This window comes from bacterium, assembly GCA_016786595.1.
Lineage (GTDB): Bacteria > Bdellovibrionota_C > UBA2361 > SZUA-149 > JAEUWB01 > JAEUWB01.
Genome location: JAEUWB010000011.1, coordinates 1 through 86,011, shown reverse-complemented (window position 1 = coordinate 86,011; position 86,011 = coordinate 1). Strand labels below are relative to the sequence as shown.

Annotated in this window: 81 protein-coding genes and 1 tRNA gene; 26 read left to right on the top strand and 56 right to left on the bottom strand. The window is 45.2% G+C overall.

Annotation, left to right across the window (positions count from 1 at the left end; genetic code table 11):
• Positions 1-90 precede the first annotated feature (90 nt).
• Together JNK13_02870 and rpmE are read right to left on the bottom strand one after the other, a co-directional pair.
• Positions 91-639 (bottom strand): TlpA family protein disulfide reductase, encoded by a 549-nt coding sequence (locus JNK13_02870; protein MBL7661674.1) that lies wholly within the window; start codon positions 637-639, stop codon positions 91-93.
• A gap of 19 nt (positions 640-658) precedes the next feature.
• Entirely contained in the window at positions 659-871 is a 213-nt protein-coding gene (gene rpmE, locus JNK13_02865; protein MBL7661673.1) for a 50S ribosomal protein L31, read from the bottom strand.
• 151 nt (positions 872-1,022) lie between these two features.
• Between rpmE and JNK13_02860 the strand changes: the two genes are divergently transcribed.
• From JNK13_02860 to JNK13_02850, 3 genes are all read left to right on the top strand, one after another.
• The gene (locus JNK13_02860) at positions 1,023-1,940 is read left to right on the top strand and encodes a lysophospholipid acyltransferase family protein (GenBank protein MBL7661672.1); all 918 of its coding nucleotides are present in this window, start codon (positions 1,023-1,025) and stop codon (positions 1,938-1,940) included.
• The gene (locus JNK13_02855) at positions 1,933-2,412 is read left to right on the top strand and encodes a tetratricopeptide repeat protein (protein MBL7661671.1); all 480 of its coding nucleotides are present in this window, start codon (positions 1,933-1,935) and stop codon (positions 2,410-2,412) included. Before JNK13_02860 ends, JNK13_02855 begins: the two co-directional genes overlap by 8 nt.
• A 266-nt stretch (positions 2,413-2,678) precedes the next feature.
• Positions 2,679-2,957 carry a helix-turn-helix domain-containing protein gene (locus JNK13_02850; GenBank protein ID MBL7661670.1) on the top strand — a complete coding sequence of 93 codons (279 nt, stop codon included), beginning with the start codon at positions 2,679-2,681 and terminating at the stop codon, positions 2,955-2,957.
• Positions 2,958-2,984: 27 nt separating this feature from the next.
• Here JNK13_02850 and rsmA read toward each other — a convergent pair whose 3' ends face one another.
• The 5 genes from rsmA to JNK13_02825 all read right to left on the bottom strand — a co-directional run bounded on the left by rsmA (position 2,985) and on the right by JNK13_02825 (position 8,125).
• Positions 2,985-3,866, bottom strand: a complete 882-nt coding sequence (rsmA, locus tag JNK13_02845; GenBank protein ID MBL7661669.1) for a ribosomal RNA small subunit methyltransferase A — start codon at positions 3,864-3,866, stop codon at positions 2,985-2,987.
• A complete protein-coding gene (tsaD, locus tag JNK13_02840) occupies positions 3,866-4,912 on the bottom strand; it encodes a tRNA (adenosine(37)-N6)-threonylcarbamoyltransferase complex transferase subunit TsaD (GenBank protein ID MBL7661668.1) in 1,047 nt (348 codons plus the stop codon). The genes rsmA and tsaD overlap by 1 nt, the downstream gene beginning before the upstream one ends.
• Positions 4,913-5,168: 256 nt before the next feature.
• Positions 5,169-6,215: a hypothetical protein gene (locus tag JNK13_02835; GenBank protein ID MBL7661667.1), complete on the bottom strand. Its 1,047-nt coding sequence runs from the start codon at positions 6,213-6,215 to the stop codon at positions 5,169-5,171.
• Entirely contained in the window at positions 6,190-7,665 is a 1,476-nt protein-coding gene (locus JNK13_02830) for a Do family serine endopeptidase (protein MBL7661666.1), read from the bottom strand. Before JNK13_02830 ends, JNK13_02835 begins: the two co-directional genes overlap by 26 nt.
• Positions 7,666-7,684: 19 nt before the next feature.
• Complete coding sequence (locus JNK13_02825) at positions 7,685-8,125, bottom strand: DUF1844 domain-containing protein (protein ID MBL7661665.1); 441 nt, start codon at positions 8,123-8,125, stop codon at positions 7,685-7,687.
• A gap of 70 nt (positions 8,126-8,195) precedes the next feature.
• Between JNK13_02825 and JNK13_02820 the strand changes: the two genes are divergently transcribed.
• Positions 8,196-9,002, top strand: coding sequence for an MBL fold metallo-hydrolase (locus JNK13_02820; protein MBL7661664.1), 807 nt, complete (start codon positions 8,196-8,198; stop codon positions 9,000-9,002).
• 24 nt (positions 9,003-9,026) lie between these two features.
• On the opposite strand, the gene uvrB is transcribed toward JNK13_02820, so the two are convergent.
• Together uvrB and JNK13_02810 are read right to left on the bottom strand one after the other, a co-directional pair.
• A complete protein-coding gene (gene uvrB, locus JNK13_02815; protein MBL7661663.1) occupies positions 9,027-11,114 on the bottom strand; it encodes an excinuclease ABC subunit UvrB in 2,088 nt (695 codons plus the stop codon).
• Positions 11,115-11,120: 6 nt separating this feature from the next.
• Positions 11,121-12,176: a Glu/Leu/Phe/Val dehydrogenase gene (locus JNK13_02810; GenBank protein ID MBL7661662.1), complete on the bottom strand. Its 1,056-nt coding sequence runs from the start codon at positions 12,174-12,176 to the stop codon at positions 11,121-11,123.
• 65 nt (positions 12,177-12,241) lie between these two features.
• Between JNK13_02810 and JNK13_02805 the strand changes: the two genes are divergently transcribed.
• Positions 12,242-13,156 carry a HAMP domain-containing histidine kinase gene (locus JNK13_02805; protein ID MBL7661661.1) on the top strand — a complete coding sequence of 305 codons (915 nt, stop codon included), beginning with the start codon at positions 12,242-12,244 and terminating at the stop codon, positions 13,154-13,156.
• A complete protein-coding gene (locus JNK13_02800; GenBank protein MBL7661660.1) occupies positions 13,153-13,842 on the top strand; it encodes a response regulator transcription factor in 690 nt (229 codons plus the stop codon). The genes JNK13_02805 and JNK13_02800 overlap by 4 nt, the downstream gene beginning before the upstream one ends.
• A gap of 26 nt (positions 13,843-13,868) precedes the next feature.
• Here the strand turns inward: JNK13_02800 and JNK13_02795 are convergent, their stop codons facing one another.
• Positions 13,869-14,387: a PH domain-containing protein gene (locus JNK13_02795; GenBank protein MBL7661659.1), complete on the bottom strand. Its 519-nt coding sequence runs from the start codon at positions 14,385-14,387 to the stop codon at positions 13,869-13,871.
• 36 nt (positions 14,388-14,423) lie between these two features.
• The gene (locus JNK13_02790; protein ID MBL7661658.1) at positions 14,424-14,909 is read right to left on the bottom strand and encodes a macro domain-containing protein; all 486 of its coding nucleotides are present in this window, start codon (positions 14,907-14,909) and stop codon (positions 14,424-14,426) included.
• 104 nt (positions 14,910-15,013) lie between these two features.
• Between JNK13_02790 and JNK13_02785 the strand changes: the two genes are divergently transcribed.
• Positions 15,014-15,160, top strand: coding sequence for a hypothetical protein (locus tag JNK13_02785; protein MBL7661657.1), 147 nt, complete (start codon positions 15,014-15,016; stop codon positions 15,158-15,160).
• 274 nt (positions 15,161-15,434) lie between these two features.
• Positions 15,435-16,484 carry a transposase gene (locus JNK13_02780; GenBank protein MBL7661656.1) on the top strand — a complete coding sequence of 350 codons (1,050 nt, stop codon included), beginning with the start codon at positions 15,435-15,437 and terminating at the stop codon, positions 16,482-16,484.
• 240 nt (positions 16,485-16,724) lie between these two features.
• Here JNK13_02780 and JNK13_02775 read toward each other — a convergent pair whose 3' ends face one another.
• From JNK13_02775 to dacB, 4 genes are all read right to left on the bottom strand, one after another.
• Complete coding sequence (locus JNK13_02775; protein MBL7661655.1) at positions 16,725-18,047, bottom strand: glutamate--tRNA ligase; 1,323 nt, start codon at positions 18,045-18,047, stop codon at positions 16,725-16,727.
• Positions 18,048-18,066: 19 nt separating this feature from the next.
• Positions 18,067-18,663: a cytochrome c gene (locus JNK13_02770; protein MBL7661654.1), complete on the bottom strand. Its 597-nt coding sequence runs from the start codon at positions 18,661-18,663 to the stop codon at positions 18,067-18,069.
• 107 nt (positions 18,664-18,770) lie between these two features.
• Complete coding sequence (locus tag JNK13_02765) at positions 18,771-20,003, bottom strand: lytic transglycosylase domain-containing protein (protein MBL7661653.1); 1,233 nt, start codon at positions 20,001-20,003, stop codon at positions 18,771-18,773.
• Positions 20,004-20,025: 22 nt separating this feature from the next.
• Positions 20,026-21,558: a D-alanyl-D-alanine carboxypeptidase/D-alanyl-D-alanine-endopeptidase gene (gene dacB, locus JNK13_02760; GenBank protein MBL7661652.1), complete on the bottom strand. Its 1,533-nt coding sequence runs from the start codon at positions 21,556-21,558 to the stop codon at positions 20,026-20,028.
• 111 nt (positions 21,559-21,669) lie between these two features.
• Between dacB and JNK13_02755 the strand changes: the two genes are divergently transcribed.
• Positions 21,670-22,017 (top strand): divalent-cation tolerance protein CutA, encoded by a 348-nt coding sequence (locus JNK13_02755; GenBank protein ID MBL7661651.1) that lies wholly within the window; start codon positions 21,670-21,672, stop codon positions 22,015-22,017.
• Between the two features lie 20 nt (positions 22,018-22,037).
• Here JNK13_02755 and JNK13_02750 read toward each other — a convergent pair whose 3' ends face one another.
• From JNK13_02750 to JNK13_02740, 3 genes are all read right to left on the bottom strand, one after another.
• Complete coding sequence (locus tag JNK13_02750) at positions 22,038-23,066, bottom strand: AI-2E family transporter (protein MBL7661650.1); 1,029 nt, start codon at positions 23,064-23,066, stop codon at positions 22,038-22,040.
• A 3-nt stretch (positions 23,067-23,069) separates the two neighbouring features.
• Complete coding sequence (gene dnaE, locus JNK13_02745) at positions 23,070-26,531, bottom strand: DNA polymerase III subunit alpha (protein ID MBL7661649.1); 3,462 nt, start codon at positions 26,529-26,531, stop codon at positions 23,070-23,072.
• Positions 26,532-26,635: 104 nt separating this feature from the next.
• The gene (locus tag JNK13_02740) at positions 26,636-27,121 is read right to left on the bottom strand and encodes a GNAT family N-acetyltransferase (GenBank protein MBL7661648.1); all 486 of its coding nucleotides are present in this window, start codon (positions 27,119-27,121) and stop codon (positions 26,636-26,638) included.
• A gap of 171 nt (positions 27,122-27,292) precedes the next feature.
• Here JNK13_02740 and JNK13_02735 point away from each other — a divergent pair, with 171 nt between their 5' ends.
• Positions 27,293-28,054: a hypothetical protein gene (locus JNK13_02735; GenBank protein ID MBL7661647.1), complete on the top strand. Its 762-nt coding sequence runs from the start codon at positions 27,293-27,295 to the stop codon at positions 28,052-28,054.
• Between the two features lie 146 nt (positions 28,055-28,200).
• Entirely contained in the window at positions 28,201-28,626 is a 426-nt protein-coding gene (locus JNK13_02730; protein MBL7661646.1) for a hypothetical protein, read from the top strand.
• A 104-nt stretch (positions 28,627-28,730) separates the two neighbouring features.
• Here the strand turns inward: JNK13_02730 and JNK13_02725 are convergent, their stop codons facing one another.
• The 5 genes from JNK13_02725 to JNK13_02705 form a co-directional block, all read right to left on the bottom strand.
• Positions 28,731-29,150, bottom strand: a complete 420-nt coding sequence (locus JNK13_02725) for a type II toxin-antitoxin system VapC family toxin (protein ID MBL7661645.1) — start codon at positions 29,148-29,150, stop codon at positions 28,731-28,733.
• Positions 29,131-29,403: a type II toxin-antitoxin system prevent-host-death family antitoxin gene (locus JNK13_02720; protein MBL7661644.1), complete on the bottom strand. Its 273-nt coding sequence runs from the start codon at positions 29,401-29,403 to the stop codon at positions 29,131-29,133. The genes JNK13_02725 and JNK13_02720 overlap by 20 nt, the downstream gene beginning before the upstream one ends.
• Positions 29,404-29,468: 65 nt before the next feature.
• Positions 29,469-29,882 (bottom strand): HU family DNA-binding protein, encoded by a 414-nt coding sequence (locus tag JNK13_02715; GenBank protein MBL7661643.1) that lies wholly within the window; start codon positions 29,880-29,882, stop codon positions 29,469-29,471.
• Positions 29,883-29,954: 72 nt separating this feature from the next.
• Entirely contained in the window at positions 29,955-30,884 is a 930-nt protein-coding gene (locus JNK13_02710) for a PHP domain-containing protein (protein ID MBL7661642.1), read from the bottom strand.
• An 81-nt stretch (positions 30,885-30,965) separates the two neighbouring features.
• On the bottom strand, positions 30,966-32,360 hold the full coding sequence (locus tag JNK13_02705) for an HlyC/CorC family transporter (GenBank protein ID MBL7661641.1): 1,395 nt from the start codon (positions 32,358-32,360) through the stop codon (positions 30,966-30,968).
• Positions 32,361-32,438: 78 nt separating this feature from the next.
• On the opposite strand from JNK13_02705, the gene JNK13_02700 reads away from it, so the two are divergent.
• Positions 32,439-34,688 carry a respiratory nitrate reductase subunit gamma gene (locus JNK13_02700; protein ID MBL7661640.1) on the top strand — a complete coding sequence of 750 codons (2,250 nt, stop codon included), beginning with the start codon at positions 32,439-32,441 and terminating at the stop codon, positions 34,686-34,688.
• 31 nt (positions 34,689-34,719) lie between these two features.
• On the opposite strand, the gene JNK13_02695 is transcribed toward JNK13_02700, so the two are convergent.
• The 7 genes from JNK13_02695 to JNK13_02665 all read right to left on the bottom strand — a co-directional run bounded on the left by JNK13_02695 (position 34,720) and on the right by JNK13_02665 (position 43,240).
• A complete protein-coding gene (locus JNK13_02695; protein ID MBL7661639.1) occupies positions 34,720-35,286 on the bottom strand; it encodes a DUF3617 family protein in 567 nt (188 codons plus the stop codon).
• Between the two features lie 48 nt (positions 35,287-35,334).
• A complete protein-coding gene (fbp, locus tag JNK13_02690) occupies positions 35,335-36,339 on the bottom strand; it encodes a class 1 fructose-bisphosphatase (protein MBL7661638.1) in 1,005 nt (334 codons plus the stop codon).
• A 160-nt stretch (positions 36,340-36,499) separates the two neighbouring features.
• Positions 36,500-37,819 (bottom strand): hypothetical protein, encoded by a 1,320-nt coding sequence (locus JNK13_02685; protein MBL7661637.1) that lies wholly within the window; start codon positions 37,817-37,819, stop codon positions 36,500-36,502.
• Positions 37,820-38,070: 251 nt separating this feature from the next.
• Complete coding sequence (locus tag JNK13_02680; GenBank protein MBL7661636.1) at positions 38,071-40,293, bottom strand: HAMP domain-containing protein; 2,223 nt, start codon at positions 40,291-40,293, stop codon at positions 38,071-38,073.
• A 261-nt stretch (positions 40,294-40,554) separates the two neighbouring features.
• Positions 40,555-41,649 carry a Holliday junction branch migration DNA helicase RuvB gene (ruvB, locus tag JNK13_02675; GenBank protein ID MBL7661635.1) on the bottom strand — a complete coding sequence of 365 codons (1,095 nt, stop codon included), beginning with the start codon at positions 41,647-41,649 and terminating at the stop codon, positions 40,555-40,557.
• Between the two features lie 224 nt (positions 41,650-41,873).
• Positions 41,874-42,518: a Holliday junction branch migration protein RuvA gene (ruvA, locus tag JNK13_02670; protein ID MBL7661634.1), complete on the bottom strand. Its 645-nt coding sequence runs from the start codon at positions 42,516-42,518 to the stop codon at positions 41,874-41,876.
• A 2-nt stretch (positions 42,519-42,520) separates the two neighbouring features.
• Complete coding sequence (locus tag JNK13_02665; GenBank protein ID MBL7661633.1) at positions 42,521-43,240, bottom strand: YebC/PmpR family DNA-binding transcriptional regulator; 720 nt, start codon at positions 43,238-43,240, stop codon at positions 42,521-42,523.
• A gap of 222 nt (positions 43,241-43,462) precedes the next feature.
• Here JNK13_02665 and JNK13_02660 point away from each other — a divergent pair, with 222 nt between their 5' ends.
• Positions 43,463-45,856, top strand: coding sequence for a PBP1A family penicillin-binding protein (locus JNK13_02660; GenBank protein MBL7661632.1), 2,394 nt, complete (start codon positions 43,463-43,465; stop codon positions 45,854-45,856).
• 147 nt (positions 45,857-46,003) lie between these two features.
• Here the strand turns inward: JNK13_02660 and truA are convergent, their stop codons facing one another.
• Positions 46,004-46,798, bottom strand: a complete 795-nt coding sequence (truA, locus tag JNK13_02655) for a tRNA pseudouridine(38-40) synthase TruA (GenBank protein ID MBL7661631.1) — start codon at positions 46,796-46,798, stop codon at positions 46,004-46,006.
• A 158-nt stretch (positions 46,799-46,956) separates the two neighbouring features.
• Between truA and JNK13_02650 the strand changes: the two genes are divergently transcribed.
• Positions 46,957-47,196, top strand: coding sequence for a hypothetical protein (locus JNK13_02650; protein MBL7661630.1), 240 nt, complete (start codon positions 46,957-46,959; stop codon positions 47,194-47,196).
• A gap of 28 nt (positions 47,197-47,224) precedes the next feature.
• Here JNK13_02650 and JNK13_02645 read toward each other — a convergent pair whose 3' ends face one another.
• The gene (locus JNK13_02645) at positions 47,225-48,253 is read right to left on the bottom strand and encodes an aspartate-semialdehyde dehydrogenase (GenBank protein ID MBL7661629.1); all 1,029 of its coding nucleotides are present in this window, start codon (positions 48,251-48,253) and stop codon (positions 47,225-47,227) included.
• Positions 48,254-48,604: 351 nt separating this feature from the next.
• Between JNK13_02645 and JNK13_02640 the strand changes: the two genes are divergently transcribed.
• The 3 genes from JNK13_02640 (at position 48,605) to JNK13_02630 (ending at position 54,157) form a co-directional block, all read left to right on the top strand.
• Complete coding sequence (locus JNK13_02640; GenBank protein ID MBL7661628.1) at positions 48,605-49,093, top strand: hypothetical protein; 489 nt, start codon at positions 48,605-48,607, stop codon at positions 49,091-49,093.
• 527 nt (positions 49,094-49,620) lie between these two features.
• Positions 49,621-51,012: a TolC family protein gene (locus JNK13_02635; GenBank protein MBL7661627.1), complete on the top strand. Its 1,392-nt coding sequence runs from the start codon at positions 49,621-49,623 to the stop codon at positions 51,010-51,012.
• Between the two features lie 76 nt (positions 51,013-51,088).
• Entirely contained in the window at positions 51,089-54,157 is a 3,069-nt protein-coding gene (locus JNK13_02630) for an efflux RND transporter permease subunit (protein ID MBL7661626.1), read from the top strand.
• 10 nt (positions 54,158-54,167) lie between these two features.
• On the opposite strand, the gene JNK13_02625 is transcribed toward JNK13_02630, so the two are convergent.
• The 16 genes from JNK13_02625 to tolQ all read right to left on the bottom strand — a co-directional run bounded on the left by JNK13_02625 (position 54,168) and on the right by tolQ (position 69,338).
• A complete protein-coding gene (locus JNK13_02625; GenBank protein MBL7661625.1) occupies positions 54,168-55,895 on the bottom strand; it encodes a hypothetical protein in 1,728 nt (575 codons plus the stop codon).
• A gap of 181 nt (positions 55,896-56,076) precedes the next feature.
• Complete coding sequence (locus JNK13_02620) at positions 56,077-56,310, bottom strand: hypothetical protein (GenBank protein ID MBL7661624.1); 234 nt, start codon at positions 56,308-56,310, stop codon at positions 56,077-56,079.
• Positions 56,311-56,386: 76 nt separating this feature from the next.
• Positions 56,387-57,169 carry a polyphenol oxidase family protein gene (locus tag JNK13_02615; GenBank protein ID MBL7661623.1) on the bottom strand — a complete coding sequence of 261 codons (783 nt, stop codon included), beginning with the start codon at positions 57,167-57,169 and terminating at the stop codon, positions 56,387-56,389.
• The gene (locus JNK13_02610) at positions 57,147-57,785 is read right to left on the bottom strand and encodes an HAD family hydrolase (GenBank protein MBL7661622.1); all 639 of its coding nucleotides are present in this window, start codon (positions 57,783-57,785) and stop codon (positions 57,147-57,149) included. The genes JNK13_02615 and JNK13_02610 overlap by 23 nt, the downstream gene beginning before the upstream one ends.
• 2 nt (positions 57,786-57,787) lie before the next feature.
• Positions 57,788-58,783: an RluA family pseudouridine synthase gene (locus JNK13_02605; GenBank protein ID MBL7661621.1), complete on the bottom strand. Its 996-nt coding sequence runs from the start codon at positions 58,781-58,783 to the stop codon at positions 57,788-57,790.
• A gap of 24 nt (positions 58,784-58,807) precedes the next feature.
• Entirely contained in the window at positions 58,808-59,782 is a 975-nt protein-coding gene (ribF, locus tag JNK13_02600; protein MBL7661620.1) for a riboflavin biosynthesis protein RibF, read from the bottom strand.
• An 18-nt stretch (positions 59,783-59,800) separates the two neighbouring features.
• Positions 59,801-60,541 carry a tetratricopeptide repeat protein gene (locus JNK13_02595; GenBank protein ID MBL7661619.1) on the bottom strand — a complete coding sequence of 247 codons (741 nt, stop codon included), beginning with the start codon at positions 60,539-60,541 and terminating at the stop codon, positions 59,801-59,803.
• An 83-nt stretch (positions 60,542-60,624) separates the two neighbouring features.
• The gene (gene pal / locus JNK13_02590; GenBank protein MBL7661618.1) at positions 60,625-61,089 is read right to left on the bottom strand and encodes a peptidoglycan-associated lipoprotein Pal; all 465 of its coding nucleotides are present in this window, start codon (positions 61,087-61,089) and stop codon (positions 60,625-60,627) included.
• A 425-nt stretch (positions 61,090-61,514) separates the two neighbouring features.
• On the bottom strand, positions 61,515-62,804 hold the full coding sequence (tolB, locus tag JNK13_02585; GenBank protein ID MBL7661617.1) for a Tol-Pal system beta propeller repeat protein TolB: 1,290 nt from the start codon (positions 62,802-62,804) through the stop codon (positions 61,515-61,517).
• Positions 62,805-62,908: 104 nt separating this feature from the next.
• Positions 62,909-63,271, bottom strand: a complete 363-nt coding sequence (locus JNK13_02580) for a hypothetical protein (protein MBL7661616.1) — start codon at positions 63,269-63,271, stop codon at positions 62,909-62,911.
• Between the two features lie 13 nt (positions 63,272-63,284).
• A complete protein-coding gene (locus JNK13_02575; GenBank protein ID MBL7661615.1) occupies positions 63,285-65,135 on the bottom strand; it encodes a hypothetical protein in 1,851 nt (616 codons plus the stop codon).
• A gap of 12 nt (positions 65,136-65,147) precedes the next feature.
• Complete coding sequence (locus JNK13_02570; protein ID MBL7661614.1) at positions 65,148-66,035, bottom strand: prepilin-type N-terminal cleavage/methylation domain-containing protein; 888 nt, start codon at positions 66,033-66,035, stop codon at positions 65,148-65,150.
• A gap of 19 nt (positions 66,036-66,054) precedes the next feature.
• Positions 66,055-66,429 carry a type II secretion system protein gene (locus JNK13_02565; GenBank protein ID MBL7661613.1) on the bottom strand — a complete coding sequence of 125 codons (375 nt, stop codon included), beginning with the start codon at positions 66,427-66,429 and terminating at the stop codon, positions 66,055-66,057.
• Between the two features lie 727 nt (positions 66,430-67,156).
• On the bottom strand, positions 67,157-68,044 hold the full coding sequence (gene tolA, locus JNK13_02560; GenBank protein MBL7661612.1) for a cell envelope integrity protein TolA: 888 nt from the start codon (positions 68,042-68,044) through the stop codon (positions 67,157-67,159).
• Positions 68,045-68,126: 82 nt separating this feature from the next.
• Positions 68,127-68,537: a protein TolR gene (gene tolR, locus JNK13_02555; protein ID MBL7661611.1), complete on the bottom strand. Its 411-nt coding sequence runs from the start codon at positions 68,535-68,537 to the stop codon at positions 68,127-68,129.
• Between the two features lie 141 nt (positions 68,538-68,678).
• Entirely contained in the window at positions 68,679-69,338 is a 660-nt protein-coding gene (gene tolQ, locus JNK13_02550; GenBank protein ID MBL7661610.1) for a protein TolQ, read from the bottom strand.
• Positions 69,339-69,925: 587 nt separating this feature from the next.
• Between tolQ and gap the strand changes: the two genes are divergently transcribed.
• The 4 genes from gap to JNK13_02530 all read left to right on the top strand — a co-directional run bounded on the left by gap (position 69,926) and on the right by JNK13_02530 (position 72,525).
• Complete coding sequence (gene gap, locus JNK13_02545) at positions 69,926-70,924, top strand: type I glyceraldehyde-3-phosphate dehydrogenase (GenBank protein ID MBL7661609.1); 999 nt, start codon at positions 69,926-69,928, stop codon at positions 70,922-70,924.
• Positions 70,925-70,951: 27 nt separating this feature from the next.
• Positions 70,952-71,731, top strand: coding sequence for a triose-phosphate isomerase (locus JNK13_02540; GenBank protein MBL7661608.1), 780 nt, complete (start codon positions 70,952-70,954; stop codon positions 71,729-71,731).
• A gap of 12 nt (positions 71,732-71,743) precedes the next feature.
• Positions 71,744-72,256: a preprotein translocase subunit SecG gene (gene secG / locus JNK13_02535; protein ID MBL7661607.1), complete on the top strand. Its 513-nt coding sequence runs from the start codon at positions 71,744-71,746 to the stop codon at positions 72,254-72,256.
• 185 nt (positions 72,257-72,441) lie between these two features.
• Positions 72,442-72,525, top strand: a tRNA-Leu gene (locus JNK13_02530).
• Positions 72,526-72,602: 77 nt separating this feature from the next.
• Here JNK13_02530 and JNK13_02525 read toward each other — a convergent pair.
• Complete coding sequence (locus tag JNK13_02525) at positions 72,603-72,860, bottom strand: hypothetical protein (protein MBL7661606.1); 258 nt, start codon at positions 72,858-72,860, stop codon at positions 72,603-72,605.
• A 145-nt stretch (positions 72,861-73,005) separates the two neighbouring features.
• On the opposite strand from JNK13_02525, the gene JNK13_02520 reads away from it, so the two are divergent.
• Positions 73,006-73,659 (top strand): DUF1579 domain-containing protein, encoded by a 654-nt coding sequence (locus JNK13_02520; protein MBL7661605.1) that lies wholly within the window; start codon positions 73,006-73,008, stop codon positions 73,657-73,659.
• A 118-nt stretch (positions 73,660-73,777) separates the two neighbouring features.
• On the opposite strand, the gene JNK13_02515 is transcribed toward JNK13_02520, so the two are convergent.
• A complete protein-coding gene (locus tag JNK13_02515; GenBank protein ID MBL7661604.1) occupies positions 73,778-75,652 on the bottom strand; it encodes a cation:proton antiporter in 1,875 nt (624 codons plus the stop codon).
• 403 nt (positions 75,653-76,055) lie between these two features.
• Here JNK13_02515 and JNK13_02510 point away from each other — a divergent pair, with 403 nt between their 5' ends.
• Positions 76,056-77,021 (top strand): alpha/beta hydrolase, encoded by a 966-nt coding sequence (locus JNK13_02510; protein ID MBL7661603.1) that lies wholly within the window; start codon positions 76,056-76,058, stop codon positions 77,019-77,021.
• Positions 77,022-77,107: 86 nt separating this feature from the next.
• On the opposite strand, the gene JNK13_02505 is transcribed toward JNK13_02510, so the two are convergent.
• A complete protein-coding gene (locus JNK13_02505; protein MBL7661602.1) occupies positions 77,108-77,527 on the bottom strand; it encodes a hypothetical protein in 420 nt (139 codons plus the stop codon).
• Between the two features lie 525 nt (positions 77,528-78,052).
• Positions 78,053-79,498, bottom strand: coding sequence for a response regulator (locus JNK13_02500; GenBank protein ID MBL7661601.1), 1,446 nt, complete (start codon positions 79,496-79,498; stop codon positions 78,053-78,055).
• 198 nt (positions 79,499-79,696) lie between these two features.
• Here JNK13_02500 and JNK13_02495 point away from each other — a divergent pair, with 198 nt between their 5' ends.
• Together JNK13_02495 and JNK13_02490 are read left to right on the top strand one after the other, a co-directional pair.
• Positions 79,697-80,053, top strand: coding sequence for a cold shock domain-containing protein (locus tag JNK13_02495; protein MBL7661600.1), 357 nt, complete (start codon positions 79,697-79,699; stop codon positions 80,051-80,053).
• A gap of 10 nt (positions 80,054-80,063) precedes the next feature.
• Positions 80,064-80,873 (top strand): trypsin-like serine protease, encoded by an 810-nt coding sequence (locus JNK13_02490; protein MBL7661599.1) that lies wholly within the window; start codon positions 80,064-80,066, stop codon positions 80,871-80,873.
• On the opposite strand, the gene JNK13_02485 is transcribed toward JNK13_02490, so the two are convergent.
• Both JNK13_02485 and JNK13_02480 read right to left on the bottom strand, forming a co-directional pair.
• Entirely contained in the window at positions 80,866-81,192 is a 327-nt protein-coding gene (locus JNK13_02485; protein ID MBL7661598.1) for a DUF2304 domain-containing protein, read from the bottom strand. The two genes, JNK13_02490 and JNK13_02485, sit on opposite strands and share 8 nt — an antisense overlap.
• Before the next feature lie 3 nt (positions 81,193-81,195).
• Complete coding sequence (locus JNK13_02480) at positions 81,196-81,909, bottom strand: glycosyltransferase family 2 protein (GenBank protein MBL7661597.1); 714 nt, start codon at positions 81,907-81,909, stop codon at positions 81,196-81,198.
• Between the two features lie 22 nt (positions 81,910-81,931).
• Here JNK13_02480 and JNK13_02475 point away from each other — a divergent pair, with 22 nt between their 5' ends.
• Entirely contained in the window at positions 81,932-83,578 is a 1,647-nt protein-coding gene (locus JNK13_02475; GenBank protein MBL7661596.1) for a tetratricopeptide repeat protein, read from the top strand.
• Between the two features lie 37 nt (positions 83,579-83,615).
• Here the strand turns inward: JNK13_02475 and JNK13_02470 are convergent, their stop codons facing one another.
• Both JNK13_02470 and JNK13_02465 read right to left on the bottom strand, forming a co-directional pair.
• Complete coding sequence (locus JNK13_02470) at positions 83,616-83,993, bottom strand: hypothetical protein (protein ID MBL7661595.1); 378 nt, start codon at positions 83,991-83,993, stop codon at positions 83,616-83,618.
• A gap of 18 nt (positions 83,994-84,011) precedes the next feature.
• Positions 84,012-86,011, bottom strand: a 2,000-nt coding sequence (locus JNK13_02465; GenBank protein ID MBL7661594.1) for a hypothetical protein, incomplete at its 5' end; no start/stop codon positions are given.

Here is an 86,011-nt window from a genome sequence, read left to right as displayed (position 1 = left end):
TAAAACATTGAAAATTTTTAAAAAATTTCCTTATTTGTTCAATCATATCAAGAAGCTGAGCTGCTGTTAAAATCCTAATTCAAAAGAAGTCTATTTAGCAATAATTTCTTGCAGGATCTTCAGATAAGCCTCTGAGTCCCACGGACGGTCACGCACTATGCGCACCAATGACCTCCCCTCTTCTGTGTCAGCAATTGCCTGCAATCGCCCGTCACGATCAATAATAAACGTTTCGGGGAAGCCCTGCACTCCATAGCGTCTTACAGCTTGATAATCAGGGTCGATTAAGACTGGATAATTAACTGCGTTGGCTTTAATAAAACCCGCTAGTGCTTGAGGGTCAGAATCAACACTGATACTCAGTACTTGGAATTTTTCCGAACCGAGCTTTGTTTGCAACCGGATGAGTGCTGGTATCTCAGCAATGCAAGGCCCGCACCAAGTCGCCCAAAAATTGAGTAAAATTGTTTTACCCGCAAAGGATTGTAATGAACGTGTCTGACCCTGCAGATCTTTCAGTTCGAAGCTGGGGGCCTGCGTGTTAGCAACTAATTCTATTTCTTCAGTGTTCGAGTCTTTGCCGGTGCATGCCGCGAGCAAGCAGATCAGTGGCAACGCTATGCAAACTGCTAAGCGCACAAAAAATTTTGCTGAATAATTACTTAGCAGCTGTCGTGCGGGAATAGCGCTTATTGAAGCGATCAACGCGTCCTGCAGTATCAATCAACTTTTGCTGGCCTGTAAAAAATGGGTGGCAAGCGCTGCAAATTGCAAGCTTAATCTCAGACAAAACTGAGCGTGTCTTAAAAGTATTTCCACAACTGCAAGTCACAGCTGAATCTTGATAATTTGGATGGATATCTGCTTTCATGATTAATTAATCTCTTATTATTTCGAGGCGTGATTCATAGTCGAAAGCCATAATTTTAGCAATAATTGCTATTTTCTCGGGCAAATCACTGCGTAAATAGTTGTATTTATTTATTTTTATCTTTTGCTCACACTCTGCAACAATAGCTCTGATGAAATTAGCAATTAAAATCTGTTTGTATTGCTTTACCCGACTTGGGCGCATGGTCGGCCTGCTTTTTTCCTACTCCTCGAAGCGTGAGTTTCAAATTGCCATCGCACAATTAGATTTTTGCAAAACTTATCTAGCGACAAGTAAAACTACTACTAGCATTGCGCGCGAAAGTTTCATGCATGCCGGCGAAATGGTCGCTGAGGCAATTTGCGGAAAATTAATTCTTAAACCAGGAATCGGCAAATTCACAGTTGATGGACTTGAACATTTTGAGCAAGGAATAAAATCTGGCAAGGCAGTCTTAGCCATGAGTGGGCATCTTGGACCAATTGAAATCCTTGCAGCTTATTTTTCGAAAACTGGCTATAGCGTTGCCCCTGTTTATCGCAAAGCCAATTACAAAATCGCCGATTGGCTGATTCAAAAACTAAGGGACAGTCACAAGCTTGTTTCCATCGGGCGCTCAGGCGTAATCTCGATGAAGCAAATTATTCGCGTGCTGAAATCGCCTTCTCTATTATCCCTACTAATTGACCAAGACATCCAAGCCGAGGCGACATTTGTTCCTTTCTTCGGTAAACTTGCACTTTATCCAAGTTCCCTTGTCGATCTCAGTATTCGCTATGGTAATACACTTTGTCCGATTTTTATCGTGCGCCGAGCTCCACTTGAGTATTACATTCGAATTACAAAAATTGAAATTGACCCAAAGGCACCTGACGCACTAAGTGCTGCAATTTATGCCTATACCGAGAAACTTGAGGAAATGATCCGACTCTATCCTGAGCAGTGGATTTGGTGGCACAGGCGTTGGCGTAGGCGCCCCGGCATTGACTACACAGCGCCTGGCGTATTCCCACGCTCAACGGCAGAATACATCAGTTGGCTTAAATCTGGAGCAAAAGACAGTGAGTAATCGAATTTTTATTTACCTTACAATCATCGCAACGCTTGTTCTGAATAGCTGCGCAATTAAAACTGATTTAACGCAGGCTCGCATGTACGAACAACAGGGAGATTATGAAAAAGCGCGAGCCTACTACCGTACCCACATGGAACGGCGCCTGCGCGACAAAAAACGCCCTGCCGAGGAAAATCCCTACTATTATCTAATCACAATTGGCGACCTCTACCGCAAGGAGAAGCAATACGAACGAGCACTGGGCAGTTACGACGAAGCACGGGCGAATCAAGTTCCGGCTGAACCACTGATTTTTCGCTATCGCGACATCGCCAGTGACATGCAACAGGAAGGTAAATACGATGAAGCAATTGACTTACTGACAATCTATCACGACCTTGACCCCTTGCTTTTTGATGTCGATATCGACCGCGTGCATAAAGCCATGCTCGCTGCTGAAGATCGCAATAAAAGCATCGCAAAATAGCTCGGCTTTAAAAGATTTTCCGCTTTTTCCAAAACTCTAACCCCCTGAAAACATTGGGCCCTACGAGAATCTCGTAGGGCTGATCGAAATAATATTACTTAAGAAAAGTCTGCATTATCCCGAAAGTTATATGTGAGCGAAATAGATTCATTCAGCATGCATTACGCAGCATTCAAAGCTGAGAGTCGGTAACTACGCTCTAATTTAGGTTTTGTGGGTCAGAATTAAAACTCGCTTTTAGGCCTGACTCAAATTAGGAGGTTGAAATGGACCAGAAGAAAAAAACACCTGTGCTTTTAACTGTAAGAGAAGTTGCACAATTACTACGGATTCAACGCCCAAAAGTTTACGAATTGATTCGTGACGGGGCGATCGACGGATTTAAAGTTGGCGCTGACTGGCGAATTCGCTGCGATTCAGTTGAAAACTTAATCGGACCAATCCCAGAAGAGTTTTTCAAGAAAAATCGCGGAGAAGCAGCTGCAGAAGACATGGCTGCAATGGGCAGTGAGCCGACAGCTCAAACTAGTAAAAATTCCTGGTAGACGCAGGATTTACAAATTAAGCGCAAGCTAAAAACCTTGACGCTTAATACTATCTGCAAGTTGAGCAAACTCGTCTAAGCTTAAAGTTTCCGCTCGACGCTGCTCGTCGATTTGAGCCTCCACTAAGGCCGCCTGCAAGGTGGCCTTAGTATTTTGTTGCGTAGCAAAATTAGCATTTCTCACAAAGCTCGACTGCATTAGTGAATTAATTAGAGTTTTTCTTCGCGCTGAAAAAGCCGCACGCACAATCCGTTCAAATACGGCTTCATTTTTGAGCTCAGGATAAGGTTTAGCGCGCATGCGCAGTCGTACAATCTGCGAATCAACTTTTGGAGCAGGCACAAAAACTTCCGGGGAGACCACGCTTCCGGCATCCAGAAATGCGTAGCGTTGAAGAAATACGCTGATTGAGCCGTAGGCTCGTGAGCCAGGCTGAGCGGAAATCCGTTCAACAAATTCGCGTTGCAGTAGAAACACAGCGCCCTCGATATACTCTCGCTGCGTGACTACCCATTCAAGAATCGATGACGAGAGCGAATAAGGCAAATTTCCAAAAAGATAATACTTAGCTTGCGCAGAATCTAGTGTAAGTGGCAAGTTCACATTTCTTACGTCATCGCATATTACGGTTAGATTTCCAAAGCGCTGCCTGAGGTTTGTTGCAAATTCTGGCTCAACCTCAATTGCCGTCAGTATTTTGCGCTGACGAGTACTTACTAATTTACTTAACTTCTCAGTTAATACTCCAAGCCCAGGTCCGATTTCGATCAACTCAGCATCAGCTGAGATTTGTGAAAATTGCAGGAGATCTTCGACAACTTCCGGTTCAATAAGGAAATTCTGCCCCCTGCCCTTAGAGGGCTTAACGCCGAGTCTAGCCAGTAAAGCTTTTACTTCTTGGCGCTGCATTATCTCGCACTCGGCTGGATGAATTCTAAGGCAAGGGACGGTGTTGGTCCTACAGAAAAATCAGGGAATGTTTGCCCAGCAGCTAAAAGATCCAATGCACAGGCTCCGATCATCGCAGCATTATCTGTACACCATTGACGACTTGGAACAATAAATTGCGCAAGCTGCTGCCCAGCCAGAAGCTCAAGTCCAGCACGTAAGGACGGATTTGCCGCAACTCCACCTGTCAAAATAACTTGTCGTGGATGATACTTACGCAACGCCTGCTCAGTTTTATTTAAGAGCGCCGTCACAATTGCAGCCTGTAGAGCAGCTGCTAAATCTGCTTGGTCTTGTCCAGTCAAGCTGCCCCGAATTTCAATTTCACGACGCAGTGCAGTTTTTAATCCAGAAAAACTAAAGCTCGTAGGATCGGCTTTAACGCCAATCGGTAGTGGAACTTTTGCTGCGTTACCTAGTTCTGCGAGTTTAGAAATTTGCGGCCCACCAGGGAATTCAAGCCCCAGTAAAGTTCCGGCTTTATCAAAAGCTTCCCCTGCAGCGTCATCTCGGGTCTGGGCGATTAAATCATAGACACGAAATTTAGATTCCAAAATTAAGGCAGTATGTCCACCAGAGACTAAAAGATAGAGCCGCGGGTAAGAAGCTCTCGAAGCCTCGTATTCAAGATGAATTGCTCTTAAATGACCCTCTAGATGATTGATTGGCAATAATTGTGCGCCAACAGATTTTGCAAAAGTTTTTGCAAACGCCAGACCAATCATTAGGCAAATATTTAGCCCTGGACCATAGGTCACGGCCACGTGGCTAATTTTCTCGGCTTGTACCTGCGCTAGCTTAAATACTTCCTCGACAACAAGTGGTAAATTTTTAAGGTGTTCACGTGCAGCTAATTCTGGAACAACGCCTCCATAGGCCGCATGCAATTTTATCTGCGAAGAGACTACTTCTGCCAGCAAGGAATCACGATACGGACCTGGCTTTGCGGGCATGTCAAAAATAGCCGCAGCACTTTCATCACAACTAGTCTCGATCGCTAAGAGCATGATCAGACTAATACTTTTTTCTAATCCAAAATGGAAGCAGGAGTAGAGATCGGTAATATTATTTTCTTCGGCTTGAACATATACATAACCTTACCCCCTCTTCTCTTTCTTAATTAGCTTGACCTCGATTGAGGACGGGACAAGAGACAATTGCCCACAAAACATGGGGAAGAACAAGATTCAAATCGGGTTTACGCAGGTTCAGCGTTGGCAAACAGACAAGGAGAAGGTCAAGTGCAAGCCTAAGGCTGACACTCTACATGGCCTTCAAATACTCTGCCAATGACTGCTGATCTTCCGCAGTCATCTTGTTGTAATACTCAACCGGACAGCCCAAAGAGCGGCCTTTGGCGAAATGCTCTAGATAATTTTCTGTTGTCCATGAGGCCAGGCGCCCACTGGCTCCCCCTCTAATATCAGGTCCAGGAAGTGGAAAATCTGCCTGCTCCAGATGCTTAACCTGCTCTGCGCTAGGCTTAGCAATTAAAGCTTCCGTAGCAGCATCAATTTCATTTGGTGCAAATAGGTTAGAAACTAGTGTCCATAAACTTGAGCCACTACCACTTGGACCAGCTCCTTGAGCTCCATGACAGAGCACGCACTGAGAAACATTATTGTATAAATATTTCCCGTAGATTTGCTTATTTACAGTTGCCGGAGTTGGCACATAGCCTCGCACTTCTTCATGTCTAGAAAATAGCCCCCAGCGTTTGCGTTCAAAAAACCCAAGTTCGCGTCTTGGAATTTCTCGCTCTACTGCATTGAGACTCAAAAGGTAGACTGTAATTGCCCGCATATCCTGATCGGAAAGCCAGCGATAGCTTAGATGCGCCTCCAGCGACAATGCTCGATCTCCCTTGCCAAGTGAAGAGCGAATTGCGCGCGATATTTCTTCTGGGGTCCAACTGCCTATACCAGTTCCCGTAGCAGGGGTAATATTTGCAGTGACGAGCGGCCCAAATTGATCTTCAAGTACGCGCCCGCCGCTTAGCACTTCATGCACATCTCCACGTGGCAATTGACTGTCGATTGCGGCATGGCACATTCCGCAGGCTGCAGCTGCACGGACCAAATAAGCTCCGCGTTCAAAATATTTCTTTAATTGTGAATCAGAAACAGCTTCAAGCTTGCCATCATTGCTCTTCTCACCATAAATGGTTTTTGCCACTGAATCCCAAAACGACTCGGGATCCTCGTAAATGTCGGGCTTAGCTTCACCACAAGCACTCAGCCAAAAAACGCCGGCAAAAATTAAAAAATACCTTAAATTCAAACAACTACTCTTCAAAGCGTAATGTGACATAGATCGTATTCTGACCACGCTTGATTAAAAGCAAAATCGGTTTCTTCTTTTCCAGTGACTTTGTCGCTTCAGCAAAGTCACTTAAGCTTTTCACAGGAACGCTTCCAACTTCAAGCACTAAATCTCCGCGCTTAATACCAGCTTCCTGGGCAGGAGAATCAGGAGCAACTCCCGCAACAAGTAATCCGATTTCCTCATCCATCCCTAGGGTTCGTGCAATTTCTGGGGTCAGCTCCTGTAGCATCATTCCTAGTTTATTCTCATCAGTAACCGGCTCATTCGTCTGCTTGCCTTCGGCCTTATCTTCAAGCTCACGAATTGTAACCGGAATTTGCAGACGCTTACCTTCTCGAATCACTCCAATCTCGACTTTCTTACCAACGGCAGTATCAGCAACCATTGCAGGCAAATCTTCATTATTACGCACAGGCTTACCGTCAAATTCAACAATCACATCCCCGCGCTTGAAACCAGCATCGGCTGCAGGACTCTTGTCTAAAACATCAGAAACTAGAGAGCCGTCTAGATTTCCAAGTTTTTTAGCTTCAGCGATATCTTCGGAAACTTCCTGGATTAAAACTCCAAGCCAACCGCGGGTAACTTTACCTTTCTGCTTAAGCTGCGTGATAATTTTCTTTACTTCATTGATCGGCAAGGCAAACCCAATCCCGATATTAAAACCGGTCCCAGTAGTCGCAGCTCCCGGGCTATAGATTGCAGTATTAACACCAATCACTTCTCCTTGAGCATTAAATAGCGGGCCACCAGAGTTACCTGGGTTAATTGAAGCATCGGTCTGGATGAAGTCCTCTCGACCAGAACCAAGATTTTTACGCCCCAACGCTGAAACGATGCCAGAAGTAACGGTATGGCCCAAGCGAAATGGATTGCCAATCGCTAACACCCAGTCACCAACTTTCAAGCTTTCCGAATCTCCAAGCACGCATGATTGGAGCTCAGCGTCGGGCTTTTCAATTTTTAAAAGCGCAATGTCTGACTTCTGATCTTTTCCAATTACTTTAGCTTGATAGGTTTTTTTACTGCCCTTAAAATTAACTGTAATTTTTGTCGCATGGTCGACCACATGGAAATTTGTCACAATATAACCATCTGGCGAAATTACAAAACCACTGCCTAAGCTAAATGACTTATTAGAACGACTGCGTGGTAGTGGAAATGGGAATGGAAATGGCAACTCGTCCATGCCTTGGCCGCCAAACTGCAGGCCCTGCGCGTTTGGTGTTTCATCTTTGACTTCGGTTGAAATATTGACAACCCCATCGGCTAATTTTTCAACTAAAGGAGCAAAGCTTGGGATCTGAAACTGAACGTCAGATTTATGCTCCTTACTATCAAGCCAAAATGTGTCTGCGGCAAATGAATTTGCGCTCCAGATACAATTAACTACAGCCACAAGAATAATAAAACTTCTTAAAATACTGATTTTCATAGTCAAATTTAATACACTGTTATTTCGTAAAGCGTTTGACGAAGGCTAAGCGCAAACTATGCAAAACTTCCTCGATCAAAAGCGCCTCATCTGCGCTAAGATTACCCTTAGTCTTTAGATCCAACATCGCAATAATATCAATCAACTCCCGTGCCGCGGCATGATTCGGAGCTTGGACTCCTGTTTGTGGGTTTGGAATTTCTCCCAGTGCGGCCATAGCCTGCGTGGCAATACTGACGATAAAAGAGGAAAAGTCAATTGGTTCGTCAGTGTCGGTCGTGGCAGGCGGAGCTTGGCGCCGTTCACTTTGCAATTTAGCTTCAGTGGCTTGATTTTGGCTTGCTTGTTGAGGAGCGCTAAAATCAGAGCTTAAAACTTCTCCCTCTTTTCTAATTTCTCCGTCTGACGTAAATCTTCTCTTGTCGATGATGCGGACTTCTTCTGGTTTCTCATTAGCCATAGAGAAGTGTTATACTATCGATTCTTTAATCTCTGCAAGGAGTTAGAGTACAATAAATACTCGCGAAAAAATGGATTTTAAAATTACATTACTTGGCACAGGAACATCTACGGGGGTGCCCTTGCCGGGCTGTGCCTGTCGGGTCTGTCAATCAAAGGACCCGCGTGACTGTCGGTTACGCTCTTCAATCCTCATCTCCTGGAAAGAAGAACTGGGAGAATGTCGAGCCCTGGTCGACACCACTCCCGATCTCCGTCAACAGATGCTGCGTTATGATTTTTCGACACTCGATGCAGTGATCTACACTCACACGCATGCCGATCATGTCTTTGGCATTGACGATCTACGTGTATGTAATTTTCACTCAAAAACACCACTGCCAATTTATACGCATCAAAAATCTGTTAGTGAATTGCAGCGGATGTTCTCCTATATCTTCTCCCCAGTCCCCGACTATCCTGGAGCACCGCCACCCCAGGTCGAACTGCATCAAATTGAAATTGGATCAGAGGTCATACTTAAAAACCTAACTCTGCAGACAATCGAAGTAACTCATGGTCAGCTACAAATCATGGGACTACGAATTGGAAATTTCGCCTACATGACCGATTGTTCTGCCGTCCCTGCACATACTCGCGAAGCGCTCCAAGGAATTTCGATACTCGTTGTAGATGGCTTACGTCATCGCCCACATCCAACACACTTTACAATCGAGCAAGCAACTGAATTTGCCATGTCTTTAGGACTGAAAAAGGCCTATCTCACGCATCTCTCACATGATGCCTTGCATGCTGAAACTTCAGAAAAACTTCTAAACCAGACCAATGGTGTAGTTGAACTGGCCTGGGATGGGTTAGTGATTGACGGTAGCACCTAGAAAGTTTGCAATACGAGAGAGCGCTTACGATAAACTATAAAATAGCCGCTCTAAGACTTTGACCTTATCTCTCAGTGCAGCGGCTTGTTCGAAGCGCAAGCGCTTGGCTAGTGCGAACATTTCTTTGCGATATTTTTCTAGAAGCAACTGGCATTCGCGCTGAGTTTTGGGCAATTCCTTCACATCTATTTCCGCAAAGATTTCTTCACGAGAAATAAATTGTGCCTCCTGAGCACGTGTTACTGAACGAGGGATAATCTGATGCACGCTATTATACTCAATCTGCATTTTACGCCGGCGTTCTGTTTCTCGCACCGCGTATTTGATTGAGTCTGTCTGCTTGTCGGCATAAAGAATAACTCTGCCGTTGAGATTACGTGCGGCGCGGCCAATTGTTTGAATTAAGCTCGTGCTTGAACGCAAAAACCCTTCTTTATCCGCATCCATAATCCCGACAAGGCTGACTTCAGGTAAATCTAGGCCTTCGCGTAGCAAATTAATGCCGACTAAAATGTCATAGTCTCCGTTACGAAGTGAACGAATCAGCTCAATGCGCTCTAGAACTTCAATGTCGGAATGTAAATAGCGTACCTTTAGCCCCTGTTCACGATAGTATTCTGACAAATCTTCGGCTAGGCGCTTCGTTAATGTCGTTACAAGCACGCGCTCACGACGCGCAATCACTTGCGCAATTTCCGCCTGAAAATCTATGACCTGATTCTGCGCAGGTCGAATTTCCACAACTGGATCAATTAATCCAGTGGGACGGATAATTTGTTCAACTACATTACCAGGAGAAATATCTGAGCACTGAGCTTGTTCTAATTCATACTTTGCAGGGGTCGCGGAAACAAAAATTATATCTTTAGTGCGCTCAAGAAACTCATCAAAACGTAGTGGACGATTATCTAGCGCTGAGGGCAATCTAAATCCATAATCAACTAGCGTTTGCTTGCGCGAACGATCACCGCGATACATCCCTAAAAGTTGTGGCACTGTGACATGGCTTTCATCGATCACCACTAAAAGATCTTCGGGGAAATAATCCACTAGCGTCGGCGGTGGTTCTCCAGGTAGGCGCCCTGTGAGATGTCGCGAATAATTCTCAATGCCTGGGCAGAATCCCATTTCCTCTAGCAACTCAAGGTCATAACGCACGCGCTGTTCAAGACGCTTAGACTCAAGTGTTTTTCCTAAACCGTCGAGCTCCGGAATGCATGCTTCAAGCTCAGAGCGAATTGTTTTCAACGCTCGATCCACATTCTCGCGTGAGGTTACAAAGTGGCTAGCCGGGTAAATACAGGCACGCTCCAGACGCGCTCTTGCAGTGCCGGAAATACGGTCAATTTCAGAAATCGCTTCGAGTTCCTCGCCGAAGAATTCAAGTCGCAAGGCAAGTTCATCTTCAGCAACAGGAATTACTTCAACAACGTCACCACGGGCACGAAATGTGCCCGCGGTGGGTTCCGTTTCTTCTCGTGTATACTGTAAATCAACAAGTTTTCTTAAAACTTTCTCTTTGGTAATTTTGCTACCGCGTTCAAGAAAAAGCACAGACTCAAAGTAAACTTCGGGCTCACCCAAACCGTAAATACAACTTACACTTGAAACAATAATCACATCCCGTCTTTCAAGTAGCGCCTTAGTGGCAGCATGTCTGAGCTTGTCGATTTCATCGTTAATCGCGGCGTCTTTCTCAATATAAGTATCTGTCGATGGCACGTAGGCTTCAGGTTGGTAGTAGTCGTAATAGCTGACAAAATAGCGTACGGCATTCTTGGGAAATAATTCCAGAAATTCAGAATAAAGTTGTGCGGCTAATGTTTTATTATGCGCCAAAACAAGGGTCGGACGTTGGAGCTTTTGAATTACATTGGCAATTGTAAATGTCTTACCGGAGCCAGTAATACCCAAGAGCACGTGACGCGACTGCGACTTGCCCTTAGCACTCAATGTGCCCAGGCGTTGCGTTGCAATATTTTGCGTAAGTGCGTCAATTGCAGCGGGCTGATCGCCGCAAGGAGTATTTTTACTAATAAGCTCAAATTGCGTTTTCCAATCAACTTGTTCTAAGAATTTTTGATTGGGAAACTTTTGCACGCCTGCTTGCATCAGTAACTAAGTGCGGGCCGTCAAAATTCTTTCTTCGGCCATGGCTAGCGCGATCTCCCCTGGCAATTCTCCACTTTGTTTTGCACGCTGAAAAATCGTCTTAATCGTTTCATAGATACGTTCCACACGTTCCATCACGCGCGACAAGGTAAATCCTCCGCTTTCCAATTCATCGGCACAAGAGATCACTCCGCCTGCGTTAATTGCAAAATCTGGTGCGTAGAGAATTTCGCGCGACCAAATCATGCGTTCAGTTTGCGGGCCTTCAAGTTGGTTATTCGCTGCGCCTGCAAGGATTTTGCACTTCAAGCGGTTGACAGTTTGTGGATTAATAATTCCGCCAATCGCGCAAGGTGCGAAAATGTCACAGGGTACGGATAAAATTTCATCAGGGCTTACTTCTTCAACATCAACTTCTTTTTTTAGAGCTGTAACTTGGCGTTCGTTGGTATCCGCAACAATCACATGTGCGCCTGCTTTAACTAGGTCTAATACGAGTGGGTAGCCAACATGGCCTGCACCTTGCACGGCAATTGTTCGGCCTTTAAGATCGCCGCTACCGAAAAGCTCTTCAAGGCAGGCACGCATTCCATAGAGTAACCCTTTAGCAGTATATGGAGAGGGATCTCCCGATCCGCCTTCGTTTGGGTCGCGGCCAACCACGTATTTTGTGCCCCTGCGAATTGATTGCATATCCTCAACAGAAGTTCCCATATCTTCCGCCGAATAATAAATGCCACTTAAAGACTCAACGATTCGCCCGAACGATTCGAAGAAAGCTTGGCGTTCAACTTGCAACTTATAGCGGTCCGCCATAATGACAGCCTTACCGCCACCAATATTAAGTCCCGCGAGAGCATTTTTATAAGTCATCGCCTCAGACAGTCTTAGTACATCCGCCAGAGCGTGATCGAACGATTCATAATTACGCACACGACAACCACCAAGACTTGGCCCCAGTGTTGTATCGTGAACCCCAATAATTGTTTTGAGGCCAGTCTTCCTGTCTTGCGCTACGATCACGCGTTCGTGTTTTCTTTCTGTAAGCTCGTTAATTGCTATCACGTTGACTTTCCCTTATAAATTAGTCGAAATAACTGGCTATCTTGTATACAGAATCTAAATAAATGAACAACTGGGCGAGAAAATCTGGGCTCAAAAAGTATCTTGCACCGGCAAGCGCACTGGTGTGGGTTGCGACAACGATTTCCCTCTGTATTTGGTGGTTTTACTTCTCCTATTCACAAGTCAATCGGCTAGAGCGTTTGGGCGTTTCTCCCAGCAACGAAGCGCTAAAACATCATAAGATGTTAATGTGGGAGGGCGCAACGTTAGTTGTTTCGCTACTTCTCGGTGCTGCGGCTTTACTTTATTTCATCATCAAGGAGCGGCGTGCCCGAGCTGAGCTTGAAACATTTTTATCGGCATTTACTCATGAATTAAAAACACCGCTATCAAGCATTCAACTGCAGGCCGAGCTTTTGCAAAAAAAACTCGCGCAGGCTGAGAATAAAAGTATTTTAGAGCGGCTACAATCCGAAGTTCAGCGCCTCACAGCGCAGCTCGAGAATTCGCTTTACTTGGTGGGCACAGATGCGAAGCGGTTTTACATTGAAAAGATTGATCTTGCCGAATTACTGCTGCGTGTGATTGGGCGTTTCCCTGCGCTAGAGTTAGATCTTGAATTATCCTCAGGTCCGCATCTTGTTGAAAGTGATGCGCGCGCGCTGGAAATGGTTTTGTCGAACATTGCAATAAATGCAATCGTGCACGGTTCAGCTAATCGGCTCAGCGTGAGCGTGGAGCAAGAGGCAACGAGAACAGTTTTAAGAATTGCCGATAATGGCAAAGGCTATGCTGAGCAGGCCAATTTTTTAGGTAAAGCATTTAGTCGCGTTTACTCTGGGAGCGGCAGTGGAGTGGGCTTGTATGTAAGTCGAGCTGTTTTGCGGGCACTTGGGGGAGATCTAATTTTTAAGGACCCTGCACGTGGGTTTATGTTAGAAATAACTTTACCGAGAAAGGGCATACGCAGCGAATGAAAGCAGTAATATTACTTGTTGAGGATGATTTAGTGCTGGGTCAATCACTCAAAGAGGGATTGACCGATGCTGATTACGATGTAATTTGGGTGACGACTGCGCATGAGATCGTGAGTCAAAAGCTAACGCGTAAGGTTGATGCTGCATTATTAGATGTGGGTTTACCTGATGGAGACGGGTTTAGTGTTGCTCAGACTTTATTAACTAAGCGTCCAGAGTTGCCGGTAATTTTTCTAACTGCGCGGACTGAGGCCGAGGATCGGCTGCGTGGGTATGAACTTGGCGCGGTTGACTATATTCCTAAGCCATTTTTATTAAGGGAATTGTTATTGCGCTTAGAGCGAGTTTTGGAAAAGACGTTAGTGTTAGAGGCAGCGAATCAAGCGCAATTGCAGGTAGTAGTTTTACCTCGAGGTGCGGTTTACGACCCTGCGGCGCTGGCGATTAAATTTGCAGATGCTGTTACTGAAGCTTTGCAGTTACATGACAATACGATTTTACGGACTTTAATTGCACGTGCACCGAGTGCAATTTCTCGGGACGATCTATTAGCGTTAACCTGGGGCAAGGAGGGCAACCCACGTTCCGTGGACAATGCGATTGTGAGGTTGCGGACGATATTTAAGCGGATCGATCTTGATCCGATCAAGTCTGTGCGTGGGCTGGGTTATCAATGGGATGTCTAGTAAATCTCTCTACTGACTAAATACAACTAATGCTTAGCCTTTCGCATTTGTCCACGATTAACTAAGGCGTCATCGATACGGGCGCTAAGCATGTCCGCATAATGTTGGGGCCTGAAAATACCTTTCATTTTTACCTCAGGACGATCAGCAAACGCTGTCCAAACTAAAATCGTACCAGTATTAAAAATTCGCTCAAGAATGCCTTGGGAGACTCTCACACCTAAAATATCTTCAAAGGGAATGTTAACCTGCTCACGACGCAGCGACATCATTCCAGTCGTCGAACGTAAGTGATGATCAGACATGTAGTGACAAGAGTCTCGCATTAGCATCAGTGGACGAGCCAAACCAACAATCAAAAATAATAGCCATACTGGCAAGGTAAGTTCAGCGATACCAAGAAAGCCAACCGGTATTTCTAAGCCATACGCATCCGAGCGACTAGTAAATGAGTAAATCAGATATGCAACGGCAAAGACCAGTAGTACATACGGGATCACTGAGATCCAACTGCGCTTTACTCTGACTTGTTTAGTTTTGATCACAACGCACTTTTTATAATTATTTTAGTATACAGTTGCTTAGTTTTCTTGCGCTTTAACATCAGGCTTAAAGGTAGCATAAACGTACACTGGAATGCCCATATCTCCAAGGTGCTTGGCGATTAATGGTTTAACATCATCCCAGTCGAGTCGTCCTACGCCTGTAGCGATTTTAGTAATTGCTATTGATTTAATCTTTTCCTTTTCAATTACCTTACGCAACTCTCTTAAAGCATGATTAACATAATCAAGATGAGCAATTCCAGGCTTAGCACCATGGCCATAAGCAGCCTCTTGTGTTAGTAAATTTGCGATGCGCACTCGGTCAGCACCAGTCCACACCCAAACCTGTCCGGGTTCTGGATGTGTAGTCTGACAATAATGTCTAAAATCTTTGTATAGCGCTGGCCACCGATCCCGCAAACTCAGCGCTAAGCCTTGTCCAAAATTATCGTTTGGGGCAACTCCATGAGCTATCAAATCTGATCCGCTTAATAAAATATCACCGACAACTTCTTTAATCATAATTAATATATCTCCTGGCATCAGAGTAATCATTCTCAAACAAAGAAACAAAGTTTTTTATAAAAATTTAATGTGCAAAATGCGATCAAGGAAACTTGTCAAGAATGCAGCTAATTCGCTCAACCTATGAAGTTGAATGTATAATTCAAGTATTTGAAGAAAAAGAACTAATGCGCGGAGAAGATCGTTGGCAGAAAAATCACTGGAGCAGTGACAATATTAAACTTCATTATGTGCAGTGTTTTCACTAGGCACGGGGTCACGGCCATTAAGTTGAGGAAAGCAGGCAAGTCCTTGTCATTTTGAGCCCTTCGGCCCAATTAGGACGAACTCCACGAGGCGTAGTCGAGAAATCTTCAAATTTCTCCAGTAAATGCAGTTGGGGACTTTCAATTCGCTCTTACTGGACTCGCTCAGGATGACGAAAAAAAATCCTTAACTTAACGGCCAACGGCCATAGGTACAGGGTTTCGGCCATAGGTACAGGGTTTCGGCCATAGGTACAGGGTTACTTTTTTCTGGCCGATGAGCAACATCAGTCCTCAAACGGCCGAAAATACTAATAGAGTAATCGTAACTATTAGGAGGCTATCTACAATGCCACGCAATCCAAAGTGTTTTTTTAATAACTCAGTGCTAGAAATATCAAGTAGTATTCAAGAGGGGCTGCCTTTTGTAGCGACTCCCTATTTTGCTGTAATCATTGAAGGTATATTAGCTAGCGCATCAACCCAATACCCTATTACAATATGTCACTATATTTTCATGGGAAATCATTTTCATTTAATTTGCATTGTGCATAACCCTGAGGACGTGCCGAAATTTATGAGATATCTTAAATGTGAATTAGGGCATGCAATTAATAGGCTTTGTGGAAGAAGTCAAAGAAGCGTATGGGTTTCTGGATATGATTCTGTAATTGCATTAGATCCAGCAAAAGTTATGGACAGAATTGCTTACCTATACCTCAACCCTGTTACAGCTGATCTAGTGGACAAAATTTCTGAATATCCAGGGGTATCTAGTTATCGAGCACTGCTTGAAGGGAACATTAGCAAAACTTGCAAGAAAATCTCGCGCGATCAAATTTTCAAATTGCCTGACGCTGATATGAGTATCGAAGAACAGGAATTGCTTGCGAGGAAGCTTGAAGCTGGCAAAGGAATTAATTATAAACTCAAAATTCAACCGTGGGCATTCTTAAAATGTTTTAAGCAATGTGTAGAGTTGCAATCGGAACTATATAAAAAGGAACTTCTCAACACCATCGCCGATAGGGAACACGGACAAAGACTTCGTCGCACACGACGAGTAATTGGTCCGCATGCATTACGAATTCGTTCATTCAGTCTTCCGTACACCTCTAAACGATCAGGTTTCAAAACGTTTTGCATGTCGTCAGATATCGAACTAAGAAAAGCTTTTACTGGATGGTTTAAGGGGCAAATTGACTTAGCAAGAAAAGCGTTTGCGATGTGGAAAATTGGGGCCTTACACTTCAGGCCCCCTCCTGGATTCTTTACTCCCGGCGGCCATCTTTTAGCTAGTGCCTTGCTACCGCTGCCGATAGGATAAAAAATAAGCTTGCAGCTAATTTTTAACGAGATTTTGTGCGCTCGTCATGGTGAAGTTTATTCACGAAGTTAGAAATTGGAGTATTTTCTGAAGTTGGATGGAAATGGGTAGATGAATTGCTCGGTCTTGAGGCTTTTGTCGGTCATTTGGAAGTTCTCCCTCTAGGCATAGCCGATACTTACACACATAGTAGGCCCTGCACCTAATAGGGACCTAATAGGCAAATAGGGATAATGTATTCTAACTCCCCACCCGCTTAAGCAATACCCCGTAATGTAAATACGGAAAAATCACCTTCAACTCATGCCCAGACACATCCCCCGTCAACGCCACTCTTAAAGCCTGAAAAAGCCCCTTCCCCGCACGCCCACTCTCCCTCTTAAGATAATCTATCAACGCCGACAAATCCGCTTCACTGTAAAAATTCGACTTCGGCCGATGCCCTTCAAGATAATTTTTCAAACAAAGTTTAAATTTTGGAAAATCCCGGTCACTCGCGATGAAGTCATTTGCCGCCGGCGTCAAATCCAACATATCCACAGACACTAACTTGGCAACATCCTCAACTTCCTTCAGCGAATGGAACCCATCCTTCAGCGCATGCACTAACATCTCAAAGCGGCCTGGCTCAAATAATGCCCCCAAGCGATCATTCCAACCCTGAATAAAACTCGCAGAATAATCCAAAACCTGGCGACCAGATAAAAGCTTCATCCACTCCACATTTAAAAACCTTAATCGCGGTTCATCAAAAACAGCCCCACCCTTATGCACACGGTCAAACGAAAATACTTCACCAGCCTCTGCTAAAGTTAGAATTTCCCTACCTCTCGGATCTGACCATCCAAGCAACATCAGAAAATTAATAATCGCCTCAGGGATAAACCCAGCATTCCGGAATTCCGTTACAGCCGTAAGAGTCGCGGTATCCCGCTTAGATAATTTGTGCCCATCTGAACCTAAAATCAGCGGCAAATGCGCAAACTGAGGATCATTTACCCCCAACGCCCTAAACATCAAAACATGCTTTGCAGTATTCGTTAGATGGTCCTGACCACGCACAACATGAGTGATCTTCATATCAATATCATCACACACGCTAGCTAAATGATACGTAGGCTCGCCATCGGAACGAATTAGGACTGGGGGCGGTCCAAGCGACTGCGGTCTAAATTCACATTGCCCACAAACAAGATCTGTAATGCGGATCAAATCATGCCCATAGCGTTGACGAATCGCACCATCAGGACATTTCTCAGCAGCCCCCCTCGCTAGCAAAACCTCTAACTGTTTTGCATATAAAGCCTTACGCTCAGCTTGATGATAACTACCTGCTGGACCTCCCACTTCAGGTCCTTCATCAAAATTCAAACCCAACCACTTTAATCCAGCTATGATATCTTCCTCAAAGCGCTTCTCAGAGCGACTGCGATCTGTATCATCAATGCGTAAAATAAACTTGCCGCCTTGGTTCCTGGCAAACAAATAATTAAAGAGCGCAGTTCGCGCACCGCCGATGTGAAACGGTCCTGTCGGACTTGGTGCAAAACGTAAACGAACCAAAGGGCCTCTAAAATTTAAATTATTTCTCTTCGCCTAATTCAGAAATCTGAAACGGCCCACGCGCGCCCCACTTTTGACGCAGTTTTGCAAAGGTTGCTGCCTCAACTGGCTGAGCCTTATTGCCCCAACTACTACGCACGTATGTCGCAATCGCAGCAAGCTCTTTATCATTAAGTTGAGGTCCGAAAGCAACCATCGCGTTATTATAATCTGCACCCAAAACCTTGATCGGACCAATCAGACCATAGAGCATAATCGACCCCATGCGTTCTACATTGTCCCCTACGACATAAGGGCTCTGGTCCAACGGAGGGAATGCCCCTGGCACACCCTTACCTGTTGCCTGATGGCACACAGCGCAGTTAGTTGCATAGAGTTTTGCGCCGTCTGCAGGAGCATCTGGACCGACAGGTGCAACATCGGAAATATTTGCATTCCCCGGAATAATCGAGACAGCAGCATTTGATGCATATTGAGGCTGTGCAACCAATGGCTGCGCTTTGCCAGTTCCACCAAATTCCTTACTCTTTCGCTTGCACCCAATCGCAGTAGTAAAAACTACAGCGAATACGAGCACCATCAATAGTATCGACTTCTTAGTGTTAAAAATTTTCATACAAAGTGCATTTTACTTCGAGAAGCAAAGAACTCCTGTTTTTATACTGATATCTACATATTTCATTACTGAGCAAAGTAAAAAACGTCAACAACTTCAATAAATTATCAGCTTTTATCCGAGATTTTTGCAGTCTTTGGCGGGATTCTTACAGTATACCCAGCTGGAACATTCGCTCGGCCCTGCCAAACTGGTTTAAGGAAATTCGGATTTAAACGCTCCAAATCCCCTCTTGTAACACCCGTAAGGCGTTCAACCTCCGAGATTTTCATCGACCTTGCCACTTGATATTCATCAAAATACCATGGTTCATCTCGCCGCAATCCTGGGAAATACTGCTCACTGTTTTGCTCCAAATCGAGCGCAGCTAAAAAAGATGCAAAAAAATTACTCGAAGCAAATCCAAATGTTGGATTTTCGTACTCATCAATAATCCTCTCAATTTTCCTCGACCCAGTTTCACGAATTGCCTTTAACACTCCACTCACTCCGTGATTATAAGAAGTAATAGCCAATGGCCAGGCTTCTAAATCTTCGTAGGCAAGACTTAGGTAGCGCGCGGCTGCATGACTGGCTCGAATTGGATCGCGACGTTCGTCGATATTCGATGTAATATTTAAAAATCGCTTTCCAGTGGATCGCATAAACTGCCAAATGCCCGCAGCTCCAACCGAACTATAAGCCTCATAATTAAAAGATGATTCCACTAACGGGAGTCGTGAAATTTCCCACGGCAATCCGCGCTCTCTAAAAATTCTCTCAATTGCATAAAGATAACGCCCCGAACGACGTAATCCAGCTTCAAATTGATCGCGAATCCCCGTTTGACTACGAACCATCTCCCCTGCAGCAGAAGTCTTATATAGTCTTGATTTATTACCGGGAATTTCTCTAAAAAGCTGCACAATACGCTTTTCTAGCTCATCACTTGGAGCTTTACCTTGAGCTAATGCAAGTAAAGCTAAGCGCACGCGATCTTTTTCTTTCTCAACTGCGCGCTCACGCAATTTAGCATAAACCTTAGCTGCTGGTTTGGCTTGTAAGTCACTAAAATCTAATACCGAGTAGATGATTTGTGGATACAAGCGATGATGGATAACCGCTTGAGTCTTATCGTATTTTCCTAGCACTAATTTCCAAAATTCAACCCTACCCGCAAGCTCCTTCGAGGGGCGAAATTCTGGAGAAATTTTTGACGTTGCCGCATTTTGGCGCTTGCTCGTTACCTCCCCTTCAAGCTTAGCTTGAAGATTGTCTTGATAAATACGCTCCTGCGCTCCTGCCACCGACACGCTCAAGCAGCAAAGTATAGCAAAAATAATTCTACTGTAATTTTTCATCGCCAAAACCACTCACGATAAATTAAATTTTCGATCCAATAATCAATTTAACAATTTCATTTTCTAGCGATCTCGCTCCACCGCTATTGCTTAAAATCACAAACGCAACGCGGCGATTCGAGCCTGTCGTTGCATAGCCCGCCAAAGCTGTCACTCCTGCTAGTGTCCCAGTTTTAGCCCAAACACTATCCGCCTGAGTCTCGCGCGACAAGACCTTCAATGCACTACTATTTCTTGGCCTAAGTTTACGCTTACGCAGAGTGCCCGTGTGACCAAAGCGGCTAAACGAGGCAATAAAATCAGGGGCAATTGAAAAGTCATGATAGGCATAACGCAGCACGCGACTCAGGCAACTTGCAGTAATGCGATTTTTCTTGCTTAAGCCCGACCCATCATAAACTGCGTATGACCCAGCAGCGCATTCCAGTTCGGCTAACATTGCATGAATCCGTTCGATCCCGAGATGGCTGCGAAAATACCCTTTAGCATCTTGACCTAAAGCAAATAGTAATTGATTTGCAACCACGTTATTACTGGTGTGATTCATTTCTCGAATCGCATCGGCAAGAGTCGAAAATTCAAACGAATCAATCAAGCGCGCATTACCTGGAGTCGCTCCAATGCGCAGTTGTCCTTTAATTTTAATACCCTGACGCCTGAAATATTCAGCAAAGGTATTAGCCACTGCCATCTCGGGATTTAATAATGCTCGCCGGTAACTTGCTGGTCGAGAGAGCCCACCAATTTTTCCGGAAATTTTGAGGGTGGGCAATTGCCCGCTTGTGTTTTGAAAAAATTCCCCGCCCTTTTGTATTACTCCAGTTTCGATCACTGTAATTTGATTGACTGCACGACTCGAAGTTTGCACTTGATTATCAACGATAAAAGGGCTGCCCGCTGGTAAATACACACTTGCACGTTCGCCTGAGCCCCCCGGGTAAACCTCAAGAGTTAGCGTATTTTGATTTAGCGTAAGCGCACTTGTCCCAGCTTGATAAGCCTTAGCCCCCGATGCAGGGAACGGGTCAACAAACAGAGAGTTATCCACTACGATGTCATTAATTTCACGCACACCTCGCCGCGAGACGGCCAAAGACATTTCTTCAATATCACTGGTATCTAAGAGCGGGTCTCCGTAACCGCGGATATAAAGCGAACCAATTGCTCCGTGTTGATTCGGCGTAAGTTCTGAAAAAACCTCTGTAGGTATTTTATAATCACTTCCCAGATACTTTAGTGCCGCTACGCTAGTCACAATTTTCATGACAGATGCAGGCATAAGTACTTGATCAGCATTAAATTTAAATAACTGATTGCCAGTTTCAAGATCTGTGACGACTACGCCAAGCTTACTCTTACTCCGAAGTTTCTGCATCAATCTTGCTGCTGCATCAGCGAGTTGATTATTCTCGGCGCTGGCTGCCCGACTGATAGCAAATGTCAAAAGCAGCACAAGGCCAGAGCGCATCAAGCTTGTTTGCCATAACTTAACTGCGCAAGTGGCACTGACCGCTAGCGGAAAAAACCCTAAGTTCTTTGGATCTCTACGATTCATAGTTACTAGATACTGACTTGCACACACAAAGCATTTTCACATAACCTTTCATCGAAACTTAGACCATAGTGAAAATGACAAATTTGCTTAAAAAGTATTGCTGAGGCTCAGATGCAATCAACTATCAAAGATAAACTCTTGCCAGATCTGGTGTTAGTGTTAACCACGGTTGACTCTGCTCATGCCGCAGAAGAACTTGCCCAGAAAGTCTTGCAGCAGCAATTGGCTGCATGTATTTCAGTGATTGCCAACATTACGTCGCACTACAACTGGAACGGTAAGCGCGAAAAATCAACCGAACAGCAACTCTTAATCAAAACCAGTCAAGACAACTCGCTTGCACTAATTCGCTTGCTTGAAGAAATTCACCCTTATCAATGCCCAGAAATAATTGTCCTGGATCAAGTCAAAGCTTCACTGCAATATAGCACTTGGGTTAAAGACTGCTGCAAACACTAATCCTAGAGAAGATTCAGTTGCTATTTGATTTCACGCAACAGGACTTTTGCAACAGCGGCCACAGGAACAGCAAGCACGATTCCAACTAGTCCAAATAAATTTCCGCCAATCATTAAAGCAACCATGACGACTAAAGGATGTACGCCGACGGTTTCACCGACTAATTTTGGAGTAAGCACGAATGACTCAAGCAACTGCACAACTGCAATTACTGTCCAAGCCAAGAAAACAGCAGTAAAAGTTCCGTAGGTCACAACTGATAAAAGTGTTCCAAAAATCAAGGCAACAGTTGAGCCCAGATAAGGAACAATTCCTAGCATCCCAGAACTCATGCCGATGCCGATCGCATTAGGCAAGCTAATCACTGAAAATCCAATGCTGTAGAGTATGCCCAGGGCAAAACAGACCATTAATTGGCCCTTCACGAAGGCACCAAGAATTGAGCGTGTTTGCTTGAGCACAGTTAAAGTTTTACTGCGAAATCGCGGAGGAATTAACTCGGCGCCCCAACTATGGATACGCTCCAAATCGCAAATCATGTAAAAAGTGAAAAATGGCAGCAATAAAATATTTAAGAGCGCAAGGCCAATTGAATAGCCTTGCAGCATTCCCGTTTTTAAAACTTCCCAAATTTCATTGGCATAAGTAGTACCCAAGCGTCTTAATTCTGAACGCAGCGCTTCCTGGTCCACGGATACGTCTTTAGGAAAATTTAAAACCGAGCCTAAGCGCTCACGAATGAAAACATTGACCCAATCTAAGTATCTAGGGAATTCAGCGATCACATCAACGGTTTCACGGATCAGCGGAGGAACGATCAACAGAATCACAATCAGTGCAACAAGTAGCACTAAGGTGCCAAGAAAGATCGCACTACGCGCTCGGCTACGTCCCTTGGCTTCGTAACGCGTGACATAGGGGTCAAATGCAAGCGCAAGTCCGTAGGAGACAAAAAGCAAGACTGCAACTTCGTGAATCCAAATCAAGGTCGCAACCGCTGCAGCAAGAATGATAAAAAAACGCTTTTCTTCAAAACTCAAGTCTTTCATGTCTTACCTAAAGTGCAAAACTGGTTCACCGAAAAGCTCTTCGGCCTTATTACAAAGCGCCTCTGAAGGTTCGATTTTAATTGCTTCCGGTAAAGAAACTACCACTTCGCTTTGCTTTGGTGAAACTAGAATTAATTTCACTGGGCAGGCACCCTTAAATTCCTTGAGTAAAGACTCAAGCTTTTGCAAACGCTCGTTAGAGCAACGCTCAAGACTTACCCGCACCAGCGCTTCCTTGGCGGTTTTATCTCTAAGCGTAACTGCAGACTGAATATCCTGAGCAATAATCTGGCGCCTTTCATCGGTCACATCAAGTCGACCTGTGACGATAATCGGATCCTCCGAAGCGAGTAAAGCATGAACTTTTTGGTAAACATCTGGCCACACAATCACATCGACGTAACTCGTCAAATCTTCAAGTGAGAAAGTTGCGTAGCGGTCTCCTTTCTTAGTATTTTTCAGTTTAAGAAAATTAATCACTCCCGCCACTAAAACTTGCACACCGTCAATTTGCGTTTCTAAAGTTTCAATGCTCATACTCCCTAGACGCCTCAGCTCCGGGCGGAAGCGTTCCAGTGGATGTCCACTTAAATAAAAACCTAAAGCCTCGCGCTCATAGCTAAGCCGTGTTTGACTTGGCCATTCAGGAATTTTGCGCTCCATTCGCGCAAGCTGAGTTGGCTTAGAAACTTTTCCAAGAGCATTGCCAAACAGCGAAATTTGATTTGAATCTCGGTCCGCTTTCCAGCGCGCGCCGGTGCTCATGCATTCATCTAATTCAGCAAATAACTGCGCTCGCGTGGTGCCAGTCCAATCAAAGGCACCAGACTTAATCAGATTTTCAATAGTCCGATGATTCACTGCCGAAAGATCAACGCGACAACAAAAGTCAAGTAAGCTTACGAAATTACCACCCCGATTGCGCTCATCAATAATTTGTTCAACTCCTTTTTCGCCAATTCCACTAATCGCACCAAGCCCAAACAAAATACTCTCACGATCTACCGAAAAACCGACAAGCCCGCGGTTAACATCAGGTGGTAAAATCGAAATTCCAAGCTCACGACATTCGTTGAGATTTTTTAGCGTTTTGTCACTATCACGCATTTCAAATGTCATTAATGCTGCCAAGAATTGTCGTGGGTAGTGCGCTTTGAGATATGCAGTCTGATAGGAAATTAACGCGTAGGCCACAGAGTGACTACGGTTAAATCCGTAGCGCGCAAAGGTTTCCATTTGATCAAAAATTTCTACTGCAAGAGCTTCCGTTAACCCCTTAGCAGTTGCCCCAGCAATGAAACGTTTGCGTTGCTTGGCCATTTCAGCTGGCTTCTTTTTACCCATGGCGCGGCGTAATAAATCCGCATCCCCGAGCGAGTAACCTGCAAGGTCGCGCGCGATTTGCATGATTTGCTCTTGGTAGAGAATAATTCCGTAGGTATCTTTCAGAATTGTTTCCAGCAATGGATGTAAATATTTCACAGGCTCACGGCCGTGCTTGCGATTGATAAAGTGATCGGCCATGCCAGCATCTAATGGCCCAGGTCGATATAAGGCGAGAATCGCCACAATATCCTCGAAGCAGTTAGGGCGTAAGCGAATTACCATGTCGGTAATGCCAGAGGATTCGAGCTGGAAAATTCCTGTTGTTTTTCCAGCAGAGATTAAACGGTAAGTCTGCTCGTCGTTTAATGGCAAGGCGCTTAATTTTGGTGGCACAGCTCCACTTAAACTGATTAAACGGCAGGCCTGATCTAAAACAGTAAGTGTTTTCAAACCTAGGAAGTCAAATTTCACAAGACCAAGTTTTTCAACTGCACCCATCGCAAGTTGCGTAATAACCTGACCTTCCTTATCGGTCATCAAGGGCAGCAATTCCATCACAGGTCTGTCAGCAATCACAATCCCTGCGGCATGAGTAGAAGTATGTCGAGAGAGTCCCTCTAACTTCATTGCCAATTGGATTAGCTCTGCTCCTTCACCTTCACTAAACTCCTTCAGACGCTTTTCCATCTGCAGGGCTTCGGCAATTGAAAAATCAAAACCCTGACGTGGTGCGGGAATTAATTTCGCAATGCGATCGGTTTCGGCAAAACTTAAGCCCAAAACACGACCGACATCCTTAATCACAGCCTTGGCCTTAAGCGTTCCAAAGGTCACAATTTGGGCAACTTTTTCCCGACCATAGCGCTCGCGCACGTATTCGATCACGCGATCGCGGCCATTTACACAAAAATCAATATCAATATCGGGCAAACTAATACGTTCTGGATTTAAAAACCGCTCGAAGAGGAGCTTGTGTTCGATGGGATCAACGTCTGTAATGCCCAGGGCATAAGCGACAAGTGATCCGGCAGCACTGCCCCGGCCTGGACCAACTGCAATTTGGTTTGATTTAGCCCAGCCGATGAAATCTGCCACAACAAGGAAGTAGCCTTCAAACCCCATTTGTAGGATCAACTTAATTTCTTCTTCCAAGCGCTCGTCATATCCAGTTACTTGTTCGGGAGAAAATTTCCTTCCGGATAATGCGTATTCTTTAAAGCGCTGAGTTAAGCCCTCCCGCGCCTGTTGCGCAAAGTAATCATCTGGCGCTGCCTCAATATCAAACTGCGGCATGTAATGTGTGTTAAAATTAAATTCCAATTCACAGCGCTTGGCGATTTCGCCTGAGCACTCAACTGCATCGGCAAAATCAGGAAGCTCCCGCAACATTTCTTCTTCTGTTTTCAAATATAGATCGCACCCGGGATGCTGCATACGGTCTTTATCGGTTAAAAGTTTCCCCGTAGAAACGCAGAGTAAAACTTCATGTGCACGCAAATCATCGCGGTATAAATAGTGGGCATCATTGGTGGCAACTAAGGGAATTCCACAACTCTTGCCGAGCTCACGCGCAACGGCATTCAGCATGCGCTGTTCTTTGAGGTCGTGCGGTTGAACTTCAAGGAAAAATCTGTCACCAAAAACTTGTGCGTAGCGTTCAATAATTTCGCGGGCGCGATCTTCCTGACCCTCACTGGCATAGGCAGCAAATTCGCTAGCTAAGCATCCGCTTAAGCAGATCAGCCCTGCGCTATGTTCTTTGAGCAAATCAAAATCGATGCGTGGTTTGTGATAGAAGCCTTCAAGATAACCTAAGGAGGAAAGTCGGCTGAGATTTTCAAAACCTTTCTTGTTTTGCACAAGCAACGTCAGATGGTGGGTTTCAGCTCCGCCTTGCTTCACCGGTCGACGGTCAAAACGACTACCCGCTGTGATATAGACTTCGCAGCCGACGATTGGACGGATGCCGTTATTTTTTGCCTCTTCGTAAAAATCTACGACCGAGTGCATCACTCCGTGATCAGTCACGGCAACGCTTTCTTGTCCAAGTGACTTAACAGTTGCAATCAAATCTTTGATCTTAATTGCACCATCAAGAACGCTATATTGAGTATGAGTGTGTAAATGGCAAAATGGCATGACTGGAAACTACGGCCCCCTGCTGCTAATCGCAAGATCTGTACGATATGCGGTCACGTGAAGCAATATTTACCCATCAAACCAGTGCTCCAATACTAAGAAAACTATTTCCCTTCGGCCAAACTTGAAATTGCTGCTTCCTCCATGCGGTATACTATCCAATCGTTTAAAGGCTTGGCTCCTAGTGACTCATAAAATTCTTGCGCTTTTGTGTTCCAGTCAAGCACTACCCACTCGTAGCGCACGCAGCCTTGAGCTTGAGCGATTCTTGCAACTTCCTTGAGGAGTGCCTTACCTAAGCCTAGCCCTCGAGTATTTGGGTCGACATATAAATCTTCTAAATACATCCCAGGCTTACAGCGAAATGAAGAAAAGTTATTAAAGTAAATCGCGTAACCTTTAATTTCGTCGTCAACTCTACCGACTAGCATCTTAGCAACTGGTTTTTCGCAAAAAAATTGTTCGCGCAAGGATTCAAGCGTGACCTCAAACTGATCAAGAAGTTTCTCGAACTCTGCAAGGCCGCGTAATAACTCCAGAACCTCTGGTAGTTCCTCGATTTTCAAACTAGCGATCTTAATTGCTTTCATGATTGCTTCACTCTTCCTGTTTCTATAGTCTATAGCGCGAGTTACACTATACACAAAATTTCTGCGGGTAGAATTATCAAGAAAAGGCTTTTCGTGGATGATCAGCATTCATGAACGGAAAGTCTCTGGCAAAAAGGTTTTATCTCTAGCTGGGCTTTTCAGGATATGCAGATGACACGTATACAGCGGGTAACCGCATTGTTATTTGTCTTTATGGTAGTAGCGACTGTTCAAGCAACTTTCGCGAACCCGCTAAGACTGACTCAACCAACGACTTTGAGAATTGCAACTATTTCTGGCTACGACTTCTCGATGCCAGCCGGTCGCAATGTCAATGATATCGTTACTCCCAGTTTTGTTGCCGGGCTTGGACAACCAGTTGAATGGGTGCCAATCGGTTCTGGCGACTTGCACGAACAGTTACCGATCATCGGACCAACAGTTGATGGCATCGTGATCACCTTGCGACAAAGCGATGAAGAAGGAAGTTACCTCTTCTGGCCCGGTGACCCTCGAAGTCGAGCTTCAGCTGAACTGCTAAAATCGCTCTCCCTCCAAGGCAAGCGTGTAGTAATCTTAGCCGATGGGATCAATACTGGTTCGAGTCGTGGGACAGGTGTCATTGCTCAAGCATTCGGACTAAGAATTTCCGAGGAGTTGCGTGGTAAAGTCTATCAGACAATGACTTGGAAAAATGCTCAAACCTCGGGAGATGTCTGGAATCCTGTTGAGTTTGCCAGGCCCCTTGCAGGCAGCTGGACAGAAATCGGGCGGATTGACGCGAGTCGGACTTCGGCTATCTTCTCGCCAAGAAGCCGAATTGCTGGGCCAGTTTACTTCGGCACTACCTGCGATCACTTCAACGAGGAGAATCCTGAAACTGCGGAAGATGCTGGCATCAACGCATACGAGCTGGGGAGGTTGCTGCGCTAAGTAGACAAAATCAGGGTCTGACAACAGCTTGTCAGGCCCTGAAAATAAGGTTTTCTTTCCAAAACTCAGCAGACTTTCCCACTTTTCTTTAAATTTGCTATCTACGATGTAATTATTTTTTATCCGCTTTAGTAACCAGGACATTCATGGAAAGTAGATCATTTTTCTTTGTGATTTTATTGTTAGCAACTCTCAGTGGCTGCGCCGATCTCGACCCAAATTACGGCAGTGGCTACGGTGGCTATGGTAGGCCTGACCCTTACTATAATGGCCATGACTATGGTCGTTCAGACTACTATCGCGATCGAGAGCGCGAGCGTATTCGCGAAGAACATCGCAAATTAGAACGTGAGCGGGATCATCTCGAAAACGAGCGCGATCGTCTAGCCGACCAACGTCGACGCGAGGAAGAGGCTCGTCGTGAGGCTGAAAGACGCGAAGCTGAACGTCGACGCGAAGAACGCTGTCCCGCAGGCTTTAGTCCAAGCGAAAGAAAGTGTAGCTCAGAGGAACGCAAACACGGCTGCAAAGATATTCGCTTAGATAACGGCATGGGTTGCGTGCGTAGATAAAACTAGTCTGCGCCTAAGCCTAGGCGTCCAGTAAATTGATTTTACTGGACGCCTAAAAATTTTTAATTGCCCGCAAAAACTCCTCTAAGATTTCGCACAAACTACTACAATTCAAGATTGTATTTGCGGACCGCTACTTGCAGCGACTTATCGAACGTAGCTAGAGGTAGTGCTTTGCGAATTGCCAACTCTAGGTATGTCGCATCATAGACTGTTAGTTCGCTTTCACTCGCCAACCGTAAGACCTCTAAATGTCCTCCCGGAGGAGGGGCAATTTCAACCTCGATTGGCAGTGTTTGCAAGGCCTGATAAATCCCAAATAAACTCGATTTCTTAATTCTCTTGTGACGCACTGACATCAACAAGGCATTTCCGATTTCATAGATCCAAAGTTGAGGCACAATTGCGCCATGAGATAAAATTGATGCTTTGATTTGGTCCGCTAATTCTGAATTTTCTCCAGGAATCACCCAGCTCAACGCTACTGAAGCATCGATAATCATTTTAATATTTCCTACCCTCACGCACTAAGCTGCAGAGATCTGCAGTTGAAACGTAAACTCCTTGGCTTTTAAGCTCTGCTTTTATTTGACTTAATAACTGACTGGCCTGAGTGGCAGCCTTAGACTTTTCGTTAAGATCCTCATAGGGAACTAATTTTGCAATTTTCTTTCCTCTGCGAGTGATCACGATTTCCTCCCTGCCAGATTGGATGCGATCTAAAAATTCACTAAGTTTTGTTTTTGCCTCGAAGGTTCCAACCACCAATTGCTTCATGGTTGAATTATATCATTAACCAACTAGTTTATCAACTAGTTGGTTAACTTTATAACTAATTGTTATTATTTACTTTTCCCAGTTGCGGCTTTAGTTTCTAGTGCAGACTTAGTTGTCTCATCTGCCTTTGGACTCTCTGCAGCAATACTGACAATCGGATTTAGTGAATCCTTAAGCGCTTCACTAGCTTGAAAGCGTGCGTAACGCTTGGCTGGAACCTGTACTGGCTCGCCAGTGCGGGGGTTACGTGCGGTACGGGCTTGTCGCTCTTGAATATGAAACTTACCAAAGCCCTGAAGCTTAACTTCACGGCCTTCCTTAAGCTCGCTTCGCACAGCACTAAAAACCTGATCAATCAGCGTTTCCGCATCTTGACTAGACATTGGCTGAGCTTTGCGAAGCTGTGCCGCTAAATTACTTTCAGCTGCAGCAGGTCCAACATAACAATAAATAAGACTAAGAATAACTAGTTTTTTCATAAACAATATCTCCTTTATGTAACGAGATATTGTCGGCCGAAAACTGAACTTTGTTGCCTAACTCAGAAAAAATTATTTCCGCTCAATTGCCCTTGCTAAACCTGCAAAGTTTGGCGTCAAGAGTTTCAGAGTTGAGTCCCGACTGCCAACTTGAGCTAAGTTAAATGCGTTCGATGAGAAAAGAAAGGTAAACCCCCCATCAGGCCAAAATTCCCTGAAATACTCAACACTTTCTTCATGTGCAAGGTCAAATGCCCTAAATCCGTATTTTTCTACAAGCATTGCCACAAGTTGTAAGCGCAGCGGGGTTTGGTCAAAGCGACTTGGAATCAATCTGCCTTGATGTGCTTCAACGATCTCAATCACTTGCTCTAGAGATTTTGTTAAGATGTAGCTTCTCGATCCACTTGCGCTCGCTGGCACAGCTAGCGCCTCAAGCAAACTCTGTTGCGCTTGGCTTGAAAAATTCTCAGGGAAAAATGCCGTAAAAGTTGCGTCATCGCATCCTTGGATTGCCAGTCTTAAATCAATTCCTGGGATCACGGTTAATTTTTTGCCTGCCGCAGCCAATTTAATCCGTTCAACCGAACTAAAACTATAGCAATCGGTAATTGCGATCAGGTCCAAACTCTTGACAAGCGCAATGCGCACAAGGGCTTCCTCGGCGGTGACATTTTGCGGTGCATAAAAGGTTTCTGAGGCTGAAGTGTGGATGCGTAAATCGATTCTGTACTCCTTTGCTCCGCGCGGGGCTGGAGTGAGAAAATTCTTCAAACGCATCGCAAGTAATTTCGAATGACTTTTAATTTCTGTCTCACGTTCACGCGCTTGTGAACGAAAAAGCTTAAGCTGCGCTTTAGAAGGGGCAGCTTTATAGTTCGGCTGCATGAGTGCGGTTTGAACTGCATTGAGGCTGGTTCTGGAAGCACCAGCTTGCTTAGAAGCGACTGAATTTCTTGATAAATTTGTGCGTGCCAAGGCGAAAACCCCCCGATAATCCATAAAACTCACTGATTCTTATTTTAGATGAACTAACTACCGAGAAGGGTTCAGTAGATAAACCTAGAGAAAAGCTTTGTTTTTTTAAGCTTTAGCAGATTGCAAGAGGCGCACAGTCTCAATCCTATGCCCGATCACTTTGAGCACTGACATTCGTGCAATCACTACGCGGTCGTCTGCGTCAGCTTCAGTATCAATGTGCTCCGCTTTTTCCGCGGCGGAAAGTGGCACGACCTCACCATCAGAATAGAATACTAACTCATCGTCTAAGGTCGGTACACGACCAAGGAAACTATAAAAAAGCCCGGCAATCGTATCATACTCGCCTTCAGGTAGATGAATTCCGAGTCGATGATTTAAATCAGCAACCAAGACCCCTCCGTCGATAATTACTTCCCCACCCGGACGCTGGATTATTTCTTTTAAAGGCTCGTCTGACTCATCAAAGATATCGCCAAAAATTTCTTCAATGACATCTTCAAGCGTAACTAAGCCGTCTACCCCACCGTGCTCATCCAAAACAATTGCAATGTGGATTTTTTTCTTTTTAAACTCACGCAATAACTCGTCAATGCGTTTTGTCCCAGGCACAAACAATATATCGCGCATGATCGATTTGAGATTAAGGTGTTCGCGATTTGAATCACCAAGGGCAATCAGTACGTCCTTGACGAGCACAACGCCGAGCACATGATCGACACTCTCCCCAACCACGGGGATTCTGGAAAAGCCAGATTTGAGCACAATGCCTGCAACTGTAGTTAGTGCTGCATCCTCAGCGATTGTCACCATTTCTGTGCGTGGAGTCATAATCTCGCGAGCAACTGTTTCAGAAAAAACCAGCATGCCCTTAATCATTTGTTCTTCATCCTTATCCAATACTCCCGAGCGAGTGCTCTCAGAGATAATCATGTGTAGTTCAGACGAGGAGTGCACGGTATCGTGGGATGGAGCTGCAGAAATTCCAAAAGTTCTAAGGATTAGCGAAGCTGAACCGTTTAAAATTAACATCGCCGGGCGGCAGATTTTACAAAATAATAAAGTTAACGGTGCAAGTATCCTTAAGAGCGTTTCCGGAAAACGAATTGCAACTGACTTTGCTACAAGCTCTCCGAGCACAACGTGCAAGTAGGTAATAATTGCCATTGATAGAAAGATTGAAAGACCATGTGACAAGAAATCAGAATGCATGTTGCCAAAGAGGCTGGCAAACATCCCATGGAAGGTTTGCTCACCCCACCACCCTAAGACAAGGCTAGTAATTGTAATGCCTAGCTGTGTTGCCGATAAACTATTATCCAAGTCAGAAACCAATGCTAAGGCAGCACTTGCACCGAATTTTTTTTGGAATTCAGGAGTTTGGATGCGAATCTGGCGTGCGCGCACCATGGCAAACTCTGCGGCAACAAAAAAGCCATTCACTGCAACCAGTATAAAAACTAGAATAATATTGGAAATAATACTTGAGGGATCGTCCATAGACTGATTTGTATAAAGAACTTTATATAAAAAGAGATTTTAGCTGCTCTTAAAAGTTGGAGCAAGCTTTGTTTGTATATGCTTAGATATCGAATAATTATGGCTGGCTGCTCAAATTGTCTATCAAATTATCTCTTCGATCCTGAAACCGCGACGCGCGAGATTTTCTGGAACATTAGTTCACCGATCAACAAACTTGCCCTCTATGGATTACTTGCAATCGCCACAGTCGTTTTTGCAATCGGAATAATCGGCCGCATTCAACTCTGGGCCAATGGAACTCGGGAACCATTTTATCAATTCAACCCGAAGCTAGCCTGCAAGCGCCTGCTTAATTCAGTGTTCCTCCAGAAGCGTATAAGTCGCGAGAAACGCGCTGGAACATTTCACGCCTTTGTCTATCTTGGATTTCTTGCATTACTTTTCGCGACAACAGTTGTTTTTATCGATGAAGACCTGGGAATAAAAATTTTCCGGGGCAGATTTTATTTGCTGACCTCGTGGTGCGCTGACGTCTTAGGTTTTATTTTTCTTGTTGGCGTAGTGCTCTTTTGGCAAAGACGCATCAAAGAAAAACCTCCGGGACTTGATTCCACTTTTAAAGATTATTTTATGCTGGTATTACTGGCGATCTTACTGGTGCAGGGATTTTTGCTTGAAGGATTAAGGATTCGCGCCACAAACGACGCTTGGGCGATTTACTCCCCAATTGGACTGCTCGTTGCCAAGTTTTTCTGGGGCTTGCCGCCAAGCATTGTCACGGCGCTACATTTTATCACCTGGTGGGTGCATGCAATTACGTTTTTTATATTTTTTGCAGTTTTACCTTACACAAAATTCCTACACATTATCTCCAGCAGCGCCAATTTGATCCTCTCCAAGCAAGCACGGCCAAAAGGCGCCTTGAATTACCCGGGTGATATGGACAAAATTCTTGAAGCTGCAGCCGAGAGTGAAACAGGTGACTTTAAATTTGGCATTGAAACAATCCGGGATCTCTCCTGGAAAAATCGTCTCGCCCTTGACGCCTGTACTGCCTGCGGTCGCTGCCAAGATGTTTGCCCAGCTTACAATTCGGGCAAGGTGCTCTCACCAAAGTGGTTGATACTTGATTCGAGAAATCACTTACTTAAACTCGAAAGTAAAAATGAGCTTGACGAAATTGCTCCCCAGCAAAGCTTTCTAGCCAATCTCAGAAGATACAATCAAAAACTTTTAAGTAAATTTTTCCTGCCACAACTGGATGACTTACGTCCAAGCGATCGCGGACCTAATCTACTCAGCCAAAATTCGGCGCTAGCAATCGGCATTTCTCCACAAGCAAAACTCGCCGGGGAAGTAATGGACGAAGACGTTTTTTGGTCCTGCACAACGTGTCGCGCTTGCGAAGAAGCTTGTCCCGTAGGAATTGAGCATCTCAGTTTAATCACAGATGTGCGCCGCAACCTGACGCTTGTGCAGGGAAGTCTGCCCAGCGAGGCTCAATCAAGCCTAAAAGCAATTGAGCTTCGAGGTAATCCATTTGGACCAGCTGAGGAGCGATTTAACTGGGCCGAAGGCCTTAACGTTCCTGTCGTTGCCGCAGGTCAAGAGGTTGAGGTGCTCTATTGGGTTGGTTGCATTTCAGCATACGACAGACGCAAACAATCCATTGCGCGCTCGATGGTAAAAATCTTAAATGCCAGTGGCCTCAAGTGGGGAGTTTTGGGTGAACGGGAGTGTTGCACTGGTGACCCAGCGAGACGGCTCGGAGAAGAAAATTTATATCAATCACAAGCTAAGCAAGCACTCGACGTGCTTCAATCTATCCAAGTCCAGACGATTGTCGCGAATTGTCCACATTGCTTCCATGCTCTCAAAAATGAATACCCTGACTTACGTCCATCCTGGGCAACAAACCAAATTGAAATTATTCATCACAGTCAATTCGTTCAAGAGTTAATTAAGAACGCAAAGCTGACAATCCGTGAGCAAGATCTTGGTTCAGTAACTTTTCATGACCCCTGCTATCTTGGGCGTTACAACGATCGTTACGAAGAACCGCGGGATGTTTTAGTGCAGCTTGGCGGCAAGAATACTGAAATGCAAGATCATCATCGTAAATCAAAGTGCTGCGGTGCTGGCGGTGGTCATTTCTGGATGGATCTCAAAGTTGGTGAGCGCGTTAATGTTCAACGCATGACGCAAGCACTAGAAACTGGAGCAAAAACAGTAGCAACAGCTTGCCCGTTTTGTATGCACATGCTTGAGGATGGCGCAAAACTTAAAGACTTAGCAGGCGAGATTACGATTAAAGATATTGCCGAGCTTGTCGCTGAGCGACTTTAAAACTATGCGCCGCTCGGGGTGATCTTTTGGATTAGTTCCCAGCAGGCACTGACGGCATAGCAGGAATCTTCCCCACATCTTTTCCCATCTGCTTGGCAAAATCACTCATATTAAACTGCATGCCGTTTAAGCCCGGGACATTTTCCATACCAACAAGCCGCATATCGCCAGGCTTCATCCCCGCAGGGCAATTACCAACATATTTGCCTTGGCTTTTCATATTCATCGGGCCATGTGCAGATTGAATATCGACTTCATTTGTATAAGTTGTTTCATTCAAGAATGTAATTTTTGCCTTGGTCGTCGAAGCTTGTCCTGAAAAATTGCACTTTGTATTTACAATATAGGATTTCCCTTCTTGCTTATACTGCGGCGCTTCGCAGCCAGTCATGCCTTGCCTTGATTGGTCAAACATTCGCTGCTGTGTAGCCTCATCAATGCAAAACTGCGCACGCGTTGGCTGTGGCATGCCTGGCATGTTTGTTGTAATTTCCCACTGCCCAGCTTTTAATTTCGGGAACTCAACGGCAGGATTAGCTTTTGCAGTGTTAGCCATTAAAATAAGTCCTAAACAAGTTGTGATCACGATTTTTTTCATCTGCTTGCTCCGAAAAATTAACACTATCTTTATTGCTTTTGCTGTGCTCTAGGCGCTCAGTTTAAAAGTTTGTAATCGCTCTACTTCATGAGCTGAGCCGATAATTAAGGGGCTGCGCTCATGAACAGTTGTAGGTATAACATCAAGAATGTTTTTTGCGCCATTAGTTGCTTTTCCCCCAGCCTGCTCAGCAATCAAGGCCAGTGGGGCGCATTCATAAAGCAAGCGCAGCTTGCCGTTTTTGTTTTTCTTGTCTGATGGATAAAGGAAAATCCCACCTTTAAGCATAATCCGATGGAAATCAGCGACAAGTGAGCCGACGTAGCGATGCGAGAAAGGTCGCCCCTCCCCTTCAGCTGAAACATAATCAATATATTTCTTCACGTCCTCATCCCAATTGACATAATTTCCCTGGTTGCAACTGTAAGATTTTCCGGACTGTGGCATTTGCATGTTTGGATGCGTGAGCACAAATTCTCCGATCTCATAATCGAGGGTAAATCCGTGCACACCTGTTCCCGTCGTATAAACAAACATGCAGCTTGATCCGTAAACGACATAGCCTGCGGCAACTTGTTTTCTTGTTTGTTGTAGAAAATCGTGCGTATCGGTATCGGATCCACGGGCGATGCGTTTATAAATTCCCCAAATTGATCCAATCGCAATATTCGTATCAATATTTGATGACCCATCAAGAGGATCATAAGCAACAACGTAGCCCGAATCTTTACTGCCACTTGTGGCTTTAAAAACTTCTTCGCGCTCCTCAGAAACAAACGAAGAGAAGTGTCCGGTGCGTCCGAGCACAAGGTCAAAGACTGAATCTGCATATTCATCTAACTTTTGCACTTCTTCGCCCTGGACGTTGGTCTTCCCGGCCAGTCCTGTAAGCGATGTCAGCCCGGCACGTGACACTGCACGGGCAATAATTTTTGCGGCAAGTGCAATTGATCCAATTAATGAGGAAAACTGCCCCGAGGCTCCGGGGTGCTTTGTTTCTTCATCGAGAATAAATTGATCTAGTGTTTTTGGTGCTTCAAAAGCTGTAGTCATAGCTGGTTATTTGCCTGTTTTTTAAGATTTGTGGAAACAGTTCTTATAATTAGCTGAGAATTATAGGAAAAAGAGAGAAGTGACTGCCATCTTTAGCGATAACCTTAGTCATAACCTGGGTGGCGGCCACTTCTTCTCAGCTTTCAAGTTTGCAGCGATGTTAGGCCGGTTGTAAGGCGGCATCACTATCTGCGGCAATGGCGGCAGCAAGTGCCGATTCGATCTCTCTTATACGGAGTAAAGGCTCGATGCATAGAGCTTGCGCTTTACTGTCGCCGGAAGCCTGTGCCGCCCGGAAAGCGGCTTTCGGCTGACCGTTATCCAAGAAGCTTTGGGTCAAAACCGTGAAGGCTTGACTGTCAAGAGTGATGCCGGCTGCTTCAGCCGCCTCAAGATACTCGTCGTACCAGCCGCCGACAATACACCGCTCGATGAACACCTCGAGGACATCCTTGTTTTTCGATCTGCGCGCTGCGGCCAGGGCCGCAGCGCGCAGTTTTTCGTTCCAAGAGAAACTCTCGTGTGCCAGATGGCGGCGCATGCCATCAATCATGACCTGCGGATCAGGAGACACTCCGGAATACTCGGCAGCTTTCATGACCTCGTGAAACGAGTGGGTCGCCAAGGCAGCATCGATATGGCGCTTTGCCACACGATGATCAAGTGCACGGCCACAAGCTTTGTACAACTTGAGTGCATCGAGAATCATGCCGTGACGCAAGCAGGCTTCGCGGACACGCTTCATTGCGTCTTTGTCTCCGGAAAGGGTTGCAGCTTCTGCGGCATAACCCATTCCGTACGACTTGTCTTGCTCCAACAGGAACTCCGCACAGGCCATGAGTCCCTCCTTGGAGAGAGTAAGGTTGGCTTTGCCGGCAAGTTCTTGCGCACGACTCAGGTCACCTTTACGAAGCAGTTCGAGGAGGTATGTTTCCAAGGCACTGTAATCAGGCGCAATCTTGGCCGCGGCAGCTGCCTTGCAGCCATCGTCGACACAACCTCTTCCGAAATTCTCCGTCATGCAGGCTCTGAGATCGCTCTTGGTAAGCCGGTAGCTAATTCGCTGGGCCAGTTCTTGGGCCAGTTGAAGTCGTCCATTTCTCAAGAACGCTCTGATGCAGGAGATCTGGCCCCGTCGATCCTTGAGAATCCGCGCAACTTCGAAAGCCTCCCAATAGTTGCCGCGTTTCTTCAAGAGACGGAAGCAAGTTTTCAGTGGACCGGTTGGATAGTACCAGGTCGTACCAGGTAAATGTGCCTTACGTGTGGCTGCGGTTGCTGCTTCGAGTTGGCCATGATTCAGGCAAACCTCGCAGCAAACTTCTAGTGCCTCGCGGTCACCGGGGTCGTCTTGGGTCGGGGTCTTTGCAGCTTCAATCGCGGCAAAGATCCGAGTATTCCTAGTGGATTTTTCCTGTGCATCTAATGCTAGACAACCCTCGCAAAACTTTCGAATGGTTTGATATTGATATTGAGACATGATGTTTTCCAGACACAACTCCGCTATTCCTACGGAAAGCTGTTCTCTTCTTAAGCTACGTCAAGAAGAGAACAGCTTTAAAAAAACCTTTAAAATATAGCAGTCACACCTCAGAGAGATTCCTGGAAAAAATTTCTGCAAACAAATGCGAGAAAACCTGTTGAGATGTGATGAATTTGTCTACCGGGATTGAATTTTTAAAGAGCAAATAGGATGCCAGGAGATAGCATAAAAGCTGGTAAACCTCAATTCTACTCGCCTTGTTCCGTTACCGGCAATTCAATGATAAAAGTCGCCCCTTCCATAGGATTAGCACGCACACGAATAAAACCATTATGATCATTTACGACTGTGCGCACAATCGAAAGCCCAAGTCCCGTACCGCCCTTTTTTGTTGTCACGTAAGGCTCAAAAATTTGCTCGACTTTCGCCTTATCAACCCCAATGCCGTTATCTTCAATCTCAACTTGCACAATTGATAACTCTTCGAGCAAGCGCGTGCGTAAACAAATCGCCCCACCAGACCCAGTGCTAGACACGGCGGCAAATCTCTCCTTGATACTTTCACAGGCGTTTTCAAACAAGTTCACCAAGGCGCGCTTAATCTGCTCGCGGTCAAGCTGCATAATGGGCAGTCGGCTACACTCCATTTCGAAGCGAATATTGCCATGTGCAGACTTATATAAACTCACTACTTCAAGCGCAATTTCATTTAAATCCACGGCAGCCCGCTGCAGACGCGGCATCCGTGCAAATTGTGAAAACTCGTTGACTAGTTTTCGCAACGTCTCAACTTGAGAAATAATCAAATCAGCACTCTCCGAAAACGTCTGTGTATCGATTTCAGATTTGGCAATTTTACGCTTAATGCGCTCGGCGCTAAGTTGAATCGGGGTGAGTGGATTTTTGACTTCGTGCGCAATGCGACGTGCTACTTCACGCCAGGCGGCAAGACGCTGCGCACTTAAAAGCTCAGTTACATCATCAATTAAAACAACATGTCCAAGTACCACATTGTGATCATGTTCACTGACGAGGACACTCAGCGTAACCTGCAAGTCTTTAACGCGGTCCTTTCCAGGAAGCGCCAAGGCTGATACTCCAACTAGTTCATGGGATTCGGCAATTTCAGCACGCAATTCCCTTAGCTTATCGACAAAAACTTGAGGCAACACTTTTGACTCTTGCTCACCGATTACGCGTTCAGCCCCACCACATTCTAAAATTTCTGCAGCTTCATGATTAATTGTCGTGACCTGTCCTGTAACAGCAACCGAGATCACGCCAACTTCGACAGTTGCCAGCACCGCTTCCATGTAACGCCTGCGCTCTTCAAGCTCAGAAGTTGTATTCTTTAAATCAGAAGTCATCTGGTTAAATGATTTAGTTAAGATCGAAAGCTCATCATCACCAGCCTCAGGCAAGATAATATCTAGATTCCCGCGGGCAACCGCTGAAGTGCCCTCGAGCAACATGCGCATCGGCCCGACCAGACTTTTTGCCAAATAAAACCCCAGCCAAATCGCCGTAAAAACTACAAGTAGAGAAAAGATCGATAAAGTTAAAAAATAGCTTGAATATAACGGGCGCTTAAACAGTAAAAGTTCCCGATACTCGTCAGTGCCATCAACGATCGTTGAAAGATAGGACAAGACCTCCTGTGGGAGCTTTACGGTGAGCACTAAAATCAAAGCTGGCGAACTTTCCCCGGGACAAAGCACAGGGTAATACCCACGAATTAAATCGCCCTCGGGTCCGGTTTTAGCCGTCCCTAGCTTCACTAAAGCCAGATTCTGCTCAGACAATCCCTGATTGCTATTTGCCAAGCCGCTTGATAAAATCGTCGCGCCATTTTCATCAAGGAGCAGCGCCCCGGCGCTTAATTCCTCAGTCTGAGTGAAGGTTTGAGCAATTTTTTTATTCAGCGTTGCCTCAACCAGGCTGCGCTTAGCAGGTGATTTCCCACAAGTGCCGTCGCGCACAAGTTCAGTTTCAAATTCAAGACTGATACGCTTACCTGCCTGACTCAGCGCATTTTCCTGTTGTTCGTAGTACAGCCGTGCAACCTCAAAAGCATCGTCAACGGCTTTCGAAACTTTGGGCGAAAACCACGAGCGCATTAACGATTCAAATGTGCCTTTGGCAAAGGTAAAATAAATTCCGGCGGGAATTAATGTGAGCAGCACAAAAATTGAGACTAATCGCGAACGTAGGCGGGAGCCTAAAATTTTTCTGCGCCTGTCTAAAATCAGTTTAACCACGTTTCTGAAAATCAAAAACGCTAAAATCAGCAAAGCAATAATATTAACGTTGATTAAGAGGAAAAAACCAACGCCCGACCCAAGTGGTTCATCCCCACCAGCGCGAGAAACGTATAAAAGATAGGTGGCAAGTCCAATTAACCCGAGCAATAAGGTAATCGGAATTGGATTTAATTCCTGCTCTTTTGTCTCTGGGATTTCATTTGACTTCATCTGCGTAATTTACTCTGTGTAATTACTACGATCAAGCCTGCTCTTGACTGATTGCCGAAATCAACATTGTTTAAGCTTGTAGCCTAGGTCGTTTCACTTTTTGGCGCAGTATCAACACGGATCATTTCGAGATCCATTCGACTCGTTTCATGTTCATTTATATTCACATGAAACTCACACAGGATGACAAATCGCTGCCGGGTCGTTTGGTCCGTTAAAAGTTCAAAGCAAATTCAAGTGCAAACTAAGCTTAGAACTGTATTACTTCTCAAAAAGTGGCAGTGGGCTAGAACTAGCAACTTTCTTACGCCCGAGATGCTCATAGGCGCGCTCTGTAACTTCGCGACCACGCGGTGTGCGGATAATAAAACCCTGCTGCAAGAGATAAGGTTCGTAAACATCTTCAATTGTGCCGCGGTCTTCACTCATCGCTGCTGCAATTGTTTCTACGCCAACAGGGCCACCGTAAAATTTGTCAATTACTGTTTCAAGCAAGAGCCGGTCCATTTTATCAAGCCCTAAGGCGTCAACCTCAAGCAAGGCCAGTGCTTGCACAGCCACCTTACGCGAGATTGTCCCATCCGAATATTCTTCTGCAAAGTCACGGGCACGTTTTAATAGGCGGTTAACAAGGCGTGGAGTTCCACGCGAACGCTGTGCTAACTCTTCGGCCCCACCGTCTTCGATCTTCACACCAAGAATTGTCGCCGAGCGCTTAACAATTTGTGCGAGTTCTTCAGGCTGATAAAAATCAAGTCTTTCCACAATGCCAAAGCGATTTCTAAGTGGTGATGTGAGAAGCCCAATGCGGGTTGTCGCGCCAATCAAAGTAAAAGGTTTTAAACTCAAGCGGACCGATCGTGCTGCAGGGCCTTGGCCGACGATAATATCAATCGCCGAGTCTTCCATGGCTGGATAGAGAATTTCCTCAACAACTCGGTTTAAGCGATGAATTTCATCGATAAAAAGCACATCCTTTTCACTAAGCCCCGAGAGAATCGCAGCTAAATCACCAGGCCGTTCCAACACAGGACCAGAAGTAGCCTTAAACCCTACTCCAAGCTCCCGTGCAATTACTTGAGCAAGAGAAGTTTTTCCTAGACCAGGGGGCCCATAAAGGAGCACGTGATCCAGAGCATCACTCCTGCGACGGGCAGCAGAAATTGCGATTTGAATATTCTCTCGGACCTTACTTTGTCCGATATACTCATCGATCTGCCTTGGGCGTAGATTGTTCTGAAAAGTATCGAGGTTCTCGTTTACCACCGGGTCGACGTAAGATCTAAAGGCAAAACCCTCCTGGCCATAAAAGCTTTGATCGTCTGCCGGCGATGGAACTACTACTTCATCTGACATAATGCTGTCAGAATAGTTCGTTTATTATGGTAAATGCAATATAGAAATAATTGTGAGTAATTGTAATGTAGAAAGAGTACTTCAAGCGTAATTGCAGGTTACAATTTGCGCGCATTCCTTGGAGATCCATTTGACTGCTCTTCTCGCCAAAAATGGCTCGTCGCTTAGCTCAGGATGACACGAATAAAGAAAGATAAAACCAGGGAACGTCAATGCAATTTGCATTACCCCAAATGGAGTAGTGCTTCCTTTAAAACTTCACCGGCATCGGAATGCTTCTCGGCAGATAAAGCCGAAAGGGCACTATTCACAGCACGCTCAGCACGGTCCAGACTAAAACCAAGCTTTTCGAGCGCCATTACCGCATCCGATCGACTACTTGCCGGAGTTTGCGAGCGAACGATTTTTAAGCCTGGGGTAGCTGCCGGTTCAAAACCATCGAGGTTGCTTAAATTACCCTGTGCCATGGAACGTACTAATTCACGGAGCTCAATAATAATTCGTTCAGCCGTTTTCTTGCCGATGCCTGGAATATTGGTCAAAGCACGTAGATCCTCACGCGCAATCGCACCAAGTAGCTCTGCCGGCGTTAAGACCGAAGTAATTCCTAGGGCGATTTTTGAGCCAATACCCTGTACACGCTTAAGCATTAAAAACATTTCGCGTTCGCTATGATTTTGAAATCCATAAAGCGTAATCGCGTTTTCTTTTACATCTGTATAAACAATCAGTTCAGCCTTCGAACCAACTGGACCTAGCACCTCGAGTAAACGTGAGCCAATTTGCACCTCGTAGCCAACGCCCTGCACCGCGAGAATTACCCGGTCTTGCGTGCGCATTGAGATATTTCCCGACAAACTAGCAATCATAACTACTCGGCATTAGTTGAAACGTTCATCACATCGTCCAACTCATCAAGCATTTCTATCAATCTTTCCATCTGCTCTGCATTTTTACCTTCTAACGCAACGCGCGTGGCCGGAATCATCGTCACTTCAGCAAGTTCAGGGCTAAGTTTACCGGCATCAATTGCCGTTTTCACATTAATAAAATCTTGCTGTTCGCAGATCACCTCCCAAAGCTCGCCTGCGTCGCTGACATCCTCAGCACCTGCTCCTAAGACAAGTTCCAATAAGGCCTCTTCCTCGATCGCTTCTTTTTTAACCGCAATTAATCCTTTCTTTTTAAACATCCAACCCACACAACCTGCCTCACCAAGCGCACCACCACATTTTGTAAAAGCATGGCGCACTTCGCCGACTGTACGATTGCGATTCTCGGTAATCGTCTCAACCAAGACAGCAACACCCCCCGGGCCATAACCTTCATAGGTTACTTCTTCTTTTTGCTCTGCTCCCTCACCACCAAGGGCGCGCTTAATTGCACGATCCACTGTGTCGCCAGGGAGATTACAAGCCTTGGCTTTATCTAAAGCCAGTCGCAACCGGGGGTTACTCGCCGCATCGCCACTTTTCCCCTCGCGCACTGCGACAGAAATTTCATGAATGACTTTAGTGAAAATCTTGCCGCGTTTTGCATCGGCAGCACCCTTCTTACGCTTAATTGTGCTCCACTTAGAATGACCTGACATTTTACTTCCCTACTAAATGATCGTTTATCTCTTGTTGCATATCAGCAAACTCAGCTCTTGATCCAGCTAGAAATTCCCCGCCATGGGTTCTTCGTGTTACTGCTATTTGTGTCCCTCAGGGGTAACTGATAAATCAATCTCTGGTCCCTGCACGGACCTTACTCATTAAACTTCTTTTGAATTAAAAATTCAAAAGAAGTCTATTAAGGATTTTAAGCAATAATGGCAAGGAAGAGGCGCAAACGTTCGCGTAAAAAACGCATGCTTCGAGGGTTTTTGGCCCTCTCTGCCATGATTATGCTCTGTCTCTGGGGCAGCTCGGTTTTTATGCGTCGTCTGGTGATTTATAAAATCCACGAACGCAATCTGGAAGAGTCTTCCTTAATCTTAAGTCGTGCATTCCCGCTTCACCTCGATCAACAGGTCAATGCGGTTAAACTCTTCGATCGTCTAGCACGCCTACAGTATTCAAAAGTCGACTTAAATACACTCGAGCTTCAACCTGGACAATATCAGGAGACCCCAGACGGAATCCGTATTCATTTACGTTCATTCATTTCAGCCGATACTGGAAATGTCCCCAGCAAACTAATTGATATCGCAATTAACGCTGGCAGTATTCAGACCCTGTATGACCGCAAAGCCCAACGCAATCTCTCTCAGGTCAGTCTGGAACCGGAGCAATTAAGCATCCTTGGCTCTGAGGGAAGTCGCATCAACTCGCAATTAACTCTAAGTTCTTATCCCAAGAGTTTAATCCGTGCGATTTTAAGCATTGAAGATGAGCGTTTCTATTACCATTTTGGCATCGACCCAATAGGCATTACTCGGGCGATTTTTACCAATATCCGTCGCGGCGCCTTTGTCCAAGGAGGTTCGACTTTAACTCAGCAGTTAGCAAAAAACTTATTTTTTAACTCCTGGCCAGGAGTTCTACGTAAGCCTTTTGAGGCAATTTCTGCCGTGCTGATTGAGCTTGGATTTAGCAAAGATCAGATTCTTGAATTTTACTTAAACGAGGTTTTCCTAGGTCAAGAAGGCAACACTGCAATTCATGGCTTCCAGCAAGCAAGCCGTTACTTTTTCAACAAGCAAGCACCGGAATTAAGCTTGGCAGAAGCAGCACTCTTGGCTGGCCTGGTTAAAGGCCCAACGCGCTATTCCCCGCGCCGTCACCTTGAGCGCGCCGTGCAGCGCCGCAATCTTGTACTACAAAAAATGCTCGAATTAGAAAAAATTTCAAAATCCGAATACGACCAAAGCGTGCGCCAGAAAACCGTGATTGCGAAAAACACCAATTTCGCCTCACCGGCCCCATATTTTCTGGATTATCTCAAAAAATCAGTGCGTGACTATTTAGGCGATATTTTAAACACAAAAAATCCGTTGAAGATCTACACCGGGCTTGACCGTGAATATCAAAACTGTGCCGAGCAAGCGTTGAGTAGTACTTTAATCCAACTTGAGAAAGCCTATCCACATCTAGGCAAACACAAACTTCCGGCGCAGGCGGCACTTGTTTCGGTTGTGCCCCAAACTGGCGAAATCCGTGCCTGGGTCGGTGGACGAGACTACGCAAAAAATCAGTTCGATCACGTCAATTTAGCATCACGTCAGCCGGGATCGACTTTTAAACCCTTTGTTTACTTAACGGCACTTGACCGCAAGCTAAATCAATACCGCGTTGCGCGCACGACTAGTCTCCTGAGTGACGAACCGACTACAATTAACATTCCCGGATCAGGCCCTTGGTCTCCTGCAAACTATGACCATAAGTACCGAGGCGACGTAACGCTACGGTTTGCTTTAATGCATTCTTTAAATTTACCAACAATTTATTTGGCGCAGAAAATCGGCATTGATGCTATTGCGCAGACTGCCGCTGCCTTTGGTTTTGGTACAAATCTCCCACGCGTGCCAGCGCTGGCGCTTGGTGCTGGAGAAATTAGCCCGCTCAGACTGATTCATGCCTATGCAGCCCTAGCAAATGGTGGTACAGCAGTGACACTTAGACCAGTATTAGCTGTTGCAGATGGCGAGCAACTCTCTCACCGAGCTGCAATTTCTGAAACGCAGTTGGCGTCACCTGCAGCTGTATATGTGCTCACGACGATTCTTCAAGATGCTGTAAATTCAGGGACAGGAGACGTAATCCGCAGCATGGGCTACCAAGGTGACGCGGCAGGAAAAACTGGAACGACAAATGATTTGCGTGATGCTTGGTTCGCTGGCTTTACTCCAAATTTAGCGACCGTAGTCTGGCTGGGTTTTGACGATAACACGCCACTGCGACTTACCGGAGCAAAAGCAGCTGCGCCAATTTGGGCCTCATATATGCTCTGCGTGAAAGGCCTTGAACCGGAGGGCAGATTTATTCCACCACCAGGAGTGACTTTTAAGGAGGTTGATAGTCAAAGTGGAATGCTTGCAACCGAAGATTGCGAGCAAGAAAGTGTCGTCACAGAGGTTTTCGTTGAAGGCACAGAACCGGTTACTGAGTGTCGCCTGCATGGTGGACGGGGTGGCAGAGATTACGAAGGTGACGATCACGGCGACTTTGGTTCAAATCAAGCTCTGCATCGACGTAGTTGGCTTGACCGATTGTTGGGGAATTAGAGCAATTCGCGATTCTATGTAGCAAAATAGTGAATTGCTCTAAGGACTGGACACGGAGCAAAGAAGACTGAAGATAAGAAAAAGTTCAAGTTCAAGTTCAAGCCTAAGCTGCTATGCGATTACAGGATCGCTTGAACAAGAGTTTTACTATTTCTCATGCGGATCGCGCCCATACTTCACCCACTGCATGCAGAGTCCATGGGCAGGAGCAGTTTGAATAATCTGGCGACGCGGTGCACCGTCAAGCATTGCCTGTAAATCACCTTCGTCTAAGTCGCCCTTGCCGACTGCAAGCAAAGCGCCAGCAATGGTCCGCACCATATGCTTCAAGAAACCTTTTCCTTCGACTTCGTAAACTAGCTCCTCAGCGCTCAAGCGGAAACATTCGCTACGAAGAATTGTGCGTTCTGTTGTTTGCGATGAACAATCAAGCGCACGAAAAGACCTAAAGTCATGCTTGCCCGTAAACAATCTTGCCGCGTGACACATTTTAGCAATCTTGAGCTGATTTCTCACTAACCAAGCACGATTTTCGTAAAACCCAGTTGAGCCATTACGTAGCAAATAAGTGTAACGATAGGCTTTAATATGCGGAGCAAAGCGGGCATCAAAATCATCTGCTACCTGCTCAAGGCTTTTGATTGCAATTTCTCTGGGCGTAATCGCATCAAGCGATCGTTCAAATTGCAGCAAATCTTGCGACAAGAAATCGGGCCAGGTAAAGCTTGCAACCTGGGCCAGCGCATGAACCCCGGAATCTGTCCGTCCGCTGCCTTGGACATTGATTTTTTGCTCAAAAATCTCGCCGCGTTTTTTCGCTAAAGCCTTAGCAATCACAAGTAGAGCACTTTCTAGCTCACCTTGTACGGTGCGCTCCCCAGGCTGAAATTGCCAGCCAGAGAACTTCGAACCATCGTATTCCAGCACAATTTTACACTTCATAACTAAAATCTAAGACCTCCCTAGAACACATATTCTATACTTTCTTGAAGCACAAAATCCCTCCAAAACATCACATATACAGATAACTGGTACTGATTCCTCAAGAAAATTCCAGATCGTGCCGAAACTAAGGGTTAGAGGAAGGTTTTAATAAGCATATGGCTAGAGAACAACAAAAATTACACACCAATTCACAGATCGATGCTGGGCTATTCCCATCACTTGAGCAACTAATTGTTCTTTATAGCCTAGGTGCAATTTTTGCTCTTGGAAATTGCTTTATGCCTAAGCTCGATCCGATGCAGATTACAGTTTGCTTAAGTATTAGCTGGATGCTTTTTCTAGGCGCACTCGGGATGGGCTTTTTGCTAGACGCACCTGAAGAAGAGGAATTCTAATCCCGTCAGACCTAGCTTTAAAGTTAAATTACAAATATTTAAGAGCGCTTTCTGCGATTTGCACGGCATTCAGTGCCGCACCTTTACGTAAATTATCAGCAACAACCCAAAAATGCACGCCAAGTGGATTCGACGGGTCTTTACGCACACGGCCTACGTAGACGGCATCCGCTCCCGCAACATCACGCGGCATTGGATATTGACTCTCGTCAAGAACAATTCCTTGGGCCTTACGCAGCATTTCGATAATCTCTGCCAGCGGCACGTCTTTCTTTAACTCAACGTAAACAGACTCCGAGTGCGTATGAAATACAGGCACGCGTACTGCTGTCGCCGCAACGGCTAATGTTTGATCTTCGAGGATTTTTTTTGTTTCAAACATGATTTTATCTTCTTCTTCCGAGTAGCCTGTTTGATCGAAAGATCCAATTTGCGGAATGCAATTAAATGCGATTGGCGCAGGGAAAATTTCCGGGGCGCCCATTTCTTGCATAGAAAAAAGGCTTCTGGATTGTTCGCTTAATTCGCGAATGCCCTTTTGGCCTGCACCAGACACGGATTGATAGCTCGAAACGATGACGCGATTAAGACCATAGGCTTGCTTGAGCGGATTTAGTGCAACAACCAATTGAATCGTTGAACAATTTGGATTAGCAACAAGTAGTCCTTTTGCGCCTTTACGCTTAGCGCAAAGCTCATGCAACGTCTTTTCATTAACTTCAGGCACAGTGAGTGGAATTTCTGGCATGCGCCGAAAAGCGCTGGAGTTATCAATCACCAAGGCGCCACGTTCACACGCTTTTGGAGCAACCTCTTTACTGACCGTACTGCCTGCGGCTAAGAGCACAATCTCGATGCCATCGAAAGTATCATAGCCGATTGTTTGCACCGGGATATCTTTGCCTTTAAATTCGACGCCCTCTCCGAGTGACTTTGGACTTGCTAATAATCGTAATTCTGCGACAGGGAAATCGCGTTCTTGTAAAATCGAAACCATTTCTCGGCCGACTGCGCCAGTGGCACCGACGACTGCGACTTTATATTCTTTACGTTCCATGACGAGCTCTGACTGATCCATGATCTAAACCGAATACCTATTCTAGAGATGTATTAACGAATATTATCAATTAATTGCAAGTTTAAATGTAATAAACGTTGAATAGCGCAGCATAACTAGTGAGAATAAGTCCAAGGAAGGCCTGTTCTTTCTAATTTTCATCGGGGGAAGATTCTATTTGTCGCTTTGCTAAGCTGACTAAAGCTTTGCGGGGCGACGGTGAAACTTTTACGGTTTTTTCAAGAGTTAATCTCAGCTAGCCCGATCCAATCCAGGGAGATTTTTGGCAAGCATTCCTGCTTGTAATTACCTGCTTGTCAAAAATCCCCCTGATTCAGGGACGAGGTAACCATGGAAAATAGAGAACGTGAAATTGAAGCCATGTGCTCGGCGTATCATATTCTGATGCGTTGGCTTAGGCTTCAAGAGCCAGAAAACACTGGCGATCCCATCTGGGAAGTAGATCATCAACGCCTTAAAGGCGAGTTGGGGTATCTGACTGGTCGAAATGGGGAAGAGGCAAGAATTGCTATTTACCCTGCATTTGATCAAGGCACAACACCGACACTTGTGATCGAGCTTTTTCACGATGGGCGATCGAGGGTGCTGCTCAACGAACACCGGCTTGATGCTGAATATTCCGAAGAGAACAGTGCTCCACTACTTGCTCTTGCCAAACTCGCTCAGGATCCGAATGATATTCGCGCTCGAGTCACGCTACCTTGGCTAGACATCCGGCGCGGAGAAATGCTGGATCTCGATTGGGCTCAATTCGAGCGCTATTTCGAAGCAGCCGAGTTAGCAAAAATCCCAGCTTTCATGCAAGGATATGGCACATGACCCACTGCGGGGTGACGGTTTTTGATACAGGTTAGCGCCTTTCACCGTCACCCCCCTTATTCTCGCCCCCTTTACCTCCACACTTCAATTGTCACGCGTGAACCTTTCAAGGACTAACCTTAGCTCCCTACAGTCTGGTTTTAAAGCAACCAGCAGTGTGAGTTCGCACTAGCTGTTTTAATGAGCGTTATTGAGTATTTCTGTTTTCGATCAAGCGCAGAGTGGAGCTTGGTGGAAGTTTTTCGAGGGCCTACGCAGGCCAGCCTCAGTTCGTTCAGCTAATCACGAAGGTTGGCTTGGCCGAGTACGACCGAGAAAAATTTTCAGCAAGAGCACTCGGAGCGGCCAGCAGGAATTATCTCGAGATCCATTCGATTATAGTTTACTACTACACTTCGTTGTGATCATCTCTTGACTTAATAAAATAGCAACTTGAATCTTCTTAGTTTTTAACTCTGCTTTGCCTAGCCCCGTATGTTTGTGCTTAACTCTCAAACATTTATCGCAGCACATCTTTTGGAATTTCAATGAGCATTTTGCATAAGTTATACGTCATTACTGTGATCTTTATTTTAACAACTGCAGGAGTAACGTTTGCAGCCGATCAGTCCTTGCCACCTGCAAAAGCCAGGAAAGAGCCCAAGCAAACTTTCACAGAATCAAGCCCATTTACTCTCGACCAAATTTATCGAGCAACACTTGCACAAAGTGAATCCTTAAAAATTGACGAGGCCGGCATTCGTTTCGCTGAAGCGCGCTACCAAGAAGCAGTCGCTGCAATCTACCCCAAAATACATTTTATCCTCACTGAGCGCTTACGTAACGATAGCTCAACAAATTCCTCAGGCAATTCTGATTTTGGCCAAGGGTCAAATTCTGGATTTTCAGGCACGCGCAAAGACCGTTTACAAGGTGCGTTAAACATCACTCAACCACTCTTTTCCGGCTTTAGAGATTTTTATCTTGCCGATGCAGCACAGGCCGAAATCGAATCACGTAAACTGCTGACAATGCGTGCTAAAGAATTACTTTTCGAGGAAGTTGCCAAGCTCTACTACCAAATAGTCCTTTATCAAAAAGATCTAGTCGAGCTCGATCTAACCCAAGCAGTACTCGAAAAACGCATCCAGGAAATCGAAGAATTTGTTAAGCTTGGCAAAGAACGAGAAGGTGCCAAGTATTCGGCCCAAGCAGATATTGCCGACAATCAGACCACAAAAAGCCAAATTAAAGGCCTGCTGCAGGCTTCTAAGGAAATGCTCGTCTATCTCTCGGGAATTCGTCTTGAGGATCTCAAGCTGGAAGCTAATATTCCAAATCTAAGACCCGAGCCACTGAATAACTATCTTGAACTTGGGATCAATCGTCTCGACATTCTCGCTGCCAGTCAAAATCAAGCCGCGCTTGCCCATCAACTCAAGGCAACCGAACGTGAAAAATGGCCCAGCTTATCACTGCAAGGTAATTACTATCCAATTGAATCCCCCGACACGGACAGATCCGCAGATTTAATGCTGCAACTCGATGTCCCGGTATTTGAATCGGGCCGGATTGACGCGCGGATTGCGCAGAAGCAAGCAACTCTGCGCAGCGAGCAGTTAAGAAGCGAAGAGCTTAAGCGTAAAGCTGAAAGTGAGATTCGCATTGCCTACGCAAACTACGAGGCGCTATTTCAAGAACACCTGCGTTTAAATGAACTAGTAGATGCAATTGAGAAAGACTATACGGCACAGAAGGCCGACTACAGCCTTGGAGTTGTTACAAACCTAGAAGTGCTGCAATCAATCCGTGAACTGCAAAACGCCAAACGAAGACTACTGCGCGTTAGAATCGACGAACAAATTAGTAAAATTAAACTTCAAGTTGCTGCCGGGGATGTTATTCCAGGAAGCGGTGGAAGCAACTCTACAATTCAGTAATTTAAGTGTTTATCGCGTTTCCCATAACTATTTAGGATATTCAGCAAACACAACAACCGAGCTATGAAAAACATTTATGACCCTCTCTGACCTTTCCATTAAGCGCCCTGTTTTTGCCTGGATGCTCATGGCTGCACTGATCGTCTTTGGTTGGATTTCTTTCCAACGACTGGGCATCAGCCAAATGCCGGACGTCGACTTTCCTGTGCTCAACGTCAACGTCTCCTGGAGTGGAGCTGCTCCGGAGATCATGGAAACTGAAATTGTTGACCGCATTGAGCAAGCTGTGATTTCTGTTCAGGGGCTGCGTGACATGAGTTCAAGCATTCGCCAAGGGCAGGCAAACATTACGCTTGAATTTGAGCTCGACCGCGATATCGACTCTTCGCTTCAGGAAGTTCAAGCTAGTATTAGCCGCATTCGTCTGCCGCTTGAAGTTGACCCACCGACAATTTCTAAGAATAACCCCGACGACCAGCCTATTATCTATCTTGGAGTATCGTCTAAGACGCGCTCGCTTCGAGAAATTATCACCTTCGTGGACCTCTCACTCAAAGATCAATTCCAAATCATCCCCGGGGTCGGAGAAATCACCTTAAGTGGATTTACCGAGAGGAATCTCCGCATCTGGGTTGATAACCAAAAATTAAAGCAATATGAGCTTACGATCTTAGACGTTCAGCGAGCCATTCGGAGTGGGCATATCGAGTCAGCTGCAGGAATTATTGAGAATGACAAACAAGAATTAAATCTGCGCATGATGGGAGAAGGCACAAACCCTGAAGAGATTGGCGCAATGCTGATCACCGAGCGCGGGGGCCGACCAATTTTCGGCACCAGCATTCGCTTGCAGGACATTGCTCAGATTGAAGACGGCTTAAGTGATATTCGTAGGGTCTCTCGTGTAAATGGCATTCCTGGAATCGGTCTCGGCATTAAAAAACAACGGGGCTCAAATGCAGTTGAAATTGGGCAACTTGTCTCCAAAAAAGTTGAGGATCTCAGGGTCACGCTACCGCCCGACATCGAATTGGGAATCAATTTTGATAGCACTAGATTTATTCGTGAATCAATTGAAGAAACTGAATTTACGCTTGTGCTCTCCGCACTAGCAACCGCAGTTGTGTGTTGGCTCTTTCTTGGGTCTTGGGTTTCAACATTTAACATCCTACTTTCAATCCCTACTTCGATTATTGGATCATTCACAGTGCTCTACTTCATGGGCTTTACTTTAAACTTCTTTACGATCCTCGGGCTAGCGCTAGCGATTGGCATCGTCGTTGATGATGCAATTATGGTCTTAGAGAATATTTACCGTCATCGAGACATGGGCAAAGACAAACTTAACGCAGCGCGTGACGGAGCCCGGGAAATTACCTTTGCTGCAGTAGCAGCTTCGATCGCGGTAGTTGCAATTTTCTTACCAGTCGCTTTCATGAAAGGTATTATCGGTAAGTTCTTCTTCCAGTTTGGCATTACAATTTCAACAGCTGTTTTACTTTCGCTACTTGAAGCAATCACCTTAACCCCGATGCGCTGCTCACAGTTCATGGAAAATCCAAACAAAGCTGGCATTTTTGTGAGAATTATTAATGCAAGTTTCAGCTTCACTGCCAGAATCTATCGATCGATTCTCGGATTTTGTTTAAACTGGCGTTGGTTAGTTCTCTGCCTTGCCATTGGGATTTTCATTGCCTCTTTATCGCTAGCAAAATCACTGCGTAAGGAGTTTATCCCTGCACAAGATCAAAGCATGTTCTTGATGCGCCTCCAAACGCCACTTGGGTCTTCACTTGAATATACCAGCACTGTCCTGACCGAAGTCGAAGCGTATTTAAAAACTCGCCCAGAAGTGCGGCGCTATTTTCTAGCTGTTGGTGGCTTTGGTGGAGGCGAAGTGAATACAGGCATGGTTTTTGTCTCACTTAAAGAGCGTAAAGACCGCGCCTTCGATCAGCAAACTCTCATGTCACAGTTTCGCGCTGACTTAGGCAAAATTCAAAACCTTAAAGTCGTGCTGCAAGACCTAAGCATGCGTGGGTTCACGGCACAACGGGGCTTTCCTGTTGAATTTAATATTCGCGGTGATGACTGGAATAAACTTAAGGAAACTAGCGACAAAATTGTCGAGCGTTTAGGTAAAACCGGACTCGTTGCTGATTTAGATACGGATTATCGCCTAGGCATGCCCGAAGTCCGTGTTTGGCCACTCAGAGATAAAGCCGCTGAGTATGGAGTTGATGTTGAGAATTTAGCAAATACCATTAGTGCTGCGATTGGCGGAATCCGTGAGGGTAAATTTACCAATGGTGGAAGGCGCTACGATGTGCGTATCCGTCTCAAGGGCGACGAACGCGTTAGCGCAGACGATCTACTGAACCTGACTGTGCGTAATAACCATGGCGAATTAGTTACGCTCAATAAAGTTGTTAAAATTGAAACTGTGCCTACCTTACAGACGATTACGCGGAAAAATCGGCAGCGCTCAATTTCAATTTTTGCCAATATCGCGCCTGGTGCTTCGCAGGCAAAAATCCTTGAAGAAATTGACAAGTTTGGCGATGAACTTTTACCAAAAGGCTACAAACTATACCTGAGCGGCAGTGCGCAGACTTTTGTTGAATCCTTTAAAAGTCTGAATTTTGTGCTCATCCTGGGCATTGTTATCGCCTATATGGTCTTAGCCTCGCAGTTTAATAGTTTTATTCACCCCTTTACAGTTTTGTTAGCGCTTCCCTTTAGCGTTACAGGTGCTCTTGGCGCGCTTTATTTAGGAGATCTCTCGATTAACCTCTATAGCATGATCGGCATGATCTTACTGATGGGAATCGTCAAGAAAAACTCGATTTTACTTGTAGAATTTGCCAATCACAAACGTGACGTTGAGGGTTTAAGTGTGCGTGAAGCGCTACTTGAGGCTGGGTCGACACGACTGCGTCCGATTCTGATGACTTCTTTTACCTGTATTGCAGCGGCAATTCCACCGGCATTAGCACTTGGCCCCGGAGCAGAAAGTCGAATTCCGATGTCAGTGGCAATTCTCGGAGGTATGCTTGTTTCCACCTTCTTTACGCTGTTAGTTGTTCCTTGCGCTTATAGCTTGCTGAGTTGGCTTGAGCGTAGCGACAAGGCTGCAAAACTTTAAGTGTTTAATTTTATTTTAGCGTAATCGACCCGCAGTTGGAGCTCGTGATGCGGTATTTACGATTTCTGGAAACCTTGAATTTGAAGCTCTTGCTAGTACTAATAGTTTTTCGCCATACTTTCTTCCAAATCTGGGACGATTTACGTTGCAGAGTAATGCGTGATTTCGCAGCAGAATTTTCAAAACGAAGAGAATAATACGATTTCTTCTTTGAAATTTTCATTTTGCAAGTTGCAGGTGGTAGAGGTGGAAGCGGAGCATCAGGAATAACAGAAGTTATTTTTATAATCACTAGATCGTCTGGTACATCCAGCGTGATTGTGCGTTGGGCAGTGAGCACTTGTAATGGCTGATCTGACAACGCTGGTCGATATACGGAGAGATTATAGTCTTCCGCTAAGTTAATCGTAGTAGTTTGGAGTCGATCAAGACCATCAACTGTTTCAAGATTTGGGTCATTCCATAGTGCGAGCAAATAATCCCCGCTTGATTTTAAAAATAGTTGACTATGAACAGTGCCGCTACTTTCACTAACTGCGATTGTCAGCGGCGTCAATTGACTAGCTGAGGTCGTGTCCTTAAGTAATTCCATGGTGCGCTTGAATGTGTGAAACGCAGGCTTAGGATTTCCTGTAGAATCTAAAATTCCAAAACTTGCCTCTTTACTACTTAACGCTGAGGGCCGATCGAGAAGTTCAAAAATAAAGGCATGTTCAACTTGGGCAGACTGAAAATAATCGAAAGCAGAAACAATCATCTTCTTCGACTGGGTTTCAGCAGTCGAAACATCTAGATCGAATTCGTTCAACGGCTGAGTATAATAGCCAAACTCGGTTACGATCAGTTTTTGTTGAACGCCGCCACTTTCAAAAAAACTTGAGCGCATTGGCACTTCATTCGGAATTGCTCCCCAACGATGAGTTTTCTTCCAAGTATATAAATTGCCTGAGCCATAATCAGTATATTGCGCAAGCGGCTTTAATAAATCCCATAAGTTAGCTTCCGTTCCAGATTGAGTATGAAATGGATATTGCGGCAAATTGACAAGTGTTGGGGCAACAATTTTTAAAGTGTTAAGGTTTTGATCACTTTTCACTAGAGAATGCAGATTTTGCGTATAACTTAACAGCCGCTCTTCCCAACCTGCGTAGCAAAAATTTACCCGTTGGTACCAGTCCAAGCCCTCAGGAATTTCTTGGTTGGTATTCTCACAGTGGCGCAAGAAACTAGCTACATGATCGGTTTCATTAGGACCAATCAGACCAAGAATTGAATCTACTGGTTCTAAATTATAAATATACCTTGTGCAACCGTTTTTTAGACAGTTTATTTTCTCAACTTCCTCCGCTACATCAGCCAGACTCATGCTCGCGCGCTCAGGTAGCGTGCTTAAGTAAAACGATATGCCTAAATCTTCTAATGCATTTAGTTTCTGAGAATGGCGATAGAGCGTATAATTTCCCCAGGCTGTTGCATCCCGAACGTTTTTAATACCCAGCTCGCGCATGCGTGGTAGCACAATTTCATCGAAAATCGACGATTCCTCAGCGAATCCGTAATCGTTATTGGTAAGGATTAAATTAATTCCGAGAAATTTTTCGAAATCCTTTGCCTGTCTTGGAACAACAGGTATCAGTTCCTGCTCAGCCTGCGCAGCAAGCGCATTGAAAAATGTTGCATAGACAAAAATGCACAGCGCAAAGCCACGATAGAAATTAAAGAGCATTAGAACGATCAAGTTAAAACCTACTTAAAAACAGCACTCGGAGGTCCTTGAGGAAAACAAGTTCCTCAATTATTTCCCATATCTATATATCGTCAGATTGATCGATGCTGTTTCCAATAAATTTCAACGAATACTCATTCTGGATCAGTAGATTGAGTCAAACTGGTCTAAATCTGTGCGTTTTAGCGCGCAATTAATTGCGTGATGCCGCTTTATGTTCCTTGAGAATCGACATGATTCTATCCATGCCGCGGAGTTTGCGCCACTTTAAAGCTTTTTCTTCTGCACTTGCATTTAGAAGTGCGGCGGTGCTGCTACGTAGTGATTCAAGCTTATGTTCTAGTTCAAGATGTTCGTGGTAGAGGCGTCTTAGAGTGTAATTGGAGTTAGTAAGGTTAAGTAGAAGTTCTCGATCAGTATTTTCCATCAGGTCTCCTCCAGCTAGAAATGATACAGGTATAATATTATCGACCTTGGCTTTGACGAAAGTCAAATTGAAGTCTTCAAAAATTTGTTATGAAGGAAAGTTGTCGACCTGATGCATCTGCTTCACGCCGGAATGAAAAAAGTCTTTGGTCGCAAATTGTGCAGACATTTGTGTTGTAAATATTTGTTGCTTTAATTCCAAATGCTTGCGCTTCTGCGATTAAGAAATTCGAAACGCTCAGATAGCTTTGATTTACTGTGTCGACACGAATTTTTTGACTGTGCAGATCAAAGCCAAGTGCATGTGCCGATAGAGAAAATTCCTGAAAAACTTCTTCTCCGACTTCATAGCAGCAAGCTTGAGCGCCGGGTCCGAGAGCGATTTCAATTGTAGCTGGAAGAATATTCTGTTGTTTAAAGATCTTAAGAGTTTTTGTGAGAATTTGTTGTGCTGCAGACCGCCATCCGCAGTGGAGTGCGGCTCTGTATTTGCGAGATTGATCAATGAGTAGCACTGGGATGCAGTCAGCGGTTTTAATACCCATGAGAATTTGCTTAGTTGGGCTAGGGTGAAGGCCGTACCAGCCGTCCCCTTCCGGCATTGCCCCTGGCTCAGAATTTCCAGCCGAATTTTCAGGTACGGGGTTACTTTCGCAGCAAAACACTAGGCTTGAGTGAATTTGCTTAAGTAGCTGAAGATTCTTAAATTCCTGTGGGTAGTCTAACACCTCCCACTCCCATCTAGGTCGACTTAAATCATAGCTTTTATCCAAAAAACCATGGTGAATGCCTTCAGCTAACCACGGCTCTACTATCCACCCGCCCGCAGAAAATATCTTAGAATACCTTAGTTGATTCATGTAGAAATTCCAATAAATCTCGCGGGCTTGCGGCAATGTAGTCTGGTGCTTCAAGTCTTAGCACTTCAGCGGCTTGATATCCCCATGCTGCACCAATAGTTCTTACCCCGGCAGTTTTACCTTCTCGAATATCGCTACGTGAATCACCAATCATATACGTTTCGTTGGCAGCAATTTGAAAAATTTGCAATGCCTGTCTAATGCGTTCAGCTTTTGAAGTGTAAGACTCTCCACCTAAAGCTTCAGTAATAAAATTATTTAACTTTTCACGTCTTAAAAATTCCCAGATCGACTCACTCTCACTTGCTGAAACGATAACCAAAGTGTTTTTTTGAGAAAGCTCCTGCAGGACTTCGCGCACGCCATAAAAACACCCTGCTTGATGATCGGTCTCTTTTTGTAGGTCATAAATGACTCGCGTAAATTCTTCGATTTTTTCTCGCTCAATTCCAATCAACTGCCCTACGGCTTGAAATGTCATGCTGGATAAAGTCGCAAGATCTTCACGCCTGACTGCGCGGCCTTGCTTGAGACGGCGCTGCGACTCATTGATTAAGTCCAGATTATCTCGCAGCGAATCTACAATCACGCCATCAAAATCAAAACAGAGTAACACTTCTAGCTTATGCCTTCGCGAAAAAGATTAACCAAAAATTCCATGTCTGCGGGCAAATGTATCTTCCAAGCGCACTTTTCACCACTGCGCGGATGAATCAATTCCAGTGCAGCCGCATGTAAAGCCTGCCGACCAAAGGCCTTAACAGCATCCTTAATCGGCTTAGGTGCTCTCATCCCCGAGAGACTTCCATAAGTCTGGTCCCCAACTATCGGAGCTCCGACATGCTTTAAGTGTACACGAATTTGATGTGTTCTCCCTGATAGAATTTTAACCTCCAAGAGATAGCCGTGCTTAAGTTCCTCCTCAACCTTCCAGAGTGACACTGCCGACTTTCCGCCTTGTCTTGCAACCGCCATTTTCACGCGATTCTTTTGATCGCGTCCAATTGGCGCATCGATTTCAGGTCCTGTTCTTGGTAAAGTCTCCACCAAGGCATAGTACGTTCGAGAAATTGATCGACTGGAAAACTGCTTGATTAAATTTTGATAACTAGTTTGATTGAGGGCAACGACCATCAAACCTGAAGTATCTTTATCGAGTCTGTGAACAATACCCGGCCGCAGATCGCTGCCAACACGCTTAATGCTCTCACCGAAATGAGAAATTAATGCGTTCACAAGTGTACTCGACTTAACACCAGCGCCAGTATGCACTACTAATCCAGCTTGCTTATTAATCACAGCCAGATCCTCGTCAGCATAGATGACTTCTAGCGGGATATTGGGATCGGGAGCCAAAGCATCAAGGCTTTTAACTTCAACGCTAATTTGCACACGTTCCTGACCTTCAATCAGTAAGCCTGGCTTATCCTGGATTTTTCCCCGCAAAGTGACACAACCTGTCTCAATCAAGCGGGCCACTTGTGAACGCGAGGAAAGCTCCTTAGGTCTTTCAGACTCTGGCAGTAATTGCGCAGCATGCGTAATCAATTTATCGAGTCGATCCCCCTCACGCCCTGCGTGCAATAAAAATTCATGTTTAACGCGATGGGTCATATCACAAGAAAGTTGAGTGTTTAACTAAATTCCAAAATATTTTCGCGCCTGGGCGATGTCGTTTGTGATTTGCGTACGCAGCGCTTCTGCTGAATCAAATTTCTGCTCATCACGTAAGCGTTGATGAAAAATCACTTCCACTTGAGAACCATAAAGCTCAGGAATCTGCGCACTTAAAATATGAGTTTCCAGTAAGCGCGGCGAGCCAGAACCAAAGGTGGGCCTGACCCCAAGGTTACTGACCGCAGGATAGCGATGATCTTTAATTAAAGCTTCAGTGATGTAAACACCTTCACGAGGCAAATACCTCAGCCGTGGGCGAATATTTAAAGTCTGAATTCCGAGTTTGCGTCCACGGGCATCCCCATGAGAAACAACGCCGCGCATCACAAAACGACGTCCTAACAACTCCGGCAAAGCTTCGACTGCGCCGCGATCAAGTGCCGCTTTAACTTGGCTCGTGCTTACACGTGTTCCTGCGTGCATTACCGGTTCAATGATTTGAACCTCAATTCCGTGGGGCTTTAATAACTCACGTAGCAGTGCGGCATTGCCCGACCGTGCTTTTCCAAACTGCCAGTCATGCCCGACGACTACAAGCTTAAGATTCGGTAGCGGCAATAAGCAATGCTCGACAAATTCTTGTGGGCTCTGATTCGCAAAATCATCGGTAAAACGCTGCAACCACATTCCAGCAATTTTCCAACTCTTAAGTAGTTGTCCCTTTTCTGGAAGAGAAAGGATTGGGTTTAATCGACCCAAATCTACACTCAAATTTTTATGCTGCTTCTCAAAGAATACTCGCGGGTGCGGGTAAAAACTAAGCACAATTGGAATCGCGTTTTGGTCCTGTAATGCACTAGACTCAACCAGGCTAGTCGCTAGACGTTGATGCCCAAGATGCAATCCATCGAAGTTCCCGATCGCAACGCCTAATGGCAAAGAACCAATGTAAGATTTTAACGCGCTAATCGAACGCGCCACAAAAAACTGCTGCATATTGCGTTGTAGGCTTTCTTAACGTTTCTTCGAGACTTGTTTGGGAGCTAATTTTCCTAGCTCTCTCAGGCGCACTGCAGCTTTTTCACCATATTCAGAAGAAGCATAATCTTCTGTAAGGCGTTCAAAAGTTGCAATCCCTTCATCTTTAAGTCCACTTTTAATAAATGAATCGCCGAGATAATATAATGCTACAGCTGCGCGATCTTCTGCGGGAAAGCGCTTATAAGCATCGCCGTAGGCGAGGATCGCACCGTCAAAATTATTTCTCAGATCGCGAGAAACCCCAACCCAAAATAAGGCATTATCCGTGAAAGCCGTATCAGGGTTTGCAGTTGCAAAGCCAGACATGATTTCCTCTGCAGCTGGGAAATTCCCATTACGTACCGCCATCAAACCTTGTTTGAACTGATCGGCCGCTGGGCCTGTGATTTTAGAAATGGCTTCTTCATCCTGAACTAATAGTTCGCCCGGAACGCCAGCTGGTGGTGGCACACGCGAACCAAATTCTGCAAGTCGAGATTCTAATTCTTTGGTCTTACCAGTTGCCGCGTATTCAACTTCTTCGAGTTTACCGCGAATGACTCGCAGCTCGGCATTGAGTTGATCGATTGCAGCGCCCTGCTTAGCCTGCACAGAGCGAATATCCCCTAACGCTTCGTCAAGAGATGGCTTTTGATTACTGGAACAGCCGGTAGATCCCATTAAGTAAACGACCAAACAGAGCGGAACAAATACATCCTGCACTGCGATCTTCACTTAATAAAATCTCCGGCTGTTAGTTATTCAGTAAATTAAATAGTTACCAGTGTAATTACTTAATTGCTTACTTTTACGGCTTACTACTTTACAGCGCCATGAACGCGGCGGTTTTTCGCCCACGCCATTTCGTCGTGCCCCTTATCAAGAGCAACTTCTTCACCGTAGCTAATTGTTGACATACGCTTTTTGTCGACACCTGACTTTGCGTAGTAGTCATAAACTGAACGTGCACGGCGTTCACCAAGAGCCATGTTGTACTCGTTAGTTCCGCGCTCGTCGCAATGTCCTTGTAATTCGACTTTGCTTGAAGCGTTGTCTTTTAACCACTGAGTATTTTTAGCAAGAGTGCTTTGAGCCTTAGCATCTAGTGCAGAAGAATCAAAAGCAAAGTTAACATCGGCAAGTGGTCCACCAGCTAAATCGCCAGGAAGCACACCTGTCTCGCTACCATCCATAACGCCCATTCCGTCACGGCCACCTTTTGAGCAGCAAGAAGCAAGAAGAAGCGCTGTTGTAATTAATGCAAATGAACGCAGACGTCCCATTTTTTCCTCCAAATAAAATCCTGTTCAACACAAAATAAAACGCCCTAAATGCTCTCTAAGTCGAACCATCCAGATACGCATCATTAGAACGTGATTAGGCGCTTACTTAGCATAAATGCCTGACTATGCAACGGATTTTAAGAAGTTTTAATTAGAGAAAGTTTATTAGCTAAACTGTTTTTCTAGTGTAGAGTATTTTTTTTCCTCACTAGCTTGAATACACTCAAATTTCTATTTTCGATAAAAATAGAATGTTTTTATTTACGATTTTATTAGTGCGGCAAATATCCACTGCTCATATCTCGCGCAAATCTTTAGCGTAGACATGCACTTCTCCTGATAAGGGGAAGGCAAAGGATAAGGGCAAGTACTAAGTTCAAGCCTAAGCTAAAGATTACAAAAAAGCGCTTCCGTCTAGTCGTCTACTACTCCACTCGTGGTGACCACGCAGGCTGACTATCTTCAGAGCGTCCACTTGAAATTGGGAAAGCCGCTGCACCGTTGGTATTTTGGATAACAATACGTTTTGCCCCACGACCAAGATCGGAACTAAAAATAAGATAGCGTCCATCTGGCGACCAAGACACGTCTTCATTTCTGCCGCCAAATGTTAGCTGCACAGCTTGTCCGCCTTGAGCATCAATCATAAAAATTTGTGGACCGCCTTGTAAGCATACAAAGGCAATCTTATCACCCTTGGGCGACCAAGCTGGGGAAGTGCAATAGGTGCTACCAGTATAACTAATTCTTGTCGCCTCTCCACCACTTGCTGACATGATATAAATCTGAGGCCCACCACCACGATTTGAACAAAATGCAATCCGCGAACCATCTGGTGACCATGACGGTGAAACATCAATCTGCCCACCACGAGTTAAATATTGAGTCACTGACCCACGTAAATCCATCAAGGCAAGATTAGTATCGCCCTCGGCAGAAATTGCTACAGCAATTTTCGATCCATCAGGCGAATACTTAGGAGAAATTTCTAAGCCCGCACGATTCGTAACTTGTCGCGGAGCTCCTCCTTCGGGAGGCAACCAATAGAGCTCCGGAGTACGCGAGCGATATGAGGTATAAATCACCTTATCACCACTCGGTGACCAGGATGGAGAAGCGACAATGCCAACATCTTCAGTCATTTGACGAACATTTTGCCCATCCGAATCCATGATAAATAATTCTTTAAAGCGGCCCACTTTCGAGACAAAAGCAACCTGCGATCCAAAAATTCCAGGCTCGCCTGTAAAAAATTTGACGATTTCATTGGCAAAGCGATGCGCAATTTTCGAACTGTCGCGCAGATCTCCGCTATACATTTTTCCAACAACAGCTTGCTTGCGCTGCACATCAAAAAGATAAAGCTTAGCTTGAAGTTGCCCGCCTGATACGGAGATATCGCCTTTGACTAAGCCTTCTGCTCCAATCACACTCCAATCTGTAAAGGCAATTGATTCTGGGGTCGTGCACTTCCCTGGCGCCTCGACATAAGTTTTGGGGTCAATCACTTGAAAGAGTCCTGAAATCTTCAAATCACGGATGATTGTTTCTGGAATATTTCTTGCCGCATCAGACCCACCGCCCGCATCGCACATCACCGGCAATGCCACAGGGAAGCCGTTGGCCGGACCTGAAATACGAATGTCAGTCTGCGCAAAAGCGAATTGAAGATTGATTAAAAAAATATTTATTAAAGTAAGAATCCGATAAATCACAGCGCCCTCCAAAAGCTGAGGCGCATCCTAGCATGATCAGTGGATTGTTAGGCAAGTCTGATTATCCAGACTTGCCTAATCGATTAAGTCATACGCGAATTAACTTAGGGAGAATCTTCTTCGCCTTCTGCGGAGACTTCTTCCTCACCTTCTTCAACAGTAACCGCTCCATCAGAAACATAAGTTGGATCAGGATAGTCCGGGTCAACCGCCAAGCTTGCAGTTGCCGTTTCAGGTCGCTCTGTTAAGGCTTCGTTATCCATTACAGATGTACTGTGACAAGTGCAGCGTTCAGTGTTTTCGCCTGTTATCATGGCGGTCATGCCCTTGCCATCAGGACACGTACTATTGCAATCGATTTCTTCTGACTCAACTGCAACTTCTCCTCCACCGTCGTCATCAGCCCGAGTATTGATGCTGTATGTTAACATTCCACAAAGTATAATTGCTTTTGTGATTTTTCTCATAAATTACTCCCTATTATTGTTCAAAATCTCTGATAAATAACTCTTCCCTTAAGTAAATAAACTGCAAAGAAAGCGGTGGTAAATTTGCCGGATCATTAAAGCTCGTATCGTAAGTAATATTTCGAGTTGGTGCTGAATACCAGGGGCTTCCGTACTGATAGGCACCTGGAAAATGCGATGGCGGATTGCTGATTGATACAACCGATCCAGTTAAGTTAAAAGTTTTTCCGTTCCAGTTTTCTTCAAAGTTCAAAGTATTTAGTCCCATCGAACCACCTTGACCGGCAACACCGTTGACGCCACCAGTAATACCCGAACCAGTTACCATCGCGGCATTAATCGACGTTGTCGCCGAGACGTTACGAGTTGAGTATGTTGTATTTGTATCAGCCCATTGATTTGAATGGATTAACACGGTATCCCCCAAGATCGCAGCCGGTTTTTTATTTGTTATGTTAAAATTTCCCATAACCCAGATGGGCTGATCGGTGACAACAGTTAAGCCCTTAATCGTTGGCGCACCCGAAGAAGTTGACTTTAACTCAGTAGCGTTACGAACTCTGACGCCGTAGCGATTTTGGCTAGTAGAATTTGGTCCAATCACTGTAGCATGAATTACAATTCCACCGTCAGTAGTGTCTGCTAAGGTTTTTGGCCAACCAAACCAGTTCTGCGTTTTTAAGCAATTGAACAAAGCTTGAACGTCAATATCCAAGACGCGCATATTAGCGCCACTAGTTGTGTTAATCCAATAATTTTTCCAGGTACTCATACCCACAGCACGTCCACTGATTGAACCTGGACATAAAGCTGAGTTGTTTAATGTCGTTGTTGCTGTTGCGTCCTTTTGACTCGAAGTAGTAGCTGTTCGAGAAATTACAACAACTCCTGTAGTCGATTGCGTAGTATCGGCATTTTCTGAAGTGTTAAGCATTAAAGCTAAACGTAAGTCAGCACGATCCCAAAAAACTTTTCCTGGCCCAGCCCCCATACTTGAAATTGGTGGTAAGCTTACACGCGTAAAATTTTCCACGACATTACTATTAAACACACTCAGAGCTGTAGTCGGGACTGCAAATCTGGAGTTACTACTACCGCAGGTTCCACCCAAGCGACTATAGGTAGTTGGATTGAGCACTCGAACAGAGTTATTTGTGCAAGACCCAGAAGCCGAACCCGATTTTAAACCACGCCAAACATCTCCCGCAGCAGTCAATTGACCAGTCATGCTCAAATAGTCTGTTCCACCAGCATTTAAATATAAGTCGTAATTTGTATGAACTCGACCAGTTACAGTCATCGCCGCAGCTGGACTTAATTCGTAATCTTTATCGAGGAAGTAGGCGAATTGATACAAGGGCACATTACGACTTCTAAATTTTAATTCTACTATTGATTCCAGTTTGCCCGATGTCGAATTCTTCGATTCAGCATGGACTGTATAGGCATACTCGAATGCAGTTAAGCCGGAAAATTTTTCCCCAGAAGGTATTGTTGTAGTGTATGGGTTGGATGAATCAGGAATAATGTAACTCGTAACCAGATGCGACCCAAAGTTATGCGTTTTGCAAATGTAGTCGCCTGAGCCATTATTATTATTTACGCATGGAGTCGCTCCGTTGGAGGTGCTTGGAGTCGTGCCTGATGGTTGATTATAACCAATAAATTTCTGCCTCACTTCTTCTGCACGCAAATTGAGAGCTCCTTCTGCTGCGTAAAAACTTTCGGTGTTACTCCTGCCATACTTAGTAGTCCAGATTTCTACCCTAGTAGTGCTATAGTAGAGAGCAGAAAATGCAACTAATACTGTAATCATCAACAGGGCATAAAGCATTACATATCCCCTTTGTGGAGCAAATTTCATATGTCTCAACTCCTAGTGTGCTAAAATATTACGTGGGTATACCCGGATCGTTTCACTTTTTGTGTAAGTCTTCTTCATTCCACTTTCCGATGCTGTCAGTGTCATGTCAATATACTTGATTTGATTCCACTCTGTCGTTCTCGGAAAACTTGTAACTTGAGTATTATCAGTCTTGCCAATACTAACCTGAAAATCAGTTATTCCAAACATCACGCCTAAGGCATTTGTAGAATCATCATTCTTAATCATCTGTAGTAAATCTGACGCACGATTGAACTTCAATTCTTCCACTAAATAAATTGAAGTCGAAGTAGTACTATATGTGTTTGCCCATACTCCTGAAGTGCGTGTTAAATAATATTCAGTGCCGGTATCCGTTTCTCCGTTATAGGTAAAAAATTCTCCAACTTTTGAACTGATATCGTAAATAAAGGCTTTAACTGGTTTTGAACTATTAGCAAGGCGGTACGTTTTCAAAGCGTTATAGTTTGTTGTTACATTCGTGCGCACACAGCCGCTTGGAGCGCCAGAAGTAGTTGAGCTTATGTAGATTCGATCTGCAGCTCCGCTACCTAAAGTCTTGCACAGAAATGGTATAGCACTAAGCATGCCCTTGCGAATAATTAATGTATCAGAATTGCCAGAGGTTCCATTAGTTACTTCAATTGCAGGAAAAGTGGTTGGTAAAAATTCACCGCTCTGCGCAGTATTCATTCCAATTATATTGGTAGCACTTCGCAAATTCTGATTCACTCGAGTTCTCACAACATCACGATAATATGTCTGAGTATATGAAATAGCTGTCTGCATCACCCCCAAAGTAAAAACAGAAGAGATGGTTACCGCAACCATTAATTCGGTAACAGTAAAACCATGCTGGATAAAACTTGCACGCCTCATACGATCCCTTTAAAGCAACTCATTTCAAAGCTGTATAAACAGTCTCCATACTAGCTCTAGCCTTACTTTTATAACTAACTGTAACTTTTATATGTCTAGAGTTGGTGGTGCAGTAACTGGAGTTATTACAATACGCCGTCACAACAGAATACGATCGTGTCCCAGCAGTCATTGAAGACGTTTGACTTCCACTAGAAGGCAAAGTTGTCGGATCAACCTCACGTAATTCTTCAAGTTTGCGTTGAGCTACTTGCAATGCCTCGGTGCGCCATTCAGCTTCAGTATTGTATCTTAGATACTGCACCGCACTCTGCATGATTGGAACAATCACAAAACCGAAGAGCGATAATGCAATCATCGTCTCAATCAATGTAAAACCGCTTGAATTTCTCATACTTTTCTAGCGGCTCCGCCGAGCACAATTTGGACAGTTTTTGACCTTCCATAAACGTCATTTACATTTAGACTGAGTGCTGTATCTGAAAATCCTCTGGAATCAAAACACACACTCCAAGTTGTACTCGCCAACGAGGTACCGCTAATAAGCTTTATTCCCAGAGAATTATCAGTTGTTTTCGTAGTACTCGAACAAGTATTTGAATATTTAACAACAATTTGCGTCGCTGATGAGGGTTGAATTGTATATGCCAGTGTATCCTGCAAGGCTTTTGCGCGAATTCGGCGAGTTAATTCTACGATCTGGTTTGCAGAATTAGATGCAGACTTGCTCTGCCGTAAAAAATCAGGCACTGCGATTGAACTCAATACAAGTATACAAACTAAAACAGCGACGATCTCGACCAAAGAAACACCGCGCTCAGCCTTCAGCCGGCTTCGCATTGCAACAATGTTATGAAAAAACTCTATAATCACCGTAGAACCATGCTGAAAAATAGCTATATTGCACACTCTTACTCACTATTAATGTCGTCATAGATTATTAATAACTTCAGCTTGTATTCACTTGAAATCATCGGGGATTATCGTAAAGATCCCTAAGTATAAGGATGATTTTTAAAGAAAAAGACAGATCTAAACAGTTTCGGCGTATCAAATAGTGGATCAAAGCAAAGAGCCAAGCAGGATCAGCAAGGAAATATTATAAAAACAAGAAAAACTTCCTACTGATCTTGGGAATCAAAGAGCACAGCCTGAGTTTTAAAGATCTCAATCAAGGCAGCAGGAGGTGGCGGCACTGGAGATGATTTTTGCACGGCACGCATTGCAGAATCATCAAAGTCTGATCGTCCAGAACTATTCAGCAAACGAAAAGAGGAAATCTCGCCCGTGGGTTCAATGCGCACTTCAATTCGCGCTTGTAGATGCGGGCCCCCGGGCATCCAATGCCAACCTTTCTTAATATGATTCATTAAGGCATTACGATAAGCCACAAATTCAAGGCTCCCAAGCTTTCCGCCACCGCCACCTGTGCCGCCCAAACGTGCTGCGCCTGGACCTTCGCCACCGACATCAGCAGATTCACCCTTGTAATTTGCTTTCTTCCCGGCAAGTGCGTCTTCAAGTAATTTTTCGCGGCGTTTTTTCTCCTGCTCTGCCTCTTCCTTTTCTCGTTTTTTTACATCTTCAAGTAATTTCTTAGCAGCTTCGTCCTTCTTCTCTTTCTCAAGCTTTTTCTTTTCTTCTTCGAGCTTCTTTTTTTCTTCTAATTCTTTTTTCTTTTTTTCCTCAGCAAGTTTTTTTTGCTCAGCTTCCTTCTTTTTCTGCTCCTCAAGGAGTTTTGCCGGGTCCTCAACAATTGAAGGAGCCTCAAGCTTTTTTTCTTTTTGCGGCGGTTCAGTCGCCTTAGTTTCAGATTCCGTATTTAATGCTGCAGGTAGGTTTTTATCTTTCTCGGCGCCAAGCTCGGGGACTTTAGCCACCCCACCCAAACGTTGTCCGCCCTCAAGCGTAACAGTAAAAACTTCCGCAGTTAAATTCTTTGCCTCAGAACGTTCTAGAATAAAGACTGCGATCCCAATACCCAAAGCATGGCCCAAGCATGAGATCATAAAACCTAAAAGATAACTACCAAATTTGGGCTTAGATCTGACGAACATATTTACAATATCAGTAGTATTAGACTGCTAGTTCTCACTTTGGTTCCGTAACCAAGCCAACTTTTTCAATCCCAGCATTTTTAATTTGTGCCATTACAGCCATGACTCGACCATAGTCGACGCGCTTATCTGCGCGGATAAACACGCGCTTGTCACTACGGCGCTCTAAAATTCCTTGCAGGCGACTTCCCAGACTAGCAATATCAACAGTGTTATCTTTCCCAATCGAAACCTGACCAGTTTCTTGGATGTTAACAACTAACTGCTCTTCATCGCCTTCTAATGGCGAAATTGTCTCCTGTGGCAATTGCAATTCAGCGCCCTGTTGCAAAATCGGCGCAGCAACCATGAAAATAATCAAAAGTACTAACATCACGTCAACCAATGGCGTGACGTTAATTTGCGCAATTACGCCGGCTTGGTCGTCAGTCGTATCAAATCCCATAAATCAATGCCATTTTCATTTTCTTGTTCTTCGGCTTGAACTTATACTTCCCCCTGATGTTTAGGTGAAGGATAAGACTAAGGGTAAGTATAAGTTCAAGCCGAAGAGTAAATACTACTATCAACAATATACTAAACTGCCCTATTTCAAAAAATGACGGCGAGCAATATTTAAAAATTCCGCAGAAAACATATCCATGCTACGCGCCAAAATGCGCACTTGCTGCATCACGTAGTTAAAAGCGATTGCCGCAGGAATAGCCGCAGCCAAACCAATTGCTGTCGCAATTAGCGCTTCGGAGATACCTGGTGCGACAGCTTGAATCGATGAGCTTTTAACCTTACTTAAGCCCATAAAGGCATTCATAATTCCCCAGACTGTGCCGAATAGCCCAATAAAGGGTGCGGCCGAGGCGGTTGTCGCTAAAAATGTTGTGCCATATTCGAGGCGCGTTACTTCTTCGGCTTTAGCCCGTTTCAATGCGCGCTCAATATTTTCAATATCACCAAAATCTGAAGGCTCACCCTTATTTGCCTGCGCCCGTAAAATCTGGGCAAGTTCACGGTGCCCAGCTGCAAAAACTGCCGCGACAGGACTTGAGGCAAGGCTTTGTGTTGAATCTGAAATTTGCGTCAGATTACGGCTGCCCCAGAAAATATCGCCGAATTTTTCAGACTGCGACTTTGCTTTGCGTAGCTGAAAAAACTTTGTAAAGACAATTCCCCAAGTCACCACTGACATCAAGGCTAAGATGAGCAGCACAAATTTTACTACTGTTCCGGCCTGCCAAATTAAATCCATAATCGAATGATCCATCGATAACGGCTGAGTTGCAGCTGCCGCATTATGCGCCAACTCAATCGCCCCCTCCGACACCAAAGCGGTATGCGCAAATGGGATCATTATTTGCGAACAGAAAAAATCAATCGTCTCAATCATAATACTCCAAATCGTAACTCGACAGTTTTAGCTAAACTGTCAAAGCGCAGAATCTACTATTATTATCTGCCTGGCTCAAAGTTTTTTGCATAATGAACATGAGTTTTGGCATTCAGTCTATACCCGTTGCCAAAAGTTTTTTCGGTTAACAAAACTTTCGTCAACGGGTATTTTTTATTTTCGTCCAGTAAAATCAGTTTACTGGACAATTAGACTTGTTAGCTAGATTACACTTAAACAGTGTGCATTTTGGCATTCAGTCTATACCCGTTGCCAAAAGCAGCTTGAATCAGCAAAGCTTTTGGCAAGTCGAGCAATCTATGCTAGGGAAGCTCTGCTTCAAAAGCATGCTTCTTGGCCTCCTTTTTGCCTCGAATGCAGGCCTTAAGCAAATAGAATCATTGTGTAAATATCTAGATTTATAAAAGAACTACGGAGTGCTCAAGATTATGGCTCTTAAATATGCAGTTAATGGTTTTGGTCGAATTGGTAGAAATATCGTGCGCCTGGCTGCGCAGGACCCAAGTATCAAGCTAGTTGCAATCAATGACCTAACCGACGCCCAAACCCTAGCACATCTTCTCAAGTATGACTCTGTGCACGGCAAAATGGCTGCAGAAATCTCAGCAACTGACAATTCAATTACTGTCAACGGTTCGACCATTAAAGTTACTGCAGAAAAAGACCCCAGCAAAGTCGGCTGGTCAAACTATGGGGCCGACGTGGTTTTAGAGTGCACCGGCGTTTTTACAGCAAAAGAAAAAGCTGCGGTCCATCTTGGTGGCAGTGTTAAAAAAGTCATCATCTCCGCACCGGCCAACGATTCAGATATTACCATGGTCTATGGAGTTAACCACAAAAACTATCAAGCATCTGAACATCATATTATTTCCAACGGCTCATGCACGACAAACTGCCTAGCACCGGTAGCAAAAGTAATCTTTGATAATTTTGGAATTGTTCGTGGAATGATGACCACAGTGCATTCCTATACAAACGATCAGCGCATTCTTGATTTACCACATAAAGACTTACGACGCGCGCGCGCAGCTGCGCTTTCGATGATCCCCACATCAACTGGTGCGGCAAAAGCGCTGGCATTGGTAATTCCGGAGCTAAAAGGCAAGCTCGATGGCTTGGCCGTGCGCGTGCCCACGCCCAATGTTTCGCTGGTGGATTTTGTCTGCGAAGTCGAGAAGGACGTAACGACAGAAGAAATCAACAAAGCTTTAATCACCGCTTCTGGCGGAAGCCTGCAAGGCGTTTTAGCTGTAACTGACGAGCCCCTTGTGAGTACGGACTTTAATGGTTCAACCTACTCTTCAACAGTCGATCTTTCGCAAACGATGGTACTCGGTAAGCGCATGGTCAAAGTTTTGAGCTGGTACGATAACGAAATGGGCTTTTCTAAGCGCATGATCGATGTGATGAAATTTATTACAGCTTAAATTGTAAAAACTCGGCACGACCACTGCATGCAAAAGCCAATTTTTATCGGTAACTGGAAGATGAATAAGTCTGGCGCGGAAGCTTGCCAGTACTTGGAGCGTTTTGCGCCAGCCGTAACAGCAGCAAAATTATCCGACCAAGCCGAGATTGTTTTAGCCGTACCATACACCTTAATAGAAACAATGCAGCGCGAGCTGACGCGGCACAAGGCGACAATCGCGCTTGCCGCGCAAAACGTACATTGGCTGCCATCTGGTGCACACACGGGTGAAATTTCTGCGCCGATGCTCAAAGAATTTGGGGTGTCTCATGTTTTAGTTGGACATTCAGAGCGCCGTCAATTTTATGGCGAAAGCGATGAAGGTGTTTTTAAGCGCGCTGAAGCTTGTCTTGGCGCAGGCTTAATCCCGATTATCTGCATCGGTGAAACAGGTGATGAGTATAAGCGTGGAATTTCACGTGAAGTTGTTTCCCTGCAGATTAAAAATGGAATTTCTAAACTCCCTAAGCCACAAGTTATACAAGCAATCATCGCTTATGAGCCGGTCTGGGCAATTGGCACTGGACTTTCGGCAACACCTGAAATCGCGGCACTGATGCATAGCCATATTCGTAGCGAATTGAATCAAGTTTTCGGACCAACATTGGGCGAGCAAATCCGTGTGATTTATGGTGGCTCAGCAAGTCGAGATAACGCACAACGGCTATGTAATTCACCTGAAATTGACGGTTTGCTACCAGGTGGGGCAAGTCTAGACGCAGATCATTTTTTAGATTTAATTAAAGCTGGCATAAAAAAACAATAAGACGAGATAACTATGGCTTCATTGATCACAACAATTCACATTTTTTGCGCGATTCTTTTAGTGCTGATTGTGCTCTTACAGCATGGACGTGGAGCCGATTTAGGTGCTTCATTTGGTGGCGGCAGCCAAACGTTATTTGGCGCAGGCGGCGCAGATAATCTTTTAATTCGTGTGACGACGATTTTAGCTCTTGTTTTTCTGACAACTTCTCTAGTGCTCGCACGTAGCACTGGGAAGGTCACTCCTTTAAACAACGGAAATTTATTTAAAACCACACCTACACAAACTACTCCCGCAGGCGAACCGGTCGCAAAAGACAAGCCACAAGCAACAAGCCCAACACCACAAGCTGAAGCAAGCACTGAGCCTGCAGCGCAAACTACTACAGCTACACCTGCTGAAACTGTCACTGTTGAGCCAGTTGTCGCTGCACCAGCAACAACTTCGGCAACTACACCGACAACTACTCCGGCAGCACAAGTTCCAGCTGAAAAACCTGCTGAAGCAGCGCCTGCCGGTCGATAAAGCACCTTCGATTCCAGTCCAGCGTCTGGCTTGAACTTTCCCTTAATCTGCTACGGGTATGTCGTAAAAGGTTAAGGCAAAGTTCAAGCCCAAGCCTAAGTAATTACAAATCAAATCCAAGACAAATTTGCTATTACACTTGCTTTATCTCTAGCCGCAGATTAAATCTATAGGCTATTCAATCCGCCCTGGTGTTGAAATTGGTAGACAAGCATGTTTGAGGGGCATGTGCCAGAAATGGCGTGGGAGTTCGAGTCTCCCCCAGGGCATTTCACTTTATCTCTTCTTGTTTTTTCAGTAGCTCGCTTGGAGCTTGGGGAGTGAAAAATGCGGCGCCGACAACCGCCTACTCGCGCGGTAAATTCAAACTCACTTCAATCCGTAAAAGGTCTTCAAATTGGCGTGCCACGATTTTAATCCACTGTTGATTTGCAGGCTTAGTGAAGAAATCATAAGCAGCCTGAGCCGAACATTCTATCTTGAGCACACCGTTTAGCGCGTCAGCTCTCGTCACGCTACGTGCGTGCTCTAAAAAGCCAAACTGCATCTTCGATTCGCACTCGGCACAGATTTTGTCCCAGAGAGGAAGTGTTGCACTTGTCATAACTTCAATTTTCCAACGCTAGAGTTATTATAGCTTATATCGGCAGTTCCAGGGGAGATCTAAAATTACAACTTAATATTAATTAAACCTTGATGTTCTACAAGGTTGTGCTATCTAAGGCAGCGTCAGATAGGAGCTTTTCAATATGAAAAAAATAATCACAATTGTCGCTCTCTGTGGATTAATTTCTGCATGCACTACGACAAAAACTACAACCACAACAACAACTACCCCAACTCAAGCCGCTCAAGCACCACAAATGTCTCATGAGCAAATGATGGCAGCTTGGGAAAAGGCTGGAACTCCGGGCGATGCTCATAAAACATTAAATGCCTTTGCTGGTAAATGGAATACGACAACTAAGTCTTATTACTCACCTGACGGAACCCCGGCAGTATCTAAAGGATCAGTTGAAAATTCTTGGATTCTAGGAGGACGCTTCTTACAGGAAAAATACAAAGGTCAGATGATGGGCAAACCGTTTGAAGGCTTAGCGCTAACTGGTTATGACAATTCTAAGGGTGCTTATGTCAGCACTTGGACTGATAACATGACAACTGGCGTGATGAATAGCACGGGAACGTTCGATCCACAGACCAAGACTTTTACTTATCTTGGATCTTACACTTGCCCAGTCACAGGCCAAACAATTTATTCGACAATGAAATCGCAACTAGTCAGTAACGATAAGCATATGTTCGAAATGTATGAAGCGTTTGATCCTAAAGGAGCAGATCAGCGTAAAGTACTTGAAATCGAATATACTCGCGCTGGTAAAGCAAAAGCAGCAACAAACTAACTGAGTTTGCATCTAAGCGAAGCGGGTGCAGCAATTAATTGCTGCACCCGCTTTTTATTTCGAGAATAAAAAGGAGCTGGCTGGTAATCTGGGAAACCTCCTTTGAAAACCAGCCAACTTAGATTGCAGCATTTACTTGAAGCCCTTCATCGCGATCATGGAATTTCTTACTGCGTGGAGACTTTCCTGAGAGCAGCTTAAATGCAATCGCTGGATCGCTCCGATCAACGAAAGCATTACGACACTCTCCAGGAACTTCACTTCCATGAGGTTTCATCGCCAAGCGTAGTGAGCGCTGGAACGATGTAGCCAGATGAGGATCTCCAGCAGGAATGAGACTGAGCACGATAATCGAGGGTTTTCTCACATCGCCATGCGACCACTCAATACGCCTTGCCCCCACACCAATCACGACTAAAGGTGCTGTGAGACCTTCAACTTCAAGGTAAGGAAAAGCAATACGCGTAAAAGTAATCGACGGGGTTTCTTCCTCGCGCTCTAGGATCGCAAGCAGAGCTGCATATTTGTTCTCGATCAACTTGTCAATTTCAGGACGTTGCTCGAAGATCCTGGCAAGCAAGAGTTCCATGGCGTCTCGCATTGTCACTGACCGCTCGGTATTACTGCCGATGAAGACGATTTGATCGTCAACCAAGCTAGCGCGTAACCTCGCACCATCAATGCTCCCGACCATGCGATCGAGTGCAAGCGAAACGCCACTTGATGAAACCATGACTGAAACCAAAATCGCCACAAAAACTGCATCGGGAATGAGCCCAGCAGTTCGTGCAACCTCAGCAACGGCTACTCGCGTTACGCCACCCGGCAAGAAACCAACACAAAGAGCATGACGCTCCCAGCGGTGCATCTTGACAAAAAGTAGTGGCAAGTAGGTTCCAACGTATTTCGCCAATATCGACAGCCCGAGCACGAAAAGCACAAGGGCTAAGTCGAAACTCTTTGCTAGGTCGACCCGTAGGCCAATCCAGACGAAAAACAGCGGAACTCCAATCTCTTTGAGTAGACGCGTCTGTCTTTCGACCATTTCTTCAGTGACGATTTTACTCGAGGACAACGCAAGTCCTGCAGTGAAAAACCCGAACATCGGATTCAAACCCAGCAGATACATCACGCCAACCCAAGCAAAAACTAACCCGATCGTCCACGGCGAGAGTGCATCAAAGCCTTGCTGCTTGTTGATTTTCTGGAGAAACGCTTCAGCCAACTTCTGGCCAAGCGTTAACGAGAAGACGCAAGCGCAAAGTGTGACACTAACCGTAATCCATGGGCTCATGCCGGCTTTACTGGGAGCGGTGATTCCGATCAGTACCGAAACTGCACCCCAGGCGATAACTTCGTTTAACGCGTAGCCACTCAGCAAGGTCGAGGCATAGTCACTGCGACTTAGTCCCAAATCTCCGAGCATACGCACGACTACTACCATAGCTGCAATGGCCATGATGCAAGCCATAAATGCTGCGAAAGCAATGTGTTTGCCCTGAGCAATTACGATGATCTGATTTTGCAAACAGATTAGCGTCCCGACGAAGGCAATGGCGCCTGTGATTATGGCTCCAAGCCCACCTGTTAGGAAGGCAACTTTCCCCGTGCGCATAATGCTTTTGATGTTGACATCGTAGCCTGCCTCGTAAAGCAGCATGAAGACAGCAAGCCAAGCAACGCCTTGCAAGATCGTAGCCTCGGTTGACCCTGGTGTAGGAAGCAACCGTTCAAACTGGTCGTGGGGCAATATTTTGCCCAAAATAGTCGGTCCAAGGAAGACTCCGGCAGCAATATCGCAAACCAGATTCGGGACCTTGAAGCGTGCAAGTAAGAACCGAAGCGTCAACGCTCCGATCATCATTACGGCGATGCCAAGGATCATGATTGCCAGCGTGTCTTTCGACACGGATCCTTGAGCGGCAGCTCCTCCTGCTAGTGCGGGAACTGCAAATGAGCAGAGTATCGCACAAGCGATGAGTTTATACTTCATTGTTTTCACCTAGGCCCTTGTGGCCGAGTTGGTTTTCTTGCGTCCCTCTAGACACACGAAAGCAAGCAGACAAAACCTGTGTTATTACCAGCCTGCTTCCGTAATTTGTAAAACACGGTGAAAATAGATCTGCAGAATTTTTAGAAATACCGAAGCAGGTGTAGCACTTCTACTCGAAAAAAAAATTTAAAAGCGACCAACACTGCATAACTGTCAGCACCGGTCGCTTAGGGAAGCACTATATACTAGCCTATAAATTGACATTAATCTAGTGCGGGTATATAAACGCAATCAATACGAGTAGTTGTCATCTTATTGCGGCCCATAAATACTGCTTTATAGGTCGCAAGTAAACCAATCAAAGGTTTTCAAATCCAAGTGCGATCCTAGTTAAACAGAGAAAATGAAAATCATACGACTCGTCAACAATTCTTGGAGCGAGTCGCAAGGCGCGCTTGGAACAGGAAATTTCGTCAACTTCAAGGGAGAAAAGAACAGCACTGTTTACGTTCCCGAGCTTCGTTACCAGACTGAAATTCACGACCCGGCCAAGCCGGTGATTGTTTTTATCCCTGGAGCTGAAGCACCTACGACTTTCGGCGATATACCAAACTGGTTAGTTGAGCTCGGCTACGATGTATTTGTCGCGCCCTTGGCAGGATTTGGCACCCGCCCTGAGCGACTTAGATATCTAACCGATCGCGACATCAGCGTTCAATTAGAAAAGGACCTAACCTCCCTACTTGAGCACTCACGCTACGTCAGTGAGGGAGTAACAAGCGTATACATCGTTGCTGCATCTTATGGAGCTCTGCAAGCGGTTAATTTGGCTAGTAAGCAGTTTGCCCGAACAAACTTTCTTGGTCGCCACATGCGCATCGTTGGTATGCACTTACTGTCGCCAGCATTCGAGCTGAAGGACTGGAGAGTGAGCATCCTGAGGCGGACCTATAAGTTCAAGCCACTTTACGGACTACTTTGTATGCTTTTCTTACACGGCAAAGAAAATACGTTGAAGTGGTATTGTTCCCGGGCGAATCAAGCTGAATTGTCAAGATTCTGCACGGCGCATTGGGTTTACCCATATTTACCACGGAGCTTCTTCGGTGAATATATTTCAACTGCGTGCCTTGCACAAAAACTGTTCAAGTCGTTGCGTTGCCGCGTGACTGTGTTCTATGGAAGAAAGGATGTGCTTGTGAGAGCACGTCCGGACCTACTCAACAATACAGACACAACAACAACTTTTCTAGAAAATTCTGGGCATTTTGTTTGCCTGGACAACTCCAGTAGAGAAGTAAGAGAGAGCATTAAAAGCCATGTCGAGCGGTCTGTCTGGTGGCATGAACGAAGTTACGGGGGGAGATGAGAATACTCAGCTCCTCCCGTATTTCTTTTTATTAATAACTATTATGGTTTAACGTTTACTTGCGATCGTGTTAATTTTGCTCCAACTTAGCGCTTGCGCGGGCGGCGAATTTTTTTCCAAACAAGTTGTGACGTTGTCGAATTCTTACGGGCGGTTTGTGCAGCGTCGCGGTAACGCTTAAGCCCCAATCTTAAATATTCAGCGTCAATATTGAGACATTGACACACATTATCGAAGCTGAACACGTAAGCAATGTCACGTGTCGTAATCCATTGTGCTGCTTCAGAACCATCATCAGTTCCGGCATGCACGTGGGCGATATATGCTTCTATTCCGTCGGCAAGTATTGCTGCCATTAAGCCCCTTTCCCCACCTACAAACCCCTGCCCATCTACCGCCTCAAATTGGCTTGGCAAAATAACGTCCGGCTCAAGAAGGTTGGTTAATACTGCTGCCCCACCAGTGCTAAATTCATTCCCGGCGCTTGTGGCATTGATTGTACTCATGGTTTTAACCCTCCTTGACTTTGGTTTTCTTAAAACCCCTATAAAACCGCGCTTAAAACCGCTTTGTTTTTTATGTTCTTGATGCATGTACTAGCACTCTCAAAGATAAAGAAAAGAAAAATCTGTAGAATGAACGCTCACTTACGGCAAAAATCTGTAGAATGATTATTCACGGCGCTGACTCACTTCGAGAGCACAAATGAATTCGTTTATTAATTACGATCTATCAATCAAATTTGTCTTACTGAGTGAACAGATTGCCGCGTCGTATTGAGACAGAGTCTCAATACTCCTCGCAATGACACAGATTCCGTTGATCACTTGGAAATTTTAGATTGATTGCAGAGTCAGAGGTTGTGGCGATGTCGCATAACGGAAATTGCGAGGACCGTAAAATTTGTTATACGTTCGAAGTCGAGCCAATGTCGAGCGAACGGGATTTTTTTGATGCCGACTTTATTGTAATAAACGAGGCGGAGAAAAAATTTCCCGTTCAGAAGAGATTGGTCGAGATCGAACGTATAACTAGTCTGAAAGGCAGGCGTGGACGGCGCGTGATAGATCCTCAACCGAGAATGGCTTATGAATAAACCCTTTACCTCCAGCATCAAGCACAGCTTGCGCGCGTTTTTCACTAACAAATCCACTCATCAAGAGAACTTTTTGCGTGGGCACAAGTTCGCGTGCTCTGCGAAAGACTTCTTCGCCTGACATCTTGGGCATCATCATATCAAGTAAAATCAAGTCGAAAGCAGTGTCTTTGAGTTTTTCAAGTCCAGCAATTCCATCAGCAGCAGTTTCTACGAGGTAACCGAAATGTTCTAAACTACGCTGCACAACTTGGCGCACAACTTGCTCATCATCAATCACAAGGACTTTGCCCTGCCCTTGATTAGTACTAACTCGCGCTGAAGCATCCTCTTTAGTTGGAACCGAGGTTAAGGAGCTAACGCTAGTAGAGGCGGCTTGCATTGCCGGGAAATAAACATGAAATTGAGCTCCACGACCTGCGTCTGAAGTTACTTCAATTGCGCCTTTCATACCCTCAACCACACGCTTGACAGTGGCCAAACCTAAACCAGTTCCATTGGCATCTTTGGTTGTGAAAAATGGTTCAAAGATTTTCGCCTTAATTTCTTCAGAGATCCCTGTGCCGTTATCGATCACTGAGAGCCGGATATATTCTCCGGGATTTAAAACGACTTGCCCGCGAGTTTCACTCGTATCAACTATGACTTTGGCCAGAAAAACGTCCACTCGGCCACCTTGCGGCAGCGCATCGCGGGCATTAACCAATAAATTCATGAGCACTTGGCTAAGTTTGCCTTCATCGCCATAGACCGTAAAACCACTCCCGACCAAGTGGCTTTCAATCGAAATTGTCGGCGGCAACGCTCCACGGATTAGCGCTAGGCTGGTGCGTACGACTTGTGACAATTCAATTGGCTTAAGTTCTGTTTTTTCATCTCGCGCAAACGACAAAACTTGCCCAGTTAAGGCAGCAGCGCGCTTGGCGCCCTCTTCAATCGCTAGTAGCGATTCGACCAGAGCTGGATCTTTTGAGAAAGACAATCTCAAAAACGAGACGTGGCCCAGAATCCCTGTGAGGATATTGTTTAAGTCGTGAGCAACGCTTCCTGCGATTGATCCGATTCGTTCCAAATGCAAAGTTGAACGACGGCGCTGCCCTTTTTCACGCCCGAAGAGAAATAAAACCGTTTCTTGATCAAATGGTAAAATGCTGAGGAGTTGCGCTTCTTCTTCGCCTTCGACTTCAACCAGCCCAGACCATTCGTGGTCGACTTTTATTTTTCCACCATCAACGGGTGTCACGAGTGCTACAATATTGAGTTGATCCTGAATTGCTGGAATAGCAACTTCCAAGACGCGATTCCGCGCAACCACTATCCCAGCCTTGGTCACAATTGCCGCAGGCAGAGTAAAGAAATCTATGATTTTCTTTGTATGCAAACCCGAAATCCTAATATAAAGACTACAAAAATCAGCAGCTATCGACTGATATAGAACTATTATATCACCAGTTTTCAATAATTTACGAAAGTTTTATCAAGATGAACTACGCTGCAGTTTTATATTGATAGAACTCGCTTCTCGTAGTAGCAATCAGTGGATAGGGTTAGTTAGTTTTATCAAGTCCTAGGGGGCCTTATGGGCGCAGCACTAAAAGGCGTTGTTAAGTGGTTTAATGATGCTAAGGGATACGGTTTTATCACCCACGAAAGTGGCAGTGATGTGTTCGTTCATTTTTCAGTGATTGAAAGCGATGGTTTTAAAACACTTAAAGACGGAGAGGAAGTTGAATACGAACTAAGTGAAGGTGAAAAAGGCCTTCATGCGGCTTGCGTCAGGCGCACTAATCAACCAATCGAAAAAATTTCCGAACTAAAAATTGAAGTCGACGCTACAAATACAATTAGCGGCAGTCATTTGTCTGAAGATCTGACAAACTTTAGCTCGTCAGAACAGAGTTCGATTTTAGACAATAAAACTGAGTCAAATTCATAAGCTTAAAATTATGCCCATCAAGCCAATCTATCGTGTATTAAGTTTATGGCTTTGTATCTATTTGAGCAGTTGCTCTAGCGGCTCCGACAGCGCGACTCCGAAAAATGATGCCTGTGGCATCATTGGGCTTAAAAGTATCCAAACAAAGATTGTAAATGGCACAGCTTGCGCCGATGGCAGATCGCCAATTGTAATGATCTCTACGACGGACCTAGGACTGACGAATTCAGACATTTGCACAGGCACTTTAATCTCAGCAAATGCTGTGATCACTGCTGGCCATTGTGTTCCACTAGAACCTGCTGGAGTTTCAGTTGTCGTACAAGGCAGAAACGTTAGTGCGAGAGAAATTCGCGTGCACCCACAGTATCGAGTCGACCAGGGGCAAGGCTTAGTTTACTTCGATGTCGCAATAATTTTTCTCAAAGAAGCTATTAGCTTACCAACCTTACCAATCGTTGCCTCGCAACAGTTAAATGGAAATGAAATATTTTCAATCTATGGGTACGGTCTTGACGAGAAGAATCGATCTGGGCAACTTCGCAGTGGCCAAATTCTTGCCACAAGCATTACCCCAACACATCTTTTTCATGACTTTGATGGGATTGGTTCAAATACCTGTGGTGGAGATTCCGGAGGACCACTTGTGTTTACCTTCACCAATGAAAGTGGAATTACTAGAAGCGGTCTTGTCGGATTGACCTCAACCGGAACGGATCTCGAATGCCGCCCAGGAGATAGCGCTTCCTATACAAATTTACAAAACCCGGAGATCTTAAGTTTTATCCTCGGCAACGTTAGAGCAGCTCAAACTATTTAACTATCTTTGCTCGATTTAGCGCATCATGCCGCGCCATTTCAGTAATCTGCTTCTGCAACTCAGCAATCTTGCGATAGACTAAAAGAAATAAAAAGAGTGCAAACAAGCAAAATAGGTACAATAATAAATCAGCCCCCCTACCTACCCCCACTACTATTGCAATTTGCGTTGTCAAGTTCGGAAAGGCAACAAAAGTTACACAGACCAATAAAAAAATAAGCACCAATATTCGATCGAAAATTTGAGACCTAAAAATCCTCAAATATGCAAGAAACATACATACTAGTAATGTAAGTAATAATAGCTTGATTGGACTCATAAATTATTTTCTAAGAGATTCGGTAACGCTGTCCCAAACAATATTAATTGCTTCGCGCGCATGCTGTCCTTTGCTAAGCGAGTAATCTGTATAAATTATTCTCACGGGAATTTCTTTATAACGCAAACGTTTCTCTTTAATTCGTGCCAAAATCTGAGAGGCATGCGCCATACGATTTTGCGTTATTTTCAGCTGCGCGGCAGCACTTGCAGTAAAAGCGCGAAATCCATTATGTGTGTCAGAAATGGCAAGCCCAGTTGTAATTTTCGTAAGAAAGGTAGCCAACTTGAGGAGTATTCTGCGCTGCTTTGGCATATCCGTCACGCTTGCTCCAGCACAAAAACGACTGCCCAGGCAAAGGTCAACATCCCCCGTGATTAAAGGGGAAATTAAATCTGGAATACAAGTATAGTCATGCTGACCATCGGCATCAAAAGTTACAAGATACTTTGCTCCGTGCGAGAGCGCATACTCAATACCTGTTTGCAATGCTGCGCCTTGGCCTAAGTTAATCGGATGCCGGCATAAATGCACTCCTGTCAAATTTGTAACTTGCATTGGCGTTTGATCGCTGGAGCAGTCGTCGACAACGACCACAGAATAACCAGCACCAATAAGTGGGATAAGGACTGATTGAATAACAGTTGCTTCATTATATGCAGGCACTATAATCCAAACTTGATGAAAATCGATTTTATGTATTACTTTGGAATGCATATTAACAGAGTCAAGCTTAGTAATGAAATTCAAAGCTAATTGGGCATTTAACGTAGTTTCTTTTTCACTCTTATTTTCGGCTCTTATATTTGCCTACTCTAACCACTTTTACAACCCATTTCATTTCGATGATTTCCATACCATAGCTGATAATGTTGCGATTAGATCTTTAGAAAATTGGCCAGCTTTTTTTAGCGATCCCAAGACCTTTAGCACCATACCCTCACATCAGAGTTACCGACCAATTATCACGCTCTCACTGGCAATTGATTACGCCTTAAGTGATAAAATTAGCACGTTACAGTTTCATATCTCGATGTTTATCGTATATCTAGCACAATTAGTACTAATCTACCTATTTTTTAAGCATTTACTGATTCTCTCTGGATATCAAGCAGCAGCAAAAATTGCCTTAATCGGAACAGCAATATACGGACTTCATACTGCTAACGCTGAAACTTTGAATTATATCATTTCTCGCTCTGACTTGTATTCCACATTTTTTTTAGTTCTTGCATTTTGCCTCTACCAATATCGGGCCTATCTATTACTACGCTGTTTATCTCTTTTAGCGCTAGGCCTTGCAGTGCTGTCAAAAGAAGCGGCAGCAATGTACCCTGCGTTGCTGGTCGCATATATTCTACTTTTCGATCAGCAACAGCATTTGCAGCTTAATTCCAAATTAATCAAAATACTTTTTGCTTGCATCTGGCGAACGCTGCCGGAATTTCTAGTTGGTTTCGGATTATTGGGATTTAGTTTACACATGTCGCCTCATTGGGAGCCAGGCGGCACATCACGCTTAGATTATCTTCAAACTCAGATCTATATTATCGCACACTATATCTTTACTTTCTTCGCTCCGGTAAATTTATCTGCAGATTCTGATTTCGAGTTAATCAGAAGTCCAACTGACACAAGGATTTTCCTCGGGACTTTATTACTGCTTTCCATCTTAACATACGCAATTAGATGCTCAAGAATTTCTAAGTTACGACCAGTTAGTTTTGGTATTGCTTGGTTTTTTTTAACGCTATGCCCCACCTCTTCAATTATTCCACTCGCCGAAGTGCAGAATGATCATCGTATTTTTTTACCTTACATCGGGCTGACGCTAGCAGTCACAGTCAGCTTTACGCATCTACTGACGTGGATTAGTGCGCACTACAGGATCAACAATTCAAAGATTCGAATGACTGTAACCGCTTTCCTGATCATATTCTTTTCCCTACACGTTTATAGCATTCGGCAGCGTAATCGAGTCTGGAGTTCTGCTGAAGCTTTATGGTTTGACGTGGCAACTAAAAGTCCTAAAAATGGTCGGGGCCTTATGAATTACGGCCTATCACAAATGGAAAAAGGAAATTATGCAATCGCTGAAGATTACTTTATGCGTGCGTTGATTCTCACACCTAACTATTCAACACTACATATTAATTTAGGAATTCTTTACAGTGCCCAAAACAAAAGCGATCAAGCAGAAATGTATTTCTCCCGGGCAATACAATTAAATCCGTCTGAGCCAAGCGCTTATTATTACTATGCCCGTTGGTTAGCCTCGATAAATCGTCGGTCGGAAGCCCTATCTAAGCTCGAAGAGGCTCTACGCTTGAGTCCAAATTATGCTGATGCAATCGAACTGAAAAAGTTATTGTTACAATCAAGTTAGTTAAACTTTTAGAATCAGCAACATGGAGCTTTAAAATTTACTTTTTTGTGTTTTTGATATCATTCAATATGCTCATTGGCTCAGCATTCGAGACTGCTGAAGACTCTTTAGGAATACCATCGCAGCAATACTTACAATTAACAAACCAATTACCTTCGGGGACGTTTTCAAAAACAAAGGTATTTTTGTCATCTCCCTGGAGGCTTTTAATGACGCTGCCATCTTGGTCATTGATTAACGAGATATCAGAAACGTCACGGTTCGGATCATTACTTGGCGACAAGGCTACTGTTAGATTGCGGCCATGACCATAGTGCAATCCTTGAATACACTCGCCATTCACGCTGATAGCTGCAGCATCAATAACAGGCATAAGCATGCAAACTATAAGAATCATTGATGATTTATTTTTCATATAAACCCTTAGCTAAACTTATTTTGGGCAGCATAAAATTTCCACGCCAAGAATCCAGTTACCGCTGCGACAAACACGATCTGAAGTGATTTGCAAGCCGTAGGGTATAGCTGTTGAGCTAGTTGGTCGCATTTCGTGATGGACAGCCCCGACGCAGGTTGCTGATGTAGTTGGCGTACGCATAACCCCAGAAACCATCCATTCGTTTGTCGTATCATCACAATCAACGGCAACTGTTCTCAAGCTATTTGAGGAAGACGACGATCCATCGAGAACTTTTCTATAGCAACTGCCCGTATTGATTAAGCCAGTCGCACCTGTTGCACCGGTAGCGCCCGTTGCGCCGGTTGCTCCGGTAGCTCCAGTTGCACCTGTTGCTCCGTTTGTTCCTGCTGTGCCTGTCGCACCCGTTGCACCTGTTGCACCGGTAGCTCCGGTTGCGCCGTTTGTTCCTGCTGTGCCAGTTGCACCTGTTGCTCCGTTTGTTCCTGCTGTGCCTGTCGCACCCGTTGCACCTGTTGCACCTGTTGCGCCCGTTGCACCGGTAGCTCCGTTAGTTCCTGCTGTGCCTGTTGCACCCGTTGCGCCGGTTGCTCCAGTTGCGCCGTTAGTTCCTGCTGTGCCTGTCGCACCCGTTGCACCTGTTGCACCAGTAGCTCCAGTTGCGCCGTTAGTTCCTGCTGTGCCAGTTGCACCTGTTGCACCCGTTACGCCTGTTGCGCCCGTTGCCCCTGTTGCGCCCGTTGCCCCTGTTGCGCCCGTTGCACCGGTAGCTCCGTTAGTTCCTGCTGTGCCTGTCGCACCCGTTGCTCCGGTTGTGCCAGTTGCGCCGGTAGCGCCAGTTGCACCATTTGTTCCTGCTGTGCCTGTTGCGCCTGTTGCCCCTGTTGCACCCGTTGCGCCGGTAGCTCCAGTTGCGCCGTTAGTTCCTGCTGTGCCAGTTGCACCTGTTGCACCCGTTACGCCTGTTGCGCCCGTTGCTCCATTTGCTCCGGTTGCACCAGTTGCTCCTGTAGCTCCGTTAGTTCCTGCTGTGCCTGTCGCACCCGTTGCACCTGTTGCACCGGTAGCTCCAGTTGCACCGTTTGTTCCTGCTGTGCCAGTTGCGCCTGTTGCCCCAGTTGCGCCTGTTGCCCCTGTTGCGCCCGTTGCGCCGGTAGCTCCGTTAGTTCCTGCTGTGCCTGTCGCACCCGTTGCTCCGGTTGTGCCAGTTGCGCCGGTAGCGCCAGTTGCACCGTTTGTTCCTGCTGTGCCTGTCGCACCCGTTGCTCCGGTTGTGCCAGTTGCGCCGGTAGCGCCAGTTGCACCGTTTGTTCCTGCTGTGCCAGTTGCGCCTGTTGCCCCTGTTGCGCCGGTAGCTCCAGTAGCTCCGTTTGTTCCTGCTGTGCCTGTTGCACCTGTTGCACCCGTTACGCCTGTTACGCCTGTTGCGCCCGTTGCTCCATTTGCTCCGGTTGCACCAGTTGCTCCGGTTGTGCCAGTTGCGCCGGTAGCGCCAGTTGCACCATTTGTTCCTGCTGTGCCAGTTGCACCTGTTGCACCGGTAGCTCCAGTTGCACCATTTGTTCCTGCTGTACCAGTTGCGCCTGTTGCGCCCGTTGCGCCGGTAGCTCCAGTAGCTCCGTTTGTTCCTGCTGTGCCAGTTGCACCCGTTGCTCCGGTTGCACCTGTAGCTCCATTTGTTCCTGCTGTACCAGTTGCGCCGGTGGCTCCTGTTGTGCCAGTGGCACCATTTGTTCCTGCTGTGCCTGTCGCGCCAGTTGCACCTGTTGCGCCAGTGGCTCCGTTTGTTCCTGCTGTGCCTGTTGCGCCAGTTGCTCCGGTAGCTCCAGTTGCTCCGTTAGTTCCATTCGTTCCGGTTGCACCAGTTGCCCCTGTTGCACCCGTTACGCCTGTTGCGCCGGTGGCTCCTGTTGCGCCAGTGGCTCCGGTAGATCCAGATGAGCCGTTAGTGCCATTCGATCCGGTTGCACCAGTTGCGACGGTTGAGCCGGTGGCTCCGGTTGCTCCTGGTGGGC

Excerpts from the sequence above, each read along its gene's own strand:
- JNK13_02805 (MBL7661661.1), top strand. The coding sequence starts at position 12,242 with ATGAACAACTGGGCGAGAAAATCTGGGCTCAAAAAGTATCTTGCACCG.
- JNK13_02790 (MBL7661658.1), bottom strand. The coding sequence starts at position 14,909 with ATGATTAAAGAAGTTGTCGGTGATATTTTATTAAGCGGATCAGATTTG.
- JNK13_02660 (MBL7661632.1), top strand. The coding sequence starts at position 43,463 with ATGGCAAGGAAGAGGCGCAAACGTTCGCGTAAAAAACGCATGCTTCGA.
- JNK13_02580 (MBL7661616.1), bottom strand. The coding sequence starts at position 63,271 with ATGAGAAAAATCACAAAAGCAATTATACTTTGTGGAATGTTAACATAC.
- fbp (MBL7661638.1), bottom strand. The coding sequence starts at position 36,339 with ATGACTACAGCTTTTGAAGCACCAAAAACACTAGATCAATTTATTCTC.
- tolQ (MBL7661610.1), bottom strand. The coding sequence starts at position 69,338 with ATGGATTTAATTTGGCAGGCCGGAACAGTAGTAAAATTTGTGCTGCTC.
- JNK13_02695 (MBL7661639.1), bottom strand. The coding sequence starts at position 35,286 with ATGAAAAAAATCGTGATCACAACTTGTTTAGGACTTATTTTAATGGCT.
- JNK13_02575 (MBL7661615.1), bottom strand. The coding sequence starts at position 65,135 with ATGAAATTTGCTCCACAAAGGGGATATGTAATGCTTTATGCCCTGTTG.
- JNK13_02740 (MBL7661648.1), bottom strand. The coding sequence starts at position 27,121 with ATGAAAGCAATTAAGATCGCTAGTTTGAAAATCGAGGAACTACCAGAG.
- rsmA (MBL7661669.1), bottom strand. The coding sequence starts at position 3,866 with ATGCAGCGCCAAGAAGTAAAAGCTTTACTGGCTAGACTCGGCGTTAAG.
- JNK13_02470 (MBL7661595.1), bottom strand. The coding sequence starts at position 83,993 with ATGAAAAATAAATCATCAATGATTCTTATAGTTTGCATGCTTATGCCT.
- JNK13_02835 (MBL7661667.1), bottom strand. The coding sequence starts at position 6,215 with ATGTCACATTACGCTTTGAAGAGTAGTTGTTTGAATTTAAGGTATTTT.
- JNK13_02730 (MBL7661646.1), top strand. The coding sequence starts at position 28,201 with ATGGAAAGTAGATCATTTTTCTTTGTGATTTTATTGTTAGCAACTCTC.
- JNK13_02765 (MBL7661653.1), bottom strand. The coding sequence starts at position 20,003 with ATGAAAAATTACAGTAGAATTATTTTTGCTATACTTTGCTGCTTGAGC.
- JNK13_02480 (MBL7661597.1), bottom strand. The coding sequence starts at position 81,909 with ATGCATTCCAAAGTAATACATAAAATCGATTTTCATCAAGTTTGGATT.
- JNK13_02860 (MBL7661672.1), top strand. The coding sequence starts at position 1,023 with ATGAAATTAGCAATTAAAATCTGTTTGTATTGCTTTACCCGACTTGGG.
- uvrB (MBL7661663.1), bottom strand. The coding sequence starts at position 11,114 with ATGCAAGCAGGCGTGCAAAAGTTTCCCAATCAAAAATTCTTAGAACAA.
- JNK13_02570 (MBL7661614.1), bottom strand. The coding sequence starts at position 66,035 with ATGAGGCGTGCAAGTTTTATCCAGCATGGTTTTACTGTTACCGAATTA.
- JNK13_02705 (MBL7661641.1), bottom strand. The coding sequence starts at position 32,360 with ATGGACGATCCCTCAAGTATTATTTCCAATATTATTCTAGTTTTTATA.
- JNK13_02680 (MBL7661636.1), bottom strand. The coding sequence starts at position 40,293 with ATGAAGTCAAATGAAATCCCAGAGACAAAAGAGCAGGAATTAAATCCA.
- JNK13_02520 (MBL7661605.1), top strand. The coding sequence starts at position 73,006 with ATGAAAAAAATAATCACAATTGTCGCTCTCTGTGGATTAATTTCTGCA.
- rpmE (MBL7661673.1), bottom strand. The coding sequence starts at position 871 with ATGAAAGCAGATATCCATCCAAATTATCAAGATTCAGCTGTGACTTGC.
- JNK13_02495 (MBL7661600.1), top strand. The coding sequence starts at position 79,697 with ATGGGCGCAGCACTAAAAGGCGTTGTTAAGTGGTTTAATGATGCTAAG.
- JNK13_02640 (MBL7661628.1), top strand. The coding sequence starts at position 48,605 with ATGGAAAATAGAGAACGTGAAATTGAAGCCATGTGCTCGGCGTATCAT.
- JNK13_02700 (MBL7661640.1), top strand. The coding sequence starts at position 32,439 with ATGCTTAGATATCGAATAATTATGGCTGGCTGCTCAAATTGTCTATCA.
- JNK13_02665 (MBL7661633.1), bottom strand. The coding sequence starts at position 43,240 with ATGTCAGGTCATTCTAAGTGGAGCACAATTAAGCGTAAGAAGGGTGCT.
- dacB (MBL7661652.1), bottom strand. The coding sequence starts at position 21,558 with ATGAATCGTAGAGATCCAAAGAACTTAGGGTTTTTTCCGCTAGCGGTC.
- ruvA (MBL7661634.1), bottom strand. The coding sequence starts at position 42,518 with ATGATTGCTAGTTTGTCGGGAAATATCTCAATGCGCACGCAAGACCGG.
- tolR (MBL7661611.1), bottom strand. The coding sequence starts at position 68,537 with ATGGGATTTGATACGACTGACGACCAAGCCGGCGTAATTGCGCAAATT.
- JNK13_02475 (MBL7661596.1), top strand. The coding sequence starts at position 81,932 with ATGAAATTCAAAGCTAATTGGGCATTTAACGTAGTTTCTTTTTCACTC.
- JNK13_02645 (MBL7661629.1), bottom strand. The coding sequence starts at position 48,253 with ATGGAACGTAAAGAATATAAAGTCGCAGTCGTCGGTGCCACTGGCGCA.
- JNK13_02825 (MBL7661665.1), bottom strand. The coding sequence starts at position 8,125 with ATGGCTAATGAGAAACCAGAAGAAGTCCGCATCATCGACAAGAGAAGA.
- JNK13_02510 (MBL7661603.1), top strand. The coding sequence starts at position 76,056 with ATGAAAATCATACGACTCGTCAACAATTCTTGGAGCGAGTCGCAAGGC.
- JNK13_02630 (MBL7661626.1), top strand. The coding sequence starts at position 51,089 with ATGACCCTCTCTGACCTTTCCATTAAGCGCCCTGTTTTTGCCTGGATG.
- JNK13_02635 (MBL7661627.1), top strand. The coding sequence starts at position 49,621 with ATGAGCATTTTGCATAAGTTATACGTCATTACTGTGATCTTTATTTTA.
- JNK13_02720 (MBL7661644.1), bottom strand. The coding sequence starts at position 29,403 with ATGAAGCAATTGGTGGTTGGAACCTTCGAGGCAAAAACAAAACTTAGT.
- JNK13_02850 (MBL7661670.1), top strand. The coding sequence starts at position 2,679 with ATGGACCAGAAGAAAAAAACACCTGTGCTTTTAACTGTAAGAGAAGTT.
- secG (MBL7661607.1), top strand. The coding sequence starts at position 71,744 with ATGGCTTCATTGATCACAACAATTCACATTTTTTGCGCGATTCTTTTA.
- JNK13_02785 (MBL7661657.1), top strand. The coding sequence starts at position 15,014 with ATGCAGCTAATTCGCTCAACCTATGAAGTTGAATGTATAATTCAAGTA.
- JNK13_02800 (MBL7661660.1), top strand. The coding sequence starts at position 13,153 with ATGAAAGCAGTAATATTACTTGTTGAGGATGATTTAGTGCTGGGTCAA.
- JNK13_02750 (MBL7661650.1), bottom strand. The coding sequence starts at position 23,066 with ATGAAAGACTTGAGTTTTGAAGAAAAGCGTTTTTTTATCATTCTTGCT.
- JNK13_02770 (MBL7661654.1), bottom strand. The coding sequence starts at position 18,663 with ATGAAAATTTTTAACACTAAGAAGTCGATACTATTGATGGTGCTCGTA.
- dnaE (MBL7661649.1), bottom strand. The coding sequence starts at position 26,531 with ATGCCATTTTGCCATTTACACACTCATACTCAATATAGCGTTCTTGAT.
- JNK13_02685 (MBL7661637.1), bottom strand. The coding sequence starts at position 37,819 with ATGTCTCAATATCAATATCAAACCATTCGAAAGTTTTGCGAGGGTTGT.
- JNK13_02710 (MBL7661642.1), bottom strand. The coding sequence starts at position 30,884 with ATGGATTATCGGGGGGTTTTCGCCTTGGCACGCACAAATTTATCAAGA.
- ruvB (MBL7661635.1), bottom strand. The coding sequence starts at position 41,649 with ATGTCAGATGAAGTAGTAGTTCCATCGCCGGCAGACGATCAAAGCTTT.
- JNK13_02620 (MBL7661624.1), bottom strand. The coding sequence starts at position 56,310 with ATGGAAAATACTGATCGAGAACTTCTACTTAACCTTACTAACTCCAAT.
- JNK13_02830 (MBL7661666.1), bottom strand. The coding sequence starts at position 7,665 with ATGAAAATCAGTATTTTAAGAAGTTTTATTATTCTTGTGGCTGTAGTT.
- truA (MBL7661631.1), bottom strand. The coding sequence starts at position 46,798 with ATGAAGTGTAAAATTGTGCTGGAATACGATGGTTCGAAGTTCTCTGGC.
- JNK13_02525 (MBL7661606.1), bottom strand. The coding sequence starts at position 72,860 with ATGACAAGTGCAACACTTCCTCTCTGGGACAAAATCTGTGCCGAGTGC.
- JNK13_02515 (MBL7661604.1), bottom strand. The coding sequence starts at position 75,652 with ATGAAGTATAAACTCATCGCTTGTGCGATACTCTGCTCATTTGCAGTT.
- JNK13_02605 (MBL7661621.1), bottom strand. The coding sequence starts at position 58,783 with ATGACCCATCGCGTTAAACATGAATTTTTATTGCACGCAGGGCGTGAG.
- JNK13_02615 (MBL7661623.1), bottom strand. The coding sequence starts at position 57,169 with ATGAATCAACTAAGGTATTCTAAGATATTTTCTGCGGGCGGGTGGATA.
- JNK13_02650 (MBL7661630.1), top strand. The coding sequence starts at position 46,957 with ATGGCTAGAGAACAACAAAAATTACACACCAATTCACAGATCGATGCT.
- JNK13_02505 (MBL7661602.1), bottom strand. The coding sequence starts at position 77,527 with ATGAGTACAATCAATGCCACAAGCGCCGGGAATGAATTTAGCACTGGT.
- JNK13_02820 (MBL7661664.1), top strand. The coding sequence starts at position 8,196 with ATGGATTTTAAAATTACATTACTTGGCACAGGAACATCTACGGGGGTG.
- JNK13_02715 (MBL7661643.1), bottom strand. The coding sequence starts at position 29,882 with ATGAAAAAACTAGTTATTCTTAGTCTTATTTATTGTTATGTTGGACCT.
- JNK13_02735 (MBL7661647.1), top strand. The coding sequence starts at position 27,293 with ATGACACGTATACAGCGGGTAACCGCATTGTTATTTGTCTTTATGGTA.
- tsaD (MBL7661668.1), bottom strand. The coding sequence starts at position 4,912 with ATGCTCTTAGCGATCGAGACTAGTTGTGATGAAAGTGCTGCGGCTATT.
- JNK13_02490 (MBL7661599.1), top strand. The coding sequence starts at position 80,064 with ATGCCCATCAAGCCAATCTATCGTGTATTAAGTTTATGGCTTTGTATC.
- JNK13_02780 (MBL7661656.1), top strand. The coding sequence starts at position 15,435 with ATGAGCAACATCAGTCCTCAAACGGCCGAAAATACTAATAGAGTAATC.
- tolA (MBL7661612.1), bottom strand. The coding sequence starts at position 68,044 with ATGATCTCATGCTTGGGCCATGCTTTGGGTATTGGGATCGCAGTCTTT.
- pal (MBL7661618.1), bottom strand. The coding sequence starts at position 61,089 with ATGGGACGTCTGCGTTCATTTGCATTAATTACAACAGCGCTTCTTCTT.
- ribF (MBL7661620.1), bottom strand. The coding sequence starts at position 59,782 with ATGCAGCAGTTTTTTGTGGCGCGTTCGATTAGCGCGTTAAAATCTTAC.
- JNK13_02485 (MBL7661598.1), bottom strand. The coding sequence starts at position 81,192 with ATGAGTCCAATCAAGCTATTATTACTTACATTACTAGTATGTATGTTT.
- JNK13_02755 (MBL7661651.1), top strand. The coding sequence starts at position 21,670 with ATGCAATCAACTATCAAAGATAAACTCTTGCCAGATCTGGTGTTAGTG.
- JNK13_02540 (MBL7661608.1), top strand. The coding sequence starts at position 70,952 with ATGCAAAAGCCAATTTTTATCGGTAACTGGAAGATGAATAAGTCTGGC.
- gap (MBL7661609.1), top strand. The coding sequence starts at position 69,926 with ATGGCTCTTAAATATGCAGTTAATGGTTTTGGTCGAATTGGTAGAAAT.
- JNK13_02565 (MBL7661613.1), bottom strand. The coding sequence starts at position 66,429 with ATGAGAAATTCAAGCGGTTTTACATTGATTGAGACGATGATTGCATTA.